This window comes from Neobacillus niacini NBRC 15566, assembly GCF_001591505.1.
Lineage (GTDB): Bacteria > Bacillota > Bacilli > Bacillales > Cytobacillaceae > Neobacillus > Neobacillus niacini.
On sequence record NZ_BCVA01000022.1, the window covers coordinates 1 to 92,755 of the forward strand.

The 92,755-nt window shown below is 37.1% G+C and carries 92 protein-coding genes, 2 tRNA genes and 3 pseudogenes; 33 read left to right on the forward strand and 64 right to left on the reverse strand.

Annotated elements, in window-relative coordinates; all coding sequences use genetic code 11:
* Window positions 1-146: 146 nt before the first annotated feature.
* The 8 genes from BANA01_RS16080 to BANA01_RS16110 form a co-directional block, all read right to left on the reverse strand.
* Window positions 147-2,747, reverse strand: a complete 2,601-nt coding sequence (locus tag BANA01_RS16080) for a polynucleotide kinase-phosphatase (protein WP_063253826.1) — start codon at window positions 2,745-2,747, stop codon at window positions 147-149.
* Window positions 2,747-4,090 (reverse strand): 3' terminal RNA ribose 2'-O-methyltransferase Hen1, encoded by a 1,344-nt coding sequence (locus BANA01_RS16085; protein ID WP_063253828.1) that lies wholly within the window; start codon window positions 4,088-4,090, stop codon window positions 2,747-2,749. Before BANA01_RS16085 ends, BANA01_RS16080 begins: the two co-directional genes overlap by 1 nt.
* 157 nt (window positions 4,091-4,247) lie before the next feature.
* The gene (locus tag BANA01_RS16090; protein ID WP_063253829.1) at window positions 4,248-5,291 is read right to left on the reverse strand and encodes a P-loop NTPase family protein; all 1,044 of its coding nucleotides are present in this window, start codon (window positions 5,289-5,291) and stop codon (window positions 4,248-4,250) included.
* A 437-nt stretch (window positions 5,292-5,728) separates the two neighbouring features.
* Window positions 5,729-6,064: a hypothetical protein gene (locus BANA01_RS16095; RefSeq protein WP_063253831.1), complete on the reverse strand. Its 336-nt coding sequence runs from the start codon at window positions 6,062-6,064 to the stop codon at window positions 5,729-5,731.
* Between the two features lie 253 nt (window positions 6,065-6,317).
* Window positions 6,318-6,446, reverse strand: coding sequence for a hypothetical protein (locus BANA01_RS30640; protein WP_260631668.1), 129 nt, complete (start codon window positions 6,444-6,446; stop codon window positions 6,318-6,320).
* A 332-nt stretch (window positions 6,447-6,778) separates the two neighbouring features.
* Window positions 6,779-7,117: a hypothetical protein gene (locus tag BANA01_RS16100; RefSeq protein ID WP_063253832.1), complete on the reverse strand. Its 339-nt coding sequence runs from the start codon at window positions 7,115-7,117 to the stop codon at window positions 6,779-6,781.
* A gap of 142 nt (window positions 7,118-7,259) precedes the next feature.
* Window positions 7,260-9,833, reverse strand: a complete 2,574-nt coding sequence (locus BANA01_RS16105) for a helicase-related protein (RefSeq protein WP_063253834.1) — start codon at window positions 9,831-9,833, stop codon at window positions 7,260-7,262.
* Between the two features lie 74 nt (window positions 9,834-9,907).
* Window positions 9,908-10,099 (reverse strand): YbxH family protein, encoded by a 192-nt coding sequence (locus BANA01_RS16110; protein WP_063253835.1) that lies wholly within the window; start codon window positions 10,097-10,099, stop codon window positions 9,908-9,910.
* A gap of 138 nt (window positions 10,100-10,237) precedes the next feature.
* Between BANA01_RS16110 and BANA01_RS16115 the strand changes: the two genes are divergently transcribed.
* Window positions 10,238-11,647, forward strand: a complete 1,410-nt coding sequence (locus BANA01_RS16115) for a PQQ-dependent sugar dehydrogenase (protein WP_063253836.1) — start codon at window positions 10,238-10,240, stop codon at window positions 11,645-11,647.
* Window positions 11,648-11,712: 65 nt separating this feature from the next.
* Here BANA01_RS16115 and BANA01_RS16120 read toward each other — a convergent pair whose 3' ends face one another.
* The 12 genes from BANA01_RS16120 to BANA01_RS29170 all read right to left on the reverse strand — a co-directional run bounded on the left by BANA01_RS16120 (window position 11,713) and on the right by BANA01_RS29170 (window position 23,368).
* Window positions 11,713-12,675: a DUF4822 domain-containing protein gene (locus BANA01_RS16120; RefSeq protein WP_063253839.1), complete on the reverse strand. Its 963-nt coding sequence runs from the start codon at window positions 12,673-12,675 to the stop codon at window positions 11,713-11,715.
* Between the two features lie 76 nt (window positions 12,676-12,751).
* Window positions 12,752-13,459 (reverse strand): ankyrin repeat domain-containing protein, encoded by a 708-nt coding sequence (locus BANA01_RS16125; protein ID WP_082799554.1) that lies wholly within the window; start codon window positions 13,457-13,459, stop codon window positions 12,752-12,754.
* Window positions 13,460-13,652: 193 nt separating this feature from the next.
* Window positions 13,653-14,339: a response regulator transcription factor gene (locus BANA01_RS16130; RefSeq protein ID WP_063253841.1), complete on the reverse strand. Its 687-nt coding sequence runs from the start codon at window positions 14,337-14,339 to the stop codon at window positions 13,653-13,655.
* Window positions 14,340-14,341: 2 nt separating this feature from the next.
* Window positions 14,342-15,784, reverse strand: a complete 1,443-nt coding sequence (locus tag BANA01_RS16135; RefSeq protein WP_063253843.1) for a sensor histidine kinase — start codon at window positions 15,782-15,784, stop codon at window positions 14,342-14,344.
* A gap of 186 nt (window positions 15,785-15,970) precedes the next feature.
* Window positions 15,971-16,804, reverse strand: coding sequence for a YitT family protein (locus BANA01_RS16140; protein ID WP_063253908.1), 834 nt, complete (start codon window positions 16,802-16,804; stop codon window positions 15,971-15,973).
* 286 nt (window positions 16,805-17,090) lie between these two features.
* Entirely contained in the window at window positions 17,091-19,760 is a 2,670-nt protein-coding gene (gene ppdK / locus BANA01_RS16145) for a pyruvate, phosphate dikinase (RefSeq protein ID WP_063253910.1), read from the reverse strand.
* 2 nt (window positions 19,761-19,762) lie between these two features.
* Window positions 19,763-20,590, reverse strand: coding sequence for a pyruvate, water dikinase regulatory protein (locus BANA01_RS16150; RefSeq protein ID WP_235847167.1), 828 nt, complete (start codon window positions 20,588-20,590; stop codon window positions 19,763-19,765).
* A 6-nt stretch (window positions 20,591-20,596) separates the two neighbouring features.
* Window positions 20,597-21,238, reverse strand: coding sequence for a transcriptional regulator CcpN (gene ccpN / locus BANA01_RS16155; RefSeq protein WP_063253846.1), 642 nt, complete (start codon window positions 21,236-21,238; stop codon window positions 20,597-20,599).
* A gap of 490 nt (window positions 21,239-21,728) precedes the next feature.
* Window positions 21,729-22,538, reverse strand: coding sequence for a bifunctional DNA-formamidopyrimidine glycosylase/DNA-(apurinic or apyrimidinic site) lyase (gene mutM, locus BANA01_RS16160; protein WP_063253848.1), 810 nt, complete (start codon window positions 22,536-22,538; stop codon window positions 21,729-21,731).
* A 158-nt stretch (window positions 22,539-22,696) separates the two neighbouring features.
* A tRNA-Gly gene (locus BANA01_RS16165) sits at window positions 22,697-22,770 on the reverse strand.
* A gap of 61 nt (window positions 22,771-22,831) precedes the next feature.
* On the reverse strand, window positions 22,832-23,107 hold the full coding sequence (locus BANA01_RS16170) for a DUF1450 domain-containing protein (protein WP_063253850.1): 276 nt from the start codon (window positions 23,105-23,107) through the stop codon (window positions 22,832-22,834).
* Between the two features lie 135 nt (window positions 23,108-23,242).
* Complete coding sequence (locus tag BANA01_RS29170) at window positions 23,243-23,368, reverse strand: FbpB family small basic protein (RefSeq protein ID WP_157411813.1); 126 nt, start codon at window positions 23,366-23,368, stop codon at window positions 23,243-23,245.
* A 272-nt stretch (window positions 23,369-23,640) separates the two neighbouring features.
* On the opposite strand from BANA01_RS29170, the gene BANA01_RS16175 reads away from it, so the two are divergent.
* Together BANA01_RS16175 and BANA01_RS29580 are read left to right on the forward strand one after the other, a co-directional pair.
* Complete coding sequence (locus tag BANA01_RS16175; RefSeq protein ID WP_063253852.1) at window positions 23,641-24,126, forward strand: CBO0543 family protein; 486 nt, start codon at window positions 23,641-23,643, stop codon at window positions 24,124-24,126.
* A gap of 71 nt (window positions 24,127-24,197) precedes the next feature.
* The gene (locus BANA01_RS29580; RefSeq protein ID WP_157411814.1) at window positions 24,198-24,347 is read left to right on the forward strand and encodes a hypothetical protein; all 150 of its coding nucleotides are present in this window, start codon (window positions 24,198-24,200) and stop codon (window positions 24,345-24,347) included.
* 144 nt (window positions 24,348-24,491) lie between these two features.
* Here BANA01_RS29580 and BANA01_RS16180 read toward each other — a convergent pair whose 3' ends face one another.
* Together BANA01_RS16180 and BANA01_RS16185 are read right to left on the reverse strand one after the other, a co-directional pair.
* Window positions 24,492-24,908 (reverse strand): VOC family protein, encoded by a 417-nt coding sequence (locus BANA01_RS16180; protein WP_063253854.1) that lies wholly within the window; start codon window positions 24,906-24,908, stop codon window positions 24,492-24,494.
* A 243-nt stretch (window positions 24,909-25,151) separates the two neighbouring features.
* On the reverse strand, window positions 25,152-25,859 hold the full coding sequence (locus tag BANA01_RS16185) for a DNA alkylation repair protein (RefSeq protein WP_063253916.1): 708 nt from the start codon (window positions 25,857-25,859) through the stop codon (window positions 25,152-25,154).
* Between the two features lie 207 nt (window positions 25,860-26,066).
* Between BANA01_RS16185 and BANA01_RS16190 the strand changes: the two genes are divergently transcribed.
* Together BANA01_RS16190 and BANA01_RS16195 are read left to right on the forward strand one after the other, a co-directional pair.
* Window positions 26,067-26,438, forward strand: coding sequence for a VOC family protein (locus tag BANA01_RS16190; RefSeq protein WP_063253856.1), 372 nt, complete (start codon window positions 26,067-26,069; stop codon window positions 26,436-26,438).
* A gap of 372 nt (window positions 26,439-26,810) precedes the next feature.
* Complete coding sequence (locus BANA01_RS16195; RefSeq protein WP_082799556.1) at window positions 26,811-28,043, forward strand: endo-1,4-beta-xylanase; 1,233 nt, start codon at window positions 26,811-26,813, stop codon at window positions 28,041-28,043.
* A gap of 87 nt (window positions 28,044-28,130) precedes the next feature.
* Here BANA01_RS16195 and BANA01_RS16200 read toward each other — a convergent pair whose 3' ends face one another.
* Complete coding sequence (locus BANA01_RS16200) at window positions 28,131-28,826, reverse strand: YetF domain-containing protein (protein WP_063253861.1); 696 nt, start codon at window positions 28,824-28,826, stop codon at window positions 28,131-28,133.
* Between the two features lie 275 nt (window positions 28,827-29,101).
* Here BANA01_RS16200 and BANA01_RS16205 point away from each other — a divergent pair, with 275 nt between their 5' ends.
* Window positions 29,102-29,716: an RraA family protein gene (locus BANA01_RS16205; protein WP_063253863.1), complete on the forward strand. Its 615-nt coding sequence runs from the start codon at window positions 29,102-29,104 to the stop codon at window positions 29,714-29,716.
* A gap of 106 nt (window positions 29,717-29,822) precedes the next feature.
* Here BANA01_RS16205 and BANA01_RS16210 read toward each other — a convergent pair whose 3' ends face one another.
* Window positions 29,823-30,788 (reverse strand): DMT family transporter, encoded by a 966-nt coding sequence (locus BANA01_RS16210; protein ID WP_063253864.1) that lies wholly within the window; start codon window positions 30,786-30,788, stop codon window positions 29,823-29,825.
* 140 nt (window positions 30,789-30,928) lie between these two features.
* Here BANA01_RS16210 and BANA01_RS16215 point away from each other — a divergent pair, with 140 nt between their 5' ends.
* A complete protein-coding gene (locus BANA01_RS16215) occupies window positions 30,929-31,795 on the forward strand; it encodes a LysR family transcriptional regulator (protein ID WP_063253866.1) in 867 nt (288 codons plus the stop codon).
* A gap of 133 nt (window positions 31,796-31,928) precedes the next feature.
* Here BANA01_RS16215 and BANA01_RS16220 read toward each other — a convergent pair whose 3' ends face one another.
* Entirely contained in the window at window positions 31,929-32,855 is a 927-nt protein-coding gene (locus BANA01_RS16220; protein ID WP_063253868.1) for a hypothetical protein, read from the reverse strand.
* Between the two features lie 42 nt (window positions 32,856-32,897).
* Window positions 32,898-33,371, reverse strand: coding sequence for an Hsp20/alpha crystallin family protein (locus BANA01_RS16225; RefSeq protein ID WP_063253869.1), 474 nt, complete (start codon window positions 33,369-33,371; stop codon window positions 32,898-32,900).
* Between the two features lie 228 nt (window positions 33,372-33,599).
* On the opposite strand from BANA01_RS16225, the gene BANA01_RS16230 reads away from it, so the two are divergent.
* From BANA01_RS16230 to BANA01_RS16250, 5 genes are all read left to right on the forward strand, one after another.
* A complete protein-coding gene (locus BANA01_RS16230) occupies window positions 33,600-33,839 on the forward strand; it encodes a hypothetical protein (protein ID WP_063253870.1) in 240 nt (79 codons plus the stop codon).
* Window positions 33,840-33,863: 24 nt separating this feature from the next.
* Complete coding sequence (locus BANA01_RS16235) at window positions 33,864-34,115, forward strand: hypothetical protein (RefSeq protein ID WP_063253871.1); 252 nt, start codon at window positions 33,864-33,866, stop codon at window positions 34,113-34,115.
* 11 nt (window positions 34,116-34,126) lie between these two features.
* The gene (locus tag BANA01_RS16240) at window positions 34,127-34,360 is read left to right on the forward strand and encodes a spore germination protein (protein WP_063253872.1); all 234 of its coding nucleotides are present in this window, start codon (window positions 34,127-34,129) and stop codon (window positions 34,358-34,360) included.
* Between the two features lie 59 nt (window positions 34,361-34,419).
* Window positions 34,420-34,656: a spore germination protein gene (locus BANA01_RS16245; RefSeq protein WP_063253873.1), complete on the forward strand. Its 237-nt coding sequence runs from the start codon at window positions 34,420-34,422 to the stop codon at window positions 34,654-34,656.
* A 753-nt stretch (window positions 34,657-35,409) separates the two neighbouring features.
* A complete protein-coding gene (locus tag BANA01_RS16250) occupies window positions 35,410-36,429 on the forward strand; it encodes an FUSC family protein (RefSeq protein WP_063253875.1) in 1,020 nt (339 codons plus the stop codon).
* A gap of 101 nt (window positions 36,430-36,530) precedes the next feature.
* On the opposite strand, the gene BANA01_RS16255 is transcribed toward BANA01_RS16250, so the two are convergent.
* The gene (locus tag BANA01_RS16255) at window positions 36,531-37,466 is read right to left on the reverse strand and encodes a ketopantoate reductase family protein (RefSeq protein ID WP_063253877.1); all 936 of its coding nucleotides are present in this window, start codon (window positions 37,464-37,466) and stop codon (window positions 36,531-36,533) included.
* 289 nt (window positions 37,467-37,755) lie between these two features.
* Here BANA01_RS16255 and BANA01_RS16260 point away from each other — a divergent pair, with 289 nt between their 5' ends.
* The 3 genes from BANA01_RS16260 (at window position 37,756) to BANA01_RS16270 (ending at window position 40,411) form a co-directional block, all read left to right on the forward strand.
* Window positions 37,756-39,162 carry a glycoside hydrolase family 18 protein gene (locus BANA01_RS16260; RefSeq protein WP_063253879.1) on the forward strand — a complete coding sequence of 469 codons (1,407 nt, stop codon included), beginning with the start codon at window positions 37,756-37,758 and terminating at the stop codon, window positions 39,160-39,162.
* 237 nt (window positions 39,163-39,399) lie between these two features.
* Entirely contained in the window at window positions 39,400-39,663 is a 264-nt protein-coding gene (locus BANA01_RS16265; protein WP_063253881.1) for a SunI/YnzG family protein, read from the forward strand.
* Between the two features lie 292 nt (window positions 39,664-39,955).
* On the forward strand, window positions 39,956-40,411 hold the full coding sequence (locus BANA01_RS16270) for a GNAT family N-acetyltransferase (protein WP_063253883.1): 456 nt from the start codon (window positions 39,956-39,958) through the stop codon (window positions 40,409-40,411).
* Between the two features lie 124 nt (window positions 40,412-40,535).
* Here the strand turns inward: BANA01_RS16270 and BANA01_RS16275 are convergent, their stop codons facing one another.
* Window positions 40,536-41,300, reverse strand: coding sequence for a helix-turn-helix transcriptional regulator (locus BANA01_RS16275; RefSeq protein ID WP_063253884.1), 765 nt, complete (start codon window positions 41,298-41,300; stop codon window positions 40,536-40,538).
* A 132-nt stretch (window positions 41,301-41,432) separates the two neighbouring features.
* Between BANA01_RS16275 and BANA01_RS16280 the strand changes: the two genes are divergently transcribed.
* The 3 genes from BANA01_RS16280 to BANA01_RS16290 are packed head-to-tail and all read left to right on the forward strand — an operon-like array spanning window position 41,433 to window position 44,511.
* Entirely contained in the window at window positions 41,433-42,593 is a 1,161-nt protein-coding gene (locus tag BANA01_RS16280; protein ID WP_063253886.1) for a Gfo/Idh/MocA family protein, read from the forward strand.
* Window positions 42,594-42,623: 30 nt separating this feature from the next.
* On the forward strand, window positions 42,624-43,361 hold the full coding sequence (locus BANA01_RS16285) for a ThuA domain-containing protein (RefSeq protein WP_063253889.1): 738 nt from the start codon (window positions 42,624-42,626) through the stop codon (window positions 43,359-43,361).
* Between the two features lie 55 nt (window positions 43,362-43,416).
* Entirely contained in the window at window positions 43,417-44,511 is a 1,095-nt protein-coding gene (locus BANA01_RS16290; RefSeq protein ID WP_063253891.1) for a Gfo/Idh/MocA family protein, read from the forward strand.
* A 262-nt stretch (window positions 44,512-44,773) separates the two neighbouring features.
* Here the strand turns inward: BANA01_RS16290 and BANA01_RS16295 are convergent, their stop codons facing one another.
* The gene (locus tag BANA01_RS16295) at window positions 44,774-45,667 is read right to left on the reverse strand and encodes a LysR family transcriptional regulator (protein WP_063253918.1); all 894 of its coding nucleotides are present in this window, start codon (window positions 45,665-45,667) and stop codon (window positions 44,774-44,776) included.
* Between the two features lie 222 nt (window positions 45,668-45,889).
* Here BANA01_RS16295 and BANA01_RS29945 point away from each other — a divergent pair, with 222 nt between their 5' ends.
* Window positions 45,890-46,045 (forward strand): hypothetical protein, encoded by a 156-nt coding sequence (locus tag BANA01_RS29945; protein ID WP_169803705.1) that lies wholly within the window; start codon window positions 45,890-45,892, stop codon window positions 46,043-46,045.
* A 171-nt stretch (window positions 46,046-46,216) separates the two neighbouring features.
* Here the strand turns inward: BANA01_RS29945 and BANA01_RS16300 are convergent, their stop codons facing one another.
* The 5 genes from BANA01_RS16300 to BANA01_RS16320 all read right to left on the reverse strand — a co-directional run bounded on the left by BANA01_RS16300 (window position 46,217) and on the right by BANA01_RS16320 (window position 50,208).
* Window positions 46,217-47,251 (reverse strand): M28 family metallopeptidase, encoded by a 1,035-nt coding sequence (locus tag BANA01_RS16300; RefSeq protein ID WP_063253893.1) that lies wholly within the window; start codon window positions 47,249-47,251, stop codon window positions 46,217-46,219.
* 68 nt (window positions 47,252-47,319) lie between these two features.
* On the reverse strand, window positions 47,320-47,781 hold the full coding sequence (locus BANA01_RS16305) for a hypothetical protein (protein ID WP_063253895.1): 462 nt from the start codon (window positions 47,779-47,781) through the stop codon (window positions 47,320-47,322).
* A 202-nt stretch (window positions 47,782-47,983) separates the two neighbouring features.
* A complete protein-coding gene (locus BANA01_RS16310) occupies window positions 47,984-48,256 on the reverse strand; it encodes a hypothetical protein (protein WP_063253896.1) in 273 nt (90 codons plus the stop codon).
* Between the two features lie 215 nt (window positions 48,257-48,471).
* On the reverse strand, window positions 48,472-49,176 hold the full coding sequence (locus tag BANA01_RS16315) for a GNAT family N-acetyltransferase (RefSeq protein ID WP_082799557.1): 705 nt from the start codon (window positions 49,174-49,176) through the stop codon (window positions 48,472-48,474).
* Between the two features lie 225 nt (window positions 49,177-49,401).
* On the reverse strand, window positions 49,402-50,208 hold the full coding sequence (locus BANA01_RS16320; RefSeq protein ID WP_034676476.1) for a YitT family protein: 807 nt from the start codon (window positions 50,206-50,208) through the stop codon (window positions 49,402-49,404).
* 762 nt (window positions 50,209-50,970) lie between these two features.
* Between BANA01_RS16320 and BANA01_RS30645 the strand changes: the two genes are divergently transcribed.
* The gene (locus tag BANA01_RS30645; protein ID WP_218008402.1) at window positions 50,971-51,093 is read left to right on the forward strand and encodes an SDR family NAD(P)-dependent oxidoreductase; all 123 of its coding nucleotides are present in this window, start codon (window positions 50,971-50,973) and stop codon (window positions 51,091-51,093) included.
* 5 nt (window positions 51,094-51,098) lie between these two features.
* Window positions 51,099-51,755, forward strand: coding sequence for an SDR family NAD(P)-dependent oxidoreductase (locus BANA01_RS16325; RefSeq protein ID WP_218008403.1), 657 nt, complete (start codon window positions 51,099-51,101; stop codon window positions 51,753-51,755).
* Between the two features lie 90 nt (window positions 51,756-51,845).
* Here the strand turns inward: BANA01_RS16325 and BANA01_RS16330 are convergent, their stop codons facing one another.
* Complete coding sequence (locus BANA01_RS16330) at window positions 51,846-52,628, reverse strand: VCBS repeat-containing protein (RefSeq protein ID WP_235847168.1); 783 nt, start codon at window positions 52,626-52,628, stop codon at window positions 51,846-51,848.
* A gap of 131 nt (window positions 52,629-52,759) precedes the next feature.
* Here BANA01_RS16330 and BANA01_RS16335 point away from each other — a divergent pair, with 131 nt between their 5' ends.
* From BANA01_RS16335 to BANA01_RS16355, 5 genes are all read left to right on the forward strand, one after another.
* The gene (locus BANA01_RS16335) at window positions 52,760-53,248 is read left to right on the forward strand and encodes a hypothetical protein (protein WP_034676480.1); all 489 of its coding nucleotides are present in this window, start codon (window positions 52,760-52,762) and stop codon (window positions 53,246-53,248) included.
* A 268-nt stretch (window positions 53,249-53,516) separates the two neighbouring features.
* Complete coding sequence (locus tag BANA01_RS16340; protein WP_034676466.1) at window positions 53,517-53,954, forward strand: LytTR family DNA-binding domain-containing protein; 438 nt, start codon at window positions 53,517-53,519, stop codon at window positions 53,952-53,954.
* Between the two features lie 14 nt (window positions 53,955-53,968).
* The gene (locus tag BANA01_RS16345) at window positions 53,969-54,397 is read left to right on the forward strand and encodes a DUF3021 family protein (protein ID WP_034676467.1); all 429 of its coding nucleotides are present in this window, start codon (window positions 53,969-53,971) and stop codon (window positions 54,395-54,397) included.
* Between the two features lie 182 nt (window positions 54,398-54,579).
* The gene (locus BANA01_RS16350; protein WP_034676470.1) at window positions 54,580-55,884 is read left to right on the forward strand and encodes an alpha/beta hydrolase family protein; all 1,305 of its coding nucleotides are present in this window, start codon (window positions 54,580-54,582) and stop codon (window positions 55,882-55,884) included.
* A 140-nt stretch (window positions 55,885-56,024) separates the two neighbouring features.
* The gene (locus tag BANA01_RS16355) at window positions 56,025-56,951 is read left to right on the forward strand and encodes an urea transporter (RefSeq protein ID WP_235847169.1); all 927 of its coding nucleotides are present in this window, start codon (window positions 56,025-56,027) and stop codon (window positions 56,949-56,951) included.
* A gap of 39 nt (window positions 56,952-56,990) precedes the next feature.
* Here BANA01_RS16355 and BANA01_RS16360 read toward each other — a convergent pair whose 3' ends face one another.
* The 12 genes and pseudogenes from BANA01_RS16360 to BANA01_RS16415 form a co-directional block, all read right to left on the reverse strand.
* Window positions 56,991-57,209 (reverse strand): hypothetical protein, encoded by a 219-nt coding sequence (locus BANA01_RS16360; RefSeq protein ID WP_034675477.1) that lies wholly within the window; start codon window positions 57,207-57,209, stop codon window positions 56,991-56,993.
* A gap of 63 nt (window positions 57,210-57,272) precedes the next feature.
* A complete protein-coding gene (locus BANA01_RS16365; RefSeq protein WP_034675474.1) occupies window positions 57,273-57,950 on the reverse strand; it encodes an urease accessory protein UreH domain-containing protein in 678 nt (225 codons plus the stop codon).
* Window positions 57,951-58,020: 70 nt separating this feature from the next.
* Window positions 58,021-58,845, reverse strand: coding sequence for an urease accessory protein UreD (locus BANA01_RS16370; protein WP_034675471.1), 825 nt, complete (start codon window positions 58,843-58,845; stop codon window positions 58,021-58,023).
* A gap of 1 nt (window position 58,846) precedes the next feature.
* Window positions 58,847-59,458 carry an urease accessory protein UreG gene (ureG, locus tag BANA01_RS16375; RefSeq protein WP_034675468.1) on the reverse strand — a complete coding sequence of 204 codons (612 nt, stop codon included), beginning with the start codon at window positions 59,456-59,458 and terminating at the stop codon, window positions 58,847-58,849.
* 15 nt (window positions 59,459-59,473) lie between these two features.
* The gene (locus BANA01_RS16380) at window positions 59,474-60,160 is read right to left on the reverse strand and encodes an urease accessory protein UreF (RefSeq protein ID WP_034675465.1); all 687 of its coding nucleotides are present in this window, start codon (window positions 60,158-60,160) and stop codon (window positions 59,474-59,476) included.
* On the reverse strand, window positions 60,153-60,608 hold the full coding sequence (gene ureE, locus BANA01_RS16385) for an urease accessory protein UreE (RefSeq protein ID WP_034675462.1): 456 nt from the start codon (window positions 60,606-60,608) through the stop codon (window positions 60,153-60,155). The genes BANA01_RS16380 and ureE overlap by 8 nt, the downstream gene beginning before the upstream one ends.
* Before the next feature lie 11 nt (window positions 60,609-60,619).
* Window positions 60,620-62,332: pseudogene (ureC, locus tag BANA01_RS16390) on the reverse strand (urease subunit alpha).
* Window positions 62,329-62,658, reverse strand: a complete 330-nt coding sequence (locus BANA01_RS16395; protein ID WP_034675446.1) for an urease subunit beta — start codon at window positions 62,656-62,658, stop codon at window positions 62,329-62,331. The pseudogene ureC and the gene BANA01_RS16395 overlap by 4 nt, the downstream one beginning before the upstream one ends.
* Before the next feature lie 22 nt (window positions 62,659-62,680).
* Window positions 62,681-62,983 carry an urease subunit gamma gene (locus BANA01_RS16400; protein ID WP_034675444.1) on the reverse strand — a complete coding sequence of 101 codons (303 nt, stop codon included), beginning with the start codon at window positions 62,981-62,983 and terminating at the stop codon, window positions 62,681-62,683.
* Window positions 62,984-63,160: 177 nt separating this feature from the next.
* A complete protein-coding gene (locus BANA01_RS16405) occupies window positions 63,161-64,009 on the reverse strand; it encodes a creatininase family protein (protein ID WP_034675490.1) in 849 nt (282 codons plus the stop codon).
* A 45-nt stretch (window positions 64,010-64,054) separates the two neighbouring features.
* Window positions 64,055-65,419 (reverse strand): MFS transporter, encoded by a 1,365-nt coding sequence (locus tag BANA01_RS16410; protein WP_034675487.1) that lies wholly within the window; start codon window positions 65,417-65,419, stop codon window positions 64,055-64,057.
* A gap of 216 nt (window positions 65,420-65,635) precedes the next feature.
* Entirely contained in the window at window positions 65,636-66,382 is a 747-nt protein-coding gene (locus BANA01_RS16415) for a helix-turn-helix transcriptional regulator (RefSeq protein ID WP_034675485.1), read from the reverse strand.
* 218 nt (window positions 66,383-66,600) lie between these two features.
* On the opposite strand from BANA01_RS16415, the gene BANA01_RS16420 reads away from it, so the two are divergent.
* Complete coding sequence (locus tag BANA01_RS16420) at window positions 66,601-67,158, forward strand: CBO0543 family protein (RefSeq protein WP_034675481.1); 558 nt, start codon at window positions 66,601-66,603, stop codon at window positions 67,156-67,158.
* Window positions 67,159-68,029: 871 nt separating this feature from the next.
* Here BANA01_RS16420 and BANA01_RS16425 read toward each other — a convergent pair.
* A complete protein-coding gene (locus BANA01_RS16425) occupies window positions 68,030-68,272 on the reverse strand; it encodes a hypothetical protein (protein ID WP_034676514.1) in 243 nt (80 codons plus the stop codon).
* Window positions 68,273-68,655: 383 nt separating this feature from the next.
* Between BANA01_RS16425 and BANA01_RS16430 the strand changes: the two genes are divergently transcribed.
* From BANA01_RS16430 to gnd, 4 genes are all read left to right on the forward strand, one after another.
* Complete coding sequence (locus BANA01_RS16430) at window positions 68,656-69,387, forward strand: GntR family transcriptional regulator (protein ID WP_034676512.1); 732 nt, start codon at window positions 68,656-68,658, stop codon at window positions 69,385-69,387.
* Window positions 69,380-70,921, forward strand: a complete 1,542-nt coding sequence (gntK, locus tag BANA01_RS16435) for a gluconokinase (RefSeq protein ID WP_034676510.1) — start codon at window positions 69,380-69,382, stop codon at window positions 70,919-70,921. Before BANA01_RS16430 ends, gntK begins: the two co-directional genes overlap by 8 nt.
* Before the next feature lie 22 nt (window positions 70,922-70,943).
* On the forward strand, window positions 70,944-72,290 hold the full coding sequence (locus BANA01_RS16440; protein WP_034676508.1) for a GntP family permease: 1,347 nt from the start codon (window positions 70,944-70,946) through the stop codon (window positions 72,288-72,290).
* A gap of 78 nt (window positions 72,291-72,368) precedes the next feature.
* On the forward strand, window positions 72,369-73,769 hold the full coding sequence (gene gnd / locus BANA01_RS16445) for a decarboxylating NADP(+)-dependent phosphogluconate dehydrogenase (RefSeq protein ID WP_034676506.1): 1,401 nt from the start codon (window positions 72,369-72,371) through the stop codon (window positions 73,767-73,769).
* A 230-nt stretch (window positions 73,770-73,999) separates the two neighbouring features.
* Here gnd and BANA01_RS16450 read toward each other — a convergent pair whose 3' ends face one another.
* The 9 genes and pseudogenes from BANA01_RS16450 to norA form a co-directional block, all read right to left on the reverse strand.
* A complete protein-coding gene (locus BANA01_RS16450) occupies window positions 74,000-74,185 on the reverse strand; it encodes a hypothetical protein (protein WP_034676504.1) in 186 nt (61 codons plus the stop codon).
* Window positions 74,186-74,321: 136 nt separating this feature from the next.
* Window positions 74,322-75,044 carry a glutamic-type intramembrane protease PrsW gene (prsW, locus tag BANA01_RS16455; RefSeq protein ID WP_052106419.1) on the reverse strand — a complete coding sequence of 241 codons (723 nt, stop codon included), beginning with the start codon at window positions 75,042-75,044 and terminating at the stop codon, window positions 74,322-74,324.
* A 138-nt stretch (window positions 75,045-75,182) separates the two neighbouring features.
* Entirely contained in the window at window positions 75,183-76,217 is a 1,035-nt protein-coding gene (locus tag BANA01_RS16460; RefSeq protein WP_034676502.1) for a flavin-containing monooxygenase, read from the reverse strand.
* A 60-nt stretch (window positions 76,218-76,277) separates the two neighbouring features.
* The gene (locus BANA01_RS16465; RefSeq protein WP_082799558.1) at window positions 76,278-78,416 is read right to left on the reverse strand and encodes a heavy metal translocating P-type ATPase; all 2,139 of its coding nucleotides are present in this window, start codon (window positions 78,414-78,416) and stop codon (window positions 76,278-76,280) included.
* A 467-nt stretch (window positions 78,417-78,883) separates the two neighbouring features.
* Entirely contained in the window at window positions 78,884-79,306 is a 423-nt protein-coding gene (gene arsC / locus BANA01_RS16470; RefSeq protein WP_034676516.1) for an arsenate reductase (thioredoxin), read from the reverse strand.
* 11 nt (window positions 79,307-79,317) lie between these two features.
* The gene (locus BANA01_RS16475; RefSeq protein WP_034676497.1) at window positions 79,318-80,613 is read right to left on the reverse strand and encodes an arsenical efflux pump membrane protein ArsB; all 1,296 of its coding nucleotides are present in this window, start codon (window positions 80,611-80,613) and stop codon (window positions 79,318-79,320) included.
* A 15-nt stretch (window positions 80,614-80,628) separates the two neighbouring features.
* A pseudogene (locus BANA01_RS16480) lies at window positions 80,629-80,972 on the reverse strand (ArsR/SmtB family transcription factor).
* A gap of 21 nt (window positions 80,973-80,993) precedes the next feature.
* Window positions 80,994-81,254 carry a hypothetical protein gene (locus tag BANA01_RS16485; RefSeq protein ID WP_034676496.1) on the reverse strand — a complete coding sequence of 87 codons (261 nt, stop codon included), beginning with the start codon at window positions 81,252-81,254 and terminating at the stop codon, window positions 80,994-80,996.
* A gap of 182 nt (window positions 81,255-81,436) precedes the next feature.
* Window positions 81,437-82,628 (reverse strand): annotated as a pseudogene (gene norA, locus BANA01_RS16490) (multidrug efflux MFS transporter NorA).
* A gap of 106 nt (window positions 82,629-82,734) precedes the next feature.
* Between norA and BANA01_RS16495 the strand changes: the two are divergent.
* Window positions 82,735-83,562, forward strand: coding sequence for a MerR family transcriptional regulator (locus BANA01_RS16495; RefSeq protein ID WP_063253897.1), 828 nt, complete (start codon window positions 82,735-82,737; stop codon window positions 83,560-83,562).
* Window positions 83,563-83,705: 143 nt separating this feature from the next.
* Here the strand turns inward: BANA01_RS16495 and BANA01_RS16500 are convergent, their stop codons facing one another.
* The 5 genes from BANA01_RS16500 to BANA01_RS16520 form a co-directional block, all read right to left on the reverse strand.
* Window positions 83,706-84,482, reverse strand: coding sequence for a response regulator transcription factor (locus BANA01_RS16500; protein WP_034673470.1), 777 nt, complete (start codon window positions 84,480-84,482; stop codon window positions 83,706-83,708).
* The gene (locus BANA01_RS16505; RefSeq protein ID WP_063253899.1) at window positions 84,457-86,283 is read right to left on the reverse strand and encodes a cache domain-containing sensor histidine kinase; all 1,827 of its coding nucleotides are present in this window, start codon (window positions 86,281-86,283) and stop codon (window positions 84,457-84,459) included. The genes BANA01_RS16500 and BANA01_RS16505 overlap by 26 nt, the downstream gene beginning before the upstream one ends.
* A 95-nt stretch (window positions 86,284-86,378) precedes the next feature.
* Window positions 86,379-87,704 (reverse strand): ABC transporter substrate-binding protein, encoded by a 1,326-nt coding sequence (locus BANA01_RS16510; protein ID WP_063253901.1) that lies wholly within the window; start codon window positions 87,702-87,704, stop codon window positions 86,379-86,381.
* Window positions 87,705-87,781: 77 nt separating this feature from the next.
* Window positions 87,782-88,615: a carbohydrate ABC transporter permease gene (locus BANA01_RS16515; RefSeq protein WP_034673466.1), complete on the reverse strand. Its 834-nt coding sequence runs from the start codon at window positions 88,613-88,615 to the stop codon at window positions 87,782-87,784.
* An 18-nt stretch (window positions 88,616-88,633) separates the two neighbouring features.
* Window positions 88,634-89,596, reverse strand: coding sequence for a carbohydrate ABC transporter permease (locus BANA01_RS16520; protein WP_063253902.1), 963 nt, complete (start codon window positions 89,594-89,596; stop codon window positions 88,634-88,636).
* 244 nt (window positions 89,597-89,840) lie between these two features.
* Between BANA01_RS16520 and BANA01_RS16525 the strand changes: the two genes are divergently transcribed.
* Window positions 89,841-90,470: a YesL family protein gene (locus tag BANA01_RS16525; RefSeq protein WP_063253904.1), complete on the forward strand. Its 630-nt coding sequence runs from the start codon at window positions 89,841-89,843 to the stop codon at window positions 90,468-90,470.
* Between the two features lie 108 nt (window positions 90,471-90,578).
* Here BANA01_RS16525 and BANA01_RS16530 read toward each other — a convergent pair whose 3' ends face one another.
* Together BANA01_RS16530 and BANA01_RS16535 are read right to left on the reverse strand one after the other, a co-directional pair.
* Window positions 90,579-92,135: a BCCT family transporter gene (locus BANA01_RS16530; protein WP_034673464.1), complete on the reverse strand. Its 1,557-nt coding sequence runs from the start codon at window positions 92,133-92,135 to the stop codon at window positions 90,579-90,581.
* Between the two features lie 532 nt (window positions 92,136-92,667).
* Window positions 92,668-92,748 (reverse strand) — tRNA-Leu (locus tag BANA01_RS16535).
* Between the last annotated feature and the right edge of the window lie 7 nt (window positions 92,749-92,755).

A 92,755-nucleotide genomic window follows, 5' to 3' on the forward strand; every position in this document is an offset into this window, starting at 1 on the left:
GTCCTTCATAAGGTTGATGAAAGACAAATCATTCTAGTTCCCAATGAGGATTAGCTTACTCATCAGGATTTTCATGAGAAAAATCAACATCTGTCTATAAACAAGCCCAAAAAAACGAACTGGAACAACCAGCTCGTTTTCCTAACCTATAATCTTGGATCAATCGGTTCCGCTTCTAACGCTAGAATTCCTAACACACATTCATGAACACGTTCCAATGACTCTCTCTTCACAAATCGATTAACAGCTTCAATACCAAGAGAAAATTCCTTTAAAGCATTTCGCTGCTTCTTGCCTGCATTCCGTTTCTTTAATCTAGATAAATTTTCTGGAAGCAGATAATCGATTCCATAGATGATATGCAAATACTTGCGACCCCTAACTTTTATCGCAGGCTGGAGAAGTTTTCCTTTGTAACGTGTTATATAAGATTCTGGTTTCACAACAAATCCTTCATGACCATCCTCTGTCATCTCTTCCCACCATTCAATAGCCGCTTTCATTGAGGCTTCATCATTTACAATTTTATATTCAGTTTCTATAAACAAACGGGAAATCCCACTAAGTTCTTTATTTTTTTCCATATGCCAAGTATGCGGCTTGTCAAAAAATGTTTCTGAGCTGTGAGCCAATGTGTGGAATGGGGCGATTTGAATTCCTTCCAATCCTTCTGTTTTCCAACAATATTTCTGATACACCGTATTAAATACTTGGGCATTTTCGATCCCCACATAATTTTCCTGAACCCAGCTTAAAACATCCTTCCCACTTTCTAGTGCCTGCTCGAGTGAATCCTTTAATTTATGCCGGTCCAGCAGCGCCATTTCCCCCACATGCACATATTGGTTCAGAATCAGGTCTTTCGCCTTCAAATTCCATGGCAGAATTTCTGCATCAAGCAAGACAAAATCAGTATTGTACTTCTCAAAATAACCACTTTTCACTAAATCTTCATTCAAGACACTGACCACTTGTTCCTGCAATTCTTTTTGAAAAAATGCCCTGCCTGTACGGGTATAAATGGTTCCTAATGTTTCCCTGCCAACATACTCCTTGGCAATTTCTTTATTTTTGAATAAAAACAGAATCCCCCTGCTGCCCATATGTTTCTTCTCAACCACCATCGTATCGACACCATTGTTTTGATAATATTCGAATGCCTCCATAGGGTGCTCGAGGTATTCTTCCTTACGTGAAGGTTTTGGTGTCGGACTCATTGTTGGAGGAAGATACACGATGTCTTCAAGCGGCAAAGTGTAATGAGATAAATCATCTAAGGCTGGTTTCACACCATCATCATAAATCATGATTTCACCGTACTGTTCCGTTAATACGGAATAACCATCTAAGAATTTCATGATATTAGGCGCTGCCAATCTCTTTCCTTCCCATTCCTTCAATGGATTGTCAGGAACATTTGCATAATCCTGTTTCGCGTTGACCGAAACAAACTGTTTTTCTGGATAACGATAAGCCGTTAAACTGCCACCAAAGACCACACCTTGGTCAATATTAAGTGTGTTATTTACTAGCAATGGCTGCGGCTTTGGGTCGTGCCCCCAAAGAATGAGCTCACTTGACTTATGGGCGACGGACCAGTCTTTTCGGATTGGCTTCCCATTCTCATTAAGCCCCTCGCTATCACCATACCGGCAAAAATCAGAAATTCGGGTCGACTGTTTTCCTATATAGTGATCCTTGATTCCTGCATGTACAGCAACTACAGCATTAACCCCATTTTTTTGAATTACATAGTGAGATTTCGCTTGTAAAAGTAACTCTTTTATTTGTGCCTTTAAGTTCTCAGCAGCCTCACTGCCGTTTTTACGCTCAAATTCTTCAAATTCAGCTGCTACATTTTCATCACCATGTGCCATCTTTACTTTTTTTCCATCGAGCCAGCGGGCAATTTTCCAGCCGTGGTTGCTGTCAATCATAAAGCTGAGTCCTGCCGCAACATGCTTTTGGAAAAATTTTAGTGTTTCAATGGACTTCGGTCCACGGCTTAAAACGTCCCCTAATGAAAGTATTTTCCTTCCCTCCGGATGGATGTAATACCCCTCATCGTTTTCCTTGTATCCAAGTTTGTTAAGTATTTCAACAAATTCATCAAAACAACCATGAATATCCCCGATAAAATCGATTCCATTCCCAACATCAATATATAATGGATTCTCCAGACGACTGACATTTACAACTTGAAGTTCATCTTCTCCAAGCATGTAAACACGGCGATATGGTTTCTTTTTTATGAAGCGAAGTGTATTTTTAAAAAGTTGATACTGTTGCTTGATACGGTTTCGACCACGTGGAAAGGCACGCTCCATATCTCGTCTCATTAATTCCGTTTCAGAAATATTTAAGACTATCGCAACTACAGGTACATGATATTTCTTCCCCATTTGCAAATATTTTTCATGTTCTTCCTCACGTAAATGGGTGGCGTCGATAAACGTTAACTTATTGAGTTTACAGCGTTTTGAAATCACATAATCCATTGCCTCAAAGGCAGCACCAGATATTTGCTGGTATTCATAAAATAATGCATCACTTTCGTCTTTGGGACGCCCGTTCCAGCTTATAAATTCAATATCGCTGACCAGAACACGAAATTGATCAGAACTGACCACTTCAGATGGAAGAATCTTCTCTTCTTGTATTAATTGATTTAATAAGGTTGTTTTTCCGGTATTAGAGGGTCCCACTAACAGGACAATTCCAGCATAGGGTAAATGTAGTGTTGTCATCAGATCTCCTCCCTTCTAAAAATGGCCATTTGTGTCGGCTGTCCGTAAGTGGGATGTTCTTCGCCAATCCCTTGAATGCTGACTTGGTAAGGATATCTTTTCTTCCATGCTTCCACATGCTGAGCAAATTCCGCTCGTGTCCATTCAAACCGGTGATCATCATGACGCATTGCTTCATCCATATCATAGAGAACATTGTATTCCTGGTTTGGTGTTGTAACAATCAGCGTCTTTGGCCGATACTCACCAAGAATCATATCAACTATTTTTGGGAGCCGGTTCTCGTCAATATGCTCAATCACTTCACACAAAATAATGATGTCTTTATTTTGCAACCGGCTGTCAAAATAAAATAAAGACCCTGCTAGTGATTGTGGTTCAACAAATCCCTCTTTGCCTATCACTTGTCCAAATCTTTCAATCGCCTTTAGTCGGGATTTGTTTGAGGGCTCAATGGATAAAATTTCTTTGATACCTTCGACAAATCCAAGCTGTACGGATAGTCTTCCTTCCCCTGCACCGAGGTCCACAACGGTTTCCCTCTGTGGGAGTGTGCGAATAATGTTCAGTATGGCTTCATAACGCAGTTCGTTTAAGCGTGTCTTCGGGCTCTCAATCTGGTTACGAACGTACGGTTTCTTTTCATAGTATTTAGATTGAGAAATTAAGGCATTAAATCGAAGGGCACGCTTGACGATAATTTGTTTTAACGGATGAATTTCTAGCCATCCTTCCCCGTAGCGTTCGAGTTTCTCCACTTCTCTTTCATCTAAAAAATAGTGCTTATAGTTATCGATAACAGGTATGAGAATCGAAACATGCTTAAGTGAGTTTTGAACGCTCTGCCTGCCGGAAATCGTGACAAATCGTGCGGAGCTTTTTTTACGAATCGTACTTTCTCCACGCTCAATTACAACTTTGTAACCCATTGGTTCAAACAAATCAGCCAATTCTTGATCTCGTAAATCAGTTGATACCGGACCAAAAGCCAGCTTCATATCAAACTCGTGGTCCACCCATGGCAGATACTCTGAATCTGGTTTCCCATTTAAAGCGGTACCTAATGCCTTGCGGATGGTAGTAATAAACAAGCTGCTGACGGCAAATTCACGGTCATTTATGTAATGGGTAATATCAAATAAATCAGATGAATTACGAACTAAATCAATTGGGTCTGGCTTTACATAGATGATGAACTGAACTTTCTCTTTGGTGAAAATAGGGTAGACAAGTCTGACATTGAATCCTTTTTCAGACCGTTCATACGGGTTATTAGGGTTCTTCGCGATAAGATAAGAGACCATATCCGCACCCGAGCCTGTTACCGTTAATGTTAGCTGCATACATAACACTTCGCTTTCTGCTGAACTATTTTCTCTTACCTATTATCATTGCATAAAGATGGATATTTTAGAAATAATTGTTGATAAAAGTTCAAGGGACGTACCTAAAGTTGGTTACGTCCCTTTCTTGAAGTATTAGTTACTCCAACTAAACAGATTAAATCGTACCAATGTAATTCAAGGATGCAATATCCTTGGAATCTACGACTCCGTCTAATATTTTTTTTACGTCATTTAATGTATCTTTTAGACTAACTTCCTTTCCTTTAATACCCGTAAACTCTTCAGCAACAAAGAATGGCTGTGTCAAATATGCCTCTAAACGTTCGCCTCGATGAAATGTTTCAATTTCAGAAGCAGGGATTCCGCTAATTCCTTTCACATTTACGAGTGATCGTAGTTCACGGTAACGTCTTAATAGCTTTTGTGCTTTTTGTTGGATGGAAAGATGGGTTTGATCTAGGTGTGCACCTTCCAATACGGAGGATGTAGAGTAGATTGGGTTTACTGCTGGGAAGCGATGTCTTACTGCTAAGTCCATATCAAACTGCCATAACGTTTCAAGCGGTCCATATGGCAGATCTTCATCCACTGAAGCCCCTTTTAAATCTAGTAAAAAAGTTGTAACAGACTTGATGTCGACATCTTGTAATTTTTCCTGAAGTTCGTAGATTTCCCCGGTTAAAACATGTGAACGGTCAGCAACAAAAATAATCTCTTTATTTTTTCCTGCCTTTGACATTTCAACGAAAGCCTTTTCAATGGACTCAGCTACAATCTCCGTATCGTCTAGAATTTCCGCTAACTCTGGATGATCATTTTCAGGTTTTAATAAAACCGTTGCATAACCCTCTCGCTTAAAACGATAAAATAACTCTGCTAGTACGACCAACTGCCCCATACCAGGCCGAGCAACAAGTCCAATGGTGCCTCCCTTAACGATTGGTGCAAACAAATCTAATGTTTTTATTTTTGTTTCAATCATCTCTACATTCTCCCCTCTTAAAATCAATTCATCTAAACTACACTGTGCTAATTCTGCTAAAGCTACGATGGTCCGAACTTCAGAGCGGCCAACCGGAATTTTCCCCGTGCATAAATTAGATACAGTCGCTGGCCGCAGCCCTACTTCTTTTGCAGCACTGGTAAGATTGGGCACTCTTCTTCGTAATAATGGAACATTTAATCTTATATTTTCCATTATTTTCACCTCCTTACTTTATATAGTAAAACTTATTACTCTAAAAAGCAACCGCTGTTTACGTTTAAGAGTAATTTTTTTCAATCCAAACGTAATAAGTAGTGAAAGAATATATTAACGGTTTCAGTTTCCTATCACTTAACGTGAATTTACAGCTAAATATGTAAAGTTAAATGAATATTAATTTCCACCGTATTTGAGTTGCTTTTGGGTTTATAAAAGAATATCCCTGGCTCTAATGAACATAGGTTACACACCGAATTAATTTCGAAGGAAATCTAACTAAAGCTACCTGTAACTTCATTAAAGTGCATAAAAAGAAGCATTAATCCCTCTTGGATTAACGCTTCCTTTAATTGAAAAGTAAATTGACTATAGACCCCATTGTAAGTAGTGTCTTTAATTAAATGAAATTTGGTGCATTCAAAATTAGTACACTACTTTCGCTCATTGAGGGAGCTTTGCATTTTTAAAATCAATTCTTTTAGTTCCTCATTATTTTTAACTATTTGTTCTTGTAGCCCGATGATTTGTTGATTCAATTCTGCTATTTGTTTCTGCAACGCCGAAATCGTGTTTTTCTGAAGTTCCTCTGGTTTATTGGAGGTCTCATGGACGCTATTAGTAAGTTTCATTACATCTGAAACTGTATTCAATACTTCTGGATTTTTAAGTAATGAACCTGCAATATTCATGATTCCACTTAGATCTATCGCTGTATTGTTTGTTAGAGGGTTTTTAACCTCTAGTTTGGATTCGTTTTCATTAGTCATGTAGTAAACTCCACCTTTTTTATCTTGGGATAACAAGGAGAACTGATTCTCGTCCTATACTGTTACATACTATGAAAAAAAGTTAAATGTGTGTTAGCAAAAAACCATACGATGTAAAATTGGGTTAAAATCATAGCTTCACAATAAAAAGTCATCCATCAAAAAATAGAAACCCCCATAATACCAACTACCTATTAGTGGAAGTGATATTAAAGGGGCCTTATACTGAGGGGAATTATATTACTACATTATATTAACCAAGCAATGCATTAATAGCAGCAATAATGATTTGTTGTTGTTCTGGCGTGCCAAGTAAAACAGCAACAAGCAGGGCTACTAAGAGAAGCAACACAAGAACTACTGTAACTAGATTTATAGACATTTTTCTCCCCCCTTTCAACCTTATTGAAAGAGCTCTTACACTAACATGTTATGCTGAAATAATTGGACAAGTTCTAAACTAATAACTTTAATTTTTAAAAAAATTATACATTTTCAGTCTTTATGAACAGAACATCATATGAAATCAAAAAAGGCACCAATAATGGTACCTCCCTGGAGTTAAAATTTTCTTTAATCAGTATCTCAATATAATATATCTAACGTGTTTATAATTGTTTGTTGGAATATAATCCTTCTTATACATACCTGCAACATTACTTTTCAAGATAAACACAAACCATATCGTAAGAGTTTTAAAGTAGTTTCTTTTTATTAAATGAAGTAATAAATAAATGTTATAATCCCCGAAACAAGCGTATAACCTATTGCCACATAAAACGATGGTGTGGCTTTAAAACGCCTTTCAATCTTTTCTATTCTCGTCCAAACCTCTACTTGAAGATCATTATCCTCATTTCCACTTTGTAGTCTCGCATTAGCAAATTCCGATGCCATTCCACCCGATGAATTAAAAAACTTAACCAATACGACTGCTGCAAGACCTGTTAAAAAGGACCAATCAAGAAAATCATTATTAAAAAGTTTTGCTATCCCCCAGTTTGCAAAAAGAATCAGACCTATCGTAATAACCCACCAAATAATTCTTCCCATACTATCCCCCCTTTAATTTCTATAATTTCTTAGAAAAAATTATATCATTTAACGCTATTTAACTGTAATAAAATTCCAATAATTTCCGATAGTAAAATAAAAAGGTTCAAATCATTTGCGATTTGAACCTTAAACGGTACTTCTAGAAATCTTCTGCAAAGCGTCTTCTATATTTAGCACTATGGCAGGCATCACAGGTTGGAAATGAGTGATCCCAAGGGAGGTTCTTGCCACAGTTTCTACATTTTTTCACGAACTTGCGAATATCCGTTTTTAATTTATCTTGGACCTTGTCACTCATTTCTTCACGCAGCCGCTCCCAATATATCGCTTCCGTACGCTCACCTAATCGATATAAAAAGAGCAAATGCAAGCCAAGTGCTTTATATGCTAATTCGAGATCCTCTAAACTTCGTTCCTTGTATGGAGGTTCCGGTAAAGGAGTACCCTGGATAATTGCATACATCGTATCTTCCCATTGTCGTGTTAATGTCGGTTCATTTTTTGAGAAAGGGAGGTGTAAAAACCCATATAGGTCCATTAAAGGTAATCGTGCTTCAATTTCTGTCCCAGCAATCACATCGTAAAGGGAACGCTCCTCTGCCAAGGAAGCTTTCTTCGTTCCTGGTGGGCTTTTAAATTTCCCCCAAAGCTCAAAGAATGTTCCTAAATCACGATAATAGCGTTGGAAGCGCTCGAATACCGAGTTGGTTGGGGCAATGGCAAATGTATGCACGGGCTCATCCTCTTGATTCAGCAATCTCCTCATCAGCCTGATGTCCTTGGTAAATGCAACCTTTCCCACATCATAGATTCCTTTGCGACCTGCCCGGCCGGCGATTTGTTTCACTTCCTGCGAGGTTAACAACCGCCTTCTGGTTCCATCAAATTTCTCATTTTCCAAAAACACAATCCGGCGAATCGGCAAGTTCAAGCCCATTCCAATGGCATCAGTCGATACAATGACCTTAGTTTTCCCAGTGTTAAATTGCTCAATTTGCTTTTTTCTTGTTTCTGGGGGCATGCTGCCGTAAATCATGCTGACTGAATGACCATCGCTTTGAAGCCGAGACGCCGTTTCAAGCACTCGCCTCCTTGAAAAACAAATCAGTGCATCCCCTTTTTTCACATGTTTAATATGGAATTCTTTTGTTTCCACTTCCAGCGGTGTATCGCGGCTGTATTCGTATATCGTAATATCCGATTCTCCTAGCAATTGCAGCAGCATCGGTTTTGAATTCCTGCTGCCGATAATATGAACCTCATGTGCATTGGCTTTTGTGATCGCTTTGTACCAAGAGAAACCCCGGTCCTTATCGGTAATCATTTGTGCTTCGTCAATAACGACAATATCATAGCTTTCTTTTTCATGAAACATTTCCACCGTGCATGAAAAATGGTTAGCACCCGGTACCATTTTTTCTTCTTCACCCGTTTTTAACGAGCACGGTGTTCCTTCAGTATTTAACTTATCATAAACCTCAAGCGCCAATAATCTTAGTGGAGCTAGATACAAACCACTGTTTGCCTGCTTCATCTGCTCAAGTGCATGGTGAGTTTTCCCTGTATTGGTTTCACCTATATGAAGAACGTAACGAACTCTTTCACCAAGCGACGGATTATACTCCTGACCAAAAATATCATCCATCATCCGTTCTTCTTCTTCTCGTTTTCGTTGTAATTCTGCTTCTTCCTCCGCCTTTTTACGTTCTCTTTCGGAGTAGTCCTTTTCAAAAATTTGCTGATGAACGGTAAAGTCAAAAGGAAGTACTGCAATTTTCAGTAAATTTGAAAGATATTCCTCTTGGATATCTTCAATAACATAATCTTCTACCTCATACAAAAGCTGTGTCATGCTCCCCTTTATGTAAGCAGGTGTCAGTTTTTCACCAAAGGCTTCCTGATACTGTTCCTTCATTACCTGCGGGAGTTTTTCCAAAATCCTCTTTGGGATTAACTCTGAAAGGTAGTCGGAAATTAAGCTTTCATAGACAAAAAAATACGTTTGATATTCATACAAGCTCCTGCCCCAGTTAACCGTTTTATGAATATCCCCTGTTAGTTCCTCAAAAAACTTCGCCACCGTTGTGTACGAATCAGGATTAAAATGTCCTTCATCCACTAATTTTTCTTCTAGGGCAAAGGTATCGATGGTTTGGAATTTCACATTATTCTTGATATCCGCAGCTAATTGTTTGGCTGTGAAATGACGAACATAGAGATAAAGTTCAGGATAATCTTTCTCAAGCATTTCTGATGTCATTTCTTCTATTTTTTCTGCAAGTATATGACGCAATTCTGCCAAGCGGTTCACTTCTTGTCTTTTTATAAAATCTGCTTTCGCTTGGTGATATCTTTGTTCCCATTCCTCTTTTTGATTTGCAAAAGTTTCCTCGGTCCATTCACGCGCCTGAAATGGCTGATAGTCTCTCATTTCATCCCGAAAAAGTTTATTAATTAGTTTGCGGTCCACTCCTTGAACCTCGTACCCTTTTTCCCGCAAAAACTCTTTTTTCTCATTCTTCGGGACATCATTAGTGACCTTATTCAACCAAACATTGACCCAAATTTGCTCAAGATAATGCCCGCGGTCATGTAAATATTCATTAAAAGACGGCAAACTTTCTTTTGACTCTAAATAATGATTCATATCTTCGATAACTTTATTCTTTGTATGTTCAATCGCTTGAGGGTAAACGGCGGTTAGTTTATTCAACTTCTTCCCTCCTTTATCACTATTTGGTACTTCGAGTTTATCACTAAATCAGAAATCGAACAAATATTCGGACCTTAAATTTCTCGTTTAATGCAATATTGGTCGACTAAATCCTCTATCTGATCCAGTTCAGGAAAATCACCTGAAAATTCAAATTTGATTTCTTCAATGAATCGATTTTTGTTGTAGACATGAATCGCCCCATTTTGGTGGCTCACACTATATTCTGGTACAAATCGAAATCCGCTTCGTTCAATCGCTCCCATGATAATCCCCTTTTTTTTAATTTTTTTTAGTATTTACTATTGTGCTGTGGTTAATCTTCCAAAAACAGAACGGTACTAAGAGAACAGGTCTAATCATATTCTCATAGGAGAAACCAATTAGGAGGAGTGGAAAGTTAGGTGATAAACGTAAAGGTTCGTTTACGGCCGATTGTCAGCAAAATCAATTTACCCACTGTTTTGAAAACCACTTTCCTTCCGGGTGACTCAATGGAAAGATTATTCATTGCAACCCAGGTCGGAGAGATCTTCTTTTTAAGTAATGAAGGGATTAGGACTTTTTTAGATATTCGTCAGCGGATTATAAAACTTGGTGCGTCTGGCGGGTATGATGAACGAGGATTGCTTGGACTGGCATTTCACCCCCAATTTTATTATAACGGTCTGTTTTATATACATTATTCCGCAGCCGGAACTCAAGGTCCAGGAGCTCTTACTGAATCTTTTACACCTAACCCTTGTGACCCCAAAACTTTAAATCTTAGGTGGATAAATAGAGAAACCCACTATGACCATATTGATACAGTGGAGGAATGGATTTTACAATCCAATGGTCAACCTCAAAAACGCCGGACATTACTAAACGTAAGAAGACCTTTTATGAATCATAATGGTGTCAATAGCTTGAACTTTTCACCTGAAACAGGGAGACTTGTTTTAACAACAGGTGATGGAGGATCAGGCTATGATCCCTTTAATTTAAGTCAGGATACGATGGAAATTGCAGGAAAGATCATTGAAATAGACGTTGGAAAAAATACAGGTATCCCGAACCCACCCGTTGTCACACGTTTCAATGAACTTCCCATATCTATTCAGGGAACGCTTAGTATAATGGCAAAAGGAGTTCGCAATATAACAGGCATTTCTTATCAAAGGTTGCAAAATCAGTATATTAAATATGTAGGAAATGTCGGACAGGATTTAGAAGAGGCAATTTTTTCATTCTTTCTTTCTAAACCAATACTAGTTACTCAGCTTGTTCAAGCCGCTTCAATGAATATTGGCCTTGACCCAGAAGGATTTGTTAACTTTGGCTGGCGGGGGTGGGAAGGTGCATTTCCTACTTCAGTTATCAGGGGCTGCACGAATAATCCAGCTTTAGATGAGAAAACAATTGTTTATTATAATGAAGCAATAAATACTTCAGTGAAGCGTCTTCAGCCTATGACTAGTTATTATCATAGAGATCCACGACCAGATAAGTTTAGTGGAACCGCCCTTACAGGAGTGCAAGCCTATAAGGGTAATGCAATACCCGCTTTAACGGGAAGCGTTGTGTTTATCGACCTTTCCCGGAAAGAATCTCAACCTCAACCTAGAGGTGCCTTAGCCTACTCTAGGTTACGACAAGATGGTAAACAAAGTGATTTTAGGGTAATTCAAACCGAATATGATTATGGATCTCAAGCCGCGTATTATGTAAGTTTGGGAAGTAATCTGGAGCAAACTAGATTATATTTAGGGGTTTACGGATCGATGAAGGTGACTGATTTAAACCAGGGTACTGTTTTTGAAATTGTTCCTTAATTCTTCCGAACAAAAAAGGGAGTGGAGTAAATCCATTCCCTTCATCGCTGCGCGCCAATTAGTCATTAAAATTTAGTGAATTTTAGTTTGAAATCACCTTTATATGGAACATGTTCAACTGTTATCGTTATGTTTTTACCATCTTTATCTTTACCCATTCTTTTATAAGTAAATTTCTTTTCATTCAGCTCTGTCAGTTCAAGAACTGCACCGTACTTCATTCCTATTGAAACATGTGCTCGTATCTTATTACCGTGTACAACATCGTAATAGCCGTAATCCCCACGGCTTGCTCCTGTTTTCGCATCAAAAAATTCATATTTATTTGTCTTAAAATCATATTTCGCAAGCCCTAGAAAATTTGTGTTATAGGGTGACACATCATTGCCGTTTTCATCTAATGCCACAGTCCCTTGCCAAAGGGTGTCTGATAGAATTTTATCTCCATCCTTATCTGTAACAATTTCCCCCGTTTTTGTTACCAAGGTCTTATCGGGTTCTGTAAAAGATAGGTTTGTTTCTTTATATGGAATATGATCAACAAATACCTCTACTTCGTTACCATTCGCATCTTTTCCCATTCTCTTATAAGTAAAGATGTCTTTATTGAGTTTTGTTATTTCCACAACAGCTTGGTAACCCATTGATTCAGATATTAATACTCTGATCTTTCCATCATTGGTGAGAAAGAACGTTCCTTTGTCACCGCGGCTCTTTTTTGTGGTTTTATCAAAAAATTCATATCTCGCGGTTTTATCGTCGTATTTTGCTAGACCAATAAAGCTTGCGTTTTCTTTTGTTAAGTCATTTTTATCCTTATCATATACCTTGGTACCTTGCCAATTTGTGCTACTAAGAATATTAGCTAATTCCTGTCCTTTGGTTTCCTTATTTTGTTCACTTCCCTTTTTTTCAGTTTGTTCTTGTTTCTGGTCATTTGTTTGCGCTTGTGTGATTGTGCCGCATCCTGAAATAACTAAAGTTAACCCAAGAAGAATAGACGGTAACATTTTTGCCTTTTTGTTCATTTTTGTCGTCTCCTCATTTCTTTATTTTGGTGTCAATTACATGGTTTTGTTCCTAAGTAAGTCTTTACAAACCTAGTTATTTTGCCCCTGCTTTTACCAATATATTTTCAATCTCTTTAAAACCATTCTTTCGTGCATGCTGTAAAGGGGTTACATGATTTCGATCGGGAATTTTCACGTCTGCGCCATGATCGATCAACAATTGCACTGTTTGCTGCTGTTTTTCATCACCATTATTCAAAATTATAGCTTCTAGTAAAGCTGTCCAGCCGAGATCATTTATATGATTTATATCGATATCAGTATTGGTTAGAAGTTCTTTAATAACATCTACATATCCATGTTCCGAGGCAGGGATTGAAGCAGTTCCTCCATACCGATTCGTAAGAGATGAGTCGGCACCGGCTTTAATCGTAAGTTTTAAAATTTCAATATACCCTTCAGCACCAGCATACAGGAAGGGGTTATTTTCGATATCATCCTGAATGTTGACGTCTGCTCCCGCGTCAATAAGTATTTTTGCAGTCTCTAAATCGTTGTTGTATGTCGCAATCATTGTGGGAGTTCGCCCTTCTGAGTCCTGCGTATTAATATCGACACCTTCCTCAATCAATCTTCTTACGGTATCCGCGTCTTTGCCTTTTGCTGCTATAATCAGTTGTTCCTCCATATCTATCACTACCTTTATCTCATTCACCTTTTTATTTGTATTACCATCATTAACAGAGACACAGCCATGAAGAATGAATATAGTTCCAAAGACGATTGCTTGGCGCCTCCGCATAATTTTCACCACCTATCGGTTTACTATTGCTATCCTCCTTCATTCATTTGGCCATACATTTATGTTAAACCGAAATATTAAACTCCCTCGAAAGAATTTCTTAAAAAAAGATAAACTTTTTCAGAAAATTTCTTCATGTTTATAAAAAAATATCCGCCACCTTATGTGACGGATTGTATTTTTACTATTAATTTTAAACATTGAATCGATAGCCTGCTCCCCAAACCGTTTCCAAGTATTTCGGATGGGCGGGATCTTTTTCAATTTTCCCGCGTATTTTTCTGATATGGACGGTCACCGTTGACACATCCGCTGCCATTTCATAGCCCCAAATATGTTCATATAGCTGCTCTTTGTTCAAGACTTGATTCGGGTGATTTACAAGAAATACCAACAAATCAAATTCCTTTGTTGTGAACGATGTCTCCTCACCGTTAAGATAAACTTTACGCGCTGACTTATCAATCATAATCTCTTTAACCTTAATCATATTTGATTTCGTTTGATTTCCAGCTAGTCGTTCATACCGATCTATATGTGCCTTCACCCTAGCTACCAACTCACTTGGACTAAAAGGCTTAGTAATATAATCATCTGCTCCTAAACCCAGACCTCGGATTTTATCGATATCCTCCTTTTTTGCAGAAACAAACAGAATCGGAATATTTTTAACTTGCCGTACTTGTTTGCATATATCAAACCCACTTACCCCAGGGAGCATGATGTCTAAAATTATCAAATCATAATCATTTTCAAGTGCCATTTGGAGTCCTGAATCACCACTATGTTCAACATCTACTAGGAACTGATTAATTTCTAGATAATCTCTTTGTAGTTCTGCGATACTGACTTCATCTTCGATCAATAATATCTTTTTCATCTTTACACACCTTTCTTCAAAGAAAAGAAAACACTTGTACCTTTGCCTTTCTCGCTAGTTGCCCAAATCTCACCATCATGCTCTTCAATGATGTGTTTGGCAATGGCTAGTCCTAATCCACTTCCACCAGTCCGGGAATTTCTAGACTTTTCTGCCCGGTAAAAACGATTAAAAATATATGGCAACGCAGAAGGTTCAATTCCATAGCCATTATCCATTACTTCTAAGACGACATCAAAAGGGCCTTCATGCAGTTGAATTGAAATATACTTATCATCTTTATTCATATACTTCACACAATTGTTTATGAGATTTACTAAAACACGTTTTAACTTTTCCCGGTCAGCACTCACGTATATCGGTTTATTAGGTGGATGGTGGTGAATCTTTATACCTTTTTGAACCAAATCAAGATGAAGTTTTTCTACAAAATCTTGCATGTATTCAACCAATTCAATCGTTTCAAAAGTGAAGGACTCTTTCTTTAAATCTAGTTTTGAAAATAAAAATAGTTCATCGATTAATGAATCCATGTCCCTCGCTTTGACATGAATGGTGGTTAAATACTTCTCCATTTTCTCTTGGGTATTTGCTACACCGTCTTTTATTCCCTCGACATAACCGATAATGGAAGTAATCGGTGTTTTTAAATCATGAGAAATATTTGAAAGAAGTTCTTTTCGATTTTCCTCATATTGAAGTTGGAGGGTGATTGACTCCTTAAGTTTTAGTCTCATTTCCTCAAACGTTTTATTTAATTGTCCGATTTCATCATTGGAAGTTGTTTTGATTTCAAAATGTAAATCACCCGATTTAATCCGTTCTGCACCCTCTTTAAGAATGGAAATCGGCTTGATTATGCTTCTTGACACTAAATAGTTTAATATCCCAATAATCATGATAAATAGAAGCAGTAAAAGTCCTAATAAAATGGGAAACAGTTCTTGAATCAATTGAGTATTTGAGCTTACCTTCCTTAAAACAAAAATACTTCCTTTACTTTTGTCTGAAAAATAAAAATCAAACTTTACATAAGTAAAATAAAAGTCATTGAGTTTAATGGAATCCCGCGTGTTTATATTCGTTTCCTCAAACTTAGGGAGTGACGTACCCAATGCCTGCTGGCTTAACGTGGAAGTCGCATACTCAATGTTGCGATCTTTTCTTACGACAATTTTGATCTCTTGCTGTTCAAGCTTCTTCAATTGCTCTTTATTTAATAGCTGCTCAGGGTTATTTTTCGCCAAAAGTTTTAAATCAAGAAACACACTTTCCTCAACAGGAGTCAAAGGTTTTTGAAGATATGATTTCTTATAAAAGTTCGCGATCGAATTTACATCGCCCGTTATCGTAAAAAGAAGCAAATAACCAGCCGCTAAAAACAAAGAAATAGAAAAAACAATGACCCCCACGTATGACAACAGAAACCTCATTTTAATGGACATACTTCACCTCCAATCAATTTTCAACTAAATACCCATCAAGATAATTGAACCATATCACACAAATCTTAAAAATTTCGAAAAAATAAAGAAAAATTCTCAAAACAGGCTAGAAAAAAATACAAAAAACGCTGCATAAACAGCGTCTTTTGCATAAATGGTGACAGGCACCTTTTAATGTCTATTTGCTTAATGAACATCATGCTTCTTGAAGTTACCACCTTTAACTTCGGCTACATCATATACGATAACAAAAGCATTTTCGTCAATTTCATTAATGATTTCTTTCATTTTGCTATCTTCTAAACGGTTAATCACGCAATTGATTTCCTTAAATTTTTCGTTTGTATAACCGCCTTCCACTACATTATAAGTTGCCCCGCGTCCTAAGTTCTCACGAATCTTTTCTACCATTAGTTCTGGTTCATTGGTTATAATTTTAAATGTTTTTGAACCACTTAAACCTTCTTCCACGATATGTATCACTTTAGATGCAATATAGTAAGCAATTGCCGAAAGAATGGCTCCTTGAAGACCGAAGACGGTTGACACCACAATAAAAACAAACATGTTTAAAAATAAAATAAGATCGCTAGTCCCAAATGGTAATTTACGAGAAAGTAATACGGCTAACATATCAATACCATCTAATGCACCACCATTTCGTAATGCTAACCCCATCCCAAAACCGATGATAATTCCACCAACAACTGTTATTAGCAAGGTATCTCCTTCAATAATGGGTGGTAAGTGGTGCATAAGTAATGTTCCTATTGCTAATGAAGCAATACCAATAACCGAATAAATAGCAAAACCGGTACCAATCTGTTTATAACCTAAAAATACAAATGGGATATTCAGAACTGCAATGAGGAGCCCTAAAGGTAATCCAAATAAATTCGAACCAACAATACTCAGTCCTGTCACACCGCCATCTGATACATTATTAGGAATTAATACCGTTTCTAGTCCATATGCAGTAATAATGGCCCCCATAATAACCAACAAAGCACGTGAAATCATTTTTAGTTTATTGGGTTTTAGTTTCGTGCTTGCACTCAATTGAATCTCCTACTTTCGTAACTTTTATATAGTTTCACTTTGTTTTTCTTTATGTATTCTACACTGTGCCACCCTCTCAACTTTTTCATTATATTTGAATCTTCCTTGTTAAACAAAATGAAAGGGGGGATAATTCTTAATTTTGTTGGATTTATTGCTTTCCTTAAAAGAAAATGAGACCAAATCTATTATAAGATTTGGTCTCCTAATGGTTAATTATCTTTATTGTTTCTTCATGATAAGAGATTTATGCAGTCGTATAAACTTCCTTCTTATTTGATTCATGACGAATCGTTGCTTGTGCAGCTGCTAATCTTGCTAAAGGCACACGATATGGTGAACAGCTTACATAATCCAATCCAGTTTTGTAGCAGAAATCGATTGATGTTTTTTCGCCGCCATGCTCCCCGCAAATTCCTGTTTTCAATGTAGGTTTTGCTCCACGGCCGAGTTTAACGCCCATTTCTACCAATCTGCCAACACCATCTTGATCAAGGACTGCAAAAGGATTTTCAGGCAGCACCTTGTTTTCAATATAGTTTTGAAGGAATTTGCCTTCCGCATCGTCACGGCTGTATCCGAATGTTGTTTGGGTTAAATCGTTTGTACCAAATGAGAAGAAATCAGCTTCTTCCGCAATTTGATCAGCGGTTAGAGCCGCACGTGGTATTTCAATCATGGTTCCAATCGTATATTCAAATTGCTTCTTTGTTTCTTCCTGAACCTTTAAAGCTGCGTAAATCACAAGCTGTCGCATTTGTTTTAATTCATTAACATGACCAACAAGCGGAATCATGATTTCAGGCTGAACGTCCAGCCCTTTGTCTGCAAGCTTAGCCGCAGCATAGAAAATTGCCTTTGCCTGCATTTCATAAATTTCCGGATAGACCATTCCTAAACGGCATCCGCGGTGTCCGAGCATTGGGTTGAATTCATCTAGTTGGCGGACCTTTTTCAATAGTAACTCTTTCTTTTTCAGTTCAGGTGAAGCAGGGTCAAGAATTTGCAATTTCGTCACTTCTACTAACAACTCTTCCTTATCTGGTAAAAACTCATGTAATGGTGGGTCTAATAAACGAATTGTTACTGGGAAACCTTGCATTGCTTCAAAAATTCCTTCAAAATCACCTTGCTGCATTGGAAGAAGCTCATCTAGAGCCTCCATACGCTCTTTGTACTGCTCAGCCAATATCATTTTTTGAACGATCGGAATTCGTTTTAAATCCATAAACATATGTTCAGTCCGGCACAATCCAATTCCACCTGCCCCAAATTCAAAGGCTTTTTGTGCATCCTCTGGGTTATCGGCATTGGCACGAACTCCAATATTTCTCTCTTGGTCAGCCCATGCAAGTAAAAGCTGGAACTCGTCAGAAAGCTGTGGTTCAATCATCGGAATTTCCCCAAGCATAATTTCACCTGTTGAGCCATCAATCGTAATCACATCGCCATATTTAATAACCTTTTCGTCCACGGTAAATTGCTTTGCTTTCACATCAATTTTTAGTGCGTCACATCCGCAAATACACGCTTTACCCATCCCTCGGGCAACAACAGCAGCGTGACTGGTCATACCGCCACGGCTGGTAACAATGGCCTGCGCTGCAACAATTCCATGAATATCATCAGGAGTGGTTTCCGGACGAACTAGAATCACTTTTTTACCAGCATTCCCAAGTTCCTCTGCTTCATCGGCATCAAACACGACTTGACCTGTTGCCGCACCAGGTGATGCAGGCAGACCTTTTGCTAATAATGTACGCTGATGTTTATCATCAATTCTACGGTGTAGAAGCTGATTTAGTTGATCTGGGTCGACACGAAGCAAGGCAGTCTTTTTATCTATGATTCCTTCTTCCACCATCTCTACCGCAATTCGAATCGCAGCTTGAGCTGTACGCTTACCATGACGGGTTTGAAGAATAAACAATTGACCTCGTTCTACTGTGAATTCAATGTCCTGCATTTCTTTATAATGCTGTTCAAGTCGTTTGCATGTGTCAGCAAACTGTTTATAAACAGCTGGCATTTCGTCCTTTAATGTTTGTATCGGCTGTGGTGTACGAATCCCTGCTACCACATCTTCCCCTTGAGCATTAATGAGGTACTCGCCGTAAAGGACATGTTCTCCCGTTGAAGGATTTCGAGTAAAGGCTACACCTGTACCTGAATCATTTCCCATGTTTCCGAACACCATGCTTTGAATATTTACAGCCGTTCCAAGGTGATCAGGAATTTTATTCAAGCGGCGGTAGACGATGGCACGCTGATTATTCCAGGAATCAAACACGGCATTAATGGCAAGAAATAGTTGTTCCTTTGGATCCTGTGGAAATTCTTTTCTAGTATGCTTTTTAACAATACCTTTGTACCCCTCTATGACTTCTTTCCAATCTTCAGCCGTCATTTCTGGGTCAGCACTATAGCCTTTATGCTCGCGTGTTTCTTCTAATAATTGTTCAAAATAGAACGTATTGATATCAAGGACAACATTACTGAACATTTGGATGAAGCGACGGTAAGAGTCGTAAGCAAAACGAGGATTATTTGTTAATTTCCCCATACCAATTACTGTTTCATCATTCATACCTAAGTTCAAGACCGTATCCATCATCCCTGGCATTGAAAAAACTGATCCAGAGCGGACTGAAACTAGCAACGGATTTTCCGCACATCCTAGTTTTTTTCCCATTTTCTCCTCTAGGGTGCTCAAAGCCCCTAATACTTGGCTCTCAACAAGCGATGGAATGGTTTTCCCTGCATCATAATAAGCATTACAAGCTTGAGTCGAAATGGTAAAACCATAAGGAACAGGTAAACCAATACGCGTCATTTCCGCTAGGTTTGCACCTTTTCCTCCGAGTGTTTCCTTCATATTTCCATTTCCTTCATGAAACAAGTAAACGAATTTTTCCATCATCATAAGCCCCTCTCTTTTTTCAGCACTTCTAATATTAATCCTGCTGTTTCTTCTATCGCTTTATTTGAAACATTGATAATTGGACAACCTACTCGCTTCATAATTTTTTCAGCATAATCAAGTTCATCAAGGATCCTTTCAAAACTTGCATAACTTGCTTTGGAACCTAACCCTAAAGCTTTTAACCTTTCAAGTCGGATTTCATTTAATTTATCGGGAGAAATAATTAATCCAATACAATTTTTTCTCGGAATCTCGAACAATTCGTCTGGTGCTGGAACCTCTGGAACCAAGGGAACATTGGCAACCTTAAATCGTTTATGCGCTAAATACATAGATAACGGTGTCTTCGATGTCCTTGAAACACCTATTAAGACAATATCTGCCTTAAGAATTCCTCGAGGATCACGGCCGTCATCATACTTTACAGCAAATTCAATGGCTTCTATTTTTCTAAAATACTCTTCATCTAGTTTTCTCATTAATCCTGGCTGGTGGTGAGGAGTCTTATTAAAACTAGTGGTGAAGGCATTTATCAAAGGACTAAGCAAATCCACCGCCATAATATTTTCTTCTGCCGCCCGTCGATCTAAATATTCCTTTAGAACAGGGATGACAATCGTATAGGCAATAATGGATTTTCCCGTTCTCGCTAGAATAAGCACATCCTCAATGTCTTCAAAATCGTCAACATAGGAATTGCGGCGAATCTCAACATTTCCTCCGTTAAATTGTGTCGCAACCGCTTTTACAACAAACTCTGCTGTTTCCCCAACCGAGTCTGAAACCACATAGACAACTTCCTTCTCTCCTAAAATCACTGCCACTCCCCTTTATACCGAATTTTGCTCCATTATTTCTAGATATGCTCGTGTAATGGTTGTTTTCGTAATCCGACCGACAAGTAAATATGTATGGTTTCCCGGATTGATATCTTTGACTACTGGTAAGGAGTCAATGTGATTGAAAATCATCTTTTTTGCTGCCTCTAGCAAGGTTTCATCAGGTGTAACCGTTATGATGTTCGGCATTCTGGTCATAATGACGCTGCATGGTAGTTCTTGCAAGTCTTTGTTTCCAATGGCTGTTCTTAACAGGTCTTTTCTTGAAATAACTCCGGCTAAATAGCCATCGCTGTCAACCGCATAAAGCGTCCCGACATCTTCTAAGAACAATTGAACAATCGCATCATAAACAGAAGTGGATTTTTCAACCACGATCGGATGGGCTTTATAATCCGCAACTTTTTGAAGAATGAATTGTTCTGCCTGTTGCTTTACCTCATGGTTATGATTGAAAAAATAACCGACGCGAGGCCTGGCATCCAAATTGCCTGCCATCGTTAAAATCGCTAAATCTGGTCTTAAGGCTGCTCTAGTTAAGGAAAGCTTCTCTGCAATTTGCTGCCCTGTAATTGGCCCGCTTTCCTTTACAATCTTCAGAATTTCATCTTGGCGTTTCGTTAATTTAATCACATTGACCCCCTTTTCAAGATAATCATGTTATATTTCATGCCTAAAATTTAAATGTGCTATACTTATTAATATATAGTATATTACATTTATACAATATAGGGAACAATTAGTTCAACATATTTTTGACAAATTTTTAACACGCAAAATAGTGCTGTTTTTATGTTACCTATTTCGTGTTCATTAAGGTTTCGGGCTAGTGGCACAGTCCCACTTTACCCAATTCATTGGTCTACCATGGTGTCGGGCTAGTGGCGCCTCCCCACTTTACCCAATTCACTGAGTCACTATGGGTTCGGGCTAGTGGCGCCTTCCCACTTTACCCAATTCATTGAGCCACTATGGGTTCGGGCCAGTGGCGCCTTCCCACTTTACCCAATTCATTGGTCCACCATGGTTTCGGGCCAATAGAGCCGCACCATTTTACCCAACTAACAGTTACCAGGTGGTTTCAGGCAAAAAAAGAACCCTACCGTTGGAGATAGGATTCTAACTATTTTTGACAGTTCGGACAGAAGAAGGTTTTGCGTGACGAGATCATTTCCTTCACAATCGTACCACCACATCTTTTGCAAGGTTCACCTTCACGGTCATACACTAAACATAGATTGTTATAACCACCTGTTAGGTCATCACCCTTAAAAAAAGGATTTTCCATGTAACCTCCATGCTTTAAAGCATCGAGTAGAACATGTTTCATCGAAAGATAAAGTTGATTTCGTTCATTCTCCTTTATATCTTCTATACTCCGTTTTGTTTTAATTTCAGCGTGATAACAGATTTCGTCTGAGTAACAGTTTCCAATACCTGCAATAAACTCCTGATCGAGGAGTTTTGATTTGATTTTTCCCCGTCTGTCCCCTAGCAGCTTTAAAAATGCTTGTGCCGTGAATGGTGGATCCAATGGCTCTGGACCCAATGGTGATAATTCTTTTTGAACATCCTGTTCACTATATAAGTGTAAATAACCCAGTCGAAGCCCAATAAAATAAAGATGGTGATGTCCAAACGATAAACGAACCTGAATCGTTCGGTTCGGTTTGTCTTCCTCTGTCCCAAGATACATCCAACCGCCAAGCATTAAATGAAGCAACAAAACCTGCCCGTTATCTAAATGAAAGAGTAAATGCTTTCCTCTGCGATTGACTGTCACGATCTTCTGATTTACGACGGTACTAGAGAAGAGAACAGGGTTCACATTTATCGATTTCTCTCTATTAATTTGTACTTCAGTAATGGTTTGACCCGCTACTTTTTGATTGAGCATTCTTCTGTAATTTTCCATCTCTGGCAGTTCAGGCATGAATCCACTTCCTCTCTACTGCTTTTTCATATCTTCTCCCTGAAAACGCAAAAAAACCGAACTTTTTATAAGTTCGGTTTGTGTGTATGTATCAATATGAGCTTAAATGGATTGTATTACGCTTAACTACCTGTGCCAAAGGCCCTGTTAGAAGTATTTGGAGCGGGTGATGGGAATCGAACCCACAACAACAGCTTGGAAGGCTGTGGTTTTACCACTAAACTACACCCGCATGTTAAGTGACCTATCAATATTACATGAAATAGTATAGCACCGTACTACTAATTTGTAAACTATTTTTTGTCTTCTTGGAGATGTTTAAGCTTCTTCAATAAATCCTCTGAATCCTCAGCTGCAATAAACACACCATTAACAATCGCATAAGGTGATTGTTTGCATTCCTCACAACGACTTTGACAATGATATTCTTTATATTCGATATTTTTCTTACTCAAGAAGGTACTATATTCATTTTGTAAGTCCTCTGATAAAAAGCGATCAAGGTTTTTTTCACAAAAATCGATCGTTAATTTCTTTTCTTTTGTAAAAAGTTTAGTAATAAAATTCATTTGTTGAACATCTCCACTGCCTGTCTTCTTATAGTAAGTATATCAATTTTTGCTTTAAATTTCTCCCAATATACATATAAAGAGCAACCAATTCAAATTTAGGGTTGCTCTTTATGATTCCTATATATGAAATTTTTACCTTTTTGAATGTTTTTTATCAATTTTCGCCTCAATTCTCTCCATTGCTTTGAGATCACTTTTTAATTCCTGTTTGTTTTCATCGACTAATTTCTTAAAGCTTATGATGCTACGTTTTCTCATTTTTTTCTCCACCTTTCTTATGTTTTTATTATACATAAAGTAGAAAGGGTAAAATCACCTCAAATATTACAACTTTTTGAACTTTTTTATATTATCGGAAAATTAGATCAAAAAAGATGAAGATCACCCTAAATTGATCACCCTCTGTTTGGTTACTCATCAACCACTATTCCACGCCATAACCTATTTCCACATGCCGGAATTCACTTGGTTTTAGGATTTTTACATAAAAGTTTGCATTGAGACAAATTATAATGAGGAGGTGTAATAAAATGAGAAAAAAAAAATATCCATATTTTTTGTTAATGACGATTACATTAATTGGATTGGTTTTATTACCTTTTGCCATTGTAAAACGTTCCTTTAAGGATTGGATTATTGTATACCTGGTAAGTTTCATTGGTAATTTTTTCTCAGACAAATATTTAGTAACAAGAGGGTATCTAAAATATCCAAAAAAACTTTTCCCAAAGTATAAAATCCACCTCCCATTTGATTTTATTCATTATCCTTTAATGCTGCTTTATTATAATCAGTGGACATTGAACAGCAAACCTTTTGGGATTATTTTAAAACTTTTTCCTTTTATTATACCGCAAACAATCATAGAAACCTTTGCTTCAAAGAAAACCAACCTAATTAAATGGAAAAAGGGATGGACATGGTATCACTCTTTAATAAGTCTAATGTTAAAACTGCTAATTTGTAGAGGTATCATTGCCCTAATTAGAACCATAAACAAAGGAACATTTCTGTAAGGTAAACGGGGAACGCGATGATTCAATAAACTTGTGTAAAAGAGAAAAGTAATAAACGAGGTGGATGAATAATGGAAAATGAAAATACAGGTGCACCTAATACTATTAAATCTAGCATATGGAATACACGAACTGACGAACCTGTTTCTGTAATCAAAGATAAAATTGCTGTTGCCCTTGAAAAACCTATCCAAAAATCAAAAACGAGAGATAAAAATTAATTAATTAAAAATACCCTTAGTATTTTTCTTTCCTAAAAAAAATGAGCTGCATATTTGCAGCCCTTTTTCGCTATCAAAGTGGAAGGTTCCTTGATACTTTGTAATTAATTTTATAGGTGAAACATGTACCTCAATAACTATCTATTAAGAAAAAAGATATTTTTCTTTGAAGATTGGACTCAGTTCACTCCATACATCAAATTTATTACCATCTAAATCATAAAAAACAAAATTTCTTCCAGCGTGTCCTCTATCCTCAATCTCTCCAACTCTTATTTCTCTATCCTTAAAGTCTTTATGGATGGCTTCTAAAGCTTTTAATCCATTAACTTCAAATGTTAACGAAAAACACTCATTACCGTAAATATCAAAGAAATTAGAGCTTTGGTTTTTATTAGACCTCATAAGAAAAAAGCTTAGATTGGCAAAGTTTAAAATAGCTTTGTCTTGATCTTTGTAGCTTAATTCTGCTCCTAATTTATTTACATACCAATCAGATGAAAGGTCTACATTCGTTACTGGTATATATGTTGTTCCAATCCTTAATAATTTCTCCCCCATTTTTGTCTCCTTTCAAATCTCTCAATGAATAAAAGTCTATAACTTGTACTTTTAAACTTGAAATGGTAAATAAATATGCTTTTCTTCATTTCCTCCCCCACCTTGTTCCTCTTCCCGATTCAATAAATTCAAATGAAGAATTATCAACAGGAAGAAAAGTTACATATTTTAAATTTTTGCGATAGACAACGGAACCGGTTAATTAAGGGACTGTCTTTACTTATTACCATTTTTATTTTCAAATTAACATATACAAGTCTTCCGCTTCAAACCTACTCTATTTTTCACTTCTATTTTCTTTATGTAAGCTGTTGCAAGAGGAACTTTACAAGCGGTGTTCCCCACGTTTACTTGCACCTTGCCAATATATTCTGCCACCTGCTTTGCTTCCTCACTTAGTTCCGATACATAAGCGCCAACAGAAATTACAAAACCATTCATCACATATCGCACCCGGTTTCGTTCACCATGTATGTTATTTTTCACTTGGTTCAACATAGCACGGATTTCGGATAAATCTAACTTTTCATCAGGGGTTATGGATAAATAATTAGAATAAGTACTCCAGCCACCAACTGCGATCATTTCTTCCTCGGACTTCATCCACTCTCTTGCCAATTCCATAGCGTAATCACTTTCGGCTGCTACTTGTGCAACTGTATATTCCGCCACCATATACCAGTATGCTTTCTGAGCCCAATCCTGTAGGGTCTTTTTTGAAATCTGCTTTGGATTTACCGAAAGACCTGCTAAATACATTGCGTCATGATTACCGGAATTATATAGCTTTAATGCTAATTCCAGATTCTTTTTCACATATTTAACAAGTTTCTTCAAATCCCCAATTTTCACACCAAAAAAAGGCTCGTTTACTCCGTGTTTGTTATAAGTTTGTTTAGTTTGCTCAGAACCTAATTCTTCAAGTTTTTGCATAATTTCTTCATATGTCACGCCATTCACCCTCTTACAAACAAATAGTTTATATTGCTTCAGGAATAAATCCTTTAATACAATTCGCCGCATGATATGTAGAGTCCTTTTTTACCAAAAACCCCCTACATCTTTCCTTATAAAATTGTGTATTTTATAGCACTATTTTATACTAATTAATGTGAGTTTATCTGAATTTTTCAATAATAATAAAAAGGTGGTTATTATATGAAGTTAGGTACATTTTCTGTCAGTTTAAATGTAAAAGACATCCATTTATCACAAGTGTTTTACGAAAACCTAGGATTTAAAGTCTTTGGTGGTAACATTACCCAAAATTGGCTGATTATGAAGAATGAAAATTGCATTATTGGACTATTTCAAGGTATGTTTGAAAAAAACATCCTCACTTTTAATCCTGGTTGGAATGAAAATGCCGAAAATCTTGAAACATTTTCTGACGTACGAGATATTCAAAAACAGCTAAAAGAAAAAGGAATAACCATGTTAGCTGAGGCAGATGAAACCACTGAAGGACCAGCACATTTAATGATAGAAGATCCAGATGGCAATCAGATTCTTTTCGACCAACACAGATAAACACAAAAAAATATACTAACGTGTGACTTAACAGATTAGTGAAGGGCTCTGCTCGGACTTTGGCGCAAGAGAGCCCTCTCCTTTTATCTATCACGAATCTGAATACCCTGTTTTAACTGCCTGTCCTCATTTTTATTCCTACAATACCTCCTCTGGTTCGTCCTCTAAATTATTATGCTAAAACTTCCAAAAAAGTAGATGTCTAAATCATCCAAGATAAGCTTACCCATAATGAATTAACTACTTACTTTAAAAACTATAGATGACTAGCAAAGTTAGTATACTGGATAGACAAAGTTTGATAGACTTTTATTGAATTGCGGAATCGTTTCATGAAGTGTTCAATACTGTTATCAAATTGGAGGTAGAATGATGGGACATACCAATGAATTGGCACACCGTATGGCGAGTAAAACGTTTAAACTAGTAGATGAAGCAGGAAATCCTATTGCGGGGAAAGAAGTAGTATTGAAACATACTAACCATAAGTTCCTATTTGGCTGCGGCATTTTTGATGTGATTGATGTAGCAAACAAAAATGTTCCAGCAGACCGCCTAGCTTTTCAGGAACAAAAACTTGATAAGTTCCTTGAAGTGTTTAACTCTGCAACACTCCCTTTTTATTGGGGAACGTTTGAGCCTGAAAAAGGAAAACCGCGAACAAAGGAATTAAAAGCTGCTGCTCAGTGGTTAAAAGAGAGAAATGTAACAGTAAAAGGACATCCTCTTTGCTGGCACACGGTCACTGCTCCATGGCTTCTGGAAATGAGCAATGAAGAAATCCTCAAAGCACAGTTTGAGCGAATTGAACGTGATGTTTCCGATTTCAAGGGACTAATCGATATGTGGGATGTAATTAATGAAGTTGTGATCATGCCAATTTTTGATAAGTATGACAATGGGATTACGCGAATTTCTCAAGAACTTGGCCGTGTTGGGATCATTAAAGAAATGTTTGCAAAAACACGTGAATCTAATCCCGGAGCTACACTATTATTAAATGACTTTAATACCTCCATTAATTATGAAATCTTAATTGATGGATGTTTGCATGCAGGTATTCCAATCGACGCAATTGGGATTCAATCACATCAGCACCAAGGATATTGGGGGCGTGAGAAATTAGAAGAAGTTTTAGACCGTTTTTCGCACTTTGGACTTCCCATTCACTTTACAGAAAACACATTGACATCAGGACATCTCATGCCGCTTGAAATCGAAGACCTGAATGATTATCAAATTCCAGAATGGCCCTCAACACCTGAATTCGAAGAACGTCAGGCGAAAGAAATAGAAGAAATGTATACCATTCTGTTTAAACATCCTCTAGTAGAAGCCATCACAACATGGTCCTTCAGTGATGATGGTGCATGGCTTGGTGCACCGGCTGGTTTTCTCAGAACTGATAATAGTCCAAAACCTTCATATGAAGTATTAAAGAAGCTGATAAAAGAAGACTGGTCTACAAATGTCACGGGTAAGACAGATGACAATGGAATAGTTTCATTTGAAGGATTCCTTGGTGAGTATGATCTTGTTTGCGGAGATAAAAAAGTGCGCTTTAAATTAGATAAAATTGCTGAAACCGTACAGATCATAATCTAATCAAGAGTATTAAGGAATAAAAAGTAAGACTGTTTAAAAGGCTGCATTTATTGTGAGCTTTTAAAACAGTCTTTTGTTACTGCTAATTCACTCTTTTTCGTTATCTTCATATAAATCAACATATACATTTCCATTAGAATTAATCTGAGCTAAAAAGACATCTTCAAAATGATTTGCCCCTTTTTTCTTTATCTCACTAAGAAGCCAATCCTTTGTATAGCCTAAGGATTTTAGACGTTTTTCTAGAAGAGTTCCATCGATAATAATTAAGGAAGGGGCATGGTCCGCTTTCATTCTTAGACCAATGTCTTTTGGAGTTAGCGACTGGAACTCCGGTTTCTTCATTACACTAATCTGCCCATTTGTTTCCAAAATAGCCATTTCAACCTCTTCAATCATAAAGGCATCTTTTTCCCTTAAACCATTCATGAGGTCATCATACGTCATCTTATGTTTAAAGAGACCTTTCTCCATTATTTTCCCATCTTTAATCAAAATAGAAGGACTACTTTCTACTAGATCTCTAAATTTAAACGATTTAATCGCACCATAAGCAAGGATTAAGGACAAAAGAGTATAAACCACTAATCCTATTAAGCCATTCACAATTTTCATGGAGGTATCAATTGCTACTTGTGAAGCCATGTCACCAATTACAATTCCGACCACATAATCAAAAAACGTAAGCTGTGAAATCTGTTTTTTGCCAAGTATTCTTGCAAGCGAAAATAAGACTAAAAAAGATAAGATAGCCCGACCAGCCACTTCTACATATTCCGGCATACTAACCTCCAGGATATTTTAATCCATCCTATCTTCCCCTATTCTGAAGAAAATATCTTTTTGAAATAAAAAATAGATAAAAAGAACTAATCACAAACAAGAAAGTACCGCTTACTAGGAATACAGATTGTAATGCCGAACTACTCTAAATACTAGTTACAAAATTTTTTTGATTCCATTTTGTAATATTCACCCATTCATTTTTACTATTATATAAAGTCCACTGTTTTTTGCTGCATTGAAGAACATTCTATTATGATCTTAGGAGGGTAAAAATGAGCGAGATTGTTTCGGCATTTTCTGAGATTCCAACTACTTGTATTTCAGATACCATGCAAGGACTTAATAATATGGATCCATTAATTAAACCGCTAAAAGAAGAATACAGAATGGCAGGTCGTGCCTATACCGTAAAAATGCCAGTTGGGGATAATCAATACGTTCTACGTGCTATTCGTGAAGCCAAGCCGGGAGATATTCTTGTAGTGGACGCTAAAGGTGATACCTATCGAACCATCGCGGGGGATTTCATCCTGGGACTTGCGCAAACATTAGGCATTAAAGGGGTAGTTACCGATGGGGTGATTCGAGACATCCTAGGAGTAAAAAAGCTTAACTTCCCCGTTTTCTGCAAAGGGACAACCGTTGCTTCAAGCGCGAAAGCTGGTTGGGGTGAAGTCAACGTCCCGATTTCTTGTGGTGGAACCTCCGTTAGTCCTGGGGATATCATTATAGCGGATGCAGATGGGGTTGTAGTCATACCGCAGGCGATTGAGGAAGAAGTATTAAGAAAAGCAAAAGAAAAACTGATGAAGGATCAGGAAAGAGATATGAAAGTTTCCGGTAAACACGATGAAGTGATTCGCTATTTAGATAGTTTGCTAAAATAAAAAGGTACCAAACAGAAAGGAAAACGATTTATTGATGTTTTCCTTTTTTGTTTATTTTATTAAATATAAAAAAATTTCTTTCCTACCAAACAAGAGGTTTGGGTAGTTAGGATGCTCGTTGATGCAAATTTGTTTGAACTTGCTGCTTGTAACCATTCTTTTGCACCCTTACAAAAAGATTATTAGCTAGAAGTGAAATAACAATCAAGACGGTACCTAGAATGTCAAACATTGTTACATCATAGCCTTGATAAATCGAAATTAAAAGTGTAGTAACGGGTACGAAGTTAATGAATAAAAGGGCATTTATGGGTGATAAAATGCTGACACCGATGTTCCAACCGAGCAGTGCAATGAGGCCAGGAAATATTATCATAAACAATAAATGCGGACTTGCAGCGATCATCACTTCTTTTGTAGGGAATGATATATATCCAAACAGTGTCGCTGCTGTTACAATCACAACCGCCGTTAGCGTTCCAAGTAAACAGCTTAACGTCGAATACCGTAAAACGGACCAACTAGTAAACCTACTCCCACCCATTGTATATATGACCCATCCAACCACTGCAATAAAGATGAGTATGGAAGGCATGATCGAATCCGTCGCGCCTAGAAATGCTCGAATATCACCTTTTGTAATAACGAGAATCGCACCAATTAATGACACGAGTACACAGATAAAAGTGAATCTTTGAGGGCGTTTCTTGAAAACCATCCATACGAATAAAATGGAAATCATCGGCATTAAGGATTCCATAATCGATGCAACCATTACCCCTGATTCACCCATTATATGTTCTCCCCAGAAGATAAATAAATTATAGACTGTAAACGCCATTGTGCCGAAGAACCATAATGGAAGACCTAGACCTTCAAAACGGAAAGCTTGTTTTCCTTCTTTCCAAAATAGTATTACTGCCAAAATGATGGTAACAGCACCATAACGAATGATCGTAAAATAAAAGGGATCGATATGTTTAAAAGCTGCATGTGCGATTGGAAACATGGCTCCCCATGAAACGGCAGCAATAAAACATAAAAAAGCTCCCCATAAAACTTTATTTCTCAAATTCCATCTTCCTCCCTGAATTAATAGCAGATTGATTATCTCCCTTATTTGATATCTTGTAAAATCAATAATAATGATGATCTACTATCATTTTTCGTGATATCATAAGAATACAGAATAATGATAGAGGGGCATGAAAAGTGGAATTTAAAGACCTAGAGATTTTTCAGTTGGTTGCGGATAAAGGGACTATATCAGAAGCAGCTAAAGAGTTAAATTATGTGCAATCAAATATTACATCTAGAATTCGCAAGCTAGAAGCAGAAATGAATACCCCTCTCTTTAATCGACATCGACGAGGTATGAGCTTAACACCAGAGGGTAAAAAACTATTAACCTATAGTAAAAGAATATTATTATTAACAGAAGAAATGAAAAATGCCGTTCAAACGAATAAAGAACCGTCTGGAAAATTAGAAATTGGTACAATCGAAACGGTTATGCATCTACCCCAAATTTTGTCTAGTTATATTAAAAAATATAAAGAAGTCGATTTGTCTGTATTTACAGGAGTTACAGAATCATTAGTGGAGGAAGTATTAAATCATAAGTTGGATGGTGCTTTTATTACAGAAACGGATGTACATCAAGACCTTCTGTCCTATGAAGTGTTTGAAGAGGAGCTCGTACTAATTTCTGATACTCATGTCACCACTTTAGAAGATATCAAAGAAAAAACTATATTATGTTTCAGCAAAGGTTGTGGCTACCGAGCACGTCTAGCAGAATGGTATAAAAATCAAAACATTACGCCCAAAAAAATAATGGAATTTGGTACTTTAGAAACCATCTTGCGCAGTGCTGTTATGGGACTTGGTGTGGCATTCGTTCCAAAGTCAGAAGTTAAACAATTAGAAAAGGATGGTTTGGTTCAATTTCATACGCTTCCAGATCAATATAGTAAGGTAAAGACTGTTTTTATTAGAAGAGCCGATACGTACTTAACACCAACAATAGAGAAATTTATCGAAACAATTGAGTCCAGTAAACAATGGAACCGGACATAGAGATAGGTTTCTAATTCCGCCTCCCCTTTTTTGACGCTCGGCGCATAAGTAACCTAGGAGGCTTTGGTTTTGGTTATTGGGCTGCCTATATATTATGAACTATCAAAAATAGGACTTCCAGGTTGGAGAAGCCCTAAAAAAAATCCTCTTCATGGGAAGGATCGTCCTCCTCAATGACAATATTCGTATATGGAATCTTGTCCTCTGATGGGGCAGAAGCTCCTTCTGAGGATGATTCATCATGGTGAATAGGAGCAGACTGATCTGAACTAGGCTGGTTATTTTCCATTTCCCCTTTCATTTCCTTCATTTTTTCCATTTCCTCTTTTACTTGCTCAGTGATTTTCTTCGGGATTGCTTCTTTTCCATATGTCGCACCAATATTTAATGCTCCGCTTAAACTTTTGATGCCAAGCTGAGCAAAGTTATTGTTTTGTTCATACTTTTCTAGGTATAACTTTTCAATATATAACGTTTTTAAAATAGGTTCTTCGTTTTTAATAGGTACCTCTGCTTCGTCCATTCGTTTCACTAAACCATTACTAATATCTATTAGCTCCTCTAGCCGTTTTACCAACCCAGCCTGGACTTCATTCACCAATAAAATATTGCGTTCTAAGAGTTGTACTCTCATTTCAATCTGTGTGAAAAACACATCCATGTCATCTCTTTTTTCACTTTTATGTTCATGTGTTGAAAAATCTTCAGTTGATGTCTGTCGATGATCTTCTATTATTGATTGTGAGTGTCCTTTATTCTCTCTAAACTTTTCAAGTTGCTGTACTCTTTGTCCCATTTCTTCCAATCTTTTATTGATTTCATTAAAATTATGGGCATTCTCCATCTTTATTATTTTTAAATCCTTACCTAGTGTCTTTTCTCGCTCCTGTTCATTTTTTTCCCCACTGTTGTAACTATACATCGATGTTCGAATCTTCTTCTCAAACTCCAATAGGCTTTTCAATTGAACTTCGAGTGCATTGATTCTTAAAGTCTGCTTTTCCATATTATCTAAGACTTTTTTTTCAGCCTTTTGATTGAACATCCTTTTTATAGGCATCGTGTCTCCCCACATTAAAGTAATTTTATTTTTCCGAATATGTTAATCGATATCTACTCGCTCTTCTTTTAAAAATTGCCGTTTATATGTAACAAATAGAAGTCCATTTTTAAATTTAGCCCGAATTTGATTTGGAAACGTCGGTTCAGGAAGTTGAATAACCCGTTCAAAAGAGCCATGATATCTTTCTTTCTGTACAGGCTCCCCCGTCATCATTTGGTGACTACTTCCTTTGATTAAAAGATGGGTTCCTGATACAGATAATTGTATATTTTCTTTTACATAACCTGCTAAATCTGAGATTAACAGAACTTCCTCATCGGTTATGAAAATATCTGTTGGGGGAAACTTTTTCCCCTGACCCGCTCTCATTGCTGGTTCACCCGATTTATTTGGATCCATATTACTTTTCATAAATTCTTCAAAGGAGGATTGATCAAAAATCCCATCCCAAAAATCACCAGTTTGGTATTTTTTCGCCAAATCCATCCATTGTAAGATCTTATTCATATCCATGATGGATCATCCTCCTTGTAAGACTCGGTATGAATCCCCGTACTTTTCTTCTTATAATTAATAATATTTATTATTTAGTAAATCATTCATAAAAAGTGTCCAATCTTAAAATGAAGCCCCCATGATTTACCATGTTCCGTCTAGTCCCTATATACAAAATCATATTTTCTAGTTAACAATCATATAGTTAAGTACCCCGGGGTAATGCCAAAGAGAGGATAATCATTCATGGACTTTATACCAACCAAGGTGACTATTAATGGAATAAAACTAAATAATATCGATCATGGTAGTTCCATCTCTTTTAGTACTACCTTGAAAATAAACAGGAATGTTTCTGCAAAGAAAAATCAAGGCTTTGGCCAGCAGTTGGCTGATGGATGTTTGAAAATTTACACAACAAGCACGATTTTGGATCATGATATCGAGGATTCCAACTCACAAAAAATAACTGGTAAACCCCTTTAAGGAAAAATAATTAGGAGGTTTTAAATGGTGGGTCCGGTTCCATACATTAATATCAATATTAATATCATAAAGGTGAATTCATTTGAGAATGCATCCGCAATAAATGTGGGGCAAAACCTTTTAGCGGAATGGCATAATTCTGATAAAAAAAACCAAGGACTTGGCCAAAATATGGGAGATGGAACCAATTTTATTGGTACCAGAAGTGCCGTTGATGACCGGGATCAAATTGATTCTAATTCTTCTTTTGAAACGGCCAAATTACCTAATTTATAAGGAGTAATCCTATGACATTTGCACCTGTATCACTTAATATATTAGGAATTAAGATAAATGCGATCGACCATGCAGGAGTCGTTAATCTAGGTCCAAGCCAACACTTGGATCAGTTTGTTTCATATAAAAGGAACCAAGGAATAGGAGAACAGAACGGGGACTTATCCCCAACAATACTGTCTAATTCTTGGGTATTGGACCCGGATATTTCTGATAGCAACTCAGTTAAAACAAGCCTTTTATAGTCCGCATTGATTCTTGTTTTGAACTAGATGTAAATAACTTGAAAAAACGGGGTGTTAACATGTTTTTTGTTTCACCAGTTGTCATCAATGTTCTTGGATTTAAAGTGAATACAATTGATAATGGTGCAGTAGCCAATATGGGGACCCTGCAATTAATTGATCAACTTGTAACCTATAAGCGAAATCAGGCCTTTGGAGAACAAAATGGAGACTTTTCTCCAGTAGCGGTCCCTGCTGCCACAGTCATTGATCCCGATGTCAGTGATAGTAATGCCATTAAAAACAGTGTAGTGTAAAAAAATGGGGATGGTTCTGTCAATTTTTCTCAAAAGGACCGTTTCAGCCTACCTTTTTAGAAAACCAAACGGCCTCATTTTTCGGGTCAAAACTATTAATGCTGCTCAAAGTTTTAATTTTGGGCAGCATTTTTAGTGTTATTATAAAATAGATAGTTAATTGGCCGAAGAATCAAATAGGTAAACCCCGACTTACATAAGCTAAACAGGCAAGCAATGGACTTACGCAGTGATTAAGGGCAGGAAACTCAATATCTATTAATTGTTCCGCCAGCCTCTTCAATCAGCTGTTTTACACAGGTACATGCCATTTCGGCTTACGCAGCACATCGCCTAATACCGCGAAAGTTTCCATCTAAATCAGATCCAGTTTGTACTCCCAAAAAGACTCGATTTACACTCGAACTCCATTCAATATACCTCTGTTTTGATCTATGAGGCCTATCTCTTTAAAGATAGTACCTTTTTTATTCAATCTAAGTTTGTTCAAAAAAACCGTAATTCACAAAACATGGGTTCAACAGAATTAACCTCTCCTTCTCTTTTCTTCACTTACTTTTTACAAGAATGCTTAACTATCTTATCCTTTCCTTCTCCCTTCATGTCCCAAATCATGATTTATTTTTTCAAAGATCATAGCTCAGATAGGACAAAAATAATTGAAATTATTAGCTTCAATAGCTATATTTGATAAAGTAATAGAAGAAAGTGACTGAAGAGACTTACAGCGCTATTTATGGAGGATTGAGCATTTTGAAGTTAGGACCTCGTGTCATTAAAACAGGAATTGCTGTTACATTGGCCTTATATATATGTTCGGTATTAAATCTTGAATCCGCAGTCTTTGCGGGAATTGCTGCCATTTTTACGATTCAGCCGTCTATTTACCGTACATGGAAACAAGTATGGAACCAAGCTCAAACCAATGTTTTAGGTGCGATTTTCGCCTTCCTGGGATTATATTTTCTTGGTAACGACCCATTTTCTATTGGTCTTGTCATCATTATTCTGATTTCGATTAGTTTGAAGTTAAAAATGGGAGAGACGATTTCATTAACGGTTGTAACGGTGTTAGCGATTATGAGTGCACCAGGAAACGATTGGCTCTTTGCCTTGAACCGTTTTATTGTTACCTTTATTGGAATGGCAACCGCATTATTGGTGAATATTTTTGTCTACCCGCCAAACTATAAGAAGAATTACGTAAACAAAATCAATGATATTTTCAGGGATTTCTCTATATTGATGAAAACAGCTATCTCTGACGAAATGACAGAAAAGTCATTTAAGGAGCAAATGGAACAATTAGAGAATGATATTTTTCTTTTAGAAGAACAATTTATGTTATTTGATGAAGAACGCGAAAAATTGTCTAAGTTAAATAATATGGATGTACGTGAAATCGTTGTATTTAAGCAAATGTTTAAATCACTCCAAAAGGGATTTATGGTCTTGGAGGATATTGATTCGATTTATTTTACTAGCAAGCCGACATCTAAAGAAAATCAGCTCTTTGATCAACACCTCGAGTATCTCATCAAATATCATGAGCTATTTCTATTAAAATATGATGGGAAAATAAAAATGGATTCTCCTTCATTAGAAGATGAATTTATGAAAAAAACAGAGCTGTTTTTAGAAGAAGTAATGCAATCCTATCATGAAGATCATAAAATCCAAATGACCGTCATTGGGGCTTCTATTTATCATTATGCCTTTCAATTGGACAGATTGAATACGTTAGTAGAACAATATAGGAAGAAATCACAATAAAAAAGAAGTTATAGGAAAGGAGTAGCTAGTCTATATTCTGCTACTCCTTTTGTATTACCAGGTTTAACCTGCTCTCTTTTATTTAAATGTTCCAGGCTAGCTTAGGACATTGTAGGTCTCCCATTTTCATACGGCTTTAAAATCCCATATAAGGTTTCGATAACCGGAACCTCAACCTGGTGTTTGGCAGCCAACCGCAGCGCCCCTCCATGTAAATGCTCGACTTCGATTGGAAGCCCTTTTCTCAAATCTTGATGCATGGAAGATGTCGCTTCTTTTTTGAAACTTATTAATGTTTTTCCTACCGACTCTATTTCTTGATCTGTTAAAATTATCCCCTCTTGTTCAGCTAGCATTGTCATTTCAAGGATTACTCTTTTTGCAGTAGCGAATGTAGCGTCTGAACTTACGATAAAACCTGACGGCAGCTGCATGGCTGAAGTAATTCCTGAAAATGCCGTAATAAATATGTACTTTTTCCACATAGATTTTAAAATATTTTCTTCCCTTACCAACTTCGTTTTAACTTGACTCAGTAGCACTTCTAACTGCACGCTTATTTCGGTTTGCTGTTCATGCAGAATCCCAAATTTAAAAGTACTGCTTCCACTTGTATGTTCCACATGTCCTAGTTCATTTAACGTGGCAATGATAGAGGCAAATCCGCCTAGCACTTTTTCTTTTCCGATGGCCTGCTGTAGTTTGTCTATATGTTCGATACCATTTAACAAAGGCAGCACAAACGACGTACCTGTCTGTTGAACAATCGTTTGAACCTGAGGGATCACCTCGTCGAGATGATAGCCTTTGACAGCAAGTATGACTAAGTCTATATTTCTCACTTCTTCAGGCGATGTAAAAATAGTTATATCCCTTCCTTCAAAGGTTCCCTCGGGGCTGTTTATTTTTAAACCTTCCTTTGTTAATTGAGCAGCCCGTTTTTCTCTGACAAAAAATGAAACATTTTGACCTGCTTCTAGCATCCTTCCACCAAAATATACACCTAATGCTCCTGCACCTACTACTAAAATATTCATAAAACTATCGCCCCCTTGTCTATTACTATCATTCTACTATCCAAGTTGATGGGGGTAAACTCGAAATACATAGAAAAAAGCTCCCCATACTACATTATGGGTCTTGGCGTTGCTTTCGTCCCAAAGTCAGAATTGAGATAGTTGAAAAAAGAAGAACTCATTCATTTTTACAATGGTCAATGGATTGCCCCATTTAACATGGTCATACTTTCAGTTTACCCTGGTTTTCACACTTTTTTATTTATTGTTTCATATGATGCATAAATGTAAACGCCCAGGAGGTGCTTGAATGATTATCCATGTGGTGAGCGTTGGCGAGTCACTTTGGCAAATTGCTAACCGCTATGCTGTAAATATGAACTCGATTGTACAATTAAATGGGCTGCCAGACCCCAATCGATTATTAGTTGGGCAATCGCTACTGATACCTAAGCCAGGAACCTCTCACATTATTAAATATGGAGATACTCTATGGTCTATTTCACAGCAATATGGTTTGACAATCCAAGCAATTGTCCAATCCAACCAATTAACGAATCCCAATGTTCTATATCCAGGAACCAAGCTTTTTATCCCAGCAATTACTCACATTGTCTCTCCCGGGGAAACATTAGCGCAAATCGCAAGACGGTATCGTACAACTGTGCAAAGAATTATGGAAGAAAATCAAATTGCTAATCCAAACCTGATTTATCCTGGAACGGTTCTAGTTATTCCAAGAGCAAAACCAACTATCGAGGTGAATGCCTACACATATCAAACAAATGATGCGGCAATCGCCACCCTCAATGAAATTGGTCATCTTCTTACTTATTTTAGCCCCTTTGCCTATATGATTCGGGAAGATGGAACCTTGCAGCAGATGAATGATAAACCAATGGTGGATGCCGCTATTTCTAAAAATATTACACCCATGTTATCAATCACGAACTTTACTTCCACACAAGCTGGATCGAATTTAGCAAATGTGATTTTAGCTAATCCCGCATTGAGAGAAAAATTGATTAATAACGCTATTCAAATCATGGATACCAAAGACTATAAAGTGTTAAACATTGATTTCGAAAATGTATTACCCGCTGATCGCGAGAATTATAATCAATTTTTACAATTGGCTGTGGACCGTCTCCATCCTAAGGGATATTTAGTGTCCACTGCCCTTGCACCTAAGGTGAGTGCAACTCAAGGCGGCCTGTTATATGAAGCACATGATTATGAGGCACACGGGAGAATTGCCGATTTCGTGGTGCTGATGACCTATGAATGGGGATATCGAAAAGGGCCACCGCAAGCCATCTCACCGATTAATCAAATGAGAAGAGTTGTCGAATATGCCTTAACAGTCATGCCGGCTGAAAAAATCTTTTTAGGCTTCCAAATTTATGCACGGGATTGGTTGCTACCGCATGTTCAGGGGCAAGAAGCCGAAACCTTTAGTCCGCAGGAGGCTATCAGCAGAGCACTTAAATATGGTGCCGCCATTCAATACGATACAACGGCCCAATCACCATTCTTCCGCTATGTAGATGAACAAGGCCGTGGCCATGAAGTATGGTTTGAAGATGCCAGAAGTGCTCAAGCCAAGTTCGACTTGGTCAAACAATATAACCTTCGTGGTGTAAGTTACTGGGCACTTGGCTACCCATATCCACAAAATTGGGCATTGTTGAATGACAATTTCACGATAAAAAAATAAAACGGTCAAAAATGAGAGTTGGCATTTTATGCCAAACTCTCTTTTTTAATCATAAAACATGTTTTAATTAGATAAAATTTTTTATAAAAGTATAGCCCCCTATCTTTTTTACATTCATCGCATTGGACCGTGGGAAGATTACTTCCATATGAATGAATATATAACTGAGACTATTAGGTATTTATTTCCGTATAATAATAGAAAGCCATAAATTAGTGAAAGGAGAGGAATAGTATTATGTTTGAAATTAAATTAGAAAAATTGAATGATAGATTAATTATTAAATGGCAACTAACAAAAATAGAAATTCCTATTTCTGATATTTTAGAAGTGACACAAGATGATACATACTACGGCGGTGGGGCTAAGGATTCTATTCGAATTGGTTTTCCTAATGGAACTGCCGATAGAATAGTTATTATAACTAAGTCCGACACTTATGTTTTGTTTACGAATGTAGATGCTATTAAGAAGAAAGTATTATCATTTGTTAAAAATTAATTTCTTATGGTGTTCCCCGCTAAATGGTTCTACAACAAGTGGAGACACTTTTTCTTATTCTACTAACGGTGCAAGATTCTTCAAGAAGAAAATATTTTAGTATAAAGGGAATTTATTAGAAAAAATGGTATAATTGAACAGTCAAAAAACGAATTGATATTATTTTTGACAATCGTGGTTAGAGGAGGCGGTCATTATGACAAACCAAAGAATGGTTAGTAAGAATGAGTACAAGGGGAAAACGACTATTTAAAATGTATGTAGCGTTTCCCCAATTTGAGAGGGGAAAATTATGAGTATTGAAAATGTGAAAATCGTAGAATTAAAAGCAGAAAACTGGTATGACTGTTGTGTATTAGAAGTATCCGCAGAACAAAAGGAATACATTGAACCCAATGCTATATCCATAGCTCAGTCAAAGTTTGAGTCTACATTAAAGCCATATGCTATTTATGCTGAAGAGAAAGTGGTTGGCTTTTTGATGTACAATTCTGTTCAAGCAGAACTTGATGGTTATTGGATATATCGAATAATGGTCGATAAGGAATTCCAAGGCAAGGGTATAGGCAAAGCTGCAACTACGTTAATGATTTCAGAGATGGCTAAATTACCGAATGCTAAAAAAATTGTTGTAGGTTATCATCCTGAAAATTTAGGAGCACATAATCTTTACATGAGTTTGGGATTCATAGATAATGGTGATCGGTTCGGCAAGGAAATGGCCGTTATAAAAAATATAAACGAATGATAGATCAATAGAATAACTCAATAAGCCTTCGAAATTAAAACGGTGTGTAGCCCAAGTTCATAAGAGCTGGGCTATTTTTTATCCATTTTCACTTTACATATTTAGCTGTAATTTATGTTTTACTCTAGGAAACAGATCCCCGGTATTCTTTGGGGGTACATAATTTAATTTTAATAAAATTACGATTAAATGAACGGATGTTTTCATATCCAGAAAGATGCGCAATTTCGGTAATCGGTTTTTCAGAAGTACTTAGTAAATAGCAAGCATAGTTAATCCTAGTTTCATTTAAAAAATCTACAAAAGACGTATTCACATGGGTATTAAAATATTTCGATAAATAATTGTAACTGTAGCCTAATGAACGAGCAATACTGTGTAAAGAAATGGACTCGGTAAAGTGTTCCTGTATGTAGGATAAAATAGAATGAAGCAAATCTGGTTCCTTTTTTGCTTCAACCAGGCTGGTTTGTTGAATGAGCTCAGATAATAGTAAATAAAGACTACCTTTTTGTTCTAGTAGATTGGAATGACTGGAAAAAAGAGATTTAAAAATAAGTGCTTGTGCTTCTAATGAAAGGTTGAAAACTGGGTTTTCCAGGGATCTCTTTTCAATCATTTTTTGAAAAGTTGGCACATAGTCAGGAGAAAAAAGACAAAGTCTAGCTCGAGATTGTGTTTTTGTCAAAATAGAATGAATTTCATAAGGTAATATGAGTAAGAATTGTCCAGCCTCCAATTGAAAACATCTTTCACTTATAGTGACTTCCATTTCCCCTTCCACGATAAAAATCAATTCAAAACAACGGTGTAGATGACTTGGGAAGTTTAGGTTGGTTGATTGATAGGTTGTGAATAAATCAAAATGTTTCGATTCGTATAGTAACATTTTAATATTTCCCTCTTCTAAAAAGATAAATTTTGTCTAGTATTTTATAAGTTTTTTCTTGTTGTGTCAATCCATAACATGATACATTTACCATTAATTAGAAGCTTACAATCTATTTAAAGGAGAGTTTGTATGGAAAAAGTCGGAATTGGCATGGTCGGATATAAATTTATGGGGAAAGCACATAGTCATGCATACCGGGATCTTCCTCTCTTTTTCCCGGACACCGTTCATCCCGAAATGAAGGTGATTTGTGGCCGTGACCCTGAAGGTGTAGCGACTGCAGCCAAACAATTTGGCTGGGAGGAATATACAACGGATTGGAGAACTCTCCTAGACAGAGACGATATTGATTTAATAGATATAAATGCGCCAAGCGATGTCCATAAACAAATCACGATTGCTGCTGCACTAGCAGGCAAACATGTATTTTGTGAAAAACCATTAGCGCTTACACTGGAGGACTCTAGAGAAATGCTTCGTGTCGTTGAAGAGGCTGGAGTTAAGCACATGGTTGGGTTTAATTACCGCTTCGCCCCTGCCGTCATGCTCGCTAAAAAGCTTGTTGACGAAGGACGACTTGGCAAAATCTATCATTTTCGAGCGTGGTTTTTACAAGATTGGCTCGTCGATGAAAACTTCCCGTTAGCGTGGAGACTTCAGAAGGAAATCGCAGGTTCAGGTTCTCATGGAGATCTTGGTGCACACCTGATCGACTTAGCGCACTATCTCATTGGGGATATTAGCGAAGTCATTGGAATGAACGAGACATTTATTAAAGAAAGACCCATTCCTACTCACATGACTGGTCTAACAGCAAAAGGCAGCGATACGAATGAAAAAGGAGAAGTAACGGTGGATGACGCTACCCTCTTCTTGGCACGATTTGCAAATGGAACGCTAGGGAGCTTTGAAGCTACTCGTTTTGCTGCCGGACACCGCTGTACGAATTCGTTTGAAATCAATGGTAGTAAAGGGAGTGTCATCTTTGACTTTGAACGGATGAATGAACTGCAAGTTTATTTCGTTGATGACAAAGAAGATGTACAAGGTTTCCGCCGTGTCTTAGCGACTGACCCTCCGCATGCGTTTGCGCAAAACTGGTGGCCGCCTGGTCATACAATTGGCTATGAACATACATTCATTCATGAAGTGGTGGAACTAATGGAGTCTTTCCGGGAAAACCGACAGCCCGTTCCAAACTTCCGTGATGGCGTCAAGTGCCAGGAGGTTTTAGAAGCGGTTGATTTATCGATTGAAAAACGGCAATGGATTCGAATTTGTGGTGTCTAATAAAAAAACAATCAAAGGAGTGCGTTTGCTATGACAAAAAAGGCATTAATCGTTTGGGGCGGCTGGGATGGCCATCAGCCAAAACAAGTAGCTGAAATCTTTAAAGGAATTCTTGAGGAAGAAAACTTTCAAGTAGAAGTATCCAATTCACTTGACTCATACGCCGACAAAGAAAAGCTGATGGAATTAGACCTAATTATCCCTCACTGGACCATGGGAGAAATTGAAAAAAAATATGTTCTCAATATTTCCGAAGCCGTGGCTTCTGGTGTCGGCTTAGCCGGCTGCCATGGGGGCATGTGTGATTCTTTCCGAAATAACGTGGATTGGCAGTTTATGACGGGTGGTAATTGGGTGGCCCATCCCGGAAATGATGGAGTTGAATATATGGTCAACATTAAGCATTCCTCAAGTCCATTACTAGAAGGTCTTTCTGATTTTAAAGTGGTAAGTGAGCAATATTACCTTCATTATGACCCCGCTGTTGAAGTGTTAGCGACAACGCGCTTCCCAGTATTTCACGGTCCACATGCAACGAATAAAGCTGTTGAAATGCCTGTTGTTTGGACAAAACGCTGGGGCTTCGGCAATGTGTTTTATAGTTCACTCGGTCATCAAGCCAACATTATTGCCATGCCGGAAGTGTCGCTCATCATGCGCCGCGGATTCCTTTGGGCTGCTGAAGGTAAGACTCGCTCTAAAGAATTAGATGTTGAGTCGATTTATGGAAATGTGCGAACCTATACAGGAATGGGCGACAGTCAATAATCAGACGATGAACGCTAGATAGCAATTTTTATAAATAATCATTTGGAGGTCCTTTATGGAAAAGCTTAAAATCGGTATCATTGGTTGTGGAAACATTAGTTCTATTTATTTAGAAAACTGTAAGAAATTCCCTCACCTCGAGCTTATTGCCTGTGCTGACCTAGATCTAGAGCGTGCCCAGTCCCAAGCGGAGAAGTTTGGGGTTCCTAAAGCGTTGTCAGTAGATGAGCTGCTTTCTGACCCAGATATTCAACTCGTGATCAATTTAACAATTCCAAAAGCACATGCCGCTGTCTGTATCCAAGCACTTGAAGCCGGAAAGCATGTTTATACAGAAAAACCACTTGCTGTGACTCGTGAGGAAGGAAAACAAATTTTAGAAACTGCCAAGAAGAAAAATCTCCTTGTTGGCAGTGCTCCGGACACTTTCTTAGGTGCTGGTATTCAAACGGCGATCCATATCATTGAACAAGGTGAAATTGGTGAACCCATTGGAGCTTCTGCCTTCATGATTTGCCGAGGACACGAGCATTGGCATCCAGACCCTTCCTTCTATTATGATTTTGGCGGCGGACCTATGTTTGATATGGGACCCTATTATTTAACAGCATTAGTAGCCCTCTTAGGACCAATAAAACGAATTTCTGGATCTACACGTATTAGTTATCCAGAACGGACCGTGCTTAGCCAGCCTAAAGCAGGTACTAAAATCGAAGTAAAGATTCCTACACACATCTCAGGTGTCATTGATTTTGCTTCGGGGGTAATCGGTAATATTACAACAAGCTTTGATGCTTTTGGCGGGACATCCCTGCCTCCCATTGAAATATACGGCAGTGAAGGAACGTTACTTGTTCCTGATCCCAATACATTCGGGGGCCCTGTAAAAATAAGAAAACGGGATGAAGCTGAATTTAAAGAGGTCCCTCTTGCCTATGGCTACCTCGAAAACAGTCGAGGACTAGGTGTGGCGGATATGGCCAAAGCTATTCTTAAAGGAAGGAATTATCGGGCAAATGGGGAATTAGCGTATCATGTATTAGAAGCGATGCATGGATTCCATGATTCCTCGGATCGTGGTCAGCACTATAACATGGAAAGTACGTGCAGCCGTCCAGAATCAGTACCTTATGAGTTGGAGGTGAAGTAGTTTCCAATCTGAACTAAACATACACATAGCCACCGAAAATTGCCTTTTTTACATATTAAGCGCCTCCTTATGGGAATGCGCTTTTTCTGTTCTACTTAGCCATTATAATGTCGAGACACTAACAATCCGACTCTGCCTTTGCCTAATTTATTTCAATGTATTTATCTACTCGAAGAATGAAAAACTAAGTGCAATTTTAATAGAGGTTCTCGATGTAATATCAAAAGGCAGCCTCATGGTGTGAGAACAGCCCTTTTTTACATTATAGTTTTTTTGAATCCATGGTATCCAACGTTTCAAGGAAATTAACAAAAGCCTTCACAACATTCCATTCCAAGGATTCCTTATGGTAATACATCCATGTTCTGCGTAAGATAGGGCTTCCTTTAGAATCAGTTAATACAATCTTATATAAATCATCTACATCATTTAAAATACGACTGGATAAGAAGCCGTATCCTAATCCATTTATAACCATTTCCTTACAAGTATCAACCTGGTCCACTTCTATACTAATAAAAGGAGACTGTGAATAGTTTTCTGCCCACCAATTATCAATTAATGATTTTAATAAGAAATCTCCGTTATAGTCAATTCTTGGGAGATTAGGCAAATCAACAATATCGATTATTTCCCTCGAAGTAACAGAAACAGTTTCTTCATATAATAAATGTTTCTTCAGTCCTCTAGAGCTATAGTCGCCACGAACAAAACCAATATGAACATCCTTATTGTGTATAAGCTTCGTAACATCTTTGCTCCAGCCCGAAATCACTTTAAATTCTACATGAGGATATTGATTTCTAAATAATTTCAATATATGGGGCAGTTCATAATTAGCAAAAAAGTTAGATACACCCAATTTTAATGTCCCTACGACTTCATTTCCAAACGTTTCATTCATATTCCTAACATGCTCTTTAATTTTATTATATTGAGCAATGATATCGTCGGCACACTGAACTAGATATTCACCTTGTGGGGTAAAATGAACCCCTCTACTTTCACGAGTTACTATTTTGACACCTAATTCTTCCTGCATGTGCTTTAAGCGGTTGGTTAATGCAGGTTGTGTGATAAACAAAAGCCGTGCTGCTTTTGTAAGATTCTTCTGACTATAGAGGACCTTCAGTATTTCCCAATCGCGATAATCCACTATTACCACCCATTTTTTCCCATATAAAAGATTTTTATATGACATTATAATTTTTTAGCATTTTATATATCTCCATTATTGCATTATCATTAATCAGGAGCAATTAATAATTACTTATTCAACCCCCTGGATTACGTTCAACACAACATATGGCATCTTCAACCATATTTATTGATATCTTGCTGGCAGTCCAGAATTATTTAGAAAATAGGAGGAAAATTTATGTGGATTATAACTCGCTATTTAAATTCAAACATTTCTCAGTTTGAATTTAAAACAGAAGATGAAGCAAGAGAGGCTCTAAAAAACATGAAGGACGGCTGTAATATACTCTCTGAGGTTGTATATTTCAATGATCCTTGTTTTCAAGTAGCTTAAAATATTTTTATCTCACTAAAGGATTAAAGGTGACATCCCACGTATGCTATTACTAGGAGATTCCCTAAAAATAAGAGCCTATTATTAGTAGGCTCTTATTTTTATATAGTTTCCCCCCTGAAGGGAGCTTGAAAGCAACGGGGGAATTATCGGAGAGACCGTATGGCTGGATTAAAGTATCCGTAACGATTTCAAAGTTGTTTTGATTTTGTCTAAATCATTATTAGGAGTTTTTGATAATTCTCTTATCAAGACATCGCAAATTAGGTCAAGATTATGACGGGGACCTAATTCAACTTTAAAAAAGCGACTTAGCTCAACAATTTCAGATTCATGATTGAATGGAAGTTTGTCACGTGAGGGAAGTAATAATTCAGCAGTACTATCACCGAATTTCCTGCTGATAGTTAAAATGCAGTGTGTGATATATGTAGAGATATTTGAGATCTTTTCTAGATTTAATTTTTCAAATGTATCTTTCGGAGTATGATAGTGAGGATCATGACCACATGTGAAAAATAGGTTGGGCTTCCTGTTAATATCAAAGATATAATTATCGGATAAATGAAATAATCTTCGGCTTCTTAACCGGTATATTTGAAGATCTTTCATTTGATTTTGTGTAAGATCAATGGATTTTGATAGTATTGGGGATGTATTTGCTCCAATCACAAATAAAGAGTTTTCACGGTCTTTTACACCTACAGAGTGACCACATAGATCTAAGATAAAAGCCCCAATAAAATGATCATAATTTAATTGTTTCTGACTATCGCGGTAAAAATGTATACTACCCATGCTTTTGGTCAAAAAGTATTTGTGCTCCTCCATATCAAAGATTGCTAGAACAATATTGATATTTAAGTTCGATGACTTTAATGAATCAAGCACAGACAGTAGTATACCGATGGCAGCAGCATTATCATTTGCCCCTGGACAGCCATTTACATGGTCATAGTGGGCTCCTAACAGCAGCCATTTATCATGGTGTCCCTTTCTTGTAGCAAGGAGATTTCGTCCAATCTTACCATCAAAAGCGGTATAGGTTTGTTCCCATTTCCCCGCTAATAATGGAGTTAACGACAACATCTCAAACTGTGCCAAGATAAGTCTTCTTGCAACATCATGCCCTTTTGTTCCTGGTACTCGCCCATTTAGGCTCGGATTGGATAACTTTTGGATGAATCTAATATATTCTTCTTTCAAAAAGTATCCCACCTTGAACTTATTTATTGAAATCCATAACTAAACAACAACTTTTATGTAAACAGACCTTATTTTTTGAGAAAGATTTGTTCTAATGTTTCGGCATTGTCTTTATCTAAAGTTCCATACCCATCTTTTTCATTATTACTAATAATTGTTGCTGTATCATTTTGATTGAACCAAATTTGATAAACAAATAATCTTTCAGGCATATTCTCATCATACTTAAAATATAATGTCGACTTTACATCTTCTTTTCTAGCCATTTTTGGTTCTGCATTTGGTTCCCACTTAACTTGTTTAAATACCGTTCTTAATACATCTACTGTTTCTTCATCCGTAATCATGAAAGCTTCTTCATAGCTTTCATCTGTATTAACTACTTCCACATCTACTCTGATAAGTTGATTAATTACATACTTTTTCGGAGAATTATTAGTACAGCCTATTAACAACATTACAAAAATGATAAGGATTATATTGTAGACACTTGTTTTTTTCAACATGCTAGAAATGTCATTAAAATTCACCTGAATTCTCCTTATCCATGAACAATTATCATTATCGTATTTTAGTTCTAAAATAATTTAAACAAATTGAATAGTATTAATATAGTATTAAAAGTATTAAATGATTGAAAGAACAATTGCCACGTTTTTCCCCTATGTACTCAAAAAAAGCATTTCTCCTTCTTGAAGAAATGCAGGCTGAAAAACTGAAGTAAAAAAAGAATTAATTCTTCCTCTTTTTTAAGTGTTTTACGATTAAATCAAGGTTTTCATCAATATAATTAAGCCTTTCCCTAGCAATGAGTGCCCATTCTGTATTTCCAGTCATCGCCGTAAAAAGATGTCTATACCCGGGAGAGTATTGGTTATAAAGGCGTGAAATAATAAAACCTGGTTTTGCTGATACCTCTTCTTTTCTGCTAATCTGTTCTATGTCTTTGTTTAACCATTCTGGAATCATTTTGGTTGATATATCGATGACTTTTTTATTATACATTTAACTTCCCCTACAATTTTTTAACATAACGAGTGTTTGGTCAATATCTCCTACTAGTAACCCTCCTTAAGAATATGAAATTTTCAAATAAAGATACAAAGTGTAAGCGTCATCAAATATATTCTATATAGATGATTAATATTCCTTTTAATCACCCAGTTTTAAGATTGCTTTGTCACAGCCCAATTTTCACATGCAAGAATAGCCTTTTGTTATTATCTGGAAAGGATCTTCACCATATAATCATAGAGATGTTTATTAATTATGATTTCTTTTTCAACCTTATAGCCAATCTGCTCGTATAGCTTTTTTGCATTCGGATTATCTTTAGCAACATTTAGAGAAATTCTTGAATACCCCTTTTGTAATGCTGTTTTTTCGACTTCCTTTAAAAGCATGGTTCCGATTCCATTGCCTCTAAACCGATTTTCAACACACACTGTGTCGATATAAAAATCCCCCTCATCAGCCTCCTTATCCAGGAGAATCAATTCATTCCTTTTTTTCTTTCTTAATCTTTTCAAAATAGGTTCGTCTAATCGAGGTGCAATCTCTCCCGGGTAAGTAATTACAATTCCTGCTACTTCTCCTAAGACATCTGCAACCATCGTATTTTGGTAACTAAGACGATTAATCTCTTCTCGAAAGAAATTTGCCAGCGTTTCACGAATATTTTCTTTCTTAGTTTGACCAGTTAGCTTCTCGGCAATATCATCAATTGCATAATGAATGAGATCCGCAGCTTTCTTGGCGTCCTTTTTCACTGCTCCCCGAAAATTAAGTTCTTGGGCAATAATCTCTTCCCAATTAATTCCATAGGAAGCACCACCATCCGTGTATCCTGCAATGAAATAAAAGTTTTCGCCAGAATCTTCCTCAAAATATTTGTTTTGTTTATCGCGTTTTGATTTACTCTTCAACTACATTCCCTCCGTACGGTTGCCCCATCTTTTGACTGAAAAAAATTTAGCTCTTGTCCTCCAATAAAATGTCAACAAATACAATAATCACTTCATTATGTATACATCTGTCAATTGGACTTCACAAGATAAAAATATTTGAGATAGTGGTGTTCTCTGTATTTTAATCACAAAAAAGTGCGAGGCACCAGCCATATGATTGGAAGGTGTCTCGCACTGTTACCCCTAATTTTTAGCAAATTGACCATCAACTTCAACCGTTTCAAAAATATTAATAAAGGCTTTTTCATCATGGCTGCGAACAATTTTTTTAATTTGCATGGTTTCATAACGTGTTACCACCATCATTAAAATTTGTTTTGGTTCCTTTGTATAGCCGCCGAAACCCTCTGTAATAGTGATACCTCGATAGATTGATTGTAGTAAATCCTCTCGTATTAATTCACCTTTCGTCGTCACAATCTGCATCGTTAATTTGATGTGATTCGTGTGAATGGTATCAATCATCTTACCTGTCAGATAAATCGACAACAGCGTGTACAATGCAATATTCCAATTGAAAGCAGCACCAGAAATGAGAACAATGACGCCGTTCATCGCCGTTAGTAGCAGGCCCACACTCACATTACTAGTCCGTGAAAGGATAATTGCAATAATATCCAATCCTCCAGAGGTGCCGGAATACTTCAAGATAACACCAACCCCAATACCGCCTATGATTCCTCCGAAAATCGCCGACAGCAAGATATTGTCTGTTACAGGAACGCTTGGTAATAGATATAAGAAAACGGAGAGGGATACCACACAAATCAATGTATTGATCGTAATCATCTTTCCAAGCTTAAAGTATCCCAAGATGAGTAAAGGTATATTGAGTAAAAGATTCATTACACCAATATCAAATGGAGTGACTAACCCAATTAAAATGGCAATACCACTTATTCCGCTGCTCAAAATCCCGTATGGAACGAGAAAGAAATTAAAGCCAAATGCAACAATTAACGAACCTACGATGACAATTAAATTTTTCATACCGATTAGCCCCCCGTTTCCAGAAAAAATTTTTAAAACAAAAACTAGATTAGATTTACGAGGATAGTCGATTCCGTATAACGGATAAACCTCATAATTTTTTTGTATAAAAAAACTCGCTCCAAAAATAGGAACGAGTTTTGTTTCCGTTACCACCCATAGTCCGCTTGTTTCGCAAAATGAAACATTCTGCACAGAGCCAATGTACCATATACGAATTCCCTTGTAACGGTAGAAAACCGATAAAGATTACTCGGTTTGACTTTGCATCTCGTAGATGTTTTTTCAGAAAAAAGTGTCCTTCGGCTTTCACCAAATCCCCCGATTCTCTTGGGAACTGGATTCTTTTCATTTATATTTCTCGTCACTGATTTTTATTATTATTAGTAATCTACCAGAGGGAAAATAAAGTTGTCAATATACTTTTCCAATATATCATTATTTTGAATATTTAGGATTTGTTTTCCGGTTATAACAACTTCTAGTCAACCTAATGTTATCGGATTAATATAGTACAATTATTCAAGAAATAATTAAATGAAAACGGAAATGCAAGTGGGTTCAGTCTCTCGGTGAAGTAAAGCTATAACGCACCGGGGGACTGACTCAAAATCACATTTTGTAATTAGCTTTTAACAGTCTCCGGAATTTATCAAAATGAGGTTTTGCTCCAACCTAACTCTAAATGGAAAGTATTTCATACACTTAACTCTCATATGTATATTTAATAGGTTATTAATAGCAAAAATATGGGGGAATAATATGAAGGTATCCAATAAAGTAATTGTCGTAACAGGTGCTGGTGGAGGGATTGGGAGAGAGCTCGTTAGGCAACTGCTAGAAAAAGGAGCAAGAGTCGCAGCCATAATCCAAAAAACGGACTAGAGGAAATACAGTCATTCACAACAGTCTATGGGGACAAAATCTCGACACACAAGGCTAATTTATCTAACAGAAATGATGTGGAAAAGCTTCCAGAAGAAATTATCGCCAAACACGGACACATAGATGGAATTATTAATAATGCTGGAATTCTTCAACAGTTTCATAGCGTGAATAAACTTGACTATGAACAAATTCAAAGGGTCATGGATGTTAACTTTTATGGTACGCTCTATATGTGTAAAACCTTTTTACCACACCTTTTAAATCGACCAGAAGCTTACATTACAAATGTATCAAGCATGGGTGGATTTCTTCATGTGCCGCTTCAATCGATTTATACAGCTTCAAAAGCAGCAGTCAAAATGTTAACAGAAGGCCTCCATTTAGAGCTTAGAGATACGAATGTAGGCGTAACCATTGTCTTTCCTGGTGGAGTTGACACGAACATCGTCCAAAATTCCGGTATTGAAATAGAAGGTACTAACAATCATTCATATAAAATTTTCAGCCCACATGAAGCACCAGCAATCATTGTTAAAGGGATGGAAAATAAAAAATACCGAGTATTAGCCGGAAACGATGCAAAAATAATGGACTTTTTATATCGTTTGAACCCCAAAAAAGCAACAGACATTATTGCTAACAAGATAAAAACACTTTAGAAAAAAGAATGGATAAAATAGGTTTAAAAGAGTGTTCTGTTGTGGAACACTCCTTCTAGTCTAATAAATTTTTTATTATTTCTAGCTTTCCTAATTTCCGAAAATGGCGACATACTGATTTTGCAAAACAAATCGATTATCGAACCAGCCTAACGTATTCAAGACATACCCTAAAGAATCTGCATTATATCTTCCTGCAATTTTTTGATACGCCAAAAGCTCATACACTTTGTTTGAATCAAAATCTACAGGATATAGGCCGCTTAAAGGATTTACAAAACCAGTAATAGGGCTTTTCAGATGGCCGTTTGCGTCGTAAATTTCATTTAAATACTCAGTACCTCTTTTTGAAATGTCTATCAAATACTTCTTATTATTGAACCTGCTGACAACCTCCACTTTGTAATGATCTTGATACATAACCTGATATTGATATTGCTCATTATATTCATTGAAATCAAATAATAATTGTGGTGTATTTTCCATAAAGGAATAAATATAATGGTACATGATTCCACCGCTTCCGCCTGAAGCAATACTTATTAAAATATCATCTACTCCATTTCCAGTAAAATCCCCTAAGAATATAGTAGGATTGTAGCCTGCATTTTCACGAAGTGGAACACTCTTTACGCTCCCAGTCCTTCCGTCTTGAACATGCAGGGTAATATTTTGTGTAAATGGACTATCTGAAGTCTTGATTCCCGTTAAATAAACATTATCAGGTACTTGATCTCCCGTTACATCGCTACGTGCAAACGTAACAATACTCCGGGGATTCACGGTTTGCCTAGAATAATAGTTATACATAACATGCTCCTTTTCATGAGGACTATCATCATTACTTTCTAACTGCCAATAATAAGCCTTCATTAAGTATATCTACTCACAGGCGTCATAAAATTTATAAGGCAAATTGAATCTATATTTGAATATCATACGCTCCTCGCTCTCAAAGTTTCCGGAGGATTTCGTTAATGACTCATCAAAATGGAGGGAAAAAAATGAAAAAATACGGTTCATTTTCTGGTACGGTTACCATGATTCAAGATTATCTAGTAGGTTCAGAAGAGGAAAAAGGGTGTTTTAAATTAATGTCCATATTGCAGGGAGATGGTTCAATAGTTAATTTCGTGATTAGTCCAACTACCTATTTTCTAGACCATGTTATGGTTTCAGTTGGGGACCGTGTAACTGGTTTTTATGATGTCAATGTACCTGTCATACTGATTTATCCGCCACAATATCAAGCCCTCATAATTGTAAAAGATAACTCTTATCAAAATGTAAAGGTAGACTTTTTTAACAGCCAGCTGGTGAGTAGTGATGGTCAACTACAATTGAATATTGCTAGTTATACTCCAATATTATTACAAAACAATCAACCCTTCACATCGAATCCTGCGAACCGGAATCTACTCGTTGTATATGGTCCTGCCACATTTAGCATTCCAGCCCAAACCACTCCCTATAAAATCATTGTTTTGTGTTAGTCACATTTAGAGAATTAAAGGGGTGTAAAAGCCCCTTTTTATTAATATCATTTTTATAGTCCTACATATAAGCAGTGTTGACAAGGCAAGCAAGATTTTATTAATCAATTTAATCTAATAAATGGTAAAAAAGTAGCATATTGGTGTGTTATAATGAAGTAGTCCGAAGGATGTAAGCAGTTCTCTTTTACGAAATTAAAACTAAAATATCTGAAAACCCTAACTGTAGTCGAACCTGAAATAATTTGTAATTTCGTGGGTGAAATATATGAAAATTTCAATAGAAGAAATAAGCAAAGAACTAGGAGAAGAAATCCTCATCAGATGTCATGAGGTAGATGATAAAATATACGAAATCGTCAACAAGCTGAAAACGGACGACCTTTTTATACTTGGATATCAAAATGACGGAGTTCACCGTCTTAATCTAAGGGATATCTATTATTTCGAGGCTGTGGACGGAAAGGTTTTTAGCTACTGTAAGGACAACGTTTTAGAGGTAAAACAAAAACTTTATGAATTAGAGGAATTATGCAAGGAAAAGAACTGTTTTCGTGCTTCTAAATCGACTATTTTGAACATGGCTAAAATTACCTCTATTTATCCGTCCATTAGCGGCCGATTTGAAGCGGTGCTTGACAACGGAGAACGTGCTGTTGTCTCAAGGCAGTATGTGCCTGTCCTTAAAAATATGCTTGGCTTGTAAAGGAAGGAATACATATGAAGATGTCCGAATTTGTACAAAAGATGATAAAGGATTGCCTGATTATCTTCGCCTCCATTATTATTATCATAACTATATTGCGACAAATCTATTATCCGTATATGACCTTTGATTTAAAGTCGATTTATATCATTATGGCCTTTTCATTTATAAGTACTTTACTGGGATTGATTTTGTATTCTCCGAATGACATAAGTGAAAAGAAAATGCGTATAAGAATTGCCATTCATTTTTTTACGTTGGAGATTCTATTGATTGTTCTTGCAAGTGTTTTTGATATTGTAAATAGCGCCACGGATGGAATCATTCTTTCTCTGCAAATTGCTGCCATCTATATACTAGTTCGTCTACTATCATGGAAAAATGATAAAAAAGAAGCCCAACAAATTAACGAAAAGCTAAAGGCCTTTAAGCAGGATGTTTAACCAATAAGTCACACAGCAGCAGTTGTCTGCAACCCATAAAAAAGCAGTAGCCTAATAGCTTACTGCTTTTTTTGCATCTTATTTGCCTGTGGATACAACTTACTGTTCTTCTATATACTTCCTTTTGGCGGTTTTTTATGATGAGTTCAGAATAAATTTTTTAAAAAAGAAGGGGTACTCTGATGGGATATTTACTATTATTGATCGTTTTAATTTTGGAGATTGGTTTTGCAATCTACTGCATGGTAACGGAGCAAAAACATAAAAAAATAAAGGACTGGATGAAGATTTCTGTATTTATCGCATTTGTCATTCTCACACTATCATCGGTGATTGTGTGGAGTTTCCGCTGGGTCATTCCTGCCATTCTGCTTTTCATTTCGGCTGTAAAGGGAACAGTTTCTCTTCTCCGCAACAAAACAAATAACAAAAAGTACAAAACTTCTTCTATTGTGTGGAAGTCTATTATGACAATATTCGTATTTATATTTGCCTTTGGACCTGCAATTGTATTTCCTCAGCATAAATCACCTAAAGTGAACGGTGAATATGAAGTTGCAACCGCTACTTACACCTATATTGATAAAAACCGTATGGAGGAGTTTACCGACAAGGAGGACCACAGATCTGTAAATGTGGAATTTTGGTATCCGAATAAGGCAAATAAAACATATCCTTTATTGGTGTTCTCCCATGGAGCAACCGGAATTAAGTCAAGTAATACCTCTACCTATACGGAGCTTGCAAGTCACGGTTATGTAGTGGTTTCAATCGATCATCCCTATCACTCCTTTTATACCGTTTCAGAAGATGGTACACGGGCTGTAATAAATACAGATTATAACCGTGAAGTCAGCAACGCTAATAAAGAAGGAATTTACTCGAAGGAAGAAACTTATGAACTCATTCAAAAATGGATGAAACTGCGAACAGATGATATGAATTTTGTCATTGATACGATACTAACTAAGGTTAAAACTGATAAAACCCCTATTTACCAACATATCGATACAGAGAAAATTGGTGTGTTCGGTCACTCTATGGGCGGGGCAGCCAGTGTTTGGTTAGGAAGAGAACGTAATGATATTGACGCGGTAGTAAATATTGATGCTCCGTTCTTTAGTGAGCTTGTTTATAACAAAATAGTGGATGAATTTGTTTCACGCGACGAATACTTCAACACACCGCTCCTTAATATCTATTCTGACGATGTTTGGGGACAGCTCGACAGCAACTCCACTTATGTTGCGAACAAACCCAGTAATGAACAATTCAAAAACGCCTATATCGTTCATTTTAAAGGATCCAAACATTTAAGTTTAACCGATTTACCGCTTTTCTCTCCTATCCTTGCAAATATTCTGCAAGGTGGAAAAGCGGACATTGATAAATATTACTGTATTGAAACAGCAAATGAACTCATTCTTAAATTTTTCGACGATGAGTTAAAGGGCATCGGCCATTTCACTCCTAAAGAAACATATTGATTTGTTTTTTGGGGCAGTCCCCATCGCCTTATAGCATAAGCGGACTGCCCTCAAATTTCAACAAATAAAAAGGGAAAATGCGGAAACACTAATAGTCAGCACCAATTTTTTCAACCTATATTTAGGACCTGCAGAGGAGGTTGTTATCCATAAATAAGAACAAATGGAGTTGGCTGTTTTTAACTTCTCTTAAGGGGATTTCTCAAGTCATTTTAATCGAGAATGCTTTCTCGGGTTTCATTATTTTGATTGCCATTACCATTGCTTCGTATTCTTTAGGAGTTATCACTCTTTTATCAAGTTTAATTGGTACATTAATTGGTAAGTTAGGCGGTGCAGAAGGGGAAAAGATTAATCAGGGATTATTTGGGTATAACTCTGTTCTTACAGGAATGGCGCTTTTTTTATTTTTACAAGGCGGTGATCGATGGTTCATTGCCCTGGCTGGATCCGCCATTGTAGCTTTATTAACAGCAGCCATGGTGCATTTTTTTCGACAAACCGGTTTACCAATGTTGACTTTCCCCTTTATTGTCTTAACTTGGCTTTTGTTGCTTACAACATACAGACTTGTTGCTTTTAAGATTAGTCCAGATCTTACACCACAATCGTTATCCAGTTGGACGTTAAATATTAAGGGAGAGACCGATTGGCTTGAGGGAGCCGTAAATGGTATCGGGCAAATATTTTTCCTTGATCATACACTTTCTGGAATCCTGCTGTTTATAGCTGTTTTTTGGGCAGGATGGAGATTAGGGGTATATGCAATCATAGGCAATATTGCTGCTTTGTTAACATCCTACAGTCTCGGTGGAGAACACTCCTTAATTTTCATGGGACTTTATGGCTATAATGCGATTTTAACGATACTAGCCGTATCGATTGTATTTAAGGGGGAGTCCAGGCATGTCGGAATAACCGGAATAATTGCGGCTTGTTTAACCGTTCCGATTACAGCCAGTATTGTAACCTTACTATTGCCATATGGACTCCCGGCACTAACCATGCCTTTTGTACTTTGCACGTGGATTTTCCTGGGAGCGAGGAAGGTACTGCCTAACATATAGAAAAATGCTGTCTCAAAAGGGATTGAGACAGCATTTTTTTTATTTTTTCAATTGGTCACTATACATAGTAAATATTTTTGATTCAATGGCACTAACCTGTTCTTGCTCAAATGTTTGTTTCGGATGTGGATTGTACCAATGTATTTTGTTATCCTCAATCATCCCTTTATATTCATTTCCTTCTACATTTAAGGAAAAATGCGGATGTTCATGGACGGTCCCCTCAAATAAAGGATTTATTTCAAAGTTTTCAAACATGTCTTTCCCTCCTTTTTTCAGATGAGTGGAGTTTCTTCTATTTGATTACCGACTAAGCAGCAACTAGACCCAAAGACTAAACAACCCATCGTTGACGCCTAGATTGTACATATAGTAAAAACCAAAAATAATACTAATCGTAGCTGTGATGAAGATCAATCCTTTGCTTGCGGTCATTCGATTCATGCTCAGAATAAATGGAATTCCGATAATAGTGGTAAAGATTAACATGCCCATTACCGTTCCGAATCCAAATACAATCATATACAAAGCACCCTGCCAAACAGTATCAACGGTGCTCATGGTAAGAAGGACCATTGCCCCGCTGCCGGCAATTCCGTGAATAAACCCAATGAAAAGGGATTTATAATATGTACCTTTTTTTACCTTTGTCAGTTGAATGTTATTTTCATGGTGATGATGATCAGAATGGTTTTGCTTTTTGCGAATGGACAACATCGCAGCAATACCAAGGTACACCAGCATGATTCCTACTAAAAATTCTAAAGTCAGTGACCACTTTTCCGGAATATCATTTTTCATTACAATAAAGATTAAACCAATAACAAAAAGTGTGACTGTATGGCCTATTCCCCAAAAAACGCCGGCAAGTGAGGCTTGCCATAATTTTTTACTTTGGCTTGCAATCGTGGAAACGGCAATCATATGGTCAGGTTCCATCGCATGCCTAATACCCAAAATAAAGCCTAATGCTAAAACTGAAAATAACGTAACTTCCATTATTTCTTCCTCCCCAAAAACAATCTCTACTAGTTCTTCGGCAATTTTCTGTAATTGCTCCGTTCATGCATTAATATTTTCTAAGCGAATATTGTTTTGTTTGAAACCATTCGTGACTAATATGCCTGTGAATTTCTGAAAAGATTCTTTCAATCACTTGGGTCGTGTTGGCGAATACCCGAGCAGTAAATCCGGACACTGGCAGTAAGGACAGTCCCACTTTATAATCCAATGTATTCTTATCAAGAAGGGAATATAACTGATCAAGAAAAGAAGGATTCATTTGCTTACAAACGACGAACATTGACCCTAAATGGGTATATCCTTCCATGAATCCAAGTCCCCTGATATTTTGCAGTGCAGGCTTCAAATGTAAATGATCATAAACCACTAATTCACCGTCCATATAGATTTCATTTAATAGCTGAACGGATTTATAGCTAAAACGCTCTCCTTCTGGTGACCAGCCTGGAGTAATAATATCTGAATAAAGCAAAGTGGCTGATGGATGCATTTTTATCACATTTTTTTGTTTGTAATGTGCATTTTGATAGGCAATTAACGGATCAGGAAAATACTCTAGGTAACTTCCAGCCTGCAAAGATATCTCTGATTCTTGGTAGGCGAAACGATTTGGCGTCTTATAAACCTTTGTCGCTCCCTGGGTGGTTAACGTTAATTTTGCATTTTCCCCTAACCCTATCTTCATTTGATAACGGTCCCCATCTAAATAGCCGCCTCCGGGATTTAATAAATAGTAACAGGCCCTTCCCGAATCATCATGATAAATAGGGCGCATTACCTTAAATGCACCCTGATAATAAACATTTTTTGCAACAGTCTTCCCTTTTCTGTCTTCCGCATTTAAATGCAATACACCTGTCCATTGTTCCATTTTACGCTAATCCTTTTAATAGAGCGTTCTGCTTCAACCAATCAAGGACATTATCCAGCCCCGCTTCATCTTTTAAATTGGTGAAGGCAAACGGCTTGTCCCCGCGGAACTGTTTCGTATCAGATTCCATGACTTCAAGACTTGCACCGACATGTGGTGCCAAATCGGTTTTATTTATGATAAATAAATCCGATTTAATCATTCCCTGACCGCCTTTTCTCGGAATTTTTTCCCCTTGGGCCACATCAATAATATAAATGGAGAAATCAACCAGTTCAGGGCTGAACGTTGCAGCAAGATTGTCCCCGCCGCTTTCCACAAAAATCAATTGTACATCTGGATGTTTTTCTTTAAGTTCATTGATGGCGGCAAAATTCATTGATGCATCTTCACGAATGGCAGTATGTGGGCAGCCGCCGGTTTCCACCCCAATAATACGATCGGCTGGCAGGACTCCGTTTTGCATAAGAAATTTCGCATCTTCTTTTGTATAGATATCGTTTGTCACCACTGCCATACTGATTTCCTCATTTAAACGCCGAGTAAGTTTTTCAACCAACATCGTTTTTCCTGCTCCGACTGGTCCGCCTACTCCAACTTTAATTGGTTCCATAAAAAACACTTCCTCTCATGACATAAAAATTCGAATATTTACACGTTCGTGCCTCATTTGCGATAACTCGATACCAGGTGAAACGATACCAAAATCTTCTTCACCCAACTGTCCGATAGCCGTAGCGGCATCCACTAAAACAGGTTGAATCTCACGAATGATTTTCTGTCCAGCTGTCTGGCCCAAAGGAATACCTCTTACTGCATTTTGAACGAGACTGGAAACGACAGAATACAGATAAAATAAAACGGTTGTCGATTTGGAGACACCAAGATTGTGAGCAACCATTGTAAAAACAATGGCTGGGTGACCAAATGACTGCTTTTCTGTAATTCGTTTTCTATAAGGCAAGAGGGCAGGTATTTCATATAAGGATTGGACAAGTTCTAACATCCGTTCCCCCATCCTCATGCTGCCCTCCCTCGTTTCACGAGGCAAATTTTGCACGGTCAACATTCTGTCTAATTTCCATACCTTTTGGAAATCCTCATCCTCTAATGCTTGGTACACAAGATGACATGCCAGCCCATCTGAGTTTAGGAGCTGTTCTTGAATAAACACCTGCAGCCATTGCGAAAATGTTTCTACGTTATGTACCGTTTCCTCTTGTATATAACTTTCAAGTCCATAGGAATGACTAAAGGCACCTGTAGGAAAATTGGAATCACATAGCTGAAAAAGTGCAAGAATTTTATCATCCATGGCTGTGTCCAATATGTCGAAAAGCCTGTTTTACTTTTCGCTTTTCACGTTGGTAGGGAATCTCCAGTTCATTTAATAGTTCCTCCACAAGGTAATCATATTGAACCATCATGCTATCATCTTCAAATTGGGCTGGAAGGTGTCTATTTCCTAACTGATGAGCGATGTTCCCCATTTCTTTGATACTCCGGGGGGTGATGACTAATAAATCGTCTGCAACCACGTCAATCACAATCATATTTTTATCATCCATATAGAGTACATCTCCAGCAACAAGATCACGTGGATCTTTTAACCGAATCCCGATTTCCCGTCCGTGATCAGACGTCACTCGTTGAATCCGTTTTACCAAGTGATCACTCTCAAGGTATACTTTTTCGATATGCCTTCTAATAATTTCTTCCTTTTCCATGTGTTCAATATTGGTTTCGACTCTTTCAATTAGCATACTTTCTCACCTCAAAATAGAAAATAACGTTGCGCCATCGGCAGTTCTTTTGCCGGGTCACTGGTAATCAGCTCTCCGTTGACTCTAACTTCATATGTTTGCGGGTCAACAGATAACTCAGGTGTTTCCGAGTTCAGTTTCATGTCCTTTTTCGTTAACTTTCTGATTCCATGTACCGGCATAATCATTTTTTCTAACCCAAGCTTTTCATGAACTTTATCTTCATAGGCCGCTTGCGATATGAAGGTAATTGAACTTTTTTACAAAGCTTTACCTGTAGCAGCATACATAGGACGGCTAATAATTGGCTGCGGTGTTGGAATCGATGCGTTCGCGTCTCCCATCATTCCATGAACAATCATTCCGCTTTTGATGACCAACTCTGGCTTAACACCAAAAAACGCTGGAGACCACATAACTAAGTCTGCAATTTTTCCTACTTCAATCGACCCGACATAATCGGAAATTCCATGGGTGATCGCAGGATTGATTGTATATTTTGCAATATAACGCTTTGCCCGATTATTATTAGAAAGCTTATTATCCCCTTGAAGATAACCTCTTTCTTTTATCATTTTATCGGCTACCTGCCAGGTTCTTAGAACCACCTCACCAATTCGCCCCATTGCCTGCGCATCGGAGCTCGTCATGCTAAAAATGCCCATATCCTGCAGGACATCTTCTGCGGCAATGGTTTCCTTTCTAATCCGTGAATCAGCAAAAGCAAGATCTTCAGGAACCGATGGATTCAAATGGTGACAAACCATCAGCATATCTAAATGTTCATCAACAGTATTAATCGTATATGGCAATGTAGGATTCGTTGAAGAAGGCAGTACATTCATATAGCTGGCCGATTTAATTAAATCGGGCGCATGACCGCCGCCGGCACCTTCTGTATGGTACATATGAATAACACGGTCTTTTAAAGCTGCCATTGTATTTTCAACAAACCCTGATTCATTTAGGGTATCTGCATGAAGTGCCACCTGTACATCAAATTTGTCTGCAACCGACAATGCATGATCTAGTGCGGAAGGTGTCGCACCCCAGTCCTCATGAACTTTTAAACCAATGACGCCAGCCCTAATTTGTTCGGCCAGTGGTTCCTCCGTTGCAGCCTGCCCTTTCCCTGTTAATCCAACATTGATTGGCAGACCCTCGATTGCTTCAAGCATGCGGTGGATATTCCATTCTCCAGGGGTAACAGTTGTCGCTCTTGAACCGGAGGTAGGCCCAGTTCCACCGCCAATTAAGGTGGTAAGTCCTGCAGTTAGAGCCACCTCGACTTGTGCCGGGTTAATAAAATGAACATGGGTGTCAATTCCGCCTGCGGTTACAATCATCCCTTCACCAGCGATAATTTCAGTTGAAGCCCCAATGACAATATCGACCCCATCCTGTACTAATGGATTTCCCGCTTTGCCAATGGCAGCTATTTTACCGTCACGAAGCGCAATATCTGCCTTGTAAATTCCTGTATAATCTAAAATGACCGCATTCGTAATAACAGTGTCAGGAATGCCATCACCACGAGTGACGAGAGGATGTTGTCCCATTCCATCACGAATAACTTTACCACCGCCAAAAACGACTTCTTCACCATAAGTGGTATAATCTTTTTCAATTTGAATGATTAAATCGGTGTCCGCTAACCGAATCGAATCTCCAGTAGTGGGACCGAACATTTGGGCATATTGCTTTCTCGACATTTCAAAACTCATTTACTATGCCCTCCTTCTAAAGGCCCATCGGTTTTATTGTTAAAGCCGTATACCTTCCGTTCTCCTCCATATTGAACCAGCTCGACTTCCTTTTCATCACCCGGTTCAAAACGAACTGCCGCTCCGGCCGGGATATTTAACCTTTTTCCATACCCTTCTTCTCTGTTAAATTGTAAGGATTCATTTACTTCAAAAAAATGATAGTGTGAGCCGATTTGAACTGGCCGGTCACCTGTATTGGTAACCTTCACTCGAAAAAGATCTCTTCCCTCATTGCAAATAATTGGTTCCTCTTTTAAAAATAATTGACCTGGTTCCCATTCCATTCGGGTGCCCTCCTGCCTGTAGTTATCGAATTGGATCATGCACAGTTACTAGTTTTGTTCCATCAGGAAAAGTCGCTTCTACCTGAATATCGTCAATGATATCTGCAATTCCTTCCATTACATCATCTCGTGTCAATATGGTTGCTCCATATTCCATTAATTCAGCTACGGTTTTTCCATCTCGGGCACCTTCTAATACTTCGTAAGTAATGAGTGCGACGGCCTCAGGGTAATTTAACTTCAATCCTCGATCCCATCTTCTTTTTGCGAGATCAGCTGCCACAACAATCATAAGTTTGTCTATCTCACGTGGTACCAGTAACATCTCCCATCCTCCTTCACTAAATTTTTTTTAAAATTTTCCACCTCCTATATAATTGTCCAAGTATGGTAAATTTAAACAAAATATAGTTCCTTGGATTTTATATTTCACGGAATGATTTTTAAAATTAAATAAGCCGCACGAACCCAAAGGTTCACGCGACTTATTATTTGCATTTTACTATTTTTCCCCTGGCAAGTATGCCCCATATCTAGGAAGAATCGTTTCCTTCGTATAAACATCCACTTGACGAAGTGTTTCAACGATCGCCGGCATATCCAATGCCTGTACAAGTTCATTAATCGCTTGAACACCCCTACCAGCAAATACTTCTCTATCTTCAAGTGTCGTCAAAAGTGGTGTAACCATATGATCAGATGGTTCGTTAAAGTAAGAACCTACTGCTCCGGATTGATAAGCATATTTCCCTAATAGATTACCAGGATTTTTATTCATCCCTGCAAACATATGCTGCACATCATACGTAACAGAATGGGATTCACTTACATTCAATGGAACATCTTCTAATCTACCTAAAACTTTATATGCACCAATGGTCATATCATGAAATGAATTCATCAGTTTGAAATTGGCAGCTTCTGCAGCTTTTAATACGTCCATGTACAGGATTGGTACTTTTGTTTCATCAAAGAAATCACGAACCATGCCACTGACTGTCATATGGGCCGGACCATGACTAGTAATATAGACTTGTCGCCTAAAACCTTGATTTAGTAAAGACTTTGCAATTTTATCCAAATAAGCCATCCCGTCTTTTATGCTCATTTGAATCGTTCCACGGCCAACAATCGTTCCGCCTGGGAAGAAATAAGGCAAGTTGTGCAAAACAAGCCCATCTGATTCTTCCGCCATCTTTAAAGCAATCGCTTCCGCTAAAACAGTTTCAGAATCTAGCGGCAAGGCTCCGTGAGTTTCCGTTACTCCAACTGGAACAAATATTAAATCGTTCCGATTTAAATAATCTTCGACTTCCCCATTTGTTAGTTTTGAAAGGAATCTAGTACGCAATTTATATTCTCCTGCCTTTCTTTTAATTAAGGAGTTGCCTTATTATTAAGACGCTCTTCTTTCTCTTAATACTGCATACATTTCATTTGTTCTCTTTGAATTTAGGTTAAAGATTAAACCAACACCGATTAGGATGAGAATAAATGCCACAACTGGCATACCTGTGTACATTTTTAAAATCCCTTCCGCTACCTCTTGTGGTTGTGACTTTGCACCAGAAACAAAGCCAACCCAGCCCAAAGAGTAACTTCCAATCGCTGCTCCTAATCCCATTCCTACTTTACGAGCAAAGGAATAGAGGGAATAAAGGGTTCCTTCAATTTTCTTTCCGGTTTTGTACTCTGTATAATCGATACAGTCTGTAACCAAAGCCCATACCAGGATAACAAATACGGAGGAACCGATTGTGGCGATATTGTATAATGCTGCAAATACATATACATTTTCAAACCTAATAAGTGTCATTAAAGCGGATGCTGCTAAACTGAATGCTGATGTAGCAAGAATTAAGTTACGTTTATTGAATTTTGCCACTAGTTTTGGAATAACAACGAATAACGCAAGGATAATTCCCATGCTGATGAATGAGTTGATCGCAAAGGCACTAGGCATGTTATAATACTCTGCAAATACATACGCAGCTAAAGTAGCAACACCAGAAATAATTAAGGTGGAACCAAGTGTTGCAACCATCATACCGATTAATGGTCTGTTGGAAAATGCCTCTTTAAATGCATCCTTAAAATCGTAATCAGGCTTAGCACCAGCAGGTTTTTCGTCACGGATACGTTCAGTTGTTAATTTTACAAGCCCTGTATAAGATAATAATGATAAAATACTGAATACAATAGCGATATAGAAGAATGCCTCTGGAACGATATTTCCAGCCTTATCATAAATGAACATTGGAACAAACGATAAGAATCCAACGCCAACAATCATACCGCCGATGGAACGGGCACGAGATAATTTTGTACGTTCAACAGGATCATTCGTGATTACAGATGCTAATGAACCATACGGAATGGCATCAGCCGTATACGCTACGCAGAAGAATAAATAAGCAGCTACTACCCAAATATGAGTCGCGGTAGATCCCCAACTTGAGATATCAGCGAAGGCAATTAAACAGGCTGCTGCTAGTATCCATTTCGAAAAGCTAATCCAAGGCAAGAATTTATCTCCGCTTTTTCCTATTCTATATCGGTCAGTAATCGTCCCCATAATACCAGTAACAATGGCATCGAATACTTTACCGACTAAAAACATCGTCCCCATAAAGTAAGGGCTTACACCCAATACATAGGTACAGAACACAATAAAGAAAGACCCAATATACAAGTTAACGAAACTTCCACCAACATCTCCCAGCATATACCCCACCTGGTCTTTTACTCCAAACTTTTTCATGATCAACTCTCCCCTTTTTTAACCGTTTACATTTTAGTAAAAAAATTGATTCGGTTTCTATCTGTAAGCGCTTCATCTAGTGCTTGAGTATTAGTATACATTTGAAAGTAAAAATACTTTTGCACTACAATTGCATGTTTTTATAGTATAATTGCAAAAATTTAAACAAAAAAATGGTACATGATTTTTCATGCACCCTAAATACATATAAATTGGTTATTTCTTAGTCTTCTTTTTATACTCAACGGGAGTAATTCCTTCTAGCTCTTTGAAAAGTTTAGAAAAATACTGGGAGTTGCTAAAACCAACCATAATAGCAATTTCCGTCATCGAAAGATTGGAAAAAAGGATCAGTTGTTTAGCTTCTCTTATTCTTCTCAAAGTTCGATAATGGCTAATGGTTGTTCCTTTATCTTTCTTAAAGGCACGCATTAAATGAGAGGGGTGAACATGCAATTTCCCTGCCATTTCCACCATCGAAATGTCCTCAGAAAAATTCATTTCTATATAGTTTTCTGCTTTCTCTACAATTGATACGTTATCACTTTTAGATTTTCGGATGGTTGGGTCGGAATATTCTGTTAACATATTTGAATGAATCATATCTAGTTCTGCTAAGGTTTGGGTGTGCTCAATCATGATTGCATATTTTTCCGATATAAAGTGGCATTGCCATGCACTTAACCCTCCCTTTTCGGCAACATAGCTATAAAGTGTATTGTGTGATAAAAGGATATTTTTATAGGAGCGGAGTTTATTATTGGGGACTCTGTTAAGAATGTTTAATTGTTCATCGCTAAATTTTAGGGTACCTTCCTTTTCATATTCAGCTAACAAATCCCGATCACTCGTTTGGATTCCATAGAGTAATTTTTCCCTAAGCTTATGGACAGCTTCCATGTATTCGGGCGTAGGTCCATTTCGATTTGAACTTGGAGTATCTGATTGTCGATGTTCCTTCATTTAAGTCCCTGCCTTATGCACTTTGCAAAAAATTGTATCATATTATAGTATTTTACGCGACTCTTTATGTTGAGCAAATGGGGATACATGATGAAATATAGTATTAAATGCACTGGGTGAATGGCCCCAAAATGTGTTTTTTTAAGAGCTCACCACATAAATTAATCCTTAACTGAAAAATATATACTATTACTATTTTTTGGGGAGATGTTAATAATATGGCATTTGAGAAGGGGCTTGCTGAATCAGAAAAAGCTTATAACCAGTTGCATGAGGTTAGTTCTTTATTTGCAAAAATAGTGAGGGAAGACTTTCTGTCAACATGGCAATGGTGGTTTGGTCTCGCTCTATTTATCATTCCTTGGATTGTTTGGTTTAAATTCAGGAAGAAAGACAGTTCAGGTCGTCTCCTTTTAGGTGGCTTACTAACGATACTCATTTCACTATCACTAGATCTCGCTGCCTTGTCTTTGGGGCTTTGGTCATACCCAATGGTCATTATTCCTTTAGCACCGTTTCTATTTTTACCCTATCACTTTTCTTTGGCACCCGTTGCAGTAATGTTCGCTCTACAAATAAAACCAAAAGTGAATCCCTTATTAAAAGGCATTATATTTGCCTCCATTGCTGCTTTTGGGGGTATGAATTTCTTTAATGCCATTGACTTCTATAACCCTAAGAAGTGGTCCACTTTATATGATTTTATTATATTTTTCACTATTTACTATGCGGCTTATTTGGTTACCAAAATGGAGTCCTATACTAAATTAGGTTAGGTTAGTGAAGGAAAAACTTCATTAGGTTAAGTACAAACGGGGTCAGTCCTCGGTGAAATAAAGGTTTAATCAGCCTTGGCACTGACCCCCTAATATTATTGACGCGGAACATTTGTGCTGACCTCTAGATTTATTAATGATACACTAATTAGATATTGAAAATATAATGGTGATAAGTGTGGTTTATTTATTAATCTTGATTTTCCTTATTGTTTGTATTACTTTCTTTTTCACTTTTAAAAAAATATATATATTCAAACTTCTACCATGGCGATTGTTATGGCCCTTGAGATTGTTACACAAGGAGTTCTATTAAGCTACTTTGGCATCCAGTTCTTCCAGCATATATTTGGTAAAATTCTATGTATTATTAACCTAACCCTATGGTTTGGCTTTATTTAATCTTTTTTCATAGCAAGTTTGGATGGGAAATTTAAAGACATCCATTATTCCAATGTGATCAACCGTTTTGGATTGGTACATGGGTTGCTGGCACCTCTATAAGCGGCATTTTATTTTATACACAATTTTCCCACTGGGGAACTATTTCTGTCCTTATTGCTTTTATAAATATTGTGCTTTGGATTGTTTATCTTGGGATCAGTGTAAAAACTTTTATAGAAATTTCTCGAACAAAATTTTTTCAGAATGTCCACGGCATTCTTCTGTTAACAACGGTCAGCACACAATCGGTTGTCCTTTTGCTTAACACTGTTTTCAAATATTTTCCGGATATCTTTAACCTCTCTTTACTAATTATTGGATTTTGTTTTTATTTGGTTTGTGTTTTTTTATCCTATCAAGATACATAAAAAATTCTTGGTCAATTGAAATGGATTGGAACAATACGAACTGTATATTACATGGGGCGTTATCCATTTCTGGGGTTGCCTGTATTGTCACTGGCGTCCTCAGCCTGGATCTCATTAGAGTGATATGGAGAACTGCCCTTATTACTTTCATTGCGGTTGAGACTATTGAACTCTATAGGCTGTTCAGGCGGATCAAACACTATGGGTTTAAAGAGGCAATCTTCGTTTATGATGTGACGCAATGGAGTAGAGTTTTTACTTTTGCCATGTTTTATACTTTCACAGCCCTTTTCCATACTCATTTATTGATCGCTCCCTTCGTTATCGACACCATCCTTAAGATGGGCGTGTGGGTAGTAATCCTTCTTCTTATGGTAGAACTAATGCTTAGTTTACGTGATGCTATAAAAACCTTTAAACAATCATCAAGACAATTGAATAAAGTAAATTCACCCAATTTCCATTCTTAACTTAACAAAACCCCCACAAAATGGTTGTTTCAACCAATATGTGGGGGTTTATTCGTGAGGTAACGCTATAATGCAGTATTGATTCAGGATTTGTGACTGTATAAATTTACCTGCCCCGTAAGTTCAATATTATTAAAAAATAGCGCTTGCATATTTTGAAAATCCTATTATAATACTTGTATACAAGTAGACTTGAATTAAATAGAGGTGATTTTATGGCCGAACAAAAGGAATTTCTCTATCCTGTAAAATGGCTTTCCAAAGCTTCAGCTGGAGACCGTGTTACCTACGAACTTAGAATGCGCATTATTTCGGGCATGATTGAAAGCGGTACCGTCCTATCTGAAAATAAATTAGCTGCAGACTTTGCAGTTAGCCGGTCACCTATCCGTGAAGCATTAAAAACTCTTGCTTCTGAAAAGATTATCCGATTAGAAAGAATGGGAGCCACTGTAGTAGGTTTAACTGAAAAAGAATATGCAGAAATTTATGATGTCCGTATCCTGATCGAAACATTTGTATTTGAACGTCTTGCAAGCATGGAATCGACTGAATTAGTCATGGAACTGAGTAAAATACTTGAGATGATGAAAATCGCCATAAAATACCAAGATGCGGATGAGTTTTCTTATCAGGATGTCCTATTTCATGAAACGATTATTCGGGCAATTAATCATTCTTACATCCTGATGATATGGGATAATTTAAAGCCTGTGATGGAGAGCTTAATTCTCCTTTCTATGCGCAGTCGTTTTAAAGAAAAGTATGAAGATTTTACCAGAATCCTAAATAATCATCAACTATACATTGAAGCAATCGAAACAAAGAATCGAGACCTGATGGTTAGATCGTTACATCAAAACTTTGATGATGTTCAAGAGAAAGTTGAAGATTTGTGGAGGTCCCAAATGAGGCTTCTAAAAGGAGTCGAACAACAAAATGACTAATTATATGTTAGGTGTAGACATCGGTACAACCAGTACAAAAGCCGTTTTATTTACGGAAAATGGCAGTGTCATTCAAACAGAAAATATCGGTTATCCGCTCTTCACACCGAATATAGCAACGGCAGAACAAGACCCTGAAGAAATTTTCCAGGCAGTTTTGACAGCCATTTCGTCAATAACGAAAAAGCATTCAAATAAAAAACCATCATTTATTTCATTTAGCAGTGCGATGCATAGTGTTATTGCAATGGATGAAAATGGCAAGCCACTCACACCTTGTATCACCTGGGCTGATAATCGAAGTGAAACTTGGGCCCACAAAATTAAAAATGAATTAGATGGGCATAACGTATACAAACGCACCGGAACACCGATTCACCCGATGTCACCGCTATCTAAGATTACCTGGATTGTGAATGAACGTCCTGAAATCGCTGTTAACACAAAAAAATATATCGGTATTAAGGAATATATTTTTAAGAAATTCTTCGATCAATATGCTGTCGATTATTCCCTGGCTTCCAGCATGGGGCTGATGAATCTGAAAAACTTAGATTGGGATGATGAAGCCCTTGAAATTGCTGGTATTACACGTGATCAATTATCGAAGCTCGTTCCAACAACTAAGATTTTTACCAACTGTGATCCGTTCTTAGCCAACCAGATTGGGATCGACTTACAAACACCTTTTGTGATTGGGGCAAGTGATGGAGTCCTTTCAAATCTAGGTGTAAATGCTATCCGTAAAGGAGAAATCGCTGTCACCATTGGGACAAGCGGTGCGATACGAACAATCATTGATAATCCGAAAACAGATGAAAAAGGAAGAATCTTTTGTTATGCCTTAACAGAAAAACATTGGGTGATTGGCGGACCGGTAAACAATGGAGGAATGGTCCTTCGTTGGATACGCGATGAATTTGCATCTTCCGAGGTAGAAACTGCCAAACGACTCGGAATCGATCCATATGAAGTCTTAACTAAGATTGCCGAACGTGTACGACCTGGTGCCGATGGATTGTTATTCCATCCATACCTCGCTGGGGAACGTGCACCATTATGGAATCCCGACGTGCGCGGTTCCTTCTTTGGTTTAACCTTGTCACATAAAAAGGAACATATGATTCGAGCAGCTTTAGAAGGTGTCATATTCAATTTATACACAGTATTTTTAGCCTTAATTGAATGCATGGACGAGCCTGTTACCCGAATCCAAGCTACCGGGGGATTCGCAAGGTCCGATGTTTGGAGACAAATGATGTCCGATATATTCGAATCGGAAGTGGTGGTTCCAGAAAGCTACGAAAGTTCGTGCCTGGGTGCTTGTATTTTAGGTCTATATGCCCTAGGACAAATAGATTCATTTGAGAGTGTTTCTGAAATGATTGGCAGTACCTATAAGCACAAACCGAAAGAAGAATCGGTAAAAGAGTATAGGCAATTGCTGCCAATCTTTATTAACCTATCAAGAGTATTAGAAAATGAATATACACAGATTGCAAACTATCAAAGAAGCTTACTAAAAAACAACTAGATAAACATCAGGAGGAAATAAAATGCCATTAGTTATAGTAGCATTGGGAATTATTGCATTATTAATTTTAATCATGGGCATGAAATTAAACACCTTTATTTCATTGATCATAGTATCTTTTGGAGTAGCTTTAGCACTTGGAATGCCACTAGAGGAAGTGGTTAAAACCATCGAAGCCGGATTAGGCGGAACACTTGGACATATAGGTTTAATCTTTGGACTTGGAGCCATGCTTGGTAAGTTAATCGCTGATTCAGGCGGTGCGCAGCGCATTGCGATGACTCTAGTAAAAAAGTTTGGCGAAAAAAATACTCAATGGGCAGTAGTAGTTGCTTCATTTATAATCGGTATCGCGTTATTTTTCGAAGTAGGATTAGTATTATTGATTCCAATTGTCTTTGCGATTTCTAGAGAATTAAAAGTTTCCATCTTGTCACTTGGTATTTCCATGACAGCAGCTTTATCGGTGACACACGGTTTCTTGCCGCCGCATCCAGGACCAACTACGATTGCTGGTGAACTTGGTGCTGATATTGGAGAAGTATTACTTTATGGTTTCATTTGTGCGGTTCCTACGGTAATCTTAGCTGGGCCAATTTTTACAAAAATTGCGAAAAAACTTGTCCCTGAATCATTTACAAAAATGGGCAGCATTGCCTCATTAGGTGAACTAAAAACATTTAAGCTTGAAGATACACCTAAATTCGGCATCAGTGTATTTACTGCTTTACTTCCTGTTATCTTAATGTCAATTGCAACAATTATTACCTTGATGCAAAAAACATTGGGCTTCGAAGATAATACTATACTAGCAGTGATCCGATTTATCGGTGAAGCCGGTACGGCTATGTTGATTTCCCTATTATTTGCTGTTTATTCAATGGGTATCGCAAGAAAGATTCCTATGAAGGATGTCATGGAGTCTTGTACACAAGCCATTCTGCACATTGGTATGATGCTGTTAATCATTGGAGGCGGTGGTGCCTTCAAGCAAGTATTAATTAACGGCGGCGTAGGTGACTATGTAGCGGAATTATTCAAAGGGACTGCCATATCACCGATTATCCTCGCATGGATGATTGCTGCCATTTTACGTATTGCATTAGGATCTGCAACTGTTGCTGCCTTAACGACAGCTGGTTTAGTGATTCCAATGTTAGGACAAAGTGATGTTAACCTTGCTCTGGTCGTTCTTGCAACAGGTGCCGGAAGTGTCATTCTTTCCCACGTAAACGACGCTGGTTTCTGGATGTTTAAAGAATACTTTGGTTTAAGCATGAAAGAAACCTTTGCAACATGGACCTTGCTGGAAACGATTATTTCCGTAGCTGGATTAGGTTTTGTACTATTATTAAGTTTGTTTGTATAAACCTTCCAGGCAGTAAATCCCCGCTTTTAAAGTGAGGGTTTTACTGCCTATTAATATGATATAAAGGAGCATGAATAAATGTTAAATACAATTGGTGTCATTGGTTTAGGAGTAATGGGCAGCAACATCGCGTTAAATATGGCGAATAAAGGCGAACAAGTCGCTGTGTATAATTACACAAGAGATTTAACAGATCAGCTTGTAGCTAAATTGGACGGGCAATCTATCCATCCATATTATGAAGTCCAAGATTTTGTTCAGTCTTTAGAAACGCCAAGAAAGATATTTCTAATGGTAACTGCGGGTAAGCCGATCGATTCGGTCATCCAAGCTATACTCCCCCATCTTGAGTTAGGCGATATCATCATGGATGGCGGTAACTCCCATTTTACAGATACTGAACACAGGTACGATGAGTTGAAGTCGAAAGGAATCGGTTATTTAGGTGTTGGGATTTCTGGCGGGGAGGTCGGAGCGTTAAATGGACCATCTATCATGCCAGGTGGTGATAAAATCGTTTATGAAAAAGTAGCTCCGGTACTGACAAAAATCGCCGCCCATGTAAATGGTGACCCTTGTTGTACCTATATCGGTCCAAAAGGAGCAGGTCATTTTGTAAAAATGGTACATAACGGAATTGAGTATGCAGATATGCAACTAATTGCCGAAGCCTACACATTTTTACGAGAAAAATTAGAATTATCCGTTGAAGAAATAGCTGGAATATTTGAAACCTGGAACGAGGGCGAACTGAAAAGTTATTTAATAGAAATCACAGCAGAAATTTTACGAAAAAAGGATGAAATAACAGGGTTGCCTCTGATTGATGTGATCTTGGATAAAGCCGGCCAAAAAGGAACGGGTAAATGGACGAGCATCCAAGCCATTGATAACGGCATCCCTGCATCGATTATTACCGAGTCATTATTTGCCCGCTACATCTCTTCGTTAAAGGAGGAAAGGGTTCATGCCGAATCGATCTTATCAGGGCCTAAGAACGTTCAGCAGCCATTAGATAAAAATGAATGGATTGACTACATTAGACAGGCCTTATATATAGGAAAAGTTTGTGCATACGCACAAGGATTTACTCAATATAAAACGACTTCCGAACTTTTAGACTGGAATTTACCATTAAAGGATATTGCGCTGATTTTCCGCGGTGGATGTATTATCCGGGCAGAATTCTTAAACGTCATCAGCGAAGCCTATCATGAACAAAGTGATTTAGCGAATTTATTAATCTCACCATATTTTGCTGAAAAAGTTCAAGACTATCAAATGGGCTTGCGTAAAGTAGTGTGTGAGGGCATTAATGCTGGAATCTCCTTCCCATGTTTAAGTGCTTCACTTACGTATTACGATAGCTATCGAGCTGGACGATCAAGTGCAAATATTTTGCAAGCACAACGTGATTATTTTGGTGCCCATACCTATGAACGACGTGATCTAGCGGGAGTGTATCACACCAACTGGTAGACTTAAGAACATTAAACCGCTCCAGAAAATTGAGTAACGGGATAAACTTTTAAAATGCATGTTAAAAAAAACAATAATTTCCTAAAAAGCTGAAGTATACAGCCCATTCCATGAGCTAAGTATATTCAGCTTTTTTTGCAAAATAGGTTGTAATAATATAGTTTCGAAAAAAGATGTACTTTAACCTCAGAAAAGTAGACCAGATACCCCTTCTTCCCTGCGGGTTACAATTATTTAGTATTTTCTTTGTCAAACCTAAATAAAAAGAACGAAATGATCCCAGAAATAATGCCTGCACCTACGGCAATAAATATTCGAGTCATAATGTTAATTTCGGAGTAATCCTTTTCAAGCATCCACATCGCTATCACCACTACAATAATCATAGTCGGGATTGTAACGGGAAATTTTTTCATTTTATTCTACCTTCCATTCTAAAGTCTTTATATAAGTAAATTACAATATCACTTTTCACAATAACAAACGTGTATAGACTAGAGCCCATACACGTTTTGAAAATTCCTCTAAATTACAAACGTCTCAGAAACATTTCTATCTACTTACAGGAAGGAATAATTTCTTTCCTGACTTTAGATTTAATGGTGTTCGGTTAATCGACTTCTTTTGGAAATGATTATAGCTTGAAATTTCAGCTAATTGTACTTTTTTCAAACCGAACCACCATAAGAACATCATATAAGGAGACATTGTAAACCATGATCCTTGGTTTAACAATAAAAAGTTAAATATCCCATGTAATAAGGCTGGAATCAATAGAGATGACAGGAATAAAGGCCATTTTAATCCTTTTGTAAACTTTGCTTTGCTAATATAATACCCCATAATAACGCCGAACAAGGCATGACTTGAAACAGGCAGTAATGCACGTGTTAGCGCAAATTCCATCCCATTATTCATCAAATACAGTATATTTTCGGCGGTTGCAAACCCCAAAGATATGGAGGTACCATAGACAATACCATCAAACGGCTCATCAAATTCGGAACTCTTGTATGCAATGAAAAATAAGATTGACCATTTAAAAAATTCCTCTATTAAACCGGAAGAAAAAATCGCAAAAATAGAATCATATTGAACAATATTTTCTTCTTTAAGAATATATTCAAAAAATGCAATCGGAATGATGATCAATGCACCATAAAAAAACGTGTTTAATACCATCGATACTGGTTCTGGTTCATACTTATCTTTTAAATAAAAATAACTCAATAATGCTAAACCAGGGGCAATACCAGCTAATAGAATTCCTAACATTTACAACCCCCTAGGACATTTAAAATATATGTTTAATAATACCCTAAATACAGCCAAATTGAAACAGCTTCAATGGTATGGAACACTTTTCTCATGTACATTTATATTCTTTTTTAGGTATCTTATACTTTCTCTCCATTAAAATAGCTTCTTGATTAAATACTCAGCATCATATCCAACACCATGTAGCAAGGCTGAACCTCTACGATATTGCCAGGGCAGGCCTAAAAAGCAGAGACCCTTCATGGTTGTAATGCCTCTATTATGTAACGGCGTCCCCACCTCATTAAAAATCGAAGGAATATTAATCCATCTATAGTCTGACTTGAAACCAGTGGACCAAATGACATTCGATACTTCTAAACTAGTTGCATTTTCGAAGGATACTCGGTTTCTATCAGTTGTTGTTACTCTTGGTTTAATTATGATATCTTGACTCTTCAGCTGCCTCTTAAGCTCAAAACCAAAAATGGGGTCAGGCTTATGCTTGATAAATTGACCAACTTTACTATTTACGTTTGCCTTTAAAACTCCCAATTTATCAAACCACCAAAATATACTTTTAGAACCTATATCCAGTGGTAAATATCTTATTGGCTGGCCAACCGAAAGGTAAACGTTTCTTTTGTTTGAAATTTCAACAGCTATCTGTGCCCCTGAGTTCCCTCCTCCAACAACCAATGTGGTCCCATCCTGTAATTGACTAGGGTTTTTATATTGTGAGGAATGAAGTTGTAGGATATTTTCCGACAGATTTTGTGAAAATTCTGGGATGTATGGTTCTTGGAAAGGACCTGTCGTTACAATCACATTTTTACATTGATATTCACCTTGGTTAGTGTACAATCTAAAACAGTTTTCTTCTTTGTCCAACTTTGTAACAGTGGTATTAAGCTGAATAGGAATTGAAAATACTTTTGCATACAACGATAAATAATCACTAATTTCATCTTTTGTGGGATACTGTTTCTCCTCTCCTTTTAATGATAAACCTGGGAGTGAACTATATGTACGTGGTGTAAACAATGTTAAGGAATCGTATCGATTTTTCCAACTATGACCGATTTCACTTCCTTTATCTAAGATTAGGAAATTTAATTTTTTCTTCTTTAAACAATATCCCATTGATAATCCGGCTTGACCTGCACCTATAACTAAAACGTCATAAAGCATGTTATTTCCCCCTCAAAAATAGACAAAAGGCCTCCATAACGTCAGGAAGCCAGTTTATGTTTATTTGTCTTTTACCCTAAGAAGCCGTAAGCCATTTAATGTGACAATAAGTGTTGCGCCCATATCAGCGAATATAGCAATCCATAGTGTAAGCCAACCTGGAATAACTAATAGTAAAGCCAACAGTTTAATTCCTAACGAGAACGTGATGTTTTGCTTTATAATCGTTAATGCTTTTCTACTTAGTTTGACCGTAAACGGTAATTTTCCGAGATCATCTGCCATTAAAGCAATATCTGCTGTTTCAAGAGCTGTATCTGTTCCGGCTCCACCCATTGCAATCCCCACTGTAGAAGCAGCAAGTGCAGGCGCATCATTTACACCATCTCCAACCATTGCGACACGGCCATATTTGCCTCTGAGTTCTTTGATGAATGTCAGTTTATCCTGTGGAAGTAATTCTGATTGTAAATCAGAAACACCTACTTGTTTTCCAATCGCCTTTGCAGTTCCAGCGTTATCACCTGTTAACATGATTGTTTTTTGAATGCCTAATGTGTGGAGTTTTTGAATTACACTTTTACTATTTTCTCTTAATACATCAGCAACCGCAATCAACCCCATCACTTCAGTTGTTGTCCCTGCTGCCATAACGGTCTTACCTTGATTTTGCAGTTCAGAAATTTGGGATTTTAGGTTACTTGGGATTCCATTTAGTAAGATTTCCTCAAATAAATTAGGGCTTCCTACATAATAGGTCTCACCATTAATCTTTCCTTTAATGCCTTTTCCTATGATGGAGGAAAAGTCTTCAATTGAAACGCTATGATAAGGTAAGTTTTCCTGTTCTGCTTTTTCCATGATGGCAGAAGCCAATGGGTGTTGAGAGCCATTTTCTAATGCGGCAATAATGGATAGAAGCTCCTTTGAATCTTTATTTTGCTGTGGAAGGAAATCTATAACAGCTGGAATACCTCTTGTTAGGGTACCTGTTTTATCAAAAGCAATCGCTTTGATGGACGCCATTTCTTCTAAATGAATTCCGCCTTTAATTAAAACCCCGTTTCTAGCTGCATTACCTATTGCCGTTACGATTGCAACTGGAGTTGAAATAATTAACGCACAAGGACATCCTACCACTAGAGCTGCCAAACCTTGATAAATCCATTTGTCCCAATCTGCTTCAAAGAGAATAGGTGGTACCACTGCTACTCCTAATGCTACTAGCATGATAAGTGGAGTGTAATATTTTGCAAACCGATCCACAAATGCCTGAGAAGGTGCTCTTTCAGCCTGAGCCTCTTCGACTAAATGAATAATCTTTGCAATCGTCGTATCGTCAACATGCTTGGTTACCCTAATTTCAAGTAATCCTTCTTCATTTAAAGTTCCAGCAAACACTTCGTCATCAACCGTTTTTGCAACTGGAACAGACTCACCTGTAATCGCTGCTTGATTAACAGCTGATAACCCTTTTACCACGATTCCGTCCATCGCTATTTTTTGCCCAGGTTTAACAATCATAATGTCGCTAATTTGAATATCGTCGACTTCAACGGTTATCTCTTGATTCCCTCTTCGAATCAATGCTTCTTTAGGAGCAATATCCATTAATGACCGAATCGACTGACGGGCTTTATCCATTGAGTAAGACTCAAGGGCTTCACTTATGGCAAATAGGATTACAACCGTAGCCCCTTCACCCCATTCCCCAATAAAAGCCGCACCAATAACAGCAATGGTCATCAAGGTTTTCATATCAAACTCTAAACGGGTTATATTCTTTAATCCTGTACGAAATAGGCGGTAACCACCGATTAAAATAGAAGCCCCATAGGCTAAAATGGAAGAAATACTCTCCTCCCCATTCAGTTCCGCTGAAATCCACCCAATAAGTAAGAAAACTAGCGAGGCAATAACAGTTGAATGTTTTTGGAAGAATGGTTCTTTTTTCTCTTCAACTTTTTGTTTTTCCGGAAAAACTTTTATGTTTTCAAAAGCTCCTGCTTTTTCTATTTCCTTAATGGTTGTTGCTCCATAAATGGTAAGTTTAGCAGCACCAAAGTTTACACTTGCGTCAGAAACACCATCCAGGTGTTTTACGTTCTTTTCGAACTTCGTCGCACAGCCTGCTCAGGTAAATCCTTGCACACGATACACGGTTTTCTCGTTTGTTTTTTCCAAACTAGCATTACTCATCTGTTTTACCTCCAATGGTGAGTAAAAGTATTTACTCTTCTCATTCAAACGTTCATTTGATTATAGTATATACAAATGGCATTTCAATGGTCAAACAATTATTTGAATGTTTTAATAAAATTTGGGTTATTGCCTTTTCACCTTTATCCCCTAACTGAACTCTATATTCTAGATGTGTTTTTTATTTATTTAAAAATCTTCATACCTGCTAAAATGATTCCTACATCTGCGAATTCTATTCGCTTACCTGCATAGTTTCCTTTTTATCAGCATATTACTTTTGTTAATCTGCCTGATTAATTCCACACTCCAACTTAAAAGCTAAAAAAGCCAGGCGGCTGCCTGGCGTAGATATCAAAATTCCCTATATATGGATATTTCATCTCCGTATTGAGTGTGGAGTTTGAACACGCACATTTTACAATGACCTTTTTTTACCAAAATCTCCTTATCTGCCAAAATTATCTTTACTCACCAGTTTTGGCAAATCGCTCAATGCGATTTCCAATCTCATCGCGGACACGCTGGAAAAAAGCCCATTTTTCTTCATTCGTTCCTTGTGCTATGGCAGGATCATCAAATCCCCAATGAACTCGTTTTACCTTTGACGGTGTGATTGGACACTTATCAGCTGCGTCACCACACAGAGTGACAACTAAATCAGCATTATTCAAATACTCAGGATCAATAATATCAGAAGTGTGAGTTAAAATATCAATTCCTGCTTCCTTCATCCCTTTTACTGCATTTGGATTTAAACCATGTGCTTCAATCCCAGCACTACGTACCTCCCACTCATTACTAAGGTGCTTTTTAGCCCATCCTTCAGCCATTTGGCTCCTACATGAATTTCCTGTACATAAGAAGTAAAGTTTCTTTTTATTTTTCATAGAATTCTCCTTTAAATAAATAACAACCATATATAGAGACCAACCAGAGTGATAAACAAAGTTGGGATGGTTAACACAATTCCCGTTTTAAAATAAGTACCCCAAGAAATCTTTACCCCTTTTTGCGATAAAACATGTAACCATAATAAGGTTGCTAGAGAGCCAATCGGAGTAATTTTGGGACCTAAATCTGAACCAATTACATTGGCGTATATTAAGGCTTCTCTAATCACACCACTCGTATTGGTCTCTGCAATGGCTAAAGCATCAATCATTACAGTTGGCATATTATTCATAATGGAAGAAAGTATAGCTGCAATAAAACCCATTCCAATTGTAGCTGCAAATAATCCTTGGTCAGCTGTTACTTGGATTAGGTCTGCTAAGACATTGGTTAATCCTACGTTTCGTAACCCATAAACCACCACATACATTCCAATTGAGAAAAATACGATTGCCCATGGAGCACCTTTAATAACCCTTTTTGTTTCGACTGCAGGGCTTCTTCTTCCCATTAATAAGAAAAATATAGCTACTATGCCTGCAATGATGGATACTGGAACATGAAGTATTTCACTAATAAAATATCCCGCTAATAATATAGCAAGGACCAGCCAGGATAATCGAAACATTTTTTGATCCCGAATGGCTTCGACAGGTTTCTTTAAATGAGCTAAATCATATTTTTTAGGTATGTTCCTTCTGAAGTAAAGGTATAAGACTGAAATACTAGCCACTAAAGAAAATAAATTTGGAACAAACATTCTTGAGGCAAACTCTGCAAATCCGATTCCGAAAAAGTCAGCAGAAACGATATTTACAAGATTACTTACTACTAGCGGCAATGAAGTTGTATCAGCTATAAAACCACTAGCCATAATGAACGGAAATATCATTTTTTCTTCCAACTTTAAATTTCGAACCATGGCTAAAACGATTGGCGTTAAGATAAGAGCAGCCCCGTCATTTGCAAAGAATGCTGCCACTAGAGCACCTAGAATGCTCACATAAACAAACATTTTAATTCCATTTCCTTTAGCCGCTCTTGCCATGTGGAGGGCTGACCATTCAAAGAACCCAATTTCATCTAATATTAATGAAATAATAATGATGGCAATAAATGAAAAAGTTGCATTCCATACAATATTGGTTACCTCCAGAACGTCATGGAAGTCAACCACTCCAACAATTAGTGCGAGGATCGCACCACCACAAGCGGACCAACCAATGGATAGATTTCTTGGCTGCCATATAACAAGAATAAGCGTAATTAAAAAAATCAATGATGCAAGTATGGTTGATGCCAAAGTTGAAACCTCCAATTATTCACATGAAATTCTTAAACCCTGTTGTTCTAATTCCTTTAATCTAAAATCTTGATTTGGAAGGTGCTGAAGTAAATCTTGAACCAATGGATAATAAGGACTTTCTTCACTTAAGGAATAAGTAACCATTGTCCTCTTCTTGCTTCCCGCACCAACCCAGCATCTTTTAACTTGCGAATATGCTGGCTGATTGCCGGCTGACTTGTTTTAAATATTTCAACAAATTCGCATACGCAAGCATCGTGGCTATCAAGTATTTTGACCATAGTTAAACGAGTTTTATCTCCTAACAACTTTAAAATGCTCGCTACGCGTTCTAATTCAACGGTTGATTTTGACACGATTATACACCTCCTAATAAATTAATTCATATGGACTCCCACTTGACCGAAAAAATCCCTTTTTGCTTTTTCAGTCACATAGGAGCTTCCCACTCGACCGAATAAATAACCTTTTGCTTTTTCAGTCACATAGGAGCTCCCCACTTGACCGAATAAATCCTTTTTTGCTTTTTCAGTCACATAGGAGCTTCCCTCTTGACCGAAAAAATCACTTATTGCTTTTTCAGTCACATAGGAGTTCCCCACTTGACCGAATAAATCCTTTTTTGCTTTTTCAGTCACATAGGAGCTTCCCCCTTGACCGAATAGATCACTTTTTGCTTTTTTGGTATAAAAGCAACATTTTATCCTTCACAAGCCATATCTGTATTAGCATATAATTAATTGCTTATATAATAAATTGCTTATGTATTAAATTCAAGGAAATTAAAAAGAAAAAAGATTGAAAGCATTCACTTTCAATCCTATCTTGAATCAGCCTTCACTTCCAAAGAAGAACGATTTTCTTGTTTCTTCCAGAATAAAGTAATAACGATTCCAAATGTCAGTATGACCGTCGCAAAGTAGTATGGGTAGTTGATATCAATATCAAATAATATCCCCCCTATAATGGGTCCGCTAATATTGGCTAAACTGGTATACATTGAATTCATTCCTCCAACGAAACCCTGTTCATTCCCAGCAATATTTGAAAGATAGGAAGTTACTGCTGGCCGGAATAAATCGAAACCTACAAATACAATAAAGGTAACCAATAAAATTGAGAAATAGGAATGAACAACGGTCATTAAGAAGACCAAAACAGCTGATAAAAGTAAACTGTAGCGAATCAGTTTTATTTCTCCCCAAATTCGTGTAAGCCGGTCAAATAATATCACTTGTGACACTGCACCAAAAATGGCACCACCAGTGATCACAATAGCGATATCGGATGGTTTGAATTGAAATTTGTGGTCCACAAATAGACTAAAGAATGACTCAAAAGCGGCCAATCCAAATGAGGCAATAAATATTAAAATAAATGCAAGGAAATATTTTGGTGGCAATCATACGCTTGAGAACATTCTTCGTTCCTGAGACTTGTTCTATATTTTCCTGAGAACGATCTGGCTCAGTTAAGAAAATAATTGAAAGAATAGCAGCGGTGGCACCCAGGGCACCTGCGAAATAGAACGGTATACGCGTTCCAAATTCCGCTAAAAATCCACCGATACCCGGACCTATGATAAACCCTGTACTTATGGCAGCCGACATATACCCAAGTGCTTTGGGACGAGTATCCAAATTTGTGATATCAGCAATATAAGCAGTAACCGCTGGCATAATAAATGCGGCACTAATTCCACCTAAAATACGAGAGATAAATAACATTTCAATTTCTTTGCCGATACCAAATAAAAACTCTGAGATGCCAAAAATAAACAAACCGATGACAATCATTATTTTCCTGCCAAATTGATCTGCTGCTTTCCCTGCAAATGGTGAAATAATCAATTGTGCAATAGCGAATGCTGCTGTTAAATAACCAACTGTTGTTCCTGTTATACCTAATTCATTCATCAGCGTTGGTAATACTGGAATCACAAGTCCAATCCCCAAAAAAGCAATGAATAAATTCATTAGTAATAATCCTAATGTAACTTTTTGATTCTTCATCTTCTACATTCTCCTTAACAAAATGAACCCATTGTTTATCATTTGTTTTACAATTTCCATCGTAGTGTATATAGTTACTATATAGTCAAGGGTGGTGCTGTAAAAAATGAATAAAAAGAATGGAAAATATTTAACCACGAGTGAATTCGCTAAGCTTTGTAAAGTAAACAAACAGACACTTTTCTATTATGATCAAATTGGACTTTTGTCTCCGATATTGAAAAATGAAAAAGGATACCGTTATTATTCAATCCACCAAATAGAGCTATTCTTTGTTATCGATTTATTAAAAGATCTTGATATGTCGCTTCACGATATTCAACTTTACATGCAGAGTAAATCTCCTGAACGTTATTTGTCGTTAATGTATCAAAAGAAAGAAGAGATTGTGAAAAAACGTCAGGAAATTGAAATGAAGGAAAAGTTTATCGAGGCACAAATAGCATTAATAGAAGAAGCTTCCCATCTGGATTTTAATAAGGTTACGCTTGAGCCATTACCAGAAGCAACACTATATCTAAGTAAAAACATTGAAAATATAACGGAAGAGCATTTTGTAGAAGTTGTATCAGATTTCCTGAATGAATTGAGCGAATCACATCTCGATACTGGATATCCCATTGGTGTTATCACGAAAAGGGAACAAGTATTAAAAGGTGAATATACGAATTACAGTTATTTGTATATTGAACAACCAAATCCAAGGGAAGGTCATCCGTATTTTAAAACGGTTAAAGGTGATTTTATCATTGGCTATCATATTGGGGATGATAATTCCATACATCACACATATAAAAGGCTTTTTCTAGAGATGGAACGATTAAATGTAACCATAGGAGAACATGTTTTTGAAGAGTATATCTATGATTCCGTAGTAAAGAATCATAAGGAGCAATATGTCACCAAAATTATGATTCAAGTGGACCAGTCGTAAACAGATGAATTGTGATAGAGGATTATGTTTGAATTATAATAAACAAAGGCTTCCCAAACCAATCGGGAAGCCTAAAGCTATAACAAAGCAAATCGTACTCCATTTGGTTACTTCGCTACTAACCTGGTTGTTGTTGGTGTTCATTAAGTAGTATTCTTCACCGTTACTTTATCTTGATTTTTATATGTTCTTGGAGATATCCCATAAAACCTTTTAAAGGTTTTTAAAAAATAACCTTTACTTTCAAAGCCTAACTCATACGCTATCTGCTCTGCCGAGTTTCCGGGATGATCTAGTAATTCTAGTGCTTTTTCCATTTTAACTCTTGTCACATATTCAACAAAACCTTCTCCCGTTTCTTTCTTGTACATCCTGCTGAAATAACTAGAGTTTAAATGTAAATGGGCAGCTACCTCTGTCAAAGAAATCTTTTCTCCAAGATGGGTTTGTACATATTTTTGTGCTTTAAACACATCGTCATTTCTAGTGGTCCTTTCTAGAAACTTGGTGACTATGACGTGCTGATTATTTGTATAACGTTCATGGTCCAACTTCTGCTTTAACCTTTCAAGCAGAGCAATGATATTCGTTTCTTCCATGGATTCTTTTAAAATGTAATCATAGGCTTCTAACTTTATCGCTTGTTGTGCAAAGGTAAACTCATCATGGCAAGATAGGATGACATTATAGGAGTTGATATTCGATTTTTTCAGCTGCTCAATTAATTCAATTCCATTCAGTTTCGGCATGCCAATATCAGTTATCAATACATCAAAAGGGTTTTCTTGCATAAATGCTAAAGCCTCATTACTATCTTGAAAACTTGCAACTACTTGGAAGTCGTATTCCTGCCATGGAATCACTTTCTTCAAAAATTCAATTACAATCACATCATCATCTACCAAAACTATTTCGTACATCTAACCACCTCTTATGTACTGGAATTTGAAACGTTAACGTCGTTCCTTCTCCTTCCATACTGTCTATCCTCAATTGAAATGCTTCTCCATAAATCAATTTCATCCTTTGATAGACATTTTGTACTCCTATTCCGTTAAACGATTTACTACTTTTTACAGTATCATGACCCTTTTGATGGAAAATCTTTTTTCGCAATCCTTCAAGCGTAAGCATATCCATACCTTTACCATTGTCGGTAATGACTAGCTTCAGGTACGTATCAATTTGTTCACTTGCAATAATCTTAATAGTTTCTTTCCTATTATTATTCCCATGAATGATTGCGTTTTCAATAATAGGTTGTAAGAAAAATCTTGGTACTTGAAAACTAGAGGCAGATTCGTTTACATCGATTTCTAATTCTACATCATGTTGGTGTCGAAAATTCATCAAATCTACATAATGCTTTACAATCGTTAACTCTTCCTCCAGTGGAATAAAAGCATTATTACGATTAATCGTCATTCGGAGGAGTGCAGATAATGAATATATGAGTGAAGCACTGCCAGAGTTACCCTCCATTTTTATTTTTAAACGAATCGCATTTAATACATTAAATAAAAAATGTGGGTTAATTTGTGCTTGAAGCATTTCTAGTTCAGCATTTCGTTTCGCTTCCTCTTGTATTTTAACCTGTTCAATCATTTCCTCGATGGTGTCCAGCATATGATTAAAGGAGTGGCCCAATTGAGCGACGTCATTACTTCCAGATAAATGTATCCTTGCAGTTAAATCACCCTGTTTGATTGCTTTTGTCACATGATGTAATTTTGTGATCGGTTTTGTAAACTCACGCACAAGCATAATAAGACCAATTAAAAATAGAGCTAAAAAAACACCTTGAATTAAAATCGTTGTTCTTGTTACCAAATTGATTGATCCAATTATATCGTTATATGGCACGAGGCTGACTAATCTCCATTTAGAATATGACACTGGATAAGAAACCATTAAATGTTTCTCCTCCTTAAAGTCTACAATCTGATAATCAGCGTTTGTCACGTCATAAGGTAATATCGTTCCTACTTCATCTGTATTCAAGCTTGAATAGATTTCACCAGTGTTATTGGTCAAATAAAATTTTGCCCGCTTTTCACTTTGAAATTGACTAAATAGTTGCTTAATCTGATTTTCTTTAAAACTTATAATTAAATAGATATATGAGGAATTCCCTTTTTGAATCCTTCTGCCAATAGTAATCAGATATGGGTAAGTATCTCTTTCAGATTGAATGTAGGTAGGGTGTGCACCTAGCCAATAGGTTTGGTAAAAACTTAAGTGATCCAATTTTCCAAACCATGTTTTTTCTTTAAATTGCAAAGGATTAAAATCGAGTTTGGAATAATTGGTGTAATATAGATCATTATTAAACAAAATAGTAATATACAGAGGCCTTAGTAAATCAGTAATACCAGATAATTCCTTCGATATATGGATATAGTTTAGAGCAATTTGTTGTTTTACGGTGGGAGAATCTACATCAATTACCTCATGCGATTTTAGTAGCTGTCTCATATTAGAATCAAATTGAATATAATTTGAGGTATTCATAATATCATCTAACATATTCTTTATTCCTAATTCAATCATCCGTAAATCATCTTCTGATTGGGTTGCTGCTCGTTGCTCAAGTACATCCTTCGTAAAATAGTTTGAGACGATATAGGTACCAACCCACGGAAATAAAATACAGAGAATAACAGATAAGATTAATCGAGTTCGAAGTGACATTTGCATTATTTTATTCCAAAGTAACTTCATGAATGATCACCGCTTCCAATCGTAAAAAACAATAAAAATAGAGAGAAAACATGTGTTTTCTCTCTATTATATCATAAATATTCTAATTATTCTTATTACTTATTCGCATCTACTACAGCTTGTACTTTTTCTTTAATGTTTTTCATCGTTTTATCAAGGTCCTGCTCACCAAGAAGATATAATTCCACCTCTGCACCAAATTCGGTATAGGCTTCATTCGTATATGCTGGTGGGGCAACGACTTCACTAGGCTTAACAGAAGAAAGTGTAGTCTTCAATGATTCCATATTAATGGCATCAGGTTTCTTCGCTCCATTCGCCACTTTTTCTAGCGCTGCGCTCATATCTGCTTTTTTCCATGAAGGTACCCAAATTCCTTGTTCAGAGATTCCTTCTGTTGTCAACCAACGCATGAAATCATATGCCTCTTGCTTGTGTTTGGAGCTTTTTGCGATTGAAACTAAATCTCCGCCCATTACAGCAACTGCTTCATCATTTGCCTTATTTTTTGGCCATGGTGCCCATGCAATTTCAAATTCCGGTGTAAATTGACCCCATTCTGTAATCATATAACTTCCAGTAGGAACCATTGATGCATTTTGACTAAAGAATTGCTGACGGTAATCCATTTTTTGCGATAAGATTTCTTCAAATGGAACAGAAGATTTATCAACATTTTCTAATTGATTTCGCAGCTCCAGTGATGCGCGCACCATTGGGTCATCTGCATTAGATGTACCATCTTCTTTTAAGATACTATTATCTTTTGCTTTACTCATAACTTTTAAAATAGAATGAAAGTTATGCCATGTGTGTAAATAAGATCCATAGTGACCGTCTGCCGTTAGCTTTTTAGCATATTCCGCATAGTCCTCCCATGTCCAATCAGTTGGAATCTTTAAGCCGGCTTTATCAAGATGTGCTTTATTTAGCATAATAAGCATCGTGACGTTTTTCATCGGCAGACCATAGTAATCTCCGTTAAAAGTTGGATAGCTATTATTGTATTCTTTATTAATATCAATGCCTTCTGCTTCAGTAAATTTGGTAATTGGTTCAACCAGACCTGCATCCACTCGTTTAGAAAGATCATTCACATTGGAAAACATTATCACATCCATGTCGTCACCCGCTGAGGCCATTAAATCCAACTGTTTGAAATAATCCAAAGAACTCATGTTTTCTACAAGTGGGATGGATTCCACTTTTATCCCTGGATGCTCAGCTTCATACTTTGCAATTACCTTCTCCCATTGACCTACATCCTCATTGATCCAGTGGACAAATTTCAACGTAACTTCTTTTTTCTCTGAACCAGATTTAGAATTATCTGAAGAAGCTTTGTCTTTTCCGGAACATGCAGCTAACATTGACATGACCAAAAGTCCAACTAGGAACAATGAACCCCATTTTTTTAACATCATACTTTCCCCCTTATTTATCGTTTTTGTATATCAACTCTCTCTACTTTAAAAAAGAGAGAGTACATACCGTTTTTTTAACCTTTTACTCCACCAAGCTGGATACCTTCAATTACGTTTTTCTGTCCGATAATGAAGATAATCAATAAAGGTAAAATGGCGGAAACAGATGCTGCCATCATCAAGGAGTATACGCTGCCATGTTGATCAGAAAAACTTTGTACACCAAGTTGAATCGTATATAACTCTTTTGAACGAAGAAAGATTAATGGATTTTGGAAGTCATTCCAGGTCCAAATAAATCGCAATATTGCATACGTTGCGATTGCTGGTCTTACTAATGGTAAACAAATTGAAGTAAAAATCCTAAAATGACCTGCTCCATCCATTCGCGCTGATTCAATAATTTCATTACTAATACCGAGATAGAATTGGCGCAGCATAAAAGTACCAAATACACTGAAACTATTTAATAGGATAAGGCCCGTGTGCGTATCATAAAGACCAATCCATCTATATAATAGAAATTGTGTAACTAATAACGTTTGCGGTGGAATCATGAAAGTTGCCAATACAATTAAAAAGATGAAATTTCTTCCTTTAAAGTTGATTTTGGCAAAGCCATATGCCGCTAAACAGGATACTGTACATGAAACCAATGTGGTTAGGACTGTTACCTTGATTGAATTCCAATATAGTAGAAGGAATGGCATAGAACCAGTCCAAACCTCTTTGTAATTTTCCACTGCATTCCAGTTTTCAGGAATCCATTTAATCGGAAAAGTTAATACATCCTCTTCTACTTTTAAAGAAGCAGATATCATCCAAAAAAATGGCATTAGAAAAGCAATTCCTATTAGAACCATAATGGCGGTCACGATCAATTTTCGCATATCTATTCTTTCTACCATCTGAATTGCTCCTTCCTTTTAATAATTTACCCATTTTTTCTGACCAATAAATTGAATATAGGTAATGATCAAGATAATCACAAACATAACTAGTGAAATGGCTGAAGCATAGCCTGTTTTTAACTCAATAAATGCTTGCTGGTACAAATAAACAACAGGTGTTATGGTCGAATTTGCTGGCCCGCCATTCGTTAAAACGATGATTAAATCAAATACCTTAAAGCTGGAAATAACACCTGTAACAAACAATAAGAAAGTTGTAGGCGACACTAATGGAACCGTAATTTTCGTAAATTGAGACCAAGCAGTAGCTCCATCCATTTGTGCTGCTTCATATAATTCTTTTGGAATATTCTGCAAACCCGCTAAGTAAATGATTAAATTAAAGCCAATTCCGGTCCAAACCATGATTAACATAACAGATGGTAACGCAAAAGTAACGTCTGCTATCCAACCAGGTGGATTATCAACCCCAAGCTTCAACAGCAATTGGTTTATAGGACCTTTCGTTGGATGAAAAAGCACTTGAAAGACAACCGCAACCGCTACAACGCTCGAAATAAACGGCATAAAATAGATTACTTTAAACAAATCTTTCAAATAAACATATTTGTTTATGATAACAGCTAATGTAAGAGAAAAAAGTAAAGTAATAGGTACCGCTAAAATTAAAAGAACATTATTTAATAATCCTTTAATGAATAGTGCATTGGTAAGTAATTTCGTGAAATTTTCAAATCCTACAAATTTAGCATTTTCATAGCCAGCTACAAAATTCCAATCGGTAAAACTTAGCACAAACGAAGCGAGAATCGGAAATAATACTAATATAGAAGTACCAATAAACATTGGCCCAATAAATGCATACCCTGCTAGATTTTCCCTCCAGCCACTAAAAGGAGACCTATCTTTTGATTTTTTGCGTACTATACTTTTTGTGGTTTGAACTACCTTTGTTTCAACTTTTACCTCGCTATTCACAAATTGTCACCCCTTCGTCTCTATTGTAGCTTTAGTATAGTTAGTGAAACCGCTTTCAACAATGTTGATTTTTTACATTATTGAGAAAATTTTTACTACTTTTAAATTCCACCTATTTTAACGGACACCATTAATTGAATATCATGCTTTATTTTTACTTATTAGATAATTTTTTTACTTTATGAAAAAAACAGAAAATTACACCTACCAAGCATGATATATTTATCAATAAGGGGGGATTAACATGCAATTAGGTACATTTTCAAATGTGGTTTATACCTTTTGTGAATGGGTTGCGAGACTAGCCTATATCAATCTATTGTGGATTTTATTTACTTTAAGTGGATTCGTCTTTTTTGGATTTTTTCCGGCAACCATAGCAATGTTAGCTACTTTAAGACAGTTTATCAGAAAAAATCATCCGCCTGTGTTACAAACCTTTTGGCATTATTATAAAAAGGAATTCATCAACAGTAATAAATTAGGACTCGTGATCGTCGCAATCGGCTTGATTTTGTTGATAAACATCCGTTTTTTGCAAACAACAAATAACATGTCCACTTTACTATTTTATTCAAGCGTTATTATGAGCGGCATTTATATTCTCATCATTTGTTATACATTAGCTTCCTTTGTTGAAGTTGAACAGCCATTAGGGGTTCATTTAAAAAATGCCCTTCTGATCACCATCTCCAATCCGATTCCTAGTTTATTTATCATTTTTGGTTTTGCTGCCGTATATTTCGCAGTTACCTATTTATCGGGATTAGGGTTCTTTTTCAGTGTTAGTATTTTAGGTCTTGTCATCCTTTCCTCGGCAAATTTGGCATATAAAAATATCCTAAAGAAACAAGAAAAATTAAGCGCAAATTGATTGTAAATTATATTTAAATTCATCTATTTTCGGCCTTTCTCTCAAAATAAAAAACAAGCAACGCCTCAACCTAAGTTGAAACGTTGCTTGATTAATTGTTTTATATCGTTAAATAACTTCCTTAACATCCTCGTTCCTATGTTTATCCACTATTTTCTTTCTATCTACACGTAACTGACCCAGTCCGAGCTCAATTGCTTCTCGGTTTAATGATTTAAGTAAGCTGACTACCATTAACACCATAATGAATGAAAATGGAAGTGCAGCAATAATCATAGTATTCTGCAGAGCTTGCAGGCCCCCAGAATAAAGGAGAGCGACTGCTGTAATAGAGAGAAAGATTCCCCAAGTAGCTTTAATCGATGTACTTGGATTTAGGCATCCATTCGTTGTCATCATTCCTAAAACAAAAGTACCAGAGTCCGCTGATGTAACAAAGAAAGTCACAATGATCAAATTGGCAAAGAGGGATAACGCCATGCCGAATGGAAACCCTTCTAACACGCCGAAAAGAGATTCCTCGGGAGCTAATGAAGAAATCGAGAGCAGCCCTGATGATTCAGTAAAAATCGCGGCACTCCCAAAGGTTGTAAACCAAATGAATCCAATTAGTGTCGGAACGAGTAAGACACCTACAACAAACTCACGAATCTTCCGGCCCTTTGAGACTCTTGCAATAAACACCCCAACAAAAGGGGCCCATGCAATCCACCAAGCCCAATAAAAGATTGTCCACCCATTAATCCAATTACGTCCCTCTTCATTTAAGGGAGAAATACGAAAACTCATGTTAATGAAATTTTGCATATAAGCCCCTACTGTATCTGTAAACATGTTAAGGGTAAAAAGTGTTGGTCCAAGTATAAATACAATCAATAAGAGGATAGCCGAGAGCCCCATATTTACATTACTTAGAATTTTAATCCCTTTACTTAGACCCGTTAAAGCCGAAATCATAAATAAAACAGTCACAACGAGAATAATGACAGTTTGCGTTGTCAGCGTACTAGGAACATCGAATAGGTAGGTCAAGCCCCCATTAATCTGCATAGCTCCAAATCCCAATGAGGTAGCAACCCCCATAACCGTAGAGATGACCGCAATGACATCAATCGCTTTTCCGACAGCTCCATCCGCATGTTTCCCAATCAGCGGTCGTAAAGTTCGACTAATTAAGCTCAGCTCCCCTTTTCTAAAGGTAAAATAAGCTAGAACCATCGCAATCGAACCATAGATTGCCCAAGCATGGATGCCATAATGAAAGAAAGTAAATCTCATCGCATCTTTAATACCTTGAGCCGTTCCCTCTTGACCAGTTGGAGAACTAAGCATGTAATGGCTAATAGGTTCATATGTTCCATAGAACATTAACCCAATCCCAATACCCGCACTAAAAAGCATCGCAAGCCAAGTTGGTCGTGAAAACTCAGGCTTATCCTCCTGTTTCCCGAGCTTAATCCGGCCAATTGGACTTACTAATAAATAGAAGCACACAAACACAAACAATGAAACAAGCAAAAGGTAATACCACCCAAATGAATCGGTTATTATCCCTTGAGTGCTACTCGTGACCTGTTCTAACGATGTTGGCATTATGATACCCATGAAAACTATACCTACCAACAATACTATTGAAACATAAAAAACAGTTGAAGCATTTTTCATAAATTTTAACTCCCATCTTTGATAAATTCGCAGAGGGTTTTACTTCGTTGGTGAACATATTAAAATGCAAAAACATTTAATGAACGCATTTTTATGAAGTAATACGAAACATAACCCTTAAAATTGCGTTCATGCATCTTACTCTAAATACAACATGCTAAATCTTGTTAATACCATTATCCTTCTATTTTGGTATGGGTAATAGTTAGTTTGAATACATCAGAGGTATTTAGTATGGATCAGTTTACAGGTTTATTAGAGGAATAATGAAACTATATCAAAAGGGGATAAACCAAGCAAATTACATATACCAGTGTATTTAGGGCTCTCGTCTTGATAGCCCTCTGTAGAAGGAAAAATTAATACAAATTCTTAATATAACTCAAAGATCCTCTTTATACATCCAGTTTTCAAGAAGTAATGATCCTTGGCTGCTAAAATTCCTACTCTCACTCTTTTACGTTTTACAACACAAAAAACACTCACAAAAGTTAAATTACAACCTTTGTGAGTGTTTTTTGTGTTTATAAGATACCGGTGGTCGGGGTCGAACCGACACTCCAGAGGAACACGATTTTGAGTCGTGCGCGTCTGCCAATTCCGCCACACCGGCAAATTCA

Bases quoted from the DNA above. Each gene is read 5' to 3' on its own strand.
- BANA01_RS16080 (WP_063253826.1), bottom strand. From the start codon at position 2,747: ATGACAACACTACATTTACCCTATGCTGGAATTGTCCTGTTAGTGGGA.
- BANA01_RS16085 (WP_063253828.1), bottom strand. From the start codon at position 4,090: ATGCAGCTAACATTAACGGTAACAGGCTCGGGTGCGGATATGGTCTCT.
- BANA01_RS16090 (WP_063253829.1), bottom strand. From the start codon at position 5,291: ATGGAAAATATAAGATTAAATGTTCCATTATTACGAAGAAGAGTGCCC.
- BANA01_RS16095 (WP_063253831.1), bottom strand. From the start codon at position 6,064: ATGACTAATGAAAACGAATCCAAACTAGAGGTTAAAAACCCTCTAACA.
- BANA01_RS30640 (WP_260631668.1), bottom strand. From the start codon at position 6,446: ATGTCTATAAATCTAGTTACAGTAGTTCTTGTGTTGCTTCTCTTAGTA.
- BANA01_RS16100 (WP_063253832.1), bottom strand. From the start codon at position 7,117: ATGGGAAGAATTATTTGGTGGGTTATTACGATAGGTCTGATTCTTTTT.
- BANA01_RS16110 (WP_063253835.1), bottom strand. From the start codon at position 10,099: ATGGGAGCGATTGAACGAAGCGGATTTCGATTTGTACCAGAATATAGT.
- BANA01_RS16120 (WP_063253839.1), bottom strand. From the start codon at position 12,675: ATGAACAAAAAGGCAAAAATGTTACCGTCTATTCTTCTTGGGTTAACT.
- BANA01_RS16125 (WP_082799554.1), bottom strand. From the start codon at position 13,459: ATGCGGAGGCGCCAAGCAATCGTCTTTGGAACTATATTCATTCTTCAT.
- BANA01_RS16130 (WP_063253841.1), bottom strand. From the start codon at position 14,339: ATGAAAAAGATATTATTGATCGAAGATGAAGTCAGTATCGCAGAACTA.
- BANA01_RS16135 (WP_063253843.1), bottom strand. From the start codon at position 15,784: ATGTCCATTAAAATGAGGTTTCTGTTGTCATACGTGGGGGTCATTGTT.
- BANA01_RS16140 (WP_063253908.1), bottom strand. From the start codon at position 16,804: ATGATTTCACGTGCTTTGTTGGTTATTATGGGGGCCATTATTACTGCA.
- ppdK (WP_063253910.1), bottom strand. From the start codon at position 19,760: ATGGAAAAATTCGTTTACTTGTTTCATGAAGGAAATGGAAATATGAAG.
- mutM (WP_063253848.1), bottom strand. From the start codon at position 22,538: ATGCCTGAACTGCCAGAGATGGAAAATTACAGAAGAATGCTCAATCAA.
- BANA01_RS16170 (WP_063253850.1), bottom strand. From the start codon at position 23,107: ATGAATTTTATTACTAAACTTTTTACAAAAGAAAAGAAATTAACGATC.
- BANA01_RS29170 (WP_157411813.1), bottom strand. From the start codon at position 23,368: ATGAGAAAACGTAGCATCATAAGCTTTAAGAAATTAGTCGATGAAAAC.
- BANA01_RS16175 (WP_063253852.1), top strand. From the start codon at position 23,641: ATGAGAAAAAAAAAATATCCATATTTTTTGTTAATGACGATTACATTA.
- BANA01_RS29580 (WP_157411814.1), top strand. From the start codon at position 24,198: ATGGAAAATGAAAATACAGGTGCACCTAATACTATTAAATCTAGCATA.
- BANA01_RS16180 (WP_063253854.1), bottom strand. From the start codon at position 24,908: ATGGGGGAGAAATTATTAAGGATTGGAACAACATATATACCAGTAACG.
- BANA01_RS16190 (WP_063253856.1), top strand. From the start codon at position 26,067: ATGAAGTTAGGTACATTTTCTGTCAGTTTAAATGTAAAAGACATCCAT.
- BANA01_RS16195 (WP_082799556.1), top strand. From the start codon at position 26,811: ATGGGACATACCAATGAATTGGCACACCGTATGGCGAGTAAAACGTTT.
- BANA01_RS16200 (WP_063253861.1), bottom strand. From the start codon at position 28,826: ATGCCGGAATATGTAGAAGTGGCTGGTCGGGCTATCTTATCTTTTTTA.
- BANA01_RS16205 (WP_063253863.1), top strand. From the start codon at position 29,102: ATGAGCGAGATTGTTTCGGCATTTTCTGAGATTCCAACTACTTGTATT.
- BANA01_RS16220 (WP_063253868.1), bottom strand. From the start codon at position 32,855: ATGCCTATAAAAAGGATGTTCAATCAAAAGGCTGAAAAAAAAGTCTTA.
- BANA01_RS16225 (WP_063253869.1), bottom strand. From the start codon at position 33,371: ATGGATATGAATAAGATCTTACAATGGATGGATTTGGCGAAAAAATAC.
- BANA01_RS16230 (WP_063253870.1), top strand. From the start codon at position 33,600: ATGGACTTTATACCAACCAAGGTGACTATTAATGGAATAAAACTAAAT.
- BANA01_RS16235 (WP_063253871.1), top strand. From the start codon at position 33,864: ATGGTGGGTCCGGTTCCATACATTAATATCAATATTAATATCATAAAG.
- BANA01_RS16240 (WP_063253872.1), top strand. From the start codon at position 34,127: ATGACATTTGCACCTGTATCACTTAATATATTAGGAATTAAGATAAAT.
- BANA01_RS16245 (WP_063253873.1), top strand. From the start codon at position 34,420: ATGTTTTTTGTTTCACCAGTTGTCATCAATGTTCTTGGATTTAAAGTG.
- BANA01_RS16255 (WP_063253877.1), bottom strand. From the start codon at position 37,466: ATGAATATTTTAGTAGTAGGTGCAGGAGCATTAGGTGTATATTTTGGT.
- BANA01_RS16260 (WP_063253879.1), top strand. From the start codon at position 37,756: ATGATTATCCATGTGGTGAGCGTTGGCGAGTCACTTTGGCAAATTGCT.
- BANA01_RS16265 (WP_063253881.1), top strand. From the start codon at position 39,400: ATGTTTGAAATTAAATTAGAAAAATTGAATGATAGATTAATTATTAAA.
- BANA01_RS16270 (WP_063253883.1), top strand. From the start codon at position 39,956: ATGAGTATTGAAAATGTGAAAATCGTAGAATTAAAAGCAGAAAACTGG.
- BANA01_RS16275 (WP_063253884.1), bottom strand. From the start codon at position 41,300: ATGTTACTATACGAATCGAAACATTTTGATTTATTCACAACCTATCAA.
- BANA01_RS16280 (WP_063253886.1), top strand. From the start codon at position 41,433: ATGGAAAAAGTCGGAATTGGCATGGTCGGATATAAATTTATGGGGAAA.
- BANA01_RS16285 (WP_063253889.1), top strand. From the start codon at position 42,624: ATGACAAAAAAGGCATTAATCGTTTGGGGCGGCTGGGATGGCCATCAG.
- BANA01_RS16290 (WP_063253891.1), top strand. From the start codon at position 43,417: ATGGAAAAGCTTAAAATCGGTATCATTGGTTGTGGAAACATTAGTTCT.
- BANA01_RS29945 (WP_169803705.1), top strand. From the start codon at position 45,890: ATGTGGATTATAACTCGCTATTTAAATTCAAACATTTCTCAGTTTGAA.
- BANA01_RS16310 (WP_063253896.1), bottom strand. From the start codon at position 48,256: ATGTATAATAAAAAAGTCATCGATATATCAACCAAAATGATTCCAGAA.
- BANA01_RS16320 (WP_034676476.1), bottom strand. From the start codon at position 50,208: ATGAAAAATTTAATTGTCATCGTAGGTTCGTTAATTGTTGCATTTGGC.
- BANA01_RS30645 (WP_218008402.1), top strand. From the start codon at position 50,971: ATGAAGGTATCCAATAAAGTAATTGTCGTAACAGGTGCTGGTGGAGGG.
- BANA01_RS16330 (WP_235847168.1), bottom strand. From the start codon at position 52,628: ATGAAGGCTTATTATTGGCAGTTAGAAAGTAATGATGATAGTCCTCAT.
- BANA01_RS16335 (WP_034676480.1), top strand. From the start codon at position 52,760: ATGAAAAAATACGGTTCATTTTCTGGTACGGTTACCATGATTCAAGAT.
- BANA01_RS16340 (WP_034676466.1), top strand. From the start codon at position 53,517: ATGAAAATTTCAATAGAAGAAATAAGCAAAGAACTAGGAGAAGAAATC.
- BANA01_RS16345 (WP_034676467.1), top strand. From the start codon at position 53,969: ATGAAGATGTCCGAATTTGTACAAAAGATGATAAAGGATTGCCTGATT.
- BANA01_RS16350 (WP_034676470.1), top strand. From the start codon at position 54,580: ATGGGATATTTACTATTATTGATCGTTTTAATTTTGGAGATTGGTTTT.
- BANA01_RS16360 (WP_034675477.1), bottom strand. From the start codon at position 57,209: ATGTTTGAAAACTTTGAAATAAATCCTTTATTTGAGGGGACCGTCCAT.
- BANA01_RS16365 (WP_034675474.1), bottom strand. From the start codon at position 57,950: ATGGAAGTTACGTTATTTTCAGTTTTAGCATTAGGCTTTATTTTGGGT.
- BANA01_RS16370 (WP_034675471.1), bottom strand. From the start codon at position 58,845: ATGGAACAATGGACAGGTGTATTGCATTTAAATGCGGAAGACAGAAAA.
- ureG (WP_034675468.1), bottom strand. From the start codon at position 59,458: ATGGAACCAATTAAAGTTGGAGTAGGCGGACCAGTCGGAGCAGGAAAA.
- BANA01_RS16380 (WP_034675465.1), bottom strand. From the start codon at position 60,160: ATGGATGATAAAATTCTTGCACTTTTTCAGCTATGTGATTCCAATTTT.
- ureE (WP_034675462.1), bottom strand. From the start codon at position 60,608: ATGCTAATTGAAAGAGTCGAAACCAATATTGAACACATGGAAAAGGAA.
- BANA01_RS16395 (WP_034675446.1), bottom strand. From the start codon at position 62,658: ATGGAATGGGAACCAGGTCAATTATTTTTAAAAGAGGAACCAATTATT.
- BANA01_RS16400 (WP_034675444.1), bottom strand. From the start codon at position 62,983: ATGTTACTGGTACCACGTGAGATAGACAAACTTATGATTGTTGTGGCA.
- BANA01_RS16410 (WP_034675487.1), bottom strand. From the start codon at position 65,419: ATGAAAAAGTTTGGAGTAAAAGACCAGGTGGGGTATATGCTGGGAGAT.
- BANA01_RS16415 (WP_034675485.1), bottom strand. From the start codon at position 66,382: ATGAAGGAACATCGACAATCAGATACTCCAAGTTCAAATCGAAATGGA.
- BANA01_RS16420 (WP_034675481.1), top strand. From the start codon at position 66,601: ATGGCATTTGAGAAGGGGCTTGCTGAATCAGAAAAAGCTTATAACCAG.
- BANA01_RS16425 (WP_034676514.1), bottom strand. From the start codon at position 68,272: ATGAGTATGGAAAAGGGCTGTGAAAGTATAAAACATGGCAAAAGTAAA.
- BANA01_RS16430 (WP_034676512.1), top strand. From the start codon at position 68,656: ATGGCCGAACAAAAGGAATTTCTCTATCCTGTAAAATGGCTTTCCAAA.
- gntK (WP_034676510.1), top strand. From the start codon at position 69,380: ATGACTAATTATATGTTAGGTGTAGACATCGGTACAACCAGTACAAAA.
- BANA01_RS16440 (WP_034676508.1), top strand. From the start codon at position 70,944: ATGCCATTAGTTATAGTAGCATTGGGAATTATTGCATTATTAATTTTA.
- gnd (WP_034676506.1), top strand. From the start codon at position 72,369: ATGTTAAATACAATTGGTGTCATTGGTTTAGGAGTAATGGGCAGCAAC.
- BANA01_RS16450 (WP_034676504.1), bottom strand. From the start codon at position 74,185: ATGAAAAAATTTCCCGTTACAATCCCGACTATGATTATTGTAGTGGTG.
- prsW (WP_052106419.1), bottom strand. From the start codon at position 75,044: ATGTTAGGAATTCTATTAGCTGGTATTGCCCCTGGTTTAGCATTATTG.
- BANA01_RS16460 (WP_034676502.1), bottom strand. From the start codon at position 76,217: ATGCTTTATGACGTTTTAGTTATAGGTGCAGGTCAAGCCGGATTATCA.
- arsC (WP_034676516.1), bottom strand. From the start codon at position 79,306: ATGAAAAATAAAAAGAAACTTTACTTCTTATGTACAGGAAATTCATGT.
- BANA01_RS16495 (WP_063253897.1), top strand. From the start codon at position 82,735: ATGAATAAAAAGAATGGAAAATATTTAACCACGAGTGAATTCGCTAAG.
- BANA01_RS16500 (WP_034673470.1), bottom strand. From the start codon at position 84,482: ATGTACGAAATAGTTTTGGTAGATGATGATGTGATTGTAATTGAATTT.
- BANA01_RS16505 (WP_063253899.1), bottom strand. From the start codon at position 86,283: ATGAAGTTACTTTGGAATAAAATAATGCAAATGTCACTTCGAACTCGA.
- BANA01_RS16510 (WP_063253901.1), bottom strand. From the start codon at position 87,704: ATGTTAAAAAAATGGGGTTCATTGTTCCTAGTTGGACTTTTGGTCATG.
- BANA01_RS16515 (WP_034673466.1), bottom strand. From the start codon at position 88,615: ATGGTAGAAAGAATAGATATGCGAAAATTGATCGTGACCGCCATTATG.
- BANA01_RS16525 (WP_063253904.1), top strand. From the start codon at position 89,841: ATGCAATTAGGTACATTTTCAAATGTGGTTTATACCTTTTGTGAATGG.
- BANA01_RS16530 (WP_034673464.1), bottom strand. From the start codon at position 92,135: ATGAAAAATGCTTCAACTGTTTTTTATGTTTCAATAGTATTGTTGGTA.